This is a genomic window from Streptomyces sp. NPDC018693 (assembly GCF_044391385.1).
Lineage (GTDB): Bacteria > Actinomycetota > Actinomycetes > Streptomycetales > Streptomycetaceae > Streptomyces.
This window is the reverse complement of the sequence record NZ_JBIRZZ010000008.1, coordinates 230,366-342,270: the sequence shown is the minus strand read 5'-3', so window position 1 is coordinate 342,270 and position 111,905 is coordinate 230,366. Positions and strand designations below refer to the sequence as shown.

General features: G+C 70.3%; 103 protein-coding genes, 1 tRNA gene and 7 pseudogenes (1 of these 111 cut by a window edge). 51 read left to right on the top strand and 60 right to left on the bottom strand.

What is annotated here, in order from left to right; genetic code table 11:
* Window positions 1-128: 128 nt before the first annotated feature.
* The 13 genes from ACH5AC_RS22990 to ACH5AC_RS22930 all read right to left on the bottom strand — a co-directional run bounded on the left by ACH5AC_RS22990 (window position 129) and on the right by ACH5AC_RS22930 (window position 17,842).
* Window positions 129-1,403 carry an NAD(P)/FAD-dependent oxidoreductase gene (locus tag ACH5AC_RS22990; protein WP_398863883.1) on the bottom strand — a complete coding sequence of 425 codons (1,275 nt, stop codon included), beginning with the start codon at window positions 1,401-1,403 and terminating at the stop codon, window positions 129-131.
* A gap of 146 nt (window positions 1,404-1,549) precedes the next feature.
* Window positions 1,550-2,560 carry an MBL fold metallo-hydrolase gene (locus ACH5AC_RS22985; protein WP_398863882.1) on the bottom strand — a complete coding sequence of 337 codons (1,011 nt, stop codon included), beginning with the start codon at window positions 2,558-2,560 and terminating at the stop codon, window positions 1,550-1,552.
* 181 nt (window positions 2,561-2,741) lie between these two features.
* The gene (locus ACH5AC_RS22980; protein ID WP_398863881.1) at window positions 2,742-3,308 is read right to left on the bottom strand and encodes a TetR/AcrR family transcriptional regulator; all 567 of its coding nucleotides are present in this window, start codon (window positions 3,306-3,308) and stop codon (window positions 2,742-2,744) included.
* A gap of 97 nt (window positions 3,309-3,405) precedes the next feature.
* Window positions 3,406-4,977 (bottom strand): MFS transporter, encoded by a 1,572-nt coding sequence (locus ACH5AC_RS22975; protein WP_398863880.1) that lies wholly within the window; start codon window positions 4,975-4,977, stop codon window positions 3,406-3,408.
* Between the two features lie 168 nt (window positions 4,978-5,145).
* Window positions 5,146-7,095, bottom strand: a complete 1,950-nt coding sequence (locus ACH5AC_RS22970) for a BTAD domain-containing putative transcriptional regulator (protein WP_398863879.1) — start codon at window positions 7,093-7,095, stop codon at window positions 5,146-5,148.
* A gap of 364 nt (window positions 7,096-7,459) precedes the next feature.
* On the bottom strand, window positions 7,460-9,238 hold the full coding sequence (locus tag ACH5AC_RS22965) for a pyridoxal phosphate-dependent aminotransferase (protein ID WP_398863878.1): 1,779 nt from the start codon (window positions 9,236-9,238) through the stop codon (window positions 7,460-7,462).
* Window positions 9,239-9,375: 137 nt separating this feature from the next.
* Window positions 9,376-10,506 carry an aldose epimerase family protein gene (locus ACH5AC_RS22960; RefSeq protein WP_398863877.1) on the bottom strand — a complete coding sequence of 377 codons (1,131 nt, stop codon included), beginning with the start codon at window positions 10,504-10,506 and terminating at the stop codon, window positions 9,376-9,378.
* Window positions 10,503-11,747: a multiple monosaccharide ABC transporter permease gene (mmsB, locus tag ACH5AC_RS22955; protein ID WP_398863876.1), complete on the bottom strand. Its 1,245-nt coding sequence runs from the start codon at window positions 11,745-11,747 to the stop codon at window positions 10,503-10,505. The genes ACH5AC_RS22960 and mmsB overlap by 4 nt, the downstream gene beginning before the upstream one ends.
* Window positions 11,744-13,294 carry a multiple monosaccharide ABC transporter ATP-binding protein gene (gene mmsA / locus ACH5AC_RS22950; RefSeq protein WP_398863875.1) on the bottom strand — a complete coding sequence of 517 codons (1,551 nt, stop codon included), beginning with the start codon at window positions 13,292-13,294 and terminating at the stop codon, window positions 11,744-11,746. Before mmsA ends, mmsB begins: the two co-directional genes overlap by 4 nt.
* A 49-nt stretch (window positions 13,295-13,343) precedes the next feature.
* Window positions 13,344-14,453 (bottom strand): multiple monosaccharide ABC transporter substrate-binding protein, encoded by a 1,110-nt coding sequence (gene chvE / locus ACH5AC_RS22945; RefSeq protein WP_398863874.1) that lies wholly within the window; start codon window positions 14,451-14,453, stop codon window positions 13,344-13,346.
* A gap of 146 nt (window positions 14,454-14,599) precedes the next feature.
* Complete coding sequence (locus ACH5AC_RS22940) at window positions 14,600-15,568, bottom strand: hypothetical protein (RefSeq protein ID WP_398863873.1); 969 nt, start codon at window positions 15,566-15,568, stop codon at window positions 14,600-14,602.
* Window positions 15,569-15,680: 112 nt separating this feature from the next.
* Entirely contained in the window at window positions 15,681-16,685 is a 1,005-nt protein-coding gene (locus ACH5AC_RS22935; protein ID WP_398863872.1) for a zinc-binding dehydrogenase, read from the bottom strand.
* Window positions 16,682-17,842, bottom strand: a complete 1,161-nt coding sequence (locus tag ACH5AC_RS22930; RefSeq protein WP_398863871.1) for a mandelate racemase/muconate lactonizing enzyme family protein — start codon at window positions 17,840-17,842, stop codon at window positions 16,682-16,684. Before ACH5AC_RS22930 ends, ACH5AC_RS22935 begins: the two co-directional genes overlap by 4 nt.
* 276 nt (window positions 17,843-18,118) lie before the next feature.
* Here ACH5AC_RS22930 and ACH5AC_RS22925 point away from each other — a divergent pair, with 276 nt between their 5' ends.
* Window positions 18,119-19,012, top strand: coding sequence for a hypothetical protein (locus ACH5AC_RS22925; protein WP_398863870.1), 894 nt, complete (start codon window positions 18,119-18,121; stop codon window positions 19,010-19,012).
* Window positions 19,013-19,075: 63 nt separating this feature from the next.
* Here the strand turns inward: ACH5AC_RS22925 and ACH5AC_RS22920 are convergent, their stop codons facing one another.
* Window positions 19,076-19,528 carry a MarR family winged helix-turn-helix transcriptional regulator gene (locus ACH5AC_RS22920; RefSeq protein ID WP_398863868.1) on the bottom strand — a complete coding sequence of 151 codons (453 nt, stop codon included), beginning with the start codon at window positions 19,526-19,528 and terminating at the stop codon, window positions 19,076-19,078.
* Window positions 19,529-19,619: 91 nt separating this feature from the next.
* On the opposite strand from ACH5AC_RS22920, the gene ACH5AC_RS22915 reads away from it, so the two are divergent.
* Window positions 19,620-20,618: an NADP-dependent oxidoreductase gene (locus ACH5AC_RS22915; protein WP_398863867.1), complete on the top strand. Its 999-nt coding sequence runs from the start codon at window positions 19,620-19,622 to the stop codon at window positions 20,616-20,618.
* A gap of 173 nt (window positions 20,619-20,791) precedes the next feature.
* Here the strand turns inward: ACH5AC_RS22915 and ACH5AC_RS22910 are convergent, their stop codons facing one another.
* Together ACH5AC_RS22910 and ACH5AC_RS22905 are read right to left on the bottom strand one after the other, a co-directional pair.
* A complete protein-coding gene (locus tag ACH5AC_RS22910) occupies window positions 20,792-21,946 on the bottom strand; it encodes a serine hydrolase domain-containing protein (protein ID WP_398863864.1) in 1,155 nt (384 codons plus the stop codon).
* Window positions 21,943-22,533: pseudogene (locus tag ACH5AC_RS22905) on the bottom strand (peptidase M28); the annotation flags it as partial. The gene ACH5AC_RS22910 and the pseudogene ACH5AC_RS22905, both read right to left, overlap by 4 nt.
* 70 nt (window positions 22,534-22,603) lie before the next feature.
* Here ACH5AC_RS22905 and ACH5AC_RS22900 point away from each other — a divergent pair.
* On the top strand, window positions 22,604-23,815 hold the full coding sequence (locus tag ACH5AC_RS22900) for an RNA-guided endonuclease InsQ/TnpB family protein (protein ID WP_398863863.1): 1,212 nt from the start codon (window positions 22,604-22,606) through the stop codon (window positions 23,813-23,815).
* Between the two features lie 13 nt (window positions 23,816-23,828).
* Here ACH5AC_RS22900 and ACH5AC_RS22895 read toward each other — a convergent pair whose 3' ends face one another.
* Window positions 23,829-24,173 carry a hypothetical protein gene (locus ACH5AC_RS22895; protein WP_398863862.1) on the bottom strand — a complete coding sequence of 115 codons (345 nt, stop codon included), beginning with the start codon at window positions 24,171-24,173 and terminating at the stop codon, window positions 23,829-23,831.
* A gap of 390 nt (window positions 24,174-24,563) precedes the next feature.
* On the opposite strand from ACH5AC_RS22895, the gene ACH5AC_RS22890 reads away from it, so the two are divergent.
* Window positions 24,564-25,376, top strand: a complete 813-nt coding sequence (locus tag ACH5AC_RS22890) for an EI24 domain-containing protein (RefSeq protein WP_398863861.1) — start codon at window positions 24,564-24,566, stop codon at window positions 25,374-25,376.
* Between the two features lie 53 nt (window positions 25,377-25,429).
* Here ACH5AC_RS22890 and ACH5AC_RS22885 read toward each other — a convergent pair whose 3' ends face one another.
* On the bottom strand, window positions 25,430-26,674 hold the full coding sequence (locus tag ACH5AC_RS22885) for a pyroglutamyl peptidase (protein WP_398863860.1): 1,245 nt from the start codon (window positions 26,672-26,674) through the stop codon (window positions 25,430-25,432).
* A 271-nt stretch (window positions 26,675-26,945) separates the two neighbouring features.
* On the opposite strand from ACH5AC_RS22885, the gene ACH5AC_RS22880 reads away from it, so the two are divergent.
* Genes ACH5AC_RS22880 through ACH5AC_RS22870 form a run of 3 tightly spaced genes read left to right on the top strand, consistent with a single transcriptional unit; the run spans window position 26,946 to window position 28,696 of the window.
* Window positions 26,946-27,332: a CPCC family cysteine-rich protein gene (locus tag ACH5AC_RS22880; protein ID WP_398863859.1), complete on the top strand. Its 387-nt coding sequence runs from the start codon at window positions 26,946-26,948 to the stop codon at window positions 27,330-27,332.
* Window positions 27,329-28,060: a HEAT repeat domain-containing protein gene (locus tag ACH5AC_RS22875; RefSeq protein ID WP_398863858.1), complete on the top strand. Its 732-nt coding sequence runs from the start codon at window positions 27,329-27,331 to the stop codon at window positions 28,058-28,060. Before ACH5AC_RS22880 ends, ACH5AC_RS22875 begins: the two co-directional genes overlap by 4 nt.
* A gap of 3 nt (window positions 28,061-28,063) precedes the next feature.
* Entirely contained in the window at window positions 28,064-28,696 is a 633-nt protein-coding gene (locus ACH5AC_RS22870) for a DUF6000 family protein (protein ID WP_398863856.1), read from the top strand.
* A 47-nt stretch (window positions 28,697-28,743) separates the two neighbouring features.
* Here the strand turns inward: ACH5AC_RS22870 and ACH5AC_RS22865 are convergent.
* Window positions 28,744-28,878: pseudogene (locus ACH5AC_RS22865) on the bottom strand (DNA mismatch repair protein MutT); the annotation flags it as partial.
* 161 nt (window positions 28,879-29,039) lie between these two features.
* Here ACH5AC_RS22865 and ACH5AC_RS22860 point away from each other — a divergent pair.
* Window positions 29,040-30,455 carry an AAA family ATPase gene (locus ACH5AC_RS22860; protein ID WP_398863855.1) on the top strand — a complete coding sequence of 472 codons (1,416 nt, stop codon included), beginning with the start codon at window positions 29,040-29,042 and terminating at the stop codon, window positions 30,453-30,455.
* Complete coding sequence (locus tag ACH5AC_RS22855; RefSeq protein WP_398863853.1) at window positions 30,452-31,084, top strand: hypothetical protein; 633 nt, start codon at window positions 30,452-30,454, stop codon at window positions 31,082-31,084. Before ACH5AC_RS22860 ends, ACH5AC_RS22855 begins: the two co-directional genes overlap by 4 nt.
* A gap of 59 nt (window positions 31,085-31,143) precedes the next feature.
* On the opposite strand, the gene ACH5AC_RS22850 is transcribed toward ACH5AC_RS22855, so the two are convergent.
* Window positions 31,144-31,680, bottom strand: coding sequence for an NUDIX domain-containing protein (locus ACH5AC_RS22850; RefSeq protein ID WP_398863852.1), 537 nt, complete (start codon window positions 31,678-31,680; stop codon window positions 31,144-31,146).
* Window positions 31,628-32,401: pseudogene (locus ACH5AC_RS22845) on the bottom strand (tetratricopeptide repeat protein); the annotation flags it as partial. The gene ACH5AC_RS22850 and the pseudogene ACH5AC_RS22845, both read right to left, overlap by 53 nt.
* Before the next feature lie 252 nt (window positions 32,402-32,653).
* Between ACH5AC_RS22845 and ACH5AC_RS22840 the strand changes: the two are divergent.
* Together ACH5AC_RS22840 and ACH5AC_RS22835 are read left to right on the top strand one after the other, a co-directional pair.
* Window positions 32,654-33,439, top strand: coding sequence for a hypothetical protein (locus ACH5AC_RS22840; protein ID WP_398863851.1), 786 nt, complete (start codon window positions 32,654-32,656; stop codon window positions 33,437-33,439).
* 65 nt (window positions 33,440-33,504) lie between these two features.
* A complete protein-coding gene (locus tag ACH5AC_RS22835; RefSeq protein ID WP_398863850.1) occupies window positions 33,505-34,848 on the top strand; it encodes a hypothetical protein in 1,344 nt (447 codons plus the stop codon).
* A gap of 31 nt (window positions 34,849-34,879) precedes the next feature.
* On the opposite strand, the gene ACH5AC_RS22830 is transcribed toward ACH5AC_RS22835, so the two are convergent.
* Together ACH5AC_RS22830 and ACH5AC_RS22825 are read right to left on the bottom strand one after the other, a co-directional pair.
* Window positions 34,880-35,434, bottom strand: a complete 555-nt coding sequence (locus tag ACH5AC_RS22830; protein WP_398863849.1) for a peptide deformylase — start codon at window positions 35,432-35,434, stop codon at window positions 34,880-34,882.
* A gap of 5 nt (window positions 35,435-35,439) precedes the next feature.
* Entirely contained in the window at window positions 35,440-36,414 is a 975-nt protein-coding gene (locus tag ACH5AC_RS22825) for a multiprotein-bridging factor 1 family protein (protein ID WP_398863848.1), read from the bottom strand.
* Between the two features lie 148 nt (window positions 36,415-36,562).
* Here ACH5AC_RS22825 and ACH5AC_RS22820 point away from each other — a divergent pair, with 148 nt between their 5' ends.
* From ACH5AC_RS22820 to ACH5AC_RS22805, 4 genes are read left to right on the top strand one after another with little or no spacing between them, the layout of a single operon-like run.
* On the top strand, window positions 36,563-37,720 hold the full coding sequence (locus ACH5AC_RS22820) for a glycosyltransferase (protein WP_398863847.1): 1,158 nt from the start codon (window positions 36,563-36,565) through the stop codon (window positions 37,718-37,720).
* Entirely contained in the window at window positions 37,717-38,424 is a 708-nt protein-coding gene (locus ACH5AC_RS22815; protein WP_398863846.1) for a hypothetical protein, read from the top strand. Before ACH5AC_RS22820 ends, ACH5AC_RS22815 begins: the two co-directional genes overlap by 4 nt.
* On the top strand, window positions 38,421-39,656 hold the full coding sequence (locus ACH5AC_RS22810) for a glycosyltransferase (RefSeq protein WP_398863845.1): 1,236 nt from the start codon (window positions 38,421-38,423) through the stop codon (window positions 39,654-39,656). Before ACH5AC_RS22815 ends, ACH5AC_RS22810 begins: the two co-directional genes overlap by 4 nt.
* Complete coding sequence (locus tag ACH5AC_RS22805) at window positions 39,650-40,573, top strand: glycosyltransferase family 2 protein (protein ID WP_398863844.1); 924 nt, start codon at window positions 39,650-39,652, stop codon at window positions 40,571-40,573. The genes ACH5AC_RS22810 and ACH5AC_RS22805 overlap by 7 nt, the downstream gene beginning before the upstream one ends.
* On the opposite strand, the gene ACH5AC_RS22800 is transcribed toward ACH5AC_RS22805, so the two are convergent.
* Complete coding sequence (locus tag ACH5AC_RS22800; RefSeq protein ID WP_398863843.1) at window positions 40,510-41,046, bottom strand: AAA family ATPase; 537 nt, start codon at window positions 41,044-41,046, stop codon at window positions 40,510-40,512. The genes ACH5AC_RS22805 and ACH5AC_RS22800 overlap by 64 nt on opposite strands.
* 107 nt (window positions 41,047-41,153) lie before the next feature.
* Here ACH5AC_RS22800 and ACH5AC_RS22795 point away from each other — a divergent pair, with 107 nt between their 5' ends.
* Window positions 41,154-42,014, top strand: a complete 861-nt coding sequence (locus ACH5AC_RS22795) for an FkbM family methyltransferase (protein WP_398863842.1) — start codon at window positions 41,154-41,156, stop codon at window positions 42,012-42,014.
* A 102-nt stretch (window positions 42,015-42,116) separates the two neighbouring features.
* On the opposite strand, the gene ACH5AC_RS22790 is transcribed toward ACH5AC_RS22795, so the two are convergent.
* The 4 genes from ACH5AC_RS22790 to ACH5AC_RS22775 are packed head-to-tail and all read right to left on the bottom strand — an operon-like array spanning window position 42,117 to window position 47,044.
* Entirely contained in the window at window positions 42,117-42,599 is a 483-nt protein-coding gene (locus tag ACH5AC_RS22790) for a hypothetical protein (protein WP_398863841.1), read from the bottom strand.
* 1 nt (window position 42,600) lies between these two features.
* Entirely contained in the window at window positions 42,601-44,865 is a 2,265-nt protein-coding gene (locus tag ACH5AC_RS22785) for a site-specific integrase (protein ID WP_398863840.1), read from the bottom strand.
* On the bottom strand, window positions 44,862-46,598 hold the full coding sequence (locus ACH5AC_RS22780; RefSeq protein WP_398863839.1) for a hypothetical protein: 1,737 nt from the start codon (window positions 46,596-46,598) through the stop codon (window positions 44,862-44,864). Before ACH5AC_RS22780 ends, ACH5AC_RS22785 begins: the two co-directional genes overlap by 4 nt.
* A complete protein-coding gene (locus ACH5AC_RS22775) occupies window positions 46,598-47,044 on the bottom strand; it encodes a hypothetical protein (protein WP_398863910.1) in 447 nt (148 codons plus the stop codon). The genes ACH5AC_RS22780 and ACH5AC_RS22775 overlap by 1 nt, the downstream gene beginning before the upstream one ends.
* Before the next feature lie 111 nt (window positions 47,045-47,155).
* Between ACH5AC_RS22775 and ACH5AC_RS22770 the strand changes: the two are divergent.
* From ACH5AC_RS22770 to ACH5AC_RS22755, 4 genes and pseudogenes are all read left to right on the top strand, one after another.
* Window positions 47,156-47,458 (top strand): annotated as a pseudogene (locus tag ACH5AC_RS22770) (hypothetical protein); the annotation flags it as partial.
* Between the two features lie 77 nt (window positions 47,459-47,535).
* Entirely contained in the window at window positions 47,536-48,447 is a 912-nt protein-coding gene (locus ACH5AC_RS22765; protein WP_398863838.1) for an aminoglycoside phosphotransferase family protein, read from the top strand.
* A 1-nt stretch (window position 48,448) separates the two neighbouring features.
* Window positions 48,449-49,141 carry a class I SAM-dependent methyltransferase gene (locus ACH5AC_RS22760; protein ID WP_398863837.1) on the top strand — a complete coding sequence of 231 codons (693 nt, stop codon included), beginning with the start codon at window positions 48,449-48,451 and terminating at the stop codon, window positions 49,139-49,141.
* A 31-nt stretch (window positions 49,142-49,172) separates the two neighbouring features.
* A complete protein-coding gene (locus ACH5AC_RS22755) occupies window positions 49,173-49,718 on the top strand; it encodes an HAD domain-containing protein (protein ID WP_398863836.1) in 546 nt (181 codons plus the stop codon).
* 319 nt (window positions 49,719-50,037) lie between these two features.
* Here the strand turns inward: ACH5AC_RS22755 and ACH5AC_RS22750 are convergent.
* Window positions 50,038-50,379 (bottom strand): annotated as a pseudogene (locus ACH5AC_RS22750) (mobilization protein); the annotation flags it as partial.
* 127 nt (window positions 50,380-50,506) lie between these two features.
* On the opposite strand from ACH5AC_RS22750, the gene ACH5AC_RS22745 reads away from it, so the two are divergent.
* Together ACH5AC_RS22745 and ACH5AC_RS22740 are read left to right on the top strand one after the other, a co-directional pair.
* Window positions 50,507-50,725 (top strand): hypothetical protein, encoded by a 219-nt coding sequence (locus tag ACH5AC_RS22745; protein WP_398863835.1) that lies wholly within the window; start codon window positions 50,507-50,509, stop codon window positions 50,723-50,725.
* A 70-nt stretch (window positions 50,726-50,795) separates the two neighbouring features.
* Window positions 50,796-51,902 carry a protein-L-isoaspartate(D-aspartate) O-methyltransferase gene (locus tag ACH5AC_RS22740; protein ID WP_398863834.1) on the top strand — a complete coding sequence of 369 codons (1,107 nt, stop codon included), beginning with the start codon at window positions 50,796-50,798 and terminating at the stop codon, window positions 51,900-51,902.
* A 136-nt stretch (window positions 51,903-52,038) separates the two neighbouring features.
* Here ACH5AC_RS22740 and ACH5AC_RS22735 read toward each other — a convergent pair whose 3' ends face one another.
* From ACH5AC_RS22735 to ACH5AC_RS22725, 3 genes are read right to left on the bottom strand one after another with little or no spacing between them, the layout of a single operon-like run.
* Window positions 52,039-52,368 carry a hypothetical protein gene (locus tag ACH5AC_RS22735; RefSeq protein WP_398863833.1) on the bottom strand — a complete coding sequence of 110 codons (330 nt, stop codon included), beginning with the start codon at window positions 52,366-52,368 and terminating at the stop codon, window positions 52,039-52,041.
* 17 nt (window positions 52,369-52,385) lie between these two features.
* Complete coding sequence (locus ACH5AC_RS22730; protein ID WP_398863830.1) at window positions 52,386-53,357, bottom strand: aldose epimerase family protein; 972 nt, start codon at window positions 53,355-53,357, stop codon at window positions 52,386-52,388.
* A gap of 40 nt (window positions 53,358-53,397) precedes the next feature.
* Window positions 53,398-54,300 carry an SGNH/GDSL hydrolase family protein gene (locus ACH5AC_RS22725; protein ID WP_398863829.1) on the bottom strand — a complete coding sequence of 301 codons (903 nt, stop codon included), beginning with the start codon at window positions 54,298-54,300 and terminating at the stop codon, window positions 53,398-53,400.
* A 282-nt stretch (window positions 54,301-54,582) separates the two neighbouring features.
* On the opposite strand from ACH5AC_RS22725, the gene ACH5AC_RS22720 reads away from it, so the two are divergent.
* Entirely contained in the window at window positions 54,583-55,077 is a 495-nt protein-coding gene (locus tag ACH5AC_RS22720; protein WP_398863828.1) for a DUF3145 domain-containing protein, read from the top strand.
* A gap of 147 nt (window positions 55,078-55,224) precedes the next feature.
* On the opposite strand, the gene ACH5AC_RS22715 is transcribed toward ACH5AC_RS22720, so the two are convergent.
* From ACH5AC_RS22715 to ACH5AC_RS22695, 5 genes are all read right to left on the bottom strand, one after another.
* On the bottom strand, window positions 55,225-56,499 hold the full coding sequence (locus ACH5AC_RS22715; RefSeq protein WP_398863827.1) for a beta-ketoacyl-[acyl-carrier-protein] synthase family protein: 1,275 nt from the start codon (window positions 56,497-56,499) through the stop codon (window positions 55,225-55,227).
* Window positions 56,500-56,575: 76 nt separating this feature from the next.
* Entirely contained in the window at window positions 56,576-56,824 is a 249-nt protein-coding gene (locus ACH5AC_RS22710; protein ID WP_003989952.1) for an acyl carrier protein, read from the bottom strand.
* A 77-nt stretch (window positions 56,825-56,901) separates the two neighbouring features.
* Window positions 56,902-57,903, bottom strand: coding sequence for a ketoacyl-ACP synthase III (locus ACH5AC_RS22705; protein WP_398863826.1), 1,002 nt, complete (start codon window positions 57,901-57,903; stop codon window positions 56,902-56,904).
* Window positions 57,904-57,915: 12 nt separating this feature from the next.
* Window positions 57,916-58,839, bottom strand: coding sequence for an ACP S-malonyltransferase (locus tag ACH5AC_RS22700; protein WP_398863825.1), 924 nt, complete (start codon window positions 58,837-58,839; stop codon window positions 57,916-57,918).
* Window positions 58,840-58,928: 89 nt separating this feature from the next.
* Window positions 58,929-60,134, bottom strand: coding sequence for a PucR family transcriptional regulator (locus tag ACH5AC_RS22695; protein WP_398863824.1), 1,206 nt, complete (start codon window positions 60,132-60,134; stop codon window positions 58,929-58,931).
* 95 nt (window positions 60,135-60,229) lie between these two features.
* On the opposite strand from ACH5AC_RS22695, the gene ACH5AC_RS22690 reads away from it, so the two are divergent.
* Complete coding sequence (locus tag ACH5AC_RS22690; protein ID WP_398863909.1) at window positions 60,230-60,886, top strand: pirin family protein; 657 nt, start codon at window positions 60,230-60,232, stop codon at window positions 60,884-60,886.
* Here ACH5AC_RS22690 and ACH5AC_RS22685 read toward each other — a convergent pair.
* From ACH5AC_RS22685 to ACH5AC_RS22675, 3 genes and pseudogenes are all read right to left on the bottom strand, one after another.
* On the bottom strand, window positions 60,883-62,670 hold the full coding sequence (locus ACH5AC_RS22685) for a serine/threonine-protein kinase (RefSeq protein WP_398863823.1): 1,788 nt from the start codon (window positions 62,668-62,670) through the stop codon (window positions 60,883-60,885). The two genes, ACH5AC_RS22690 and ACH5AC_RS22685, sit on opposite strands and share 4 nt — an antisense overlap.
* Window positions 62,671-62,780: 110 nt before the next feature.
* Window positions 62,781-63,915, bottom strand: a pseudogene (locus ACH5AC_RS22680) (DUF5954 family protein).
* A 51-nt stretch (window positions 63,916-63,966) separates the two neighbouring features.
* On the bottom strand, window positions 63,967-64,785 hold the full coding sequence (locus ACH5AC_RS22675; protein WP_398863822.1) for a serine hydrolase domain-containing protein: 819 nt from the start codon (window positions 64,783-64,785) through the stop codon (window positions 63,967-63,969).
* Between the two features lie 196 nt (window positions 64,786-64,981).
* On the opposite strand from ACH5AC_RS22675, the gene ACH5AC_RS22670 reads away from it, so the two are divergent.
* On the top strand, window positions 64,982-65,470 hold the full coding sequence (locus ACH5AC_RS22670) for a MerR family transcriptional regulator (protein WP_398863821.1): 489 nt from the start codon (window positions 64,982-64,984) through the stop codon (window positions 65,468-65,470).
* Window positions 65,467-66,483 carry an aldo/keto reductase gene (locus tag ACH5AC_RS22665; protein WP_398863820.1) on the top strand — a complete coding sequence of 339 codons (1,017 nt, stop codon included), beginning with the start codon at window positions 65,467-65,469 and terminating at the stop codon, window positions 66,481-66,483. The genes ACH5AC_RS22670 and ACH5AC_RS22665 overlap by 4 nt, the downstream gene beginning before the upstream one ends.
* Before the next feature lie 16 nt (window positions 66,484-66,499).
* Here the strand turns inward: ACH5AC_RS22665 and ACH5AC_RS22660 are convergent.
* From ACH5AC_RS22660 to aceE, 4 genes and pseudogenes are all read right to left on the bottom strand, one after another.
* Window positions 66,500-67,192: pseudogene (locus ACH5AC_RS22660) on the bottom strand (DUF4429 domain-containing protein); the annotation flags it as partial.
* A 67-nt stretch (window positions 67,193-67,259) separates the two neighbouring features.
* Window positions 67,260-68,477, bottom strand: a complete 1,218-nt coding sequence (locus tag ACH5AC_RS22655; RefSeq protein WP_398863818.1) for an alpha/beta hydrolase — start codon at window positions 68,475-68,477, stop codon at window positions 67,260-67,262.
* Window positions 68,478-68,757: 280 nt separating this feature from the next.
* On the bottom strand, window positions 68,758-69,495 hold the full coding sequence (locus ACH5AC_RS22650; RefSeq protein ID WP_398863817.1) for a potassium channel family protein: 738 nt from the start codon (window positions 69,493-69,495) through the stop codon (window positions 68,758-68,760).
* A gap of 50 nt (window positions 69,496-69,545) precedes the next feature.
* Window positions 69,546-72,278: a pyruvate dehydrogenase (acetyl-transferring), homodimeric type gene (gene aceE, locus ACH5AC_RS22645; protein ID WP_398863815.1), complete on the bottom strand. Its 2,733-nt coding sequence runs from the start codon at window positions 72,276-72,278 to the stop codon at window positions 69,546-69,548.
* Window positions 72,279-72,631: 353 nt separating this feature from the next.
* Between aceE and ACH5AC_RS22640 the strand changes: the two genes are divergently transcribed.
* From ACH5AC_RS22640 to ACH5AC_RS22615, 6 genes are all read left to right on the top strand, one after another.
* Window positions 72,632-73,069 (top strand): DUF3052 domain-containing protein, encoded by a 438-nt coding sequence (locus tag ACH5AC_RS22640; RefSeq protein ID WP_398863814.1) that lies wholly within the window; start codon window positions 72,632-72,634, stop codon window positions 73,067-73,069.
* A 125-nt stretch (window positions 73,070-73,194) separates the two neighbouring features.
* Window positions 73,195-73,653 carry a peroxiredoxin gene (locus ACH5AC_RS22635; protein ID WP_398863812.1) on the top strand — a complete coding sequence of 153 codons (459 nt, stop codon included), beginning with the start codon at window positions 73,195-73,197 and terminating at the stop codon, window positions 73,651-73,653.
* A 129-nt stretch (window positions 73,654-73,782) separates the two neighbouring features.
* Entirely contained in the window at window positions 73,783-74,358 is a 576-nt protein-coding gene (locus ACH5AC_RS22630; protein ID WP_398863811.1) for a calcium homeostasis/redox stress adaptation protein, read from the top strand.
* A gap of 107 nt (window positions 74,359-74,465) precedes the next feature.
* Window positions 74,466-75,041, top strand: a complete 576-nt coding sequence (locus ACH5AC_RS22625; protein ID WP_398863809.1) for a TerD family protein — start codon at window positions 74,466-74,468, stop codon at window positions 75,039-75,041.
* Between the two features lie 49 nt (window positions 75,042-75,090).
* Entirely contained in the window at window positions 75,091-76,239 is a 1,149-nt protein-coding gene (locus ACH5AC_RS22620; protein ID WP_398863808.1) for a DUF475 domain-containing protein, read from the top strand.
* A gap of 125 nt (window positions 76,240-76,364) precedes the next feature.
* Window positions 76,365-77,102 (top strand): Tellurium resistance, encoded by a 738-nt coding sequence (locus ACH5AC_RS22615; protein WP_398863807.1) that lies wholly within the window; start codon window positions 76,365-76,367, stop codon window positions 77,100-77,102.
* Between the two features lie 9 nt (window positions 77,103-77,111).
* Here ACH5AC_RS22615 and ACH5AC_RS22610 read toward each other — a convergent pair whose 3' ends face one another.
* The gene (locus ACH5AC_RS22610; protein WP_398863806.1) at window positions 77,112-77,909 is read right to left on the bottom strand and encodes a TerD family protein; all 798 of its coding nucleotides are present in this window, start codon (window positions 77,907-77,909) and stop codon (window positions 77,112-77,114) included.
* Between the two features lie 189 nt (window positions 77,910-78,098).
* Here ACH5AC_RS22610 and ACH5AC_RS22605 point away from each other — a divergent pair, with 189 nt between their 5' ends.
* The 3 genes from ACH5AC_RS22605 to ACH5AC_RS22595 are packed head-to-tail and all read left to right on the top strand — an operon-like array spanning window position 78,099 to window position 82,595.
* Complete coding sequence (locus ACH5AC_RS22605; RefSeq protein ID WP_398863805.1) at window positions 78,099-79,265, top strand: HpcH/HpaI aldolase/citrate lyase family protein; 1,167 nt, start codon at window positions 78,099-78,101, stop codon at window positions 79,263-79,265.
* Between the two features lie 34 nt (window positions 79,266-79,299).
* On the top strand, window positions 79,300-81,795 hold the full coding sequence (locus tag ACH5AC_RS22600; protein WP_398863804.1) for a phosphoribosyltransferase: 2,496 nt from the start codon (window positions 79,300-79,302) through the stop codon (window positions 81,793-81,795).
* Entirely contained in the window at window positions 81,795-82,595 is an 801-nt protein-coding gene (locus ACH5AC_RS22595; protein ID WP_398863802.1) for an HAD family hydrolase, read from the top strand. Before ACH5AC_RS22600 ends, ACH5AC_RS22595 begins: the two co-directional genes overlap by 1 nt.
* Window positions 82,596-82,619: 24 nt before the next feature.
* Here the strand turns inward: ACH5AC_RS22595 and ACH5AC_RS22590 are convergent, their stop codons facing one another.
* Window positions 82,620-82,826 carry a zinc ribbon domain-containing protein gene (locus ACH5AC_RS22590; protein WP_398863801.1) on the bottom strand — a complete coding sequence of 69 codons (207 nt, stop codon included), beginning with the start codon at window positions 82,824-82,826 and terminating at the stop codon, window positions 82,620-82,622.
* A gap of 271 nt (window positions 82,827-83,097) precedes the next feature.
* On the opposite strand from ACH5AC_RS22590, the gene ACH5AC_RS22585 reads away from it, so the two are divergent.
* The 3 genes from ACH5AC_RS22585 (at window position 83,098) to ACH5AC_RS22575 (ending at window position 87,949) form a co-directional block, all read left to right on the top strand.
* Window positions 83,098-85,236 carry a transglycosylase domain-containing protein gene (locus ACH5AC_RS22585; RefSeq protein ID WP_398863908.1) on the top strand — a complete coding sequence of 713 codons (2,139 nt, stop codon included), beginning with the start codon at window positions 83,098-83,100 and terminating at the stop codon, window positions 85,234-85,236.
* A gap of 50 nt (window positions 85,237-85,286) precedes the next feature.
* Window positions 85,287-86,588, top strand: a complete 1,302-nt coding sequence (locus ACH5AC_RS22580; protein WP_398863800.1) for a hypothetical protein — start codon at window positions 85,287-85,289, stop codon at window positions 86,586-86,588.
* Between the two features lie 158 nt (window positions 86,589-86,746).
* Complete coding sequence (locus tag ACH5AC_RS22575; RefSeq protein ID WP_398863798.1) at window positions 86,747-87,949, top strand: amidase domain-containing protein; 1,203 nt, start codon at window positions 86,747-86,749, stop codon at window positions 87,947-87,949.
* On the opposite strand, the gene ACH5AC_RS22570 is transcribed toward ACH5AC_RS22575, so the two are convergent.
* Window positions 87,937-88,488, bottom strand: coding sequence for a DUF4383 domain-containing protein (locus ACH5AC_RS22570; RefSeq protein ID WP_398863797.1), 552 nt, complete (start codon window positions 88,486-88,488; stop codon window positions 87,937-87,939). The genes ACH5AC_RS22575 and ACH5AC_RS22570 overlap by 13 nt on opposite strands.
* Before the next feature lie 111 nt (window positions 88,489-88,599).
* A complete protein-coding gene (locus ACH5AC_RS22565; RefSeq protein ID WP_398863796.1) occupies window positions 88,600-89,973 on the bottom strand; it encodes a hypothetical protein in 1,374 nt (457 codons plus the stop codon).
* Window positions 89,974-90,156: 183 nt separating this feature from the next.
* Here ACH5AC_RS22565 and ACH5AC_RS22560 point away from each other — a divergent pair.
* From ACH5AC_RS22560 to ACH5AC_RS22550, 3 genes are all read left to right on the top strand, one after another.
* Window positions 90,157-90,228, top strand: a tRNA-Val gene (locus ACH5AC_RS22560).
* Window positions 90,229-90,521: 293 nt separating this feature from the next.
* Window positions 90,522-90,968 carry a DoxX family protein gene (locus ACH5AC_RS22555; RefSeq protein ID WP_398863795.1) on the top strand — a complete coding sequence of 149 codons (447 nt, stop codon included), beginning with the start codon at window positions 90,522-90,524 and terminating at the stop codon, window positions 90,966-90,968.
* 139 nt (window positions 90,969-91,107) lie between these two features.
* Entirely contained in the window at window positions 91,108-91,737 is a 630-nt protein-coding gene (locus ACH5AC_RS22550; protein ID WP_398863794.1) for a DedA family protein, read from the top strand.
* A gap of 41 nt (window positions 91,738-91,778) precedes the next feature.
* Here ACH5AC_RS22550 and ACH5AC_RS22545 read toward each other — a convergent pair whose 3' ends face one another.
* Window positions 91,779-92,006 carry a DUF2277 domain-containing protein gene (locus tag ACH5AC_RS22545; RefSeq protein ID WP_398863793.1) on the bottom strand — a complete coding sequence of 76 codons (228 nt, stop codon included), beginning with the start codon at window positions 92,004-92,006 and terminating at the stop codon, window positions 91,779-91,781.
* A 128-nt stretch (window positions 92,007-92,134) separates the two neighbouring features.
* Between ACH5AC_RS22545 and ACH5AC_RS22540 the strand changes: the two genes are divergently transcribed.
* Window positions 92,135-93,040: a ketopantoate reductase family protein gene (locus ACH5AC_RS22540; protein WP_398863791.1), complete on the top strand. Its 906-nt coding sequence runs from the start codon at window positions 92,135-92,137 to the stop codon at window positions 93,038-93,040.
* A gap of 97 nt (window positions 93,041-93,137) precedes the next feature.
* Entirely contained in the window at window positions 93,138-93,482 is a 345-nt protein-coding gene (locus ACH5AC_RS22535) for a hypothetical protein (RefSeq protein ID WP_398863790.1), read from the top strand.
* Between the two features lie 31 nt (window positions 93,483-93,513).
* On the opposite strand, the gene ACH5AC_RS22530 is transcribed toward ACH5AC_RS22535, so the two are convergent.
* The 3 genes from ACH5AC_RS22530 to ACH5AC_RS22520 form a co-directional block, all read right to left on the bottom strand.
* The gene (locus ACH5AC_RS22530; protein WP_398863789.1) at window positions 93,514-94,131 is read right to left on the bottom strand and encodes a DUF305 domain-containing protein; all 618 of its coding nucleotides are present in this window, start codon (window positions 94,129-94,131) and stop codon (window positions 93,514-93,516) included.
* A gap of 79 nt (window positions 94,132-94,210) precedes the next feature.
* Window positions 94,211-94,621: a DUF6153 family protein gene (locus ACH5AC_RS22525; protein WP_398863788.1), complete on the bottom strand. Its 411-nt coding sequence runs from the start codon at window positions 94,619-94,621 to the stop codon at window positions 94,211-94,213.
* Window positions 94,622-94,922: 301 nt separating this feature from the next.
* Window positions 94,923-95,567 (bottom strand): HNH endonuclease family protein, encoded by a 645-nt coding sequence (locus ACH5AC_RS22520; protein WP_398863787.1) that lies wholly within the window; start codon window positions 95,565-95,567, stop codon window positions 94,923-94,925.
* Window positions 95,568-95,940: 373 nt separating this feature from the next.
* Between ACH5AC_RS22520 and ACH5AC_RS22515 the strand changes: the two genes are divergently transcribed.
* Together ACH5AC_RS22515 and ACH5AC_RS22510 are read left to right on the top strand one after the other, a co-directional pair.
* A complete protein-coding gene (locus tag ACH5AC_RS22515) occupies window positions 95,941-96,522 on the top strand; it encodes a TMEM165/GDT1 family protein (RefSeq protein ID WP_398863786.1) in 582 nt (193 codons plus the stop codon).
* 148 nt (window positions 96,523-96,670) lie between these two features.
* Complete coding sequence (locus tag ACH5AC_RS22510) at window positions 96,671-97,336, top strand: HAD-IA family hydrolase (protein WP_398863785.1); 666 nt, start codon at window positions 96,671-96,673, stop codon at window positions 97,334-97,336.
* Between the two features lie 215 nt (window positions 97,337-97,551).
* Here ACH5AC_RS22510 and ACH5AC_RS22505 read toward each other — a convergent pair whose 3' ends face one another.
* Window positions 97,552-98,601: a peptidoglycan-binding protein gene (locus ACH5AC_RS22505; protein WP_398863784.1), complete on the bottom strand. Its 1,050-nt coding sequence runs from the start codon at window positions 98,599-98,601 to the stop codon at window positions 97,552-97,554.
* A gap of 168 nt (window positions 98,602-98,769) precedes the next feature.
* On the opposite strand from ACH5AC_RS22505, the gene ACH5AC_RS22500 reads away from it, so the two are divergent.
* The gene (locus tag ACH5AC_RS22500; RefSeq protein WP_398863783.1) at window positions 98,770-100,821 is read left to right on the top strand and encodes a DHA2 family efflux MFS transporter permease subunit; all 2,052 of its coding nucleotides are present in this window, start codon (window positions 98,770-98,772) and stop codon (window positions 100,819-100,821) included.
* Here ACH5AC_RS22500 and ACH5AC_RS22495 read toward each other — a convergent pair.
* A complete protein-coding gene (locus tag ACH5AC_RS22495; protein ID WP_398863782.1) occupies window positions 100,802-101,305 on the bottom strand; it encodes a GNAT family N-acetyltransferase in 504 nt (167 codons plus the stop codon). The genes ACH5AC_RS22500 and ACH5AC_RS22495 overlap by 20 nt on opposite strands.
* Window positions 101,306-101,439: 134 nt before the next feature.
* Here ACH5AC_RS22495 and ACH5AC_RS22490 point away from each other — a divergent pair, with 134 nt between their 5' ends.
* Both ACH5AC_RS22490 and ACH5AC_RS22485 read left to right on the top strand, forming a co-directional pair.
* On the top strand, window positions 101,440-102,120 hold the full coding sequence (locus ACH5AC_RS22490; RefSeq protein ID WP_398863781.1) for a hypothetical protein: 681 nt from the start codon (window positions 101,440-101,442) through the stop codon (window positions 102,118-102,120).
* A 99-nt stretch (window positions 102,121-102,219) separates the two neighbouring features.
* Window positions 102,220-102,840, top strand: a complete 621-nt coding sequence (locus ACH5AC_RS22485; protein WP_398863780.1) for a hypothetical protein — start codon at window positions 102,220-102,222, stop codon at window positions 102,838-102,840.
* Here ACH5AC_RS22485 and ACH5AC_RS22480 read toward each other — a convergent pair.
* On the bottom strand, window positions 102,829-103,251 hold the full coding sequence (locus tag ACH5AC_RS22480) for a DUF1992 domain-containing protein (protein ID WP_398863779.1): 423 nt from the start codon (window positions 103,249-103,251) through the stop codon (window positions 102,829-102,831). The two genes, ACH5AC_RS22485 and ACH5AC_RS22480, sit on opposite strands and share 12 nt — an antisense overlap.
* An 89-nt stretch (window positions 103,252-103,340) precedes the next feature.
* Between ACH5AC_RS22480 and ACH5AC_RS22475 the strand changes: the two genes are divergently transcribed.
* Window positions 103,341-103,733 (top strand): hypothetical protein, encoded by a 393-nt coding sequence (locus ACH5AC_RS22475; RefSeq protein ID WP_398863778.1) that lies wholly within the window; start codon window positions 103,341-103,343, stop codon window positions 103,731-103,733.
* 36 nt (window positions 103,734-103,769) lie between these two features.
* Here the strand turns inward: ACH5AC_RS22475 and ACH5AC_RS22470 are convergent, their stop codons facing one another.
* Window positions 103,770-104,441, bottom strand: a complete 672-nt coding sequence (locus ACH5AC_RS22470; RefSeq protein ID WP_398863777.1) for an O-methyltransferase — start codon at window positions 104,439-104,441, stop codon at window positions 103,770-103,772.
* A gap of 428 nt (window positions 104,442-104,869) precedes the next feature.
* On the opposite strand from ACH5AC_RS22470, the gene ACH5AC_RS22465 reads away from it, so the two are divergent.
* The gene (locus tag ACH5AC_RS22465) at window positions 104,870-106,951 is read left to right on the top strand and encodes a bifunctional glycosyltransferase 87/phosphatase PAP2 family protein (protein ID WP_398863776.1); all 2,082 of its coding nucleotides are present in this window, start codon (window positions 104,870-104,872) and stop codon (window positions 106,949-106,951) included.
* Window positions 106,952-107,271: 320 nt separating this feature from the next.
* Here the strand turns inward: ACH5AC_RS22465 and ACH5AC_RS22460 are convergent, their stop codons facing one another.
* Complete coding sequence (locus tag ACH5AC_RS22460; RefSeq protein ID WP_398863775.1) at window positions 107,272-108,441, bottom strand: steroid 3-ketoacyl-CoA thiolase; 1,170 nt, start codon at window positions 108,439-108,441, stop codon at window positions 107,272-107,274.
* Between the two features lie 230 nt (window positions 108,442-108,671).
* Here ACH5AC_RS22460 and ACH5AC_RS22455 point away from each other — a divergent pair, with 230 nt between their 5' ends.
* The gene (locus ACH5AC_RS22455) at window positions 108,672-109,907 is read left to right on the top strand and encodes a cytochrome P450 (RefSeq protein ID WP_398863774.1); all 1,236 of its coding nucleotides are present in this window, start codon (window positions 108,672-108,674) and stop codon (window positions 109,905-109,907) included.
* A gap of 63 nt (window positions 109,908-109,970) precedes the next feature.
* On the opposite strand, the gene ACH5AC_RS22450 is transcribed toward ACH5AC_RS22455, so the two are convergent.
* The 3 genes from ACH5AC_RS22450 to ACH5AC_RS22440 all read right to left on the bottom strand — a co-directional run.
* Window positions 109,971-110,396, bottom strand: coding sequence for a transglycosylase SLT domain-containing protein (locus tag ACH5AC_RS22450; protein ID WP_398863772.1), 426 nt, complete (start codon window positions 110,394-110,396; stop codon window positions 109,971-109,973).
* A gap of 310 nt (window positions 110,397-110,706) precedes the next feature.
* Entirely contained in the window at window positions 110,707-111,531 is an 825-nt protein-coding gene (locus tag ACH5AC_RS22445) for an ECF transporter S component (RefSeq protein WP_398863771.1), read from the bottom strand.
* A protein-coding gene (locus tag ACH5AC_RS22440) for an ATP-binding cassette domain-containing protein (protein WP_398863769.1) crosses the window boundary here: on the bottom strand, window positions 111,515-111,905 show its 3' portion. It continues 1,985 nt past the right edge of the window; only the last 391 of its 2,376 coding nucleotides appear in the window; the start codon falls outside the window, past its right edge; its stop codon occupies window positions 111,515-111,517. The genes ACH5AC_RS22445 and ACH5AC_RS22440 overlap by 17 nt, the downstream gene beginning before the upstream one ends.

Below are 111,905 nucleotides of genomic sequence, written 5' to 3'. Positions count from 1 at the left end.
GAACAGTACCTGCAGTTGATGGCTGTTCATTTCCCCCGGCCTCATCTTGGATTACAAGTGCGTTTCGCAGGGGCATACTCCTGGGGCGGCCGCCGCACCAACTCGGCGGTCGCCCCAGGAGAATTCGTTCAGGACGGCATCGACTCCGGCGTCGAGTTGTCCGCAATAAGGTCGTCCAGGCTGATGTGGAACAGCGGGTGATTTCCGCTGAGTCCGGAGATCAGGGTGACGAAGTCGTCGGCGGGCTTCCGCTCGTGCTCCGGGTCGATCATCTCCTGGGCGAGGCTGTGGTAGAACTCCTTGTATTTCGTCTGGTCGTAGAAGCGCTCGACGAACTCACGGATCTCGTCGAAGAACCCGGAGTAGGCCGTGGCGTACCGGTCGAGGGCCTTCGTCTCGATCTCCGGGTGCTTGATGACCTGGTCGACGATCTTGGCGAGCGTGCTGCCGGCCATGCAGGCCAGGGCGACACCGGTGGAGAACAGCGGGTCGACGAAGGCCGCCGAGTCGCCGACCAGCACCCAGCCGTCGCCGTAGAACCGGTCCGAGTGGTAGGACCAGTCACGGGCGGTGCGGAAGCCGGCCGACTGGCGGGCGTTCGCCAGCATCTTCTTGAGCTTCGTGGTGCGGTCGCGCTGGGCGTGGAACATCTCCTCCAGCGACTGTCCGGACTCCCCGGCGCTGGACACGCGGGTCACATAGCCCACGCTGATGGTGCCCTTGTCGATCGGGATCGCCCAGAACCAGCCGCCGTCCAGGCCCTCGATCAGGATGTTCGTGTACTCGTCGCCCTCGAGGCGCTCGCAGTTGTCGTAGTACGTCCATACGGCGACGTTGCGCAGCTCGTCGTGCCACTTGACGTCGGTGTAGTGCCGGCTGAGGACACGGGCCTGGCCGGAGGCGTCCACGACGAGGCCGGCACGCACCTCGCGGATCCCGTCCATGCCGCGCAGGGAGTAGCGGACGCCGACGACGCGGCCGTCCTCCTCGATCGACTCCTTGACGGTGGCGTCCTCGACGATGTGCGCGCCGAGCTCGCGGGCCCGGTCGAGGATCAGCGCGTCGAGGTCGGCGCGGCGGGTGTGGAAGGCGTAGGGGTACTTGCCCTTGAGGAAGGCGAACTTCCACGGCACCTGGTTGTTGCCCCAGACGAGGCTGCCGCCGTACTTCCGCTCGAAGCCGCGCTGGTCCATGCGCTCGGTGAGGCCGAGTTCCTCCATCGGGCGCATGAAGGCCGGAATGAGCGACTCGCCGACGTGATAGCGCGGGAAACGCTCCCGGTCGAGCACGAGCACGCGGTGTCCACGCTTGGCGAGAAGGCCGGCCGTCGTTGCTCCGGCCGGGCCTCCTCCGATGACTACGACGTCGTAGTCAGCGGAAATACCGTAAAGACTTGACGACATGCTGTGACCTTCCCCTAGACGCTGAAGCGGTGCGGAAGCGCGCGGATTTCGGCGATTTCTGGCCGCTGCCGTATTGCGCTTCGCCAGTCTGCACGGGGGTGCCTGGAGAAGATCTGCAGCCGTTCTAAAGATGCGCTGATCGTCTCCTACAGAACGGCGCGCAGGACTCTGGACGCACCGATCGCCACGTCCCAGAGGTCGTCCCGCGGCCGCCCGGCCTCGGCCCAGGCGGCACGGACGCGGTGCAACGGCTCCAGGGGCGGCTCCGCGGACAGCAGGAAGGTCCCCCAGTGCATGGGTGCCATCCTCCTTGCCCCGAGGTCCTCGCAGGCCCGCACGGCCTCCTCCGGCGAGGTGTGCACGGGGTGGAGCATCCATCGGGGTTCGTAGGCGCCGATCGGGAGGATCGCCAGATCGATGCCGGGGTAACGGCGGCCGATCTCGTCGAACCAGTGGCCGTAGCCGGTGTCCCCCGCGAAGTGGACACGTCGGCCGTCGGGGGCGGTCAGCATCCAGCCGCCCCAGAGAGTGCGGCAGGTGTCGGTCAGTCCGCGCCGGCTCCAGTGGTGGGAGGGGACGAAGTCGAAGCGGACGGGGCCGAGCGGCCCCGGCAGCTCCACCGCTTCCCACCAGTCGAGCTCCGTGACCTCGGTGAATCCCCGGCGGCGCACCCAGGCGCCGAGTCCGGCCGGTACGAACAGGGTGGTGTCGGGGCACAGCCGGTCGAGGGTGGCGCTGTCGAGGTGGTCGTAGTGGTTGTGGCTGATGACGACGGCGTCGACGAGCGGGAGGTCCGGCCAGGGCACGCCGACCGGGGTGACCCGGTCCGGGGTGCCGACGATCCTTCGGGACCACACCGGATCGGTGAGGACGGTGAGCCCGCCGATGCGCACGATGCAGCTGGCGTGCCCGGCCCAGGTCAGGGACATGTCGGCGGGGTCGACGTCCGGGACCGGGGCGGGCTCGACGGGCAGGTCGGCGACCTGCGAGAGCGTCGAGGCGGGTGGGCGCAGACGCTGGCCCCGCAAGGCCAGTCGCAGGAAGTCCGTCACTCCGGGCAGCGGTGAGGTCAGCCGGTCGGCGAAGGACGCGGGCCAGTCGCGGATCTCACCGAGCGGACGCGGCGGCGACAGGGGCGGAGGGAGGGCAGCGGGCATGGCAGGTCCTTGAGAGGTCGGCGGTCCGGCAGGACCGAGGGCTCCGGAGACATGGCGGGCGCTCTTCGCCCGGGGGGAACGCTGTCGGGGCCCCCCCCCCCCCCCCCCCCCGGTGGGGGGGGGGGGGGGGGGGGCCCCGGCCGGGGACAACGCGGGGTGCCGGTCGTGCGGACCGGGCGGCTCACACGAGGACGCCGCCGAGCACCGCGTCGATCATGTCGCGGATCTGATCGTCGGTCAGGGGCTTGCCGTGACCGAGGAACAGACGCAGGATCACCACTCCGGCGAGCATGTCGACGACGCTGGTGAGGTTGACGTCCGGGCGGACCAGTCCCTGGTCCCGGCCCTGGACGAACACGTCCTCGACCGCGTCGCGCCACGGGCACACCCAGGTGTCCATGTGGCTGGAGGGGAAGTTGGGATCGCTGACCGCCTGCGCCGCGAGGTGCGGCAGCAGCCGCCCCTCGGGCGCGTTGAGCAGCCCGTCCCGAAGCCAGCGGGTCATGGCCAGCAGATCCTCGTGAAGGTCGCCGGTCCGTTCGACGTCGAAGTCGGCCATCAGCGTGTCGAGCGCACTGATGATCATTTCTTCCTTCGAGTGCCAACGCCGGTAGACGGTGGCCCGTCCCACTCCGGCCCGGCGGGCGACCTGTTCCATGGTCAGCCCCTGGAAGCCCGTCTCGCCCAGCAGCGACACCGTCGCCTGCAGAATCGCCGTGTCCGCCTGGTGGCTGCGCGGACGCCCCATGGGCCGGGTCGTGCTCTGTCGGCCTTCACGCGTCTCGTACATGTCCCGTCAGCCTCTCGGTATGCCCACTGTCGTTGGCCGTGTACGTTCCAAAGGATTACCCTACGTGCTCTGTCTCGGGCAGAGAGGAATCGGACGAGGCCGGGGTGGTCGCCGCGGCATGGCCGACGCTGTGGCGCGGCATCCAGCCGAACACCACGGCCGCGAGGGCGAGGACCACCACGGCTCCGCCGATCAGCGCGGTGTCCATGCTGTCCACATAGATCCGGCGGGCGGCGTCCGCGAGTGCCTGTCCCTGCGTGCCCATCTGCCGGGCGATCTCCAGTGCGGCACCGACGGTGTCCTCGGCGGCGTCGGCGGCCTGCGGGGGCAGACCGGAGACGACCGGCTCCATGTCGTTGCGGTAGCCCGTGCTGAGCACACTGCCCAGCACGGCCACGCCGATGACACCGCCGACCTGCCGGAAGGCGCTGGTGATGCCGGACGCCTCACCGGACTTCTCGTCGGACGCCGTGGCCAGCGCGGTGTGCATGGCGATGGCGAGGGTCAGGCCGATGCCGATGCCGAGCGGCACCTGGCAGGCGGCGACGGCGAGTTCGCCGGAGTCGGTGCCCGTGGTCGAGAAGACCAGCAGACCGGCCGCCATCAGCACCAGGCCCGCGACGACCGGGCCGCGCGGTCCCACCCGCGGGGCGAGCCGCTCGGCCGTGCCCGCACCGACCATGACGGCGAGCACCACCGGCAGCATCCGCACACCGGTGCCCAGGGAGGAGTTGCCGAGGACGGCCTGCAGATAGGGGCTCAGCATGAACAGGAAGCCGGTCATCGCGAAGTGCACCAGCAGCAGCGCCGTGACCGAGGCGCCGAAGTGCCGGTTGCCGAAGGCCCGTACGTTCAGCAGCGGGTGCGGCGTGCTCCGCTCGCGCAGCACGAACAGCACCAGGAGCACCACGCCGGCCGCGGCGCCGCCCAGCGTGGGGCCGCTGAGCCAGCCCTCCTCCGGCGCCTGCGTCAGGGCGTAGGTGAGGGCGCCGAGCCCGACGACGGACAGCACCGCGCCCAGCCAGTCGAAGGCGTGTTCGCGCACGCCCTTGTGCTCGGGGAACAGGAAGAACCCGGCGACCATGGCGGCGGCCAGGATCGGAATGTTGATCAGGAAGACGGAGCCCCACCAGAAGTGCTCCAGCAGCCAGCCGCCGGCCAACGGCCCGATCGGCAGGCCGAGGGCGACCCCCGCGGACCAGATGGCCAGCGCGCGCGCCCGCTCATGCGGAGCGAAGAGCACCGGCAGCATGGCCAGGGAGACAGGGGTGACGATGGCGGCGCCGAGGCCCATCAGCGCGCGCCCGAGGATCAGTTCACCGGAACTGTCCACCATCATCGCGTAGCCGGAGGCGAGGCCGAAGACGGCGAGTCCGACAAGCAGCAGTCGCTTGCGCCCGATCCGGTCGGCGAGCACACCGAACGGCAGCATCAGGCTCGCGAACACGAGCAGATACGCGTTGTGGAACCACTGGAGGTCGGAGTTGGAGGCACCCAGAGCCTCGACGAGCTCGGGCATCGCCACATAGAGGATGGTCGCGTCCAGGCCGTTCACCAGTACGCACATCACCAGGACGGCCAACGCCCACCAACGTTTGGGACTGCTCCACACAGCGGATGCGGACACCGCTCTCCCCTTTCAGGGTTTTGATACGAGACTGACTCGTATCAAAACACGGGTGCGTCGGCCCCGCACCCCCTGAACTCGCCCTAGGGGTCGGATTTCAGCCGGTCGTGTGACAGGCGGCGGGCTGCTGTGTCAGGGGGTGTCTCTGCGGGGCCGGCGCCGGCCGGATCAGCCAGTGCGCAGCCCGTCGTCTCCGGTGACGACGGGGGTGAGCCGGCGCGGCGGGGGCTGCTGCTGGGCCAGCCGTTCGGCCTCCGCGCACTCGTCCGCGTAGATGCGGGTCAGCTCGCCGAACCGGTAGGAGCTGGGGCCGACCCGCTCCAGGAGGCCCAGGTCGGCGAGGAGTTCGAGGTGCGTGGTCACCTCGCAGCGGTGCACGCCGAGCAGGCGGCTGGATTCGGGAGCGTCGATCACATCCAGGCCGACTCTGCTGAGGAGCCGGAACAACCGGCTCGTCTCGCTGGGCAGATTTCGGTAACTGGCCGTCAAGGCCGCGCGCAGGCTCATCTCGTCGTCACCCGCGACCGCCAGCAGATCGAGCCGGATGGCCGGGTCTTCGTAGAGGGCCGCCAGCCGCTCCGGGGACCCGTAGGGGTCCTCCAGCAGGGCGGCGGCAGTGATACGGATGCCCAGGGGGAGATATCCGCACTGCTCGACCAGCCGTTGGATGGCGCGTTCGCTGCCCTGTATGACTTCGCCGCCGAGAAGCTTGACGAGAAGCTCCGCGGCGGCGACGGGATCGAGCGGCTTGAGGTGTATTCGATGGGCGCCGTACCGGGCGACCAGCCCTCGCTGCGGGCGTCGGCTGGTGACCATGAGACAGGTCGGCCCCTGCGGTATCAGGGGGCGGATCTGTTCCAGGTCGACCGCGTCGTCCAGCAGGATCATCATGCGCTTGCCGTGCAGCAGACTGCGGTACAGCAGGACCCGGCCGTCGAGGCAGGGGGGCTGAACCTCCCTGCTGACGCCCAGACTCTCGAGCAACCCGCCCAGCACGTCGAACGGATCACGGGGGCAGTCGGTGGTCCCCCCGAGAGAGGCGTACAACTGCCCGTCGGGAAACCGCGACAGATACTCGTTTCCCAGCTCGAGGGCCAGCGCGCTCTTGCCGACTCCGGGCGGCCCGTCGATGACCAGGATGGGGGCGCCCCGGCCTCCCGCCTGGCTGCTGTCTGCGAGCAGTTCGCGCACCTTCGCCTGCTCGGCGTCCCGGCCGACGAACACATGGGCTCGCGACGGAAGTTGGCGAGGACTCAGGCCGGATCCGGACGGTGCCGGAGGGGCGGCGGCCTCCGGCCGGGCGGGTGGTGGAGTGCTCGGCAGCCGGGCCGGCGGGGCGGCCTCGTCGACCGTCCCCGCGAGGATCTTGGCGTGCAGGGCCTGCAGTTCGGCGCCCGGTTCGATGCCGAGTTCCTCACGCAGATAGGAGCGTGCCTCGCTATAGGCATGGAGAGCGTGCGCCTGCCGGCCGCACCGGTACAGCGCCAGCATCAGGAGGTAGCGCAGCCTCTCACGCAGCGGTTCCTGCGCGATGGCCTCGCCCGCCACCACGATCGCCTCCTCGCTGCGTCCGGCGGCGATCATCCCGGCGATCCAGTCCTCCGCGGCGGAGAACCGCATCTCGCGCAGACGGCTTCGCTCCATGGCCGCGAACGGACCGGGCACTCCGGCGAGCGCGTCCCCGCGCCACAGCCCCAGGGCCCTGCCGAGCGTCTCGAAAGCGGCGTCGGACTGCCCCTCCGCACTGAGCCGCCGGACCTCCTCGCACTGCTGCACGAACAGGGAGGCGTCCACCGCCTCGAGGGGGAGACGCAGTTCGTACCCGCCCGCTGTGGAGAGCAGGACCTCGCCCCGCTCCCGTCCGCGGCGTGTGGGCTCCAGGGCCCTGCGCAGTCCCGCGACATAGGTGTGCACGCCGTTCATGGCCGTGTTGGGAGGTTCGGGACCCCATAAGGCGTCGATGATCTGGGTGGACCCGACCACGGTGCCCCGATGGGTGGCGAGTAACGCCAGCAACGCCCGCTGCTTCGGAGGCCCTACGACTATCTCCTGATCGCCCCGCCAGACCCGCAGTGGACCGAGAAGCTGCACGGACAGAGACCCTGTTGCAGCCGCCATGGGCGTCCCCCTTAAGACATGCCGGATACGGTCATGCCCCGCCGGACTGCCAAAGCGCGCAGGACACAGACCTTGGCGGCGGAAGCCGTGCCATGAGGCATTGACTTGCGTTTCATGCCCCTGACAACATGCCCTCGCCATATTACGACTTGAACACGTCACCATTCGAGCACACTGCGGCATCAACCGACAACACGCTCCGGTACCGCGTGATCTCTCTCTCGTGACGACGGCTGATCATGCGCATGGCGTAGACGGAAGTCAGCATCCAGCAGCCCACCGCGTCCATGGCGCGGCGGCACATCGCAGGGCACGGCCGTCCCAGTGGCTCGAAGCCGGGCCCTGGCGCGGCGACGCGCGTCGGTCAGGCCCCGGCCGCGTTGGGCCAGCTGCCCGCGTTGGGCCAGCCGGTGGCCGGCGCCGGGGAGAGCCCGTTGGTGCCCCGGACCTGGGCGGCGGTGAGGCCGCCGCGCGCGGGCACGCCGGGCGGTGTCGGCCCGGTCGGCGCGGCGGGGACCGGGGCGGGCGCCATGGCCGGTACGGGGGCCATCTGCGGGAGCTGCGCGGCCGCCGGAGCCATGGCGGCCGCCGGGGCGGCGACCGGCGCCGGAGCCGGAGCCGGCGTGGGAACCTGCGCCGGTGCCGGCGTCGGAACCGGCGTCGGAACCGGCGTCGGCTGCGGGAAGGTCTGCGGGAAGGTCTGCGCCACCGCCGGCATGGGCACCCCCGCGCCATGGGACGCGGCGGCCGGAGCGGGCGCCGGAACGGGCGCCGGTGCCGGTGCGGTGGCCGCCGCCGGAGCCGGAGCCGGAGCCGGTGCGGGAGCCGGTGCCGGAACCGGCCCGGAAGCCGAGGCCACCGCCATGCCCCCCGTCACCGTCACCGGCATCGGCATCCCGCCCCCGACCGCCTGAGCCGCGAGCCCCTGCATCCCGGCCCCGTTCGTGGCGCCGACCAGTCGGTCCACGGCCGCCGTGCCCGAGCTGTAGCTGGTCCCGGTGCTCAGCTCGGGCACGGCGGCTCCCCTCCTGGTCCCGTAGAGCACCTGCTCCAGGCCGGACACCAGGCGACGCACGTCCACCTGGGGGCGCACCACGAGTCTCAGGAAGCGGCTGGACGAACCGATCTTGTTGCCGCACTCGCGGACCAGGATGCGGTGCTCGGTGAGCAGCCGGTCCCGGACCACGGTGCCTTCGGCGCCGACAGGAAGGCGTACGAAGAGGAAGTTGCCCTGGGACGGGTAGACCGTCAGGCCGGGCAGGGCGGAGAGCTGGCTGGCCATCTCCAGTCGGTCCCGGCGCACCTGCTGCAGGGACTGCGCGTACTCGGGCCCGTGCTCCTTCAGCATGAACACCACGTGCTCGGCGAAGGAGTTGAGGTTCCACTTCGGCAGCATGGAGCGGATCCGGCCGGCCAGGGCCGGGTTGGCGACCAGGTAGCCGAAGCGGATGCCGTGCAGGCCGAAGTTCTTGCCGAGGCTGCGCAGCACGATCACGTTGGGCCGGATCATGGCCTCCTGCACGACGGACGGCGCGACCTCGGCGTCGGCGAACTCCAGGAAGGACTCGTCGATGACGACCAGGTCCAGGTCGGCCATGGCGTCCATGAACTGCACGATCGCGTGCTTGTGGAGGAAGCCCCCGTCGGGGTTGTTCGGGTTGCAGATCACCGCGACCCGCGTCCCCCTGGCCCGTATGAACTCGGCGTACTGGGCGAGGTCCAGGGCGAAGCCGCTGGACTCCTGGAGCGGGAACATGTCGACCCGCTTGCCGGTCTCCATCGGCTGGTCGGTCCAGCGGCCGAAGGTCGGCACGGGGATGGCGAGGGACTCACGGACCAGCAGGTGGTCGATCCAGGTGATCAGTTCGGTGGATCCGTTGCCCATCGCCACGGCCTGCGGGGGCAGTTGGAGGAGGTTGCACAGTTCGGCCGTGATGGTGTCGGCGCTGCTCGGGTAGTACGTGATGATGTCGCGCAGACGGCTCGACATCTCGTCCCACATGCCCGGGGTGGGGAAGTAGGGGTTGACCGGGATACAGAAGTCGATGGGACCGGCCCCGTCTCCGCCTGCCCGCGTCAGCGCCGCCATGGACGGGCTGTGCGCCGCGGTGCCGGCGAACAGCGAGGTGACGTTGTCGGCCATGGAACCTCCGTATGAGGCGGGCCCGGTGGGGCGGCCGGGCCCGTCGTGTGTGGGTGGCCCGCGCGGGGGAGCGCGGGCCACCGATACATACGGAGGCCGGCGTGACGCCGTTCAACGCAGGTGACGAAACCATGACCTCATCGGCTGAACGAGTGGACGGTCGTGGACCGGTAGGTCTGCCCCGGCCGCAGCACCGTCGTCGGGAAGTGCGGCTTGTTCGGCGAGTCCGGGAAGTGCTGCGTCTCCAGGCACAGCGCGTCGCCCTGCCGGTGGGCCCGCCCGCTCGGGCCGACGAGTGTGCCGTCGAGGAAGTTGCCGGAGTAGAACTGCAGGCCGGGCTCGGTGGTCGCCATGCGCAGGGTGCGGCCGGACGAGGGGTCCCGCAGCGTCGCGCACCACTCGGGCCTCGGCGAGATGCCCTTGTCGAGGACCCAGTTGTGGTCGATGCCCTTGGCGTACAGCAGCTGCTGGTGCGCCTCGCGGAGGGTGCGGCCGATCGTCCTGGCGCGGCGGAAGTCGAAGGGGGTGTCCGCGACGGGGGCCAGCTCGCCGGTGGGGATCAGGCCCTGGTCGACCGGGGTGTAGTGGGAGGCGGCGATCTTCAGCTCGTGGTTCTCGATGGTGCCGCTGCCCTCGCCGGCCAGGTTCCAGTAGACGTGGCTGGTGAGGTTGACGACGGTGGCCCTGTCGGTGGTGGCCTCGTAGTCGATGCGCCAGTCGCCGTGCCGGGTGAGGGTGTACGTCACCTTCGTCCTCAGCGTGCCGGGGTGGCCCATCTCGCCGTCGACGGACGTGTGGTACAGGCGCAGGCCGACGTCGTAGCCCTTCGTGAACGGCTCGACGTCCCACACCCGTTTGTCGAAGCCCTGTGCCCCGCCGTGCAGGCTGTTCTCCCCGTCGTTGACGGAGAGCTGGTGGTCGACCCCGTCGAGGGTGAACCGGCCCTTCCCGATCCGGTTCCCGTACCGCCCGATCAGCGCCCCGAAGTACGGGCTCGACGACACGTAGTCCTCAAGGGTGTCGAAGCCCAGCGACAGGTTGGCGTAGTGGCCGAGCCGGTCGGGTGTCTCCAGGGACCGCACGATGCCGCCGTAGGAGAGGACCTTCATCCGGGTGCCGCCGTTGGCCAGCGACCAGCTGTGCACCCTGGTGCCGTCGGCGAGTGTGCCGAACAGCTCCTTCACCGGGCCCCGGGCGTCGCCTCCCGTGGCGTGGTTCTCAAGAGGGAGGGCCCCACCGTCTCCGGTGGGGCCCGAGCCGGCACTCACGAACCGGACTTGCGCTTGTTCCACACGTCGAACCCGACCGCCGCCAGCAGGGCCAGGCCCTTGATGACCTGCTGCCAGTCGGTGCCGACGCTGAGGAGGTTCATGCCGTTGTTCAGCACGCCGAGGACGAGGCCGCCGATGATCGCGCCGAGGACGGTGCCGACACCGCCGCTCATGGACGCGCCGCCGATGAACGCCGAGGCGATCGCCTCGAGTTCGTAGCTGAGGCCGGCCTTCGGCGAGGCCGCGTTGAGGCGGGCCGCGACGACCAGGCCCGCCAGGGCCGCGAGCACGCCCATGTTCAGGAAGACCAGGAAGGTGACCTTCTTGTCCTTCACGCCGGACAGCTTGGCCGCCGGCAGGTTGCCGCCGATCGCGTAGATGTGCCGGCCGAAGACGGAGTTGCGCATGACGTAGCCGTAGCCGACGACCAGCGCGCCGAGGATGATCAGCACGATCGGGGCACCCTTGTAGCTGGCGAGCAGCAGGGTGACGGTGGCCAGCGCGGAGACGATGGCGACGAGCTTGAGCAGGAAGACGTTGCGCGGCAGGACGTCCAGCGAGAACTCCAGCTGACGCTTGCGATCCCGGATCTCCTGGAGGACCACGAAGACGACGAGCACCAGGCCCAGCAGCAGCGTGAGGTTGTGGTAGTTGGTCTCCGGGCCGGTCTCCGGCAGGAAGCCGTTGCCGATCTTCTGCAGGCCCTCGGGGAACGGGCCGAGGGTCTGGCCCTCCAGCAGGATCTCCGTCACACCGCGGAAGGTGAGCATGCCGGCCAGGGTGACGATGAACGAGGGTATGCCGAGGTAGGCGATGAAGAAGCCCTGCACCGCGCCCGCCACGGCGCCCACGAGCAGGCAGAGCGCCACGGCGACCGGCCACGACACATCGTGCTGCACGGTCAGTACGGCCGCGAAGGCCCCGGTGAACGCGGTCAGTGAGCCGACCGACAGATCGATGTGGCCCGCGATGATGACCAGCATCATGCCGATCGCGAGGATCAGGATGTAGCTGTTCTGCAGCACCAGGTTGGAGACGTTGCGCGGCAGCAGCAGGTCACCGTCGGTCCAGACGCTGAACAGGACCACGATCAGCCCGAGGGCGATCAGCATGCCGTACTGCCGCATGTTGCGGCGCATGCCGTCCAGCATCAGCTGGAGCAGGTTCCCGCCCGCCGCGCCCCCGCTCTTGCCGGGCGGCGCGGGGGCCGGGCTCTTGGCGGTCACTTCCGTGCTCATCGGGTTACCTCTTTGTCCTTCGTCATCTGACGCATCAGCGATTCCTGCGTGGCCTCGGCACGCGGGAACTCACCTGTCAGCCGCCCTGCGGCCATCGTGTAGATGCGGTCGCACATACCGAGCAGCTCCGGCAGCTCGGAGGAGATGAAGACGACCGCCTTGCCCTCAGCGGCCAGCTTGTCGATGACCGTGTAGATCTCGTACTTGGCGCCGACGTCGATACCGCGTGTCGGCTCGTCCAGGATCAGCACATCCGGACCGGCGAAGATCCACTTGCTGAGCACGACCTTCTGCTGGTTGCCGCCGGACAGCTTGCCCACCGGCTCGAAGACGGTCGGTGCCTTGATGTTCATGGACGTGCGGTAGCGCTCGGCGACCTGCCGTTCCTCGTGCTCGTCGACCACACCGCGCTTGGCGACCTTGTTCAGGGCGGTCAGCGAGATGTTCCGGTTGATGGTGTCGATGAGGTTGAGGCCGTAGTGCTTGCGGTCCTCGGTGACATAGGCGATGCCGTGCCCGATCGCCTCCGCGACGGACTTGGTACGGATCTCCTTGCCGTCCTTGAGGACCGTGCCGCCGGCGTGCCGGCCGTACGTCCGCCCGAAGACGCTCATGGCGAGTTCGGTGCGGCCGGCGCCCATCAGGCCCGCGATACCGACGATCTCCCCGCGCCGGACGTTGATCGACACATCGTCGACGACCTTGCGCTGCTGGTCGATCGGGTGGTGCACGGTCCAGTTGCGGATCTCCAGGGCGGGGGCCGCGCCCGCCTCCGCCTCGTGCGGGGTGCGCTCGGGGAAGCGGTGGTCGAGGTCGCGGCCGACCATGCCGGAGATGATCCGGTCCTCGGTGGTCTCCTCGGCCTTCACATCGAGGGTCTCGATGGACTGGCCGTCGCGGATGATCGTGACCGAGTCGGCGACCCGGCGGATCTCGTTGAGCTTGTGGGAGATGATGATCGAGGTGATGCCCTGGTTCTTCAACTCCAGGATGAGATCGAGGAGTTTGCCGCTGTCCTCGTCGTTCAGGGCCGCGGTCGGCTCGTCGAGGATGAGCAGCTTCACCTTCTTCGAGAGCGCCTTGGCGATCTCCACCAGCTGCTGCTTGCCCACGCCGATGTCGGCGACCCGGGTCTCCGGGTGGTCGTTCAGACCGACCCGGCGCAGCAGTTCGCTGGCGTGCCGCAGGGTCTCCCGCCAGTCGATGAAGCCCCGCGTGGCGTGCTCGTTGCCGAGGAAGATGTTCTCCGCCAGGGAGAGGTACGGAACGAGTGCCAGCTCCTGGTGGATGATGACGATGCCGCGCTGCTCGCTCGCCCGGATGTCCTTGAAGGCGCAGAGTTCTCCCTCGAAGAGGATCTCGCCCTCGTAGCTTCCGTGCGGGTGGACACCGGAGAGCACCTTCATCAAGGTGGACTTTCCGGCGCCGTTCTCACCGCAGATGGCGTGGACCTCGCCCTGGCGGACGGTCAGGCTGACGTCCGACAGCGCCTTGACACCGGGAAAGGTCTTGATGATCGAGCGCATTTCCAGGACGGGTCCCGCCATGGTCGTGCCTTCCAATCCGTAAGGTTCGACGCTTGCTTGAGCTGGTCCGCTACTTCAGCTGGTCCGCCGTGTAGTAGCCGCCGTCGACCAGGACCTGGGTGTAGTTGGTCTTGTCGACGCTGACCGGCTCGAGCAGGTAGGCGGGGACGACCTTGGAGCCGTTGTCGTAGGTCTTGGTGTCGTTGGTCTCGGGCGTCTTGTCGTTGAGCACCGCGTCGACCATGTTGGAGGCGACCTTGGCCAGTTCGCGCAGGTCCTTGTAGACGGTCTGGGTCTGCTCGCCCGCGATGATCGACTTCACCGAGGCCAGCTCGGCGTCCTGGCCGGTGATGACGGGCAGCGGCTTGTCCGCGGAGCCGTAGCCGTCGGACTTCAGCGCGGACAGGATGCCGATGGAGATGCCGTCGTACGGCGAGAGCACCGCGTCGACCTTGTCGCTCTTGTACGACTTGGTGAGGATGTCGTCCATGCGCCGCTGGGCGGTGGCGCCGTCCCAGCGCAGGGTGGTGACCTTGTTGATCTCGGTCTCGCCGGACCGGACGACGAGCTTCTTGCTGTCGATGTACGGCTTCAGGACGCTCATGGCGCCGTTGAAGAAGTACTTGGTGTTGTTGTCGTCGTTGGAGCCGGCGAACAGCTCGATGTTGAAGGGGCCCTTGCCCTCCTTCAGACCGAGCTTGTCGACGATGTAGCTGGCCTGCAGCTCGCCGACCTTGGTGTTGTCGAAGGAGGCGTAGTAGTCGACGTTCGGGCTGTTGAGGATGAGCCGGTCGTAGGAGATGACCGGGATCTTCGCGTCCTTGGCCTGCTGGAGCACGTTGTCCAGCGACTTGTTGTCGATCGCCGCGATGATCAGCGCCTTGACGCCCTGGGCGATCAGGTTCTCGATCTGCGAGACCTGCTGCTCGGGCTTGTCCTCGCCGTAGACCAGCTTGGTCTTGTAGCCCTTGGCCTCCAGGTCCGCGACGACGTTCTTGCCGTCGGAGATCCAGCGCTCGGAGGACTTGGTCGGCATCGCGATGCCGATGGTCGCGCCCTTGGCGCCGTCCGACGACTTCTCCTCGCTGCCGCCCTCGCTGTTCTGGCCGCAGGCGGTCAGGGTCAGGGCGAGGGAGGCGGCTCCGGCTATGGCGGTGAGGGCGGCTCGGCGAGTACGCATGATCATCATCCTTGATGTGGGTGGGGCAGTGCTCGGTCCGGTGGTGCGGAGGCGCTTGAGGGAGCCGTGCGGGAAGACCGAGAAAAGCGGTGTGTCGGATTGTGTTCGGCTGCGTCCGCTTCTGTGAAGCGGGGTTGTTCGAAACGTTATGCGGAAGTTTCGAAACGCCTCAGGGGGCCGGGCAGCCGGGAACCCAGCGGCGCCATGTCGCCGTCGGCCCCGTGACGCGCCAGCAGGTCCAGGGCCAGCCGGCCGCGCCGCACCCGCTCCTTCGCGGTGGACAGCGTCAGCTCCCGCATGTGGTGCCCGTACGGGTAGATGCCGGGGGCCTTGGACAGACCGAACTTCAGGTAGAGCGGTGCGCCGCGCCGGATCAGCTCGGCAACCTCGTACATCCGGACATAACCCCCCAGATCGTCGGGGGCCTCGATGTACATGTCCATGGGACAGCCGGACACCCGGCGGATCTCGGTCAGATGATCCAGCGTCAGATCGCTCGGCACATTGATGGAGTCGCCGCCGAGCTGCTCGTAGACCGCGAAGGAGGCCGGGTTGACCGGCCCGATGAGCGCGGAGACCTTCAGGGTCGTGTCCGCCGGGATGATCCCGGCCTGCCGCGCCCGGTGCAGCGTCCACAGCACGCCCTCGTCGGCGACGAGCAGGCACTTGACGCCCAGCTCCGTGGCCCGCACGGCGTCCTCGACGCAGCCGGCGACGGCGTCGTGACCCCGGGCGCGCAGCCCCCCGCCCCGCGAGTCGGTACGCACCGACGCGCCGGTGTCCCAGGTCCCGCGCGGCCCGGTGAACAGGCACAACTCGATGTCCCGTTCGTTCGTCGCCTCGACCATCTCGGTGATCTCGGCGTCGGTGAGCATCCACACACCGCTGCCCTGGCTGATCCGGTGGATCGGCACATCGAGCCGCGAGGCTTCCTTGAGGACGACGGCCAGCGCTTCGGGACCCTCGCACGAGGGGAGCTCGGTGCGCCAGCGGCCACCGCCCGGGAAGGAGTGAGTCGAGGAGTCGGCGGGATCGAGGGCGGGCGCGCCCAGGCCGAGCGCGGCGAGCGCCTGCTCGCCGGGCCTGCGGGCTGCCGTAACGGAAGCGTCGGTCACAAGCTGTCCTTTATGTTCGAAATGTCGGACGAAGTTCGGGGCTCAGGGCGTGGGGGGCTCTGGGGGTACACCGGTGCGGAGACGGTCAGGGCGCCCCCGCACCGGCGTACGGCTACGGGCGCAACAGCACCTTGCCCACCTTCGGATCGCCGGACCCCACCAGCTCGATGGCCTCGGAGAACTCGGCCAGCGGCAGCTCGTGCGTCACCAGCGGCAGCGGATCGAGCAGCCCGGCGGCGAACACCCGCACCGTGTGCGACCAGGCGTCCGGCGGCGCCCCGAAGACGGTGTGCACCTCCAGCTGCCGTACGACGAGATCGGTCGGGTCGAGCCCGTCCGCGCCCGGCGCCGGAATACCGGTCAGCACCAGCCGCCCGCCCCGCCGGAGCAGGCCGGCGGCGGACCGGGCGGCGGAGGCGGACCCGGCGGTCTCGATGACGACGTCGAAGTCGTCCGGCAGCTCCTCGTCCCGGGTACGGAAGTCGGTGGCCCCGAACTGCAGCGACAGGGCCTCCCGGTCGCGCCGGGTACCGACCACCAGCAGCTCGCCCGGGGAGCCCGCCTTGAGGAACTGCACGGCGAACATGCCCAGCGTGCCGGTGCCGACCACCGCGACCCGCTCGCCCGGCCGGGCGTTCGCCTTGATCGCGGCGGCCGCGATACAGGCGGCGGGCTCCAGCAGCGCGGCGGCGGTCAGGTCGGCGTCGTCCGGCAGGGCGTGCAGCAGCCGGGCCGGCAGGGTCAGCGTGGCGGCCATGGCACCCGGCTGGGTGAACCCGGTCTCCTCGTACCCGGACGTGCACAGCGTGGTCTCGCCGGCGTGACAGCGGTCGCACACCTGGCAGTTGCGGAAGCCCTCCCCGACCACCTTGCGGCCGACGAGACCCTCCGGCACCCCGGCGCCCACGGCCTCCACCGTCCCGGACCACTCATGACCGGGCGTGAGCGGATAGCGGACGTACCCCTCGGGCCGGTTGCCCTGGTACACCTCGCGGTCGCTGCCGCAGATGCCCACCGCGTGGACCCGGACCAGCGCCTCGCCGGGCCCCGGCTCGCGGGGCGTGTGCTCGGTGAGCCGGTGCTCGCCGGGCGCCTCGATGACGACGGCGGTGCTCACTGCTGGGTGCCCTTCGGCTTGCGCTGCTCCCAGCCCTCGGCCCACAGGTCGAACCGGGCCTGCTGCTGCGGGAACTCGGCGGCGGCGTCGACGTCCAGCTCGACGCCGAGGCCGGGCGCGTCGGACAGGTGGAAGTACCCGTCGACGACCTGAGGAGCGCCCTTCACGACCTTCTTGATCTCCGCGTCCGCGAAGTCGTTGAAGTGCTCGAGGATCTTGAAGTTGGGGGAGGTGAAGCCGACCTGGAGCGAGGCGGCGGTGAGCACCGGCCCGCCCACGTTGTGCGGCGCGACGAGCATGTAGTGCGTCTCGGCGGTGGCGGCCAGCTTCCGCGTCTCCCAGATACCGCCGATATGACCGACGTCCGGCTGGATGATGTCGGCGGACTGGTCCTCGAACAGCTCCCGGAACTCGATCCGGTCGTGAATCCGCTCGCCCGTCGCGACCGGGATGTCCACCTTCTCGGCGACCTTCTTCAACGCCTTCAGGTTCTCCGGCGGGCAGGGCTCCTCCAGCCAGGCCGGCTTGAAGGGGGCCAGCTCCTTGGCCAGCCGCACGGCGGTGGCCGGCGAGAAGCGCCCGTGCATCTCCAGCATCAGCTCGGCCTCGGGCCCGATGGCGTCGCGCACGGCCTCGATGAGGGAGACGGCGTACAGGGTCTGCTCGTGGTCCAGCTCGAAGTGCCCGGTGCCGAAGGGGTCGATCTTCAGCGCCCTGTATCCGCGCTCCATGACGCCCTGGGCGGCCTTGTGGTAGGCATCCGGCGTCCGCTCGGTGGTGTACCACCCGTTGGCATACGCCTTGACCTTGTCGGTCACCTTCCCGCCGAGCAGCTGCCACACCGGCACGCCCAGGGCCTTGCCCTTGATGTCCCAGCAGGCCATCTCGACGACGGCGATGCCGGACATGACGATCTCACCCGCACGGCCGTAGTCGCCGTACTTCATCCGGCGCACCAGGTCTTCCAGGGCGAACGGATCGGAGCCGACAATGTGGTTGGCCTCGGCCTCCCGGAGGTAGCCGATCAGCGCGTCGGTGTGACCCAGCATCCGGGTCTCACCGACTCCCGTGATGCCCTCGTCGGTGTGCACCTGGACGTACGTCAGGTTGCGCCACGGCGTCCCGACCACGTGTGTGCTGATTCCGGTGATGCGCACGGCAGTTGTCCCTCGCTGCTTGGTGGACGCTGTTCGAGATTTCGGCACTCGTTCGAAATGCTGGCGTGACAGTAAGGATGGCGTGCCGGGAGTGTCAATGGGGTGAACACATAACGATGTCCAAACGGGGTAGAACGGTCGAGTCCCTCGCGACCGCTGGTGATCGATTTCGACGGTTTCGGAAGCATTTCCATGCTTGGGCAGACCGTTTTCCCGCAAAACCTTCACAGGTGGAGCTAGGAACGTTACCTATCCGGAACTTAGTCTTCCCGCGTCATGGACTACTGCCACCCGTGCCGCAGGCACCTCAACGGCGCCCTCGCCTGCCCGGGGTGCGGCACTGCAGCCGAAGCGCTCCGCGCCTCCTCGCCGGAGCAGACGTACGCCCAGGAGTACGCGTACACGGCGCAGCAGGGCGGCTACGTCCAGGAGCCCTACGGGCAGGAGACGTACGGCCAAGAGGCTCACGGCCAGGATGCGGCCGCCTCCGGGACGCCCAGGGTGCCCGCGCAGGCGGGACCGGATCCGAGTGAGAACTACGGCGGCGTCCAAGGCTCGGCGGATCCGGACCTCGACGACAGCGATGGCAGCGACGGCCTCGACGACGGCGACAGCGGCGACAACGGCGACGACACCCCCGGCGCACAGATGACCCGTCGCGACCGCAAAGCCGCCGTGCACCGCCGACGCCGACGCCGCGCGCTCCTGGTCACGGCGGGCTTCGTGCTGGCGGCGGGCGGCCTCAGCCTCGCCGAACTCGGCATGGACGCCCCGGGGTCCTCCTCCCGGAACCCGTCGGCGGCCGGCGGCGAGTCCTCGGAGATCGACGGGGACGCCGCGACACCGGGCGAGTCGGCCGAGCCGCTGAACACCAGTCAGGGCAGCGGCAGCAACGGCACCTCGGCGTCCGCGGACCCCTCCGCCTCCGCATCCGCCTCCCCGTCCGACTCGGCCTCCCCGTCACCGAGCGCCTCGGAGTCCCCGTCGGACGCCCCCACCGGCGGCGGCACCCGCTTCTCGGCCCCCGGCACCACCCCGACGGACCCGAACGCCACCGAGGGCCCCGCCCCGGACCCCAGCCCCACCACCGAGGACCCCACCCCCTCCGACCCGGCCCCGGAACCGTCACCATCGGAGACGTGCAACCGGTTCCTGTGGTGGTGCACGTAAGGGCTGAGGGGTAGGGGCAAAGGGCTCAGGGCGTCGTTCCGGCAGGCCGAAGGCGGGGCTCGCTCACCGAGCCTCGGGCTCCGCCCCCAGCATCCGCCGCAGCAGCACCCGCAGTACCGCCCGCTCGTCCTCCTCCAGCGCCGCCAGCGGCTCCCGGGCGAAGCGCAGGGAGTCGCGCAGCTCCCGGGCCACCCGGCGCCCGTCGTCCGTGGCGGCGGCCACCTTCACCCGGCGGTCTGCCGGGTCGGGGCGGCGCTCGACGAGGCCGCGGGCCTCCAGGCGGTCGACGATCCCCGTGACGTTGGACGGCTCGCACTTCAGCCGCTGGGCGAGCCGGCGCATCGGCAGCGGTTCCAGGGACAGCAGGCCGAGGAGCTTGGCCTGGGCGCCGGTCAGGGAGTGCTCGGCGGCGGCCTCCTCGTAGTCCGTGTGGTAGCGCGCCACGACCTCGCCGATCAGCTCGACGACCTCCAGGGTCACGGGGTCGGGGCGACGGGTCTTGGGTGGTGTGGCCATGGGCTCAGGATACCCCGTTACTTGACAACCTTAAATATTCAGCCGCATGGTTGTTTCAGGTACTGAAATAAAGACGAAAGGCGCTCCCCCCATGAAGAACCGCGAGTGGCACCTGCTCAGCCGTCCCGTCGGCTGGCCCCGGCCGGACGACTTCGCCCTGGTCGAGACGGAGGCCCCCACCCCGGGTGAGGGCCAGGTGCTGGTGCGGAACAAGTACCTGTCCGTCGACCCGTACATGCGCGGCCGCATGAGCGCCGCCAAGTCCTACGTCGCCCCCTTCGAACTCGGCAAGGTCATGCAGGGCGGCGCGGTCGGCGAGGTCATCGCCTCCAACGCCGAGGGCATCGCCGTCGGCGACCACGTCCTGCACTTCTTCGGCTGGCGCGAGTACGCCGCCGTCGACGCGAAGAACGCCGTCAAGGTCGACCCCGACGCCGCGCCCCTCTCCACGTACCTCGGCGTCCTCGGTATGACCGGCCTCACCGCCTACGCCGGCCTCCTGCGCACCGCCGCCTTCAAGGAGGGCGACTCCGTCTTCGTCTCCGGCGCCGCGGGTGCCGTCGGCAGCCAGGTCGGCCAGATCGCCAGGCTCAAGGGCGCCTCCCGGGTCATCGGCTCGGCCGGCTCCGACGACAAGGTCAAGCTCCTCGTCGAGGAGTACGGCTTCGACGCCGCCTTCAACTACAAGAACGGCCCGGTGAGCGAGCAGCTCAAGGAAGCCGCCCCCGACGGGATCGACGTCTACTTCGACAACGTCGGCGGTGACCACCTGGAGGCCGCCATCGGACGGCTCAACCGCGACGGCCGCATCGCCGTCTGCGGCATGATCTCGGTCTACAACAACACCGAGCCCGCCCCCGGCCCGAAGAACCTCGCCCGCCTCATCCAGACCCGCGGCCGCATCGAGGGCTTCCTGGTCGGCGACCACTACGACCTCCAGCCGCAGTTCGTCCAGGAGGTCGCCCCCTGGATCGCCTCGGGCGCGCTGAAGTACCGCGAGACGGTCGTCGAGGGCATCGAGAACAACCTGGAGGCGTTCCTCGGCGTCCTGCGCGGCGACAACACCGGGAAGATGATCGTCAAGCTCTGACCTCGACCCCACCCTGGGGCGCAGACCTCTCCGGCTCGACCGTCACCGCCGAGGTCGGCGTCGGCGGGCGACCCGCGGGCAACATCAGCGTGACGTCGGCCTGACACCGTTCGTTGCGTACGACGAAGGCCGCACCCTTGGACGTGGGGTGCGGCCTTCACCCGTACTCCGGGTCACATGGCCAGCGCGGCCCGGTGCGCCACCGCCACGAACCGCTCGTTCTCCGGCGCCGCCCCGCCCGGGTAGGCCATCCGGCGGCGCGTGTAGCCGTACGCCAGCCCGCTGCGGGGATCCACGAACGCCTGCGAACCGCCGGCGCCGCTGTGCCCGAACGCCCCCGCGCCGAGGAAGGGGTACGAGTTCTCCGCGGTCGCGTGGAAGCCCAGCCCGAACGCCCGGTGCGCGCGGGCGACCAGGTCATGGCCGACGCAGTGGATCTGCCCGACCTCGGCGACGGTGTCCGGCTTCAGCAGCGGCGGCCGCCCGTCCACCTCGGCGCACACCGCCGCGTACATCCCGGCGAGCCCGCGCGCGGAGGCGACACCGCCCGCCGACGCCGGTCCCTTGGCCCGCACGAGACGGGAGTTGGCGTGGGCCACCAGGTCGCCCGCCTCCGGCAGCACATGCGCGTTGAACGCGATCGCCCCCAGGGTGTGCGGCCCGCTCGGCTCCGCGTCCAGCTCCGCCTGCTGCTCGGGCGTCGGGGCCATCGGCTGCACGGACCGGAAGCGCGGCTCGTGCACGGCGGGCAGCCCGAGGAAGAAGTCCAGCCCGTACGGCACCCGTACCCGGTCCTCGTAGATCTCCTGGAGCGTGCGGCCGGTGGCCCGCCGTACGACCTCGCCCGCGAGCGCGCCGATGACGTAGGCGTGGTAGCCGAACGCCGTGCCCGGGCGCCAGAACGGCCGCTGGTCCGCGAGCCGTTCGGCGAGCGCCCGGTCGTCGGCCAGCTCCTCCGCGGAGAAGCCGGCGTCCAGACCGACCACCCCCGCCCGGTGCGTGAGCAGTTCGCGCAGCGTCAGCTGGCCCTTGCCCTCCGCCGCGAACTCCGGCCAGTAGTACGTCACCCTGCGGTCCAGCTCCAGCGTGCCGTCCTGCACGAGCAGCGCCACGACCAGGTAGGCGGCGCCCTTCGTGGACGAGAACACGCCGTACAGGGACTCGGGTCCCACGTCGTCCCCGGCCCACAGGTCGACGACCCGTCGGCCTCGTACGTACGCGCACAACTGGCCCTCGTAGTCGGGTCGTTCCCTCGCCACGAACGCGGCGAACTCCTCCCGCACCGCCTCGAAACCCTCGACGACGGTGCCATGGATCTGCTGCGTCATCCGCTCTCCTCACCCAGACCGCTGCTGCTTGCCTGTCCCATCTTGATCAAAGCCTGTGCGACCTGCGGGAATTCTCCCTTCGGGTGATCCCTGAAGAGAGGTTCCGTGCCGAACAGGACGGCATGCGGCCCGCTCACCACCGAGGCCCGGCCCGCCGCTGCGTCCGGACCGCCCGAGCCGTCGGCCACGGCCCGCCAGTGACCGGAGACCAGCGGGTTCCCGGTGGCGTACGACTGCTCGACGCGCACCCCCGGACCGAGGTCGGTGAACCAGACCGGCGCGTACACGAAGCCGTACGCGGGCGCCCCGGCCGTCACCGGACCCGAGTTGCCCACGCGCACCACGCCGTTGGCGTCCTCGTTGCCCTCGACGGCCGTCGCCTTCAGCAACCCGGCGGCGGTGCTCAGCCCGGCCCCCTGGGCGCCCCGCCCGACCAGGCCGTGCCCGGCCAGGAAGGCGTCGAGGGCGGTGCGGGCGGCCGGGGTCAGCCTGTCGTGGTCCAGCCCCGTGGACGCGAACAGGACATCCACGGAAGACCAGTCGAAACCGGCGTTCAGGACGCCAGTGAAGACCGGGGAGGAAACGAAGCTTCTGCGGAGCGGGGCAGGCAGAGCCGAATCGCCGCCACTCACACGGAAGCTGATAGAATGTGAGGCATTGGCGCAGCAGCAGGTCAAGCGGGCGTTCAAGTACCGCTTCTACCCCACGGACGAGCAGGCGGCTGAGCTGTCGCGCACGTTCGGCTGCGTCCGCCTCGTGTACAACAAGGCGCTGGAGGGGCGCACCCGGGCCTGGTACGGCGAGCAGCGCCGGATCTCCTACGTGCAGTCGTCCGCCGCGCTGACGGAGTGGAAGAAGACCGGGGAACTGGCCTTCCTGACGGAGGTGTCGTCCGTCCCGCTCCAGCAGGCGCTGCGCCATCTTCAGACGGCATTCGTCAACTTCTTCGCCAAGCGCGCGAAGTACCCGCGCTACAAGTCCCGGAAGAAGCCCCGCGCGTCGGCCGAGTACACCCGCAGCGCCTTCACGTGGCGTGATGGGGAACTGACGCTGGCAAAGATGGCGGAGCCCTTGGACATCCGCTGGTCGCGTCCGCTCCCGGAAGGTGCGGAGCCGACCACGGTGACCGTGTCCCGTGACGCGGCGGGACGCTGGTTCGTGTCCCTGCTGTGCGAGGACAGCATCGCCCCGGCCCCCGCCACTGCAGCGGCGGTCGGCCTGGATGCCGGGATCACCTCCCTGGTGACCCTGTCCACCGGCGAGAAGATCGCCAACCCGAAGCACGAGCGCCGTGACCGCACCCGCCTGGCGAAGGCTCAGCGGGAGCTGTCGCGGAAGGCGAAGGGCTCGGCGAACCGGGAGAAGGCCCGGCGCAAGGTGGCCCGCATCCATGCCCGCATCGCCGACCGGCGCCGGGACTTCCTGCACAAGCTGTCGACTCGGCTCGTCCGTGAGAACCAAACGGTCGTGATCGAGGACCTGACCGTCCGCAATCTGCTGAAGAACGGCAAGCTCGCGCGTGCCATCTCGGATGCGGCCTGGACGGACCTGCGCATGATGCTGGAGTACAAGTGCGCCTGGTACGGGCGCGAACTCGTCGTGATCGACCGCTGGTTCCCCAGCTCGAAGCTGTGCGGAACCTGTGGCACGGTCGCGGCGAAGCTGCCGCTGAACGTCCGTGAGTGGACGTGCGAGTGCGGAGCGGTGCATGACCGCGACGTGAACGCGGCACGCAACATCCTGGCCGCCGGGCTGGCGGCGTCTGCCTGTGGAGACGGTGTAAGACCTCAACGGGAGTCCTCCCGGACGGGGCGGTCGTCGGTGAAGCAGGAAACCCAGCGGGCGACCGCTGGAATCCCCCGCCTTTAGGCGGGGGAGGAAGTCAACTCCCGCAGCGCGAACAGCTCACCGGCCGTGCCGGCGGCGGCGACCCGGACGGGGTGCAGGAGGGTCGTGCCGGTGGTGGGGTCGTCGTGAAGGGGACGTCGTACGTACGTGCGGGCGAGTGCGGCGGCCTGTCGGCGCGGCCGACGCGGGTACGAAGGCGGCGCCGCCGTCCGCGGACCGTCGTACCTCGGCGCTTCAACAGGGCGTTGAGGGCCGCGACCGGGCCGGGTTCGGCGCCGGTCGCGGACTGCGGGGTGAGCAGGAGGGAACCCGTCGCGGTGAGGGCGAGGGCGGCGATCAGAACAGGGCGGGCCGGGACGGTGCTCGTGGTGCGTCGCACGTGTACCTCCTCTGGACATGCCTGAGATCGTGAGCCGTTTGAGATCGGTACGGCGAGGTGTACCTGTTCGACTCAACTGCAACAAGAGGGTGTTGGTGTCACCGATAGCCCGGATGGCCTAGGTGAGCGGTCGAGGGGGCGTCGCGCGGGGCCTTCCTGGCCGGGGGTTTGACCCGCGGGGCGGTGTCGCGCGGGGTCCTGTTCGGCCGTCGGGTCGACCTGCGGGGCGGTGTCGTGCGGGGCCCTTCCTGGCCCCCGGCCCTGCCCTGTCGGACGGTGTCGTGCGGATCTCCGCCCGGTCCTTGGGCCTGCCTCGCCGGGCGGCATTGCGCGGAGCCTGCCGGGCCCCGGCCCCGGCCCCGCGCGCGGCCCGCCCGCTAGAGTTCGCCCATGCGCGATCTTGGGGTGGGCTTCCGCTATCTGCTGGACGGTCAGCGATGGGTGGCCCGGAACGGCAGGCAGTACGGGTTCGGGCTGGTGCCCGGACTGATCACGCTGGTGCTCTACGCGGCGGCGCTCGTCGCGCTCGCCGTGTGGGGCGACGACCTCGTCGCCTGGGCGACACCCTTCGCCGACGACTGGTCCAGCCCCTGGCTCGGCCTCTTCCGCGGCTTCCTCACCGCGGTGCTGTTCGCCCTCGGCCTCCTCCTCGCCGTCCTCACCTTCACCGCCGTGACCCTGCTCATCGGCCAGCCCTTCTACGACGGCCTGTCCATGGCCGTCGACCGGGACGTGTCGCCCGACGGCCACGCGCCCGAGTCCGGGCGGCCGCTGTGGCGTGAGCTGTCGATCTCGGCCTGGGACAGCCTGCGGCTCCTGGTCCGGGCCGGGCTGTGGGGCCTGCTGCTGTTCGCCGCCGGGTTCATCCCGTTCGTCGGGCAGACCGTCGTACCGGTGATCGGCTTCTTCCTCACCGGGTTCTTCCTCACCGGGGAGCTCACCGGCATCGCCGTGCAGCGCCGGGGCCTCGACCAGCGCTCCCGCCTCGCCCTGCTCCGCTCCCGCAAGTCACTGGCCTGGGGCTTCGGCACACCCCTCGGCCTGGCTTTCATGGTCCCGTTCGTCGCCGTGTTCCTGATGCCGGGCGCGGTCGCGGGCGCCACCCTCATGGCCCGCGACCTGCTCGGCGAGCAGAGCAGGACGGGCGGCGACGGCAACGGCGACGGGAACAGCCCGCTCACGCAGGAGAACGCGACCTGGTGACCGAGACACTCGCCGTCGCCGGCTGATCGGCTCCGCCCCGGCCGGCCGCGGCGTCAGCCTCGCCCTCGCTCCGTCCCACTGGCCGCCACCGCCAGGATCGCCCGCACCTGCGCGATGATGTCCAGCCGGTTGCGCACGAACTCGGGATCGGTCACCTCGGTGGTGTTCCCGGCCCCGAACTGCAGCACCGGCGTGTGCACATGCCCCCCAGGCAGGGTGTCGCGCAGGCCGAGCCGGTCGCGCAACAGGGTCGCCCGGTAGGCGATCTCGTTCGACAGGTAGTTCCCGCCGCCCCCGGCCCGCGCTGTCGAGCCGGGGGTCGGCCCGTCCGGTCGTACGACCGCCTCCGCGCCGCCCGCCGGAATCTCCGTCACGGCGGTGTTGTCGTAGACCGGGAAGCGGCCCGTGTCCGCCGCCACGATCGCCGCGTACGGCAACGTCGTGGCCGTCCACTGCGGCTGCGAGGCCGGATCGCCGACCGGGACGGACCCGGTGACGCCGATGTTCTCGTTGTCCGGGAAGCCGCCCCGCCACGCCCCGTTGGTCCGCTCCACGTCGAAGCGCCCGACCCGGCCCTGGCTCACCGTCGCGAAGAGGTCGACCTTCGGCAGGTACGGGCGCAGGGTCCGCTCCACGGTCCCCTCCGTGAAGTCCGCCCAGCGCACCGGGAACACGGCCGACTCCACCCGCGCGGGACCGTCCCCTGTCTCGATCACCGTCCCGTCGAGCGCGAGCGCCGTCGCCCCGGACGGGTTGGAGATCCGGACGTCCCGGTCGAGCGTGAAGGGGTCGAACCCGGTGACGAGGATCCGCTTGACCCCCTTGCCCCGCGGATAGCGGAGGTCCGTCTGCCCCCGCGAGGTGCGCTCCAGGTCGTCGAGCAGCGCCGCCCGCTGGGCGTCCGTGAGCCCGAACTCCGGCTGCCAGCCCCGCACTTCCCGCGTCATCGCCAACCGCGCCCAGTACAACGGCCGGTCGTCGTCCCGGCTCAGGTCCCCGCCGGCCGGCCCCCGCCCCTGCGCCCGGTCCACGGCCCGCCGCCACAGCGCCGACCCTTCCCGTACGACGACGGCGCGGGCCTGCGCCACCGAGCGCGCCGCCCCCAGTTGCCGGGCGAACCGGTCCGCCACCGCGTCGAACCCGGACCGCGCGAGGATCTCCTGCGGTACGGCCCGGTCAAGTCTCTGTTCCTCGACGGTGGATGCCGGCGCGGCCTCGACCGCCGCAGCCGGGGTGGTGGAGAGCACGGCCGCCAGGGCCAGCCCGAGGATGCCGGTACCAACACGTATGGGATGCACGGGAGTTGTGGTCCTTCCGTCGCAGTGGGGAGCGTGCGGGACGACGGAAGCATTCCGTGGCAGCGGTGGTCTATGCCTCGGCGCGCGGAATCTTCGCCACGGACCTGCGGCGGAGCCCCGCGCAGGGCCCTGACCTGGGGGTTCTTCGTTGGCATGCGTTGGCTCCCGACGGCCGTTTACCGGTGTCCTGCGGACTGGCTGCGGACGGCTGGGCACCTCAGGGCAGAGAAATCCATGGCACATCGGCGGATCCTGCGACGAGACTGCGCAGGTGAGCGATTCCTACCCCTGCCCGTGCTGCGGACACCGCGTACTGGGCGCGATGCCCGGCTCGTACGAGATCTGCCCCGTCTGCTTCTGGGAGGACGATGGGGTCCAGTTCCGCTGGCCGACCATGGGCGGTGGCGCGAACAAGGTCTCCCTGATCGAGGCCCAGCGGAACTACCAGAACTTCGGCGCCTGCGACGAGCACGGCCGCCAGTACGTCCGCCCGCCGGCTGAGGACGAGCCCCTCGACCCCGCCTGGCGCCCCATCGATCTGGCACGGGACTCCTTCGAGGACTGGGCGGCCGAGGACCGCGCCCCGTGGCCCGACGACCACTCGGTGCTCTGCTGGTGGCTCCCCACTTTCTGGCGCGGGGACCACTCCGCGTCATGACCTCCCGCATCGAGACACTCGTCCAGCAGCTCGACGGCAAAGCCGACGAGTCCTACGACGCCCGCGCGGAGCTGATCTGGATCGGCGCCGACGCCATACCCGCCGTCATCAACGGCCTGCCTTCCCTCGGCGGCTTCGGTCAGCTGACCGCCATCGAGGTCTTCGAGGAGGTGGGCGATCCCCGTTGCGGCCCCGCTCTCATCTGCCTGCTGGACAGCGACAACCCGACCGTCCGCGAATGGGCGGCCATGGCCCTGGCGAGCCTGGAGACCGACGGCGCCGTCGAGCCCCTGCGCCGCGCCTACCGCGCCTGCCTGGAACGGACGACCCCACCGGACTGGACCGAGCCCGTCGGCATCCGCTTGGCCCTGACCGAACTCGGCGCCCGTACCCCTGTCGTCCCCCCACTCACCGCGCGCCTGCGGGCCACCGCCGCAGAGGACGCCCCTGGCTGGCCCTCGGCCCACTTCACCGAGATCATCAACGACCTCGCCGACCATGCCCAGGTGATCCTCTACTCACAGTTCTGGCGCGTGGACGCCGGCCGCACGTACGGCATCTCCGGCACTGGTCTGGACTGGGAACTCGACTGGACCGCGCCCTGGGAGCACCTGGTCGAGGAGTCCCGCACCTGGTCCCTACTGGAAGCCTCCGAAGCCCCCGCCGGCAGCAACATCTTCGTCGCCCCCACCTGGATCGACCGTACCGACCTGTACCCGGAGAGGTGACTGATGCCGTCCCAGCACCCCGAAGAGATCGGCTACGGCTACGTCATCGAGCGCTACGCGGCAAGGAAGGACTCAGGCCACGCGCGCTACCTCGTCCTGAAAAGTGGTCGATTCCTGCGGCCCGAGTGGCCTCACGGCGAACTTTTCGCCCGTCACCTCATCGACGACTCGGCCACGATCACCGATGCCGAGTTGGAAGCCCTCCTCGGCTACGAGTGGCGCTCACGCCTCACCGCCGCCTGGCTGGTCGGCGTAGGCCGACGCGCCACATTCCGCGAACGCATCGGCGACCTGCTCCTGGCCAGCGAGTTCTGTTTCTCCGGCAGCGCCTACTGCTTCGCCCTGGCCCGCTTCGGCACGCACGCGGACGCCGAGATCCTCACCGCCTACCTCGACCATTACCTCCCCCGCACCGACCTCCGCTACGACCAGCCCGCAGCCCTCGGCGCACTCCTCCGCCTCGACGCCCACCTCGGCACCCACCATGCGGACCGCTTCACCCAGCCTGACGGTCTCTGGGACCAGTGGGTCAATGCCCTGGCCCACCTCCGCGACCATCCCGCCTACACCCCCGTCGAGCGTCGCCGCTGGACGGACCTCCAATGCGACTTCGCCAACGGCTGGTCGCGCACATAGTCGGGGTGTAACCCCGCTCACTGGGGGGCCGCCCACCTCTCAGCCCTGTGGGCGGCGAAGACGAGTGTGAGGAAGTCTTTGGGGGCTTCGACGCCCCAGGCTCCGCGGATGATGCGACCGGCCTTGAGGGACTCGGCCTTCGCTCTGAGGCCCGTCTCCTCGGAGAGCTCACGGACTGTGGTCCCGGCACGCCCAGGACTGCAGCCGCAGACCAGTCGCGCCGAGGAAGACGGGGTGGCGAGCCGTGGCCAAGCACTGGGAGGGACCACCAACGCACACACGGGATGACGGCTTCCTCGCCAGTAGTCTTGATGAATCCGCCCGGCGAGCCTCCGGAGACAGCATGCTGACCCGCATCGAAGTCCACGGGTTCAAGAACCTTCTGGACCTATCCATCGACTTCGGCCCCTTCACCTGCATCGCAGGGGAGAACGGCACCGGCAAGTCGAATGTTTTCGATGCCATCCAGTTCCTCTCCCTACTCGCCGACCAATCGATGATGGAGGCGGCCCAGGAGGTTCGGGGCGTACACGGTGAGCGTCATGGTGACCCTCGTGACCTGTTCTGGAAGGGCTTCGCGCCTGGCCGTCACCGGATGCGGTTCGCCGCCGAAATGATCGTCCCGCTCCACACTCAGGACGACTTCGGCCGGGCCGCCAAGGCCACAACCACGTTTCTGCGATATGAGCTTGAAGTCGGCTACCAGGAGCCGTCCGGCCTCGACCGTTTCGGCCGCCTCACCCTCCTCCACGAGACGCTAAGCCACATCACCAAGGGCAAGGCCGCCCGGCACCTCCTCTTCCCCCACAGCGCGAAGGAGTTCCGCAACAGCGTCATTCAGGGCCACCGCAGCGGCGCCCCTTTCATCTCGACGACGACTGAATCGGGCGAATCGGTCGTCAAAATCCATCAGGACGGTGGCAGCCGGGGTCAGCCCAAGCCAGCCGCAGCGTCCCGGGCACCCGCAACCGTCGTCTCCACCATCACCAGCAGCGACGACCCGACCATCCTCGCCGCTCGCCGTGAGATGCAGTCCTGGCGACGACTCGCTCTTGAGCCGTCGGCTCTGCGCAGGTCCGATCGGTACGTCGACCCGCAGGTGATGGGCGCCGACGGTTCCCACCTGCCCGCGACGCTCTTCCGTGTCGCCCACGACACTCCGGGTGCGGACGCCAGCCAGGTCTACGCCAGGGTGGCGGGGCGTCTTTCGGACCTGACGGGAATCCATATCCGTGATCTGGATGTCGATCAGGACGAGGTCCGGCAGCTCCTCACGGTCAACGTGCGTGAGCTTGCCGGCATTACGCTGCCTGCCCGCAGTCTCTCTGAAGGAACCCTGCGTTTCCTGGCCCTGTGCGTCCTACTCGAGGACGCGTCCGTGCGCGGTCTGATCTGCATGGAGGAGCCCGAGAACGGCATCCATCCCGCCAACCTCAACGCCATGGTCGCCCTTGTCCAAGACCTCGCCGTCGACCCGTCGGAGGCACCTGGCACGGACAACCCGTTCCGACAGGTGCTGATCAACACACACTCACCAGGGGTCGTGCAGCTCGTCAATCCTGACGACCTCTTGTTCGCCGACACCGCGATCCACAAGGCGGAGGACGGCTCCCTGAATCGGGTACTGCGTTTGCGTCCGCTCGCCGAGACGTGGCGCGCCACAAAGGCGGGCGCCGACTTCGTGACTAAGGCCGACGTCCTGCCGTACCTCACCACACCCGTCGGAGCGCAGCTCACGCTGGACTGGGGGGCCGCGTGACCACTCGTGTTCTCTTCATCGGCGAGGGCAGCAGCGACAACGGCCTCGTACGGCACGTCGAATCCATTGCCGCGCGCAAGGGGCTCGAAGCCTCGATAACCGTCCCCGACTTCGGTCTGCTTCGGCTGCCGACTGGCCATTCCGTCCGGGACAAGCTGCGAGTAGCCCGTGAGCTCCACGGGTCCTACGACTTGGTAGTGGTGCAACGGGATGCCGACCGGGGTCCCGCCCAGGATCGCAGGGACGAGATCGCGGAGGCAGTGCGCGCCGAGTGGCCTCGTCTCCAGCACGTCGCCGTGGTGCCCGTCCGCATGCTGGAAGCGTGGCTGCTTCTCGATGAGGCATGTCTGCGCCAGGTCGCCGAAAACCCGCGCGGTCGCGTCAGCCTTGATCTCCCCAAGGGCACTGCGGCGGAAAAAGTCGCCGACCCTAAACAGCTCCTCAAGGACTCGCTGGCGCGGGCAAGCGAGTACAAAGGGCGCCGCCTCGCCCAGTTCCAGAAGCGTTTCTCGCAGCACCGGCTGCGCATGCTCGAACTCCTGGATCCCGAGGGGCCGGTGGCTGGCCTTCCGTCGTGGCAGCATTTCGTCAAGGACCTCAACGAGGCGTTCGAGTCTCTCAGCCAATGACCCACTCAGCTAGGCCATAGGTTCACGCACCTGTCCCTGGGCTGGAGCAAGCCCGCGGCTCATGTTGCAGACCAGCCGTCAAGGGAGACCTCCGAGCCATTGTTGAGGTAGTGGTGGAGGGCGCTGGCCGTGGTGTCGACAAAGGCTTCGGGGATGTCGGCGGCGTCGACCCAGCGGACCTGGGAGTGTTTGCGAGGTTCGCGGTTTTCGGGTTCGCCGGTCCATTCGTGGGCGGCGAAGACGACGGTGAGGAAGCCGTTGGGGGCTTCGACGCCCCACGCGCCGTGGATGATGTGGGCGACCTTGAGGGACTCCGGCTTCACCGTGAGGCCGGTCTCCTCGTAGAGCTCGCGGGCCGCGGTTTCGGTGATGGGCTCGCCCGGCTCGCTCTTGCCGACGGGGAGGTCCCACATGCCCTGGGCGAACTTGGCATCCTCGCTGCGCTGGAGGAGGACGACACGGTTGGTGGCCTTGTCGTGGACGATGACAGCGGCGACCAGCAGGGTCATCGATTCGAGCGCCGGCTTCAGGGCCTTCGGCTGGTCATCTGTCTGCTGGGCCACGGTGTTCCCTTCGTCGGGCGGGTTGTTGAGCATGTTGGGCGAGGGCCTCGCGGGCGCGGCGTGCGAGATCGGCGGCACCGGGAACGCGGCGGCGCTGGTAGACCGCGAGGGTGGAGCGGATCGAGGTGATCGCCTTGCGGGTGCGGTCGGAGGTCACGCCTTCCATGAGGACTAGGACCTGGGTCCATGCGGCGACGGCTTCGTCGGCGCGGGCCTGTGCGGCGAGGCTGTCGCCGAGGTCGGCGTGGGTGAGGGCGTGGACGCGCTTGTACTTCTCCGGGTCCCAGCGGGTGAGGGCATCGCGGTGCTGCTGCTCGGTGCCGATGTGGTCTGCGAGGTCGGTCAGGGTGCGGGCGGTGTGGCTGGCTACGGTGCCGGCGGCGGGGCCGCTTACGCGGGAGTAGCTGGGTTGGGGGCCGTCGTCCCGTAGGAGGGCGTCCTCGGCGGCGAGTAGGGCGCGCGCGGCCAAAGGGTTCTCGTTGACCGCAGCGTAGGCGCGGGCGTGCGTGATGTGGAGGAGCGCTTCGGTCTGGCCGTCGACGTGGCCGAGACCTGTGCGGAGGGCTCCTTCGACGAGGTCGACGCAGTGGTGGGGCTGCTTGAGGCTCAGGGCCTGGTGGGCGAGGGCGCGCATCATCCAGGCCGCGTGGCCGTGGGGGTCGGCTTCGCAGGCGAGCTTGTAGCCGACCTGGTAGTAGCGCTGGGCGGCGCCTTCCTGGCCGAGGTCGTGGTGCTTCCATGCTGTTGTCGCCGCAGAGACTGTGTCCCATGCAGGTCGTGTCGCTTTAGGGGACCGACTGTGCTCGGCGTCGTGTCTCGCTGGCGTCGCGGACAGTGTCTCGTTTCATGGCGTCAGAAACAGTAGCAGTGTGGTGCATGTCACTACCAAAGAGGGTGTGGTCGAGCGACTGCACGCAGGTCGAGCGGACGCCTGCCTGGCTGCTCATTTCAACGCCGAGCTGCGAGGCTCGATGGGACCAGGAATCACGGGTCTACAGTGATGGGCGTGTCTTCGTCCTCCCCTGAGATATGGGCCGATCCGACCCTCCAGAGGCTCAGAGCAGAGCTTGCAGCACTGACCGACAGCCTTGCTGAGGCGGAAGCAGAGCTCGTGACGGTCACCACCGAACTCGATGCCTTCTCCCGGGTCCAAATGGCCAGGCTCGCGCCTCTGTACGCCGAGTTGGACGAACTCGTTGCCCGTCTCGCCGAGCGTACTGCGCAACTGTCCGGCGACTCCTGGGACGAGTCTCTCGCCCAGGATGCCCGTGACCAAGCCAGCCAGTCTGCGCGTGACGCGGAAGCCGCGGCAGACCCTGATGCGGCAGCCGAGCGGCTGCAACAGGTGCGAACGGCCCAACGGTCCCTGCGCGACCTATACCGCGAGCTCGCCCGCTCCTGTCACCCTGATCTTGCTGGTGAGGATGGGACCGAGCGCCGACGGCGGGAGGACTTCATGGCCCGCGTGAACGCTGCGTACGCCGCAGGGGACGTTGTCGCGCTGCAGGATTTGGCTCAGGTCTGGGCCAGCCGAGAATCCCCGGGCGGCGGACCGTCAACGCGAGGAATCGAGGGCGTTACTGACGTTCGGAAGCTACACGAGCGGATCCGCCTGGTGCGGGCGCGCCTGGACAGGGTGCGGACCCAGGTCGCCGCATTGCGGGCTGGTCCGCTCGGGCAGCTCTGCTTCGCAGATGATCCGCAGGCAGCCTTGGATGAGGCAGCGAAATTGCTTCACGCCCAGATATCCGAGCATCGCGCCGCGCTCGCGCAGCGGGGAGAATCCTTGTGAGCGACAACCGGCACCTGCCTTCCACTGTGCCCAGCACGTCGGTGACATCGGGCGCGAGCCGACGCTTGGCAGAGCGTACGACCGGGCTGCTCGGGCTCGACCAGCCGAAGAGGCTCTGGAATCGGCTCGCCCCCCGCGGTCTGCCTGACCTCGAACCCTGCGGCGCTGGCCTCGTCGTCGTCCGAGGCGAGGTCGTCGAGTTGGCCACCGGCACCAAGCTCTGGTCCCTCCCCGAAGAAGACGCCGCTGGCGAGCGCTTTCTTGAGGCGCTCTACGACAATGACTACACGGCCTGGCAGTGGATGGTCTCCTGCGCACCGCGAACACGGAGCTGGCAGGGACAGGCCGTCGTACGGACCGCCACAAGCAGTGGCATGTCGATCAGCGGGCACGAACCACGCACTGGCCGAGTGCTCTGGCACGTCGAGAGGACTCGGCTGCCGATCCGCGACTGGATGGCGTGGTTCAGCCAATATGACTCTGCCCTATACAACGCGGGCGACTACTGGGCCGACCTCGACCCACCCCGAGACCGCCGTCTGTGGGCCGTTCGGCAGGTATCTCGCCCGCCGACCGCGATCCTCAGCGGCGTCGGCAAGACAACAGGGGTCGTCTTGGCCGTGGACGAAGCGGGAGGGTCCTTGGCCGCCGTCGATCCCGTGTCAGAGGAAGTTGTTTGGAACCTCGAGTGGCCCAACACGTACGTAGGGGCGGACGACCGGCACGTCGTGGTGGGGGAGTGGCAGTGTCCGGAACCGGAGGCCACATGTGCTTGCCACCCGGACTGCGGTGACGACGATCCCGCCAGCAGGTGCATGGGGGTGTGCTTCCAGCCAGGCTACGGCTCGCTACGAGACTGCCAACAGACGCCGCAGGCCGACCGGCGCACCTGGTGCGCACAATGCAACCTCCCGTACGGTGAAGCGGCGAGCGTCAAGGTCCTCGATCGCAGCACTGGCACCCTGCTGTGGAAGCACGAATGGCCGAGCAGCGACTGCGGCGTCCGGACCGTTCCGTACGCCTCAGAGGTGACGCTTCCGCTGTTCCAGGGGCCCCGAGCTTTGGTCGGCCAGACGGTCATCACCTGGGAGGGCGGAGCCTTCTCTGGGCGAGCAGTCGCCGACGGGACGATGTTGTGGGAGTCCGACATCGTCTACGAGGCCCTCGTCGCCGATTACGTCGATGCCACGCCCCGTCAGCAAATCTGGACCACATGGGCTGTCTTCTCCAACGACGAGTGCAAAGAGCCCGACCTGCTCGTCAACGCGCTTACTGGCCGCGTTCTGACGCTTCCTGGCACACGCCGTGATGGGCAGAACGACTGCGGGTTCAACTTGCTGGTCCTGGGGAACTTCTTGCTCGCCGACAACAACGGCGTCGTGACGTGCTATCGCCTTCCTCCGGGGTGAAGAGCTCGAGCGGTAGCCCACAAGCCAAGATTCACTCGTACGCCCAGGCCCTGCCGGTCTGCCGGTACTCCTCCACCGGGATCGGATCGACGCCGGTTCGCATGCGGGTGGTGTACAGCAGGCCATCAAGGTGGTCGATCTCGTGGTGGATGAGGCGGGCGAGGCCGCGTTCGTACACGGTGGTGACGGCCTCGCCGGTCAGGGCCGTGGTCTCGACGGTGATCCTCAGGGGGCGGGGGACGAGGCCGCGGACGTCGAAGAAGCTCAGGCAGCCTTCGTACTGCTCGTCCACCTCGCCGGAGCGGTCGGTGATCTTCGGGTTGAGCAGGACGATGGCGGGCGCGTCACCCGGCGGCTGGACGACGGCGGCTGCGCGTCCGATGCCGATCTGTGGGGCGGCGATGCCCATGCCCTTGGCGAAGGGGTGGACCTGGCCGATCCGCTCCATGGCGGCAAACAGCTCGTCCGTGATGCGCTCGGCCTCGTCGCGCTCGGCGGGCAGGTCGAAGACGCGGGCCGGTTCGGCGAGGATGCCGGCGCCGTGCTGGACGACGCCGAGGTCTCGCATCTGCTGGCTGGGCCGCACGCCAATCACCTGAACTCCCCTTGATCCGTGTCATGTTCGGGCCGTGCCCGAAACCGCCACTCCAGACGGTACCGAGCGTGCAGGGCCGGTGTGGTCGTGATCCACGTGAATTGCCGTAGCTCACCTTCGTCGCTGCGGACGGGCGGGGTCCGCAGCGGGGAGGCTTCGGCGGTCATGGAGGTCTCGGTGCCCCACACGACCGGGTCGAGGGCGGCGGGGAAGGCGAGCTGGACTTCGAGCTGCTCGGTGGGCAGGCGTACGGCGCGCTGGAACCAGTTGCCCCACTTGTCGTCGCCGACGGTGTAGGCGTACTCGATCCACACGGACTCGCCCGGGTAGAGCGGGAAGCGGCCGTGTTCGTTGTCGAACACCAGCCAGACTTCCTTGAAGGCGTCGCGGTCGTGTTTCACCTGCCAGCTCATTGCCTCTCCCCGGCAGGTCGCGGTGAGGGCGAGTTCGTTCCAGGTCAGCGGGTGGGCCCGGTAGTGGGCGTTGGAGCGCTCGGGGTCGCCGGGGTAGCGGTCGACGGAGATCCGGATCAGGTAGCGGGTCACCGGCTCATCGCCGGTGTTCCGTAGCCGGCGGCGCATGGTGAGCCGGTACTTGCTGCCGTCGTACTGGAGCCGTGCCGCGTCGTGTTCGACGATGAGGGCCGATCCGGTTGCGTACGGTTGCTCGGGCCTGCGCTGGGCGGGCGGCGTGGCCGTCGGACGCCGGGTACGGGCTTTCACCTGCTCGTAGTCGCACCAGCGCCGCCAGATCGCCTTCCCGGCGTTCAGGGCCTCGTCGGCGAGGCGCGAAAACTCCTCGGTGGGCTTGTGGCGGCCCGACTCCACGTGGCTGACGTAGGACGGGTCGAACCCCATGGCCAGAGCTAACGCTCGCTTGGACATTCCGCGTACTTCCCGCCATCGCGCCACCTCAGCCGCGTAGTTCTCGGCCGCCTGCTCGACGGTGATCTCGTCGCCTTGCGCGTCCATCGAACGCCGCCCCCGCGTCACTTGTTGGTGAGCATGAATGAACCGTGAGTGATCCAAGTTCATCATCCCGTCACGGTCCGCGTCGCCGGTTTCCTTCCCTCACTGGCCCGGATCGACCCTCCGGGCAGATATCAGGGAGGCGACGCACATGCGCGTGTTGTACCTGCTCAACATCTCCAACCCCGACCGGCTTTCGGCCGACTCGGGGTGGATCTTCGCGGACCTGCTCGCTCCGGCCCTGGCGGATGCCGGGGCCGAGGTGACCGTCGCGGCACCGGCGGCGGCCGGGGATGCCCGCTGCGGCTTCCACCAGACGAAGGTGCCGGGGACGAAGTACCGGGCACGGTTCTCCGCGGACATCGACGAACTGGTGGCACTGATCCGGGCCGAGAGGCCGGACGCGGTGGTGGCCAACCAGATCGAGGAGGCCCCGGCGATCCGCACGGCCCTGCTGGAGGCCGGATCGGACGCACTACTGGCCGGGTACTGCCACTACCTGCCGTTCTCCTTCACCAGCGGCGGGCAGCTCCTGCTGGATCCGTCCCTGAACGACGCGGGGCTCGGACGGCCGGTGCTGCTGGCGTTCGCTGCCGGGCTGGCCGCCTGTGACCGGGTGATGGTCCACTCCTCCACGGCCGCCTCCTGGGTGTCGGCCGCTGCTGCCCGGATGACCGTGGACCTCGGCGAGAGGCTGCGGGTGGTGCCCGCCCCGCGCGACGACCGCCTGGTCTGTCCTCCCGCCACCACCCAGCCCACCTCCGGCGCCGGGGCGATCGGCATCTACAACCACAGGCTGTACGCGCACTACGGCACCGAGCAGTTCGTGCACCTGGCCCGTGACCTGGTCGCCTCCGGCCGCATCCGGCTACGGGTGATGGACCTGTTCGGCCAGCGCCGTCCCGAACGGCAGGGCCTGGACAACAGCCCCGAGAAGATGCGTGACCAGCTTTCCACGCTGCCGCACGTCCAGATCGTCTCCGACCGGGGCGACCGCATCCGCTACAAGAACCTGCTCGCCGGCGCCCGCTTCGGCATCGCCCCCTTCCGCCCCGGCTGCCCCTGGTCCATGAGTGTCATCGACTGCCAGGGCATGGGCCTGCCGGTCATCTCCCCGCGCCTGGGCTGGCTCGCCGAGCACATCGACACCGAGCTGTGCTTCGACACCCCGGCCGAGGCCGTCGCACTGGCCGAACGCCTCGCCACCGACGACGAGTTCCACGCTTTGCACGCCAAGCGCGCTTACGCCTCCACCGCCGACTTCGCCCCCGCCCTGGCCGCCGCCCGCTACCTGGAGGCTCTCTCGTGACGACCAGGTTCGACGCGGTGTTCCTTTCCTACGACGAGCCGATGGCGGGCTCCCTCCACGCCCGCCTGCAAAGAACGCTCGGCGGCACGGTCAAGCGCCTGCACGGCGTGCACGGGATGCGCCGGGCCTACCGGCTGTGCGCCGAGGTCGTCGACCGCGAGCAGTTCTTCCTCGCCGACGGCGACTTCGCCATCGACACCGACTTCGCCCCCGCCACGGTCGAGCCGCTGGACGAGGGCGTGTCCATGCGGGTGTGGCAGGCGGTCAACCCCGTCAACGGCCTGACCTACGGCTACGGCGGGCTGAAGCTGATCCGCCGCAGTGCCCTGCGCGAGATGGGCGAGGCGGTGGACGTTCTCGCCGCCCTCCCGGGCCGCATCGAGTTCGCCGAACAGAGCGCGGGCGTCACCCGGTTCAACCAGAGCCCCTTCCACGCGTGGAGGGCCGGTTTCCGCGAGTGCGCGATGCTCGCCCGTGGCAGCGAGTACGGCATGGCCGACGACGACGCCCGCGAACGGGTCGAGGCGTGGACCACGAGCCGGGACGGCGAGTTCGCCACCTACGCCGCCGCCGGAGCCCAGGAGGGCGTCGCCTTCGCCCGTGGGGCCGCCCGCGCCCCCAAGCTGTTTGACCACCTCAACGACCCCACCTGGCTGCGGGACCGCTTCACCGCCGCCCACGGGGACCAGGCGGTCTCGGGATGACCGGTGCGCTCGTACTGATCGAGCCGTACGCGAACCGCCTGGGCGGCCACCACCAGCGCACACTGGTGGCGCTCGCCCAGGCCCGGCCGGGCAGCCTGGTCATCGCCCCGCACGGGATCGCCCGCGAGACGGTCACGGCCCTGCGCGAGGCCGGCGCCCGGCTGGCGACCGCCCCGGCCGGGCGAGCGGCGGCCGTCCTGCTGGCCTCATCCCGCCTTATGGCCGGGCTCTCCACTGCCGGGCAGCGCATCTTCCGCTCGCCCCGATGGCCCCGCCGCCTGCGGCGGCTGCCGCACCAGGTCACCCTCATCGCCCGCTGCCTGGCCGAGGCATCGGCCCTGCGGACCGCCCGCCGCCTTCAGCCCGGCGCCGGGGCGGTAGTGATCCTTACTGCGAGCGAGGCCCTGCACGGGGCCGCCGCCCTCCTCGGCGGACAGCCGCACCTGCGGTTCGTCCACGACCAGGTCACCACCGAGGACGCCGCCGTACGGCTCGTCGGGCGGCTCGGCCGCCGGGGTGAGAGGTACGTCGTCGCGGTGTATCCGACGCGGGCGGTGGGCGATCAGATGGCGGCGGCCTTCCCGGATCTGCCTGCGGTGGTGCGGGCCTTCGCGGTCGACGACGGCCGCCGCCTGGCCGACGCCGAACGCGAGGGCGGCCGGACGGCCTTCGGCATCCCCGCCGCCGAAGCCGCGGTGTGTCTGGTGGGCGGCTGGTGGCCCTACAAGGACATCGCCGTCATCGATGCCGCCCTGGCCCGGCTGAAGGAACCGCTGCACCTCATCGTCACCGGGGCCCCGCTCGACGAAACCGTTCTTGAGCGGTGGCGGGCCCTGCCCGACCTGCGCCTGCACACCGTGCCCGGCCCTGTCACGGACACCGTGCTGCGGCTGGTCTACGCCGCAGCCGACGCCGCCCTGGTCGCCCGGCACCCCGGCATCAGCAAGGAATCCGGGCTCGTGATGGACGCCGCCCGCCTCGGCGTCCCCCTGATCGTCTCCGACCACGACGGCGCTCTCACCGGTCGGCTTCGCGGCCAGCCCTGGGCCCTGACCTTCCCCGCCGGCGACCCGGACGGCCTCGCCGACGTCCTGCACACCGTCATCCGCCAGCCGCCCGCCCAGCCCGGCACCGAGGCGCCCCGCCTGCTGGGCATGCGGACGGCCGACGAGCAGGCCGACTTCCTCACCCACGCCTTCGCTTCCCTGCGTACGAAGGAGTCACGATGCTGATCACACCTCCGCCGCTGGTCTCCGTCATCGGCCCCGTCGAAGTCCCGCTGCTGGCTGCCTGGGTCCGCCACTACCGGCTCCTGGGCATCGAGCGGTTCCTCATCGCCTTCCACTTCCCCGAACACGTCCCCGACCAGCGGCGACACGCGCTCCAGGCCGTCAGCCGCGAGCTGGGCATCATCCCCACCGCCACCAGCAGCGGCCGGTGGCACGAGCACACCAACGGCGAACTCAGGGACGCCCTGCGGCAGCAGGCCGGGCCCGGCTGGCACCTGCTCGCCGACGCCGACGAGTTCCAGCAGTACCCCGCCCCGCTGGACGAGACGATCGCCCAGGCCGAGCACGCCGGGCACCGCGTGGTGGGCGGGCTGATGCTCGACCGCGTCACCACTGACGGCTCCCTGACCGGCTGGGACCCGCAGACGGGTTTGGACGCGGCGTATCCGCTCGGCGCCTTCCTCACCCATCTGCTCCTGCGCGGCGACCCCCGCAAGATCGTGCTCGCGCACTCCAGCGTCGCCGTGGCCTCCGGCAACCACCGCGCCGAGGGCCACCGCCCGGCCAACCGGCCACCGGTTGCCGTCCACCACTTCAAGTGGCGCGACGGCGTGCGTCAGGACATCGAGCGGCGGGCCGTGCACTCTGCGGACGGCACCTGGAAGACCGCCTCCCCTGCCCGGCTTGCCGAGGCCCGCCGCCTGCTCCAGCACCTTCACCGGCACGGCGGCCGGATCGCGGTCGACTCCCCGCACCTGGGCTTCCAGCCTGTCTCGCTTCAGGCCATCCCCGACTGGTGGGCGGCGCAGGCGACACGGCTGGTGACCACCTGGCGGCCACCGACCTCAAGGGAGGGTCAGAACCAGCCGGGCTCGATGATCTCCTCGCCCTCGCCCTCGGGCGGTTCGAACCGGGCGTAGAAGTCGTCGAGCGCCGACTCCGTGACGGTCAGCGCGTTGGCGTCCTCACGCAGGTTGCGCTCCTCAAGACGCCGCAGCAGCTCGGCCCGCTCGACAGGGAAGTACAACAGCTGCGGCTGACCGCCCGCCTCTTCGACAAGCTTCTTCCACTCTTGGCGGGCCGAGCGCAGCCACAGGCCGTGGTCCAGTACGACGTCCCGGCCTGCTGCAACCAGCTCCACCAGGCGCTCACGGACCTCAGCGACCACCGGCGCCTCCAGGGCGAAGTAGTCCCGCTCCGGATAATCCACGCCGTAGCTGCCGTGCCGGGCGTGAACCAGCTCGTCCACCGACAGCCGCACCGCTCCGGACGGCTCCAGCCGCCGCTGGGCGTACGTGGTCTTGCCCGACCCGGTCAGCCCGACCAGCAGATACACCACCGGCCCGGTCTCCCGACCGCGGTCAGCGGCCCGGCTGGGCTCCACCGCCTTCACCCGCGCTCTCCTCCTCGCGCTCTGCGGATTGCTCCTGGAGCCCAGCCTGCCACCCTTCCGCCCGCAGCGCGGCCGAACGGCCGCGCCCCACCTCAGGGAGATCTGCCGTGATCCCACCGTTCATGCTCAGCGCCCTGCGTGCGTACGTGCGGTATGCGCCCGGCTGCCTCGGTAAGCCATGGCTGGCCGGGCACCTGAGCGAATACCTCAAGCAGCACCCGCTCACCACGACCGCCCGCACCCGCACCGGTACCGTCTTCCCCGTGGCGACCAGCGATGTCATTCAGCGCTACCTCTGGCTGTTCGGCACATGGGAGCCGCACCTGACCGCATGGATGCGCAACCGCATCACCCCGGGCGACCTCGTGATCGACACCGGCGCGCACACGGGCTACTTCACGCTGCTGGCCGCCCAGCTCGTCGGCCCCACCGGCCGCGTCGTCGCGATCGAACCCTCCCCGGCCTTCCACCAGGCCCTGACGGCGAACATCGAGGCCAACGGGTGCACCAACGTCCGCACGGTGAACGCCGCGGTGTCCGACGCCGCAGGCCGGATGACCTTCTACCTGGAGCGCTCCACCAACCTCGGCGGCACCACCTCAGTCCGCCCGCGCACCGTGGTCTCCTCGTTCGAAGTGAACGCGGCGCCGCTGCCCCAGCTCGTCACCGAGGACGAGCTCGCCGCCACCCGCCTGATCAAGATCGATGTAGAGGGCGGCGAGGCCGCTGCCGTGCGTGGGCTGGCCCCGGTCCTGGGCAGGCTGCGCCACGACGCCGAGCTTGTTGTCGAGGTCACCCCCCGGACGCTGGCCAAGCAGGGACAGCAGGCCGACGACGTGCTTGCGCCCTGCGCGAGCACGGGTTCCACGTCTACCGGCTGGCCAACGACTACGCCGCGGCCTGCTACCCGGCCGCCCTGCGCAGGCCCGCGCCTGCCGTGCGGTGGCACGGGCCGATCACGGAGATGAGCGACCTGGTCTTCTCCCGCACCGACGCCGAGACCTTGCCTCTCTCATCGGACGGGTAAGGCGTTCAACAGCCAGGCTGCGGGCCCCTGGGCAGTATGAGTCTCAGCTGCACGACCCGTACGGGGCCGTACCACTGCGCGTGGCGGGCAAGTGGCGGATGTCACCGACGGTGTCAGCCTGCCTCCGCAGACGCTCGATCTCCTCGTGCTGGGCGGCCAGCCTGGAGATCGCGAGCGCCTTGAAGGCCGTGAGCTCGGCGAGATCCGCGTCCCGTTCGGCGACCCGTTCTTTCAGCTCGGCGACCTGGGCCTTCAACCGCTCGATCTGCGATGCCCTGGGGTCCGTGACGATCCCCGCTGCCTGGGCCTCCTTCACCCGCCGTTCGAACTCCTCCGCGAGGTGCTGATAGGGGCCGGGGCGTTCTCCCTTCGGGTAGAAGCCCGTGCGAGTCACCCCTGCCTCGGCCGCCAAGGTCTTGAGATCGCACCCGCCACCTGGCGGGATCGCTCCGGCCAGCAGCCGGTCCATCGCCGCCCGGATCGCCGCTTCGTTCCGGGCGCGGGTCTCTGCTGTCAGGCGTCCCATCTCAGTCCTCCGTCCCGGCCGTCGGCGTCGGGTCCCCGCTGGCGGCGTCGATGTCCGCGAGGACCTTCTCCGCGCGGATCAACTCCGCCTCCAGCCGGGCGCGTTCGGCCTTCTGCCCGCGCCCGAGCATCCCGATGAACACCTTGTTCTGCTCGACGGTCTTCTCCCAGACCGGGCGATGACGGGAGTGATGGGTCGCCTGCGGGCAGCGAGCCGAGTCGCACATGCCCATCAGCGGCCGGTCTGCGGTCGGCGTCCCCGCGAGTTTCAGGCACAGAGCCTTGGCGGGGTCGGCGAACCAGCAGTAGTTCGCGGTCCCCAGGTGCAGGGTCTTGGCGCGTTTCGCGAGCATGCCGCGGACCTGCTGGTCGTTGGTGATCACGTTCGGTGCTGTCTGGAGCGCGTCGTCGAGCTTGCCATCCACACTCTGGAAGAACTCCAGCAGGTCACGAGCCCCCGGACCGGACGGCTTGATCCCCGCGCGAACGTTCTCCCACTCCTCGGCGACGATGGCGAGGTTCCGTTTCTCCTCCTCCTTGCCGACCTCTGCGAGGAATCGGGACTGGGATCCGCCGGGACGGTTCGCGTAGCCCTCGGTGGTGACCACCGACACATGCTTCAGGTGGATCTTCGCCGCGAGAAGGCCACCGGGCCGGTAGGCGAGTTCAACGGCGAGCGATCTTCTCAGCATGCGCAGATTCACCGGTTCGTCCGGGATCGGCGCGAGTCCGAGCCGCTGGCCGGCCGGACTGTTCACCCAGCTGCGGAAGTGCTTGTAGGCGGAGGGGAACCCCGACACCGTGAACAGGTACGGGCTGGAGGAGTCGTGCAGGCGCTCGGCCAGTGCGATCGCCTCGTAGACCTCCTCGGTCACCACCCATTCGTCGTCAGTGCCGCCGAGCCCTTGGCCCTTGATCAGTTTGCCGCTGATCCGGAAGCGTCGCAGTCCCCGGTAGGACTCCTGCGGTGGACGGCGGCACCCCACCAGGAGCTCAGCGAGCTCGCTGGCTCTCATTCCGCTGACAGCCGCCGTCAACAGCAGGCAGGCCGACCGCATGCGCGCGACCAGAGGGCCCGCGTCCAACTCGCCCAGCGGTGCCGTCCAGGGGACAGTTCCCTGGCCATCCGCCCTCGGCACGCGAACCGCGTCACGGCCGAACGGCGCCTCGACGCCGACCGCGGCCACGGCCCGCTCCAAGTCCTCGCGCAGAAGGTTCACCCAGGGCAACGGGAAGCTGCCGATGCCAGCGTCCCTCGCCACGGCGGAGAAGTTGACTGTTAGCAATGGATCAGTGGAGGCGAAGGTGCCGTTGTTGCGTCGCCGTGCGATCTGGTGTGAAGGCAGCCGGTCCAGGGGCCTGCCTTCGGAGATGCGCTGCTCGATGGAGGCGAGGAGAACGTCTCGGGTCGGAGCGTCCAGCGGGCACTGGGCGTCCCCGGGCATGTCGTCCGTCTTGGCTGTTTGCTTCCTTCCACTGGCGTAGACGGGTCTCGCCAGAGCGTCGCGCTCTCGACGAGCCTCGGCGACCTGGCCGACGAACTCAACCACATGCCGACCGAGGGTCTGCACCATGTAGAGGCAGGCTGCCAGCAAGGGCTGAAGGACTTCCGGAGAAACCACGGGGGTCGAGTTCTCCCCGTTGGCCGGGCGCTTCCTTCCTGCCACGAGTGATCCCGGCTGGCCGTTGAACGGCCGGAGCCCGTCCGCGAACTGGTCAGTGGTGAACAACTCGTTGTAGCGGACCACGTCGGCGATCGTCTGGGCGGCAGCAGCGGCCACACTTTCCTGACGGCCCACGACCTTGCCGTCCTTGTTCCGGCGCTGGGCTCGCTCCATGACGAACGCGGAGCACATCTGACCGGTCACCTCGTGAAGCGCGGTGACGCCCTGCTCCGTAAGCCAGTTCAGCCATCTGGCCAAGGCGTCGAACTTGAGGGCGCAGGTGGTCAGGGTCCGAGGGGTTCGGTTCGCCTGGGCGAGCGTCCGTACGCGTTCATGGTCCGGTGCCATGAGCGCGAGCAGGAACTCCTTGGCCACGGTCCGCCAGCGAGGGTTGGAGATCGAGGCGAATTTCAGGATCAGCGAGCCGCGCTGAAGGTAGGCGGGCAAACCGATGACTCGGGTGAAGTCCCAGACGTCCTGTTCGAAGATGATCGCCGGCGCTCCGGAGGACTGCTCGAATCCGCAGGTCTGGCATACATCGCGCCCGGCAAAGGGCGAAGCTTCCCGTTCGAGGTGGGGATCGAGGTTGCTGATGACGTTCATGCGGTGCGTTCCTCCGGCAGGAGCGGCAGTTCGTCGTCGGTGTCGGCGACCTGGGCGGCAGCGGTCACCAGCAGGTCGGGGGCCTGGTTGCGGAAGGCGTCGAGGACTTCGTCGATGCGCTGGGCGTACGGGCCGAAGACGGCCATGAAGTGTGCGGCCTGCATCTGCTGCCACTGCCGGGCGAAGTAGGCGTTGAGCCGCAGCAGGTTCGGTGTGTGACGCGGTGCGAAGACGGCGAGCGGGCACAGCAGGCAGACCCAGGGTCGAGCGGGGCAGGGTTTGCCTGCCGGGCCGTGCTGGCCCGAGAGGGGGTCGGCGCAGGCCGCGACGAAGACATCGCGCTGGCCTCCGGTGAGCTCGGCGATAGCCGCGTCGTCAAGTTCCAGCTCCTTCACCAGCTGCGGGAAGCTCCCGGCGAAGTCGGCGATCTCGTCTTCGGTCATCACCTGGGGCGGATGGGCCTTGCGGAGCAGGTCGGCCTGGGCTGTCTCGATGAGCGTGTCGATGTCGTCGCTTTGGGCCGCGGTGGGGGTGGCCAGGTAGCGGTCGCCCTCGATCTGCGGGCTGTGGTTCGGATCGACGGTGGCCCTGGTACTGCCGAACCACGCCTGCCGGTCCCGCAGGGACTCGAACGTCGTGCGGATACGGTGCCGGTGGACGCTCTTCGGAAGCCCCTCGGCTCCGGCCGTGCGCTGCCGTGCGAGCCAGGTGTTGAAGCCGGTGTGCTGGATGGGCTCGCTCTGCCAGCGGTCCAGGCGGCCGTACCGCAGTTGCTGCCGCAGCCACATCGCGCCTCGCCGTTCCTCCGGCGCGAACTCCCGCAGTGGGGCTGAGTGCCGAAACCACTGCTCCAGCAGCCGCACCGCGCGACGGTTGAGGGTGAGGCTTTCTGCCGCGGTGCGGCCCTTGAGATAGCTCAGGAGAATCGTGCTGTCCCCGGCCCACTCCACGCCGTCCAGGTCGAGACCGCCGATGCCGTCGGGAACGATTCCGGTGTAGACGCTGAACAGCAGCTGGTATCCGATCACCACCTCGGAGTCGGGGAACAGCGCCGCGCTGACATGGTGCAGGCCCCGGTACTTCTCGCTGACCTTCCAGACCGGCCAGCCGTACGACAGCGCGAGTTCAGAGGCACTGACGGGACCCTTGCGGGCCAGCAGCCAGCACACGTTCTCGAACGTCCAGCCGTGCTCGACCGGATCCCGCCCGTGCTCAGCCGCCTTCATGGCCTGGCGATGCTTGGCATACGACTCCTTGACCGCTCCCCGGCAGAGCTTCTCCAGCTGCTGCCATTCCCCCTCGTCGTAGGGAACCAGCGGCGTGTAGTCCTTCGCGTAGTTGAAGACGCGGCCGTCGACGAACTCCCGGACCTCGGGTGCGAGCGTGGGGTGTGCGTCATCGAAGGCAGCGAGCATCTTGCGGATCGCCGTTTCGCGACGGTGATCGCTGCCCCACCACGCCTGGGCCAGACGCGCCCGGGTCAGCCCGGCGGCCCCGCCGGTGTAGCCCTCGTCGGCGAGTGCCGCAGTGAACCACGAGATCGCACGCGTGAAGCGCTGAATGCTCTGCTGGGAGTCAAGGCGGCCGTGCGGATGGATCAGTGGCAGCAGGCCCGTCAGCAGTTCCCGGGCAAGCTGCGGATTGTGGCCGTCATCGACCACAATCACCGCGCGCGTGCCTCGGGTGAAGTTGCAGGACAGGCCCAGCGGAGCATCGATCATCTCTGCCGACATCAGAAATTCTCGCCTTCGTCGTCGAACTCGCTGTCCGCCTCACGGTCTGCGGCAGCCTGCTCGCCGCCGAGGCCGAGTTCGCGGCCGGACTGCTCGTAGGCGTCGCGGTAGATGCGGGTCATGTCCAGCCGCCGCAGGTACGACTCCGTGGTGAGCACTGAAGAATGACCAAGGAGGTCGCGCAGCACCATCAGCGGATCGGCCTTGGACAGGTAGAGCTTCAGCGCGGCGTCGGCATCGGTCTCCTTCACCATCCGTGCCGCTTGGGCGTAGTAGCCGCTGACCAGCTGCTCAAGGGTCCTGATCGAAAAAGTGTGGCGGAGCCGGTGGGGGTGAACATGCGGGAATCGCGGCTCGAAGCGTTCACGGATCCGCTCGGAGGCACGGGCGAAGACCGTGGGCCACGCGGTGAACGGCCCGCCGTCCGGACGCACGGCCAGCAGCATCGAACCGCCGTCGGGCGCCACCAGGCGGCGGCGCTCGGCCGGCCGCAGGGCATCCCAGGTGACTCGGACGCCGTTGACCCGCCCACCTCGGGCATCTGCCCGGGTAACTGCCCGTGCTGGTTCTTCCCCGCCGCCACCTCCGTCGTCTTCGACCTGGATGACGAGATGGGCGGGATGCTCGACGAGGTCTACCACGGCGGCTGGTTCAACGAGCACCGCCGCATCGAGTCCATCAAGGCCCACGCCGCGCTCGGCGGCCGGCTCGTGCACGGCTGCCAGTCCGTGCCGGACCAGTCCGGCGGCGTGGTCGCGCCCTACGGTGCCTCGATGGCGAACTTCCGCGACGACCTTGCCGCGTTCAAGGCGGGCTGGATCGAACAGGTCTACGCCCACCGGGTGAACCCCGCCGCGTAACCACCACCCGATCAGGCTCCGGGGCGGGCCGGCTTCCCTCGCCCGCCCCGGATGCCACCATCCCCCGGAGCCCTCCCGTGACCACGAACCCCAGCGTCGAACTCCTCGACAACCTGCTCACCGCGACCGGCCGGACCACCGCCGTACGGGAGGAGGTACGCGTGTGGTCCATGTCCGGCGTCGAGCGCGTGACCTTCCCCGACGGCTCCACGGCCATCTTCAAGTACGCCAAGAAGCCCTTCGACAGCGAGGACCAGGCCCTTCGCCTGGCCCACACCCTCGGCGTACCCGTCCCCCAGGTCCACGCCTCCGCCGTCCTGGACGGATGGCTCGGCATGCTCGTGGAGGACCTCGGACCGTCCGTCCGCGAGGCCGACGACCTCGACGGCGTCGCCGCGGCCGTGATTCTGCACGGCACCCGTACGGCTCCGCCCTTGCCCGTCCTCGACCAGAACCGGCTGCGCACGCTGCCCGCCCGGGCGCTGGAACACCTCGAACGGCTGCGCAAGGCCGACCGGTGGCAGGACGCCGACGACGTCGAGGACGCGCTCGATCGGATCGCCAAGGCCGCCGAAGCCCGCTCGGCCGGAGCGACACTGGAACCGTTCGGCTGGGTGCACTCCGAGTTCCACCCCACCAGCCTCCACATCGGCGAGCGCGGCTGGCGGCTGCTCGACTTCGCCCGCGCCTTCACCGGCCCCGGCCTGCTCGACCTCGCCAGCTGGCACGGCAGCATCGAGCCCCCGCACCCCGTGCGCCTGCGCGTCCTCTTGGAGCAGTACGTCACTGCCGGCGGCACCCCCGACGCCCTCACCCCGCGCGGCGGGCTCACCGCCGAGAACTGGGCCCTGGGCTGGCACCGCGTGTGGGCCGTCGAGTGGTTCATGGAGCAGTCCATCCGCTGGATCAACGACCCGGCCACCGATCCCGCCTACACCAAGGCCGTCCGCCGCCACCTCACCGACGTCCTCCACCTCCTGGAGATCTGACGTGCTCGCCCAGGCATCCCCCTGGCACGCCCACGCCGTTCAGCGCACCGCCGCTGGATTCGCCGAACCTCTCTCTGTACCCGCCCGGATGGAGTGGACCACGAGACCCGGCCAAGGGCCTGGAGCCGAGACCCTCGGGCTTGACCTGCGCGGCAAGCGGCTCCTGGAACTCGGCTGCGGCCCCGGCCACAACGCCGCCCACCTCGCCACCCGACACGGCGCCCACGTCACCGGCGTCGACCTGGTCGGCCTCCAGGTCCGCCGCGCCCGCTCCCACTACGGACGGCTGAACAACCTCATCTTCGTGGCCGGCCACGCGCTGCACTACCTGCAAGCCTCCGACGAGCAGTCCGATGCGGTCTACTCCGTCTTCGGCGCCGTGGGCCTTGTCGCCCCCGAGCTCCTGCTGCCGGCCATCGCCCAGCGCCTCACGCCCGGCCGGGTGCTCGCCTTTTCCGTTCCGCACCCGCAGCGCGGCGGCCGCAGCCCTTCCGGTGACGACCGGCCCCGCCGCGACTTCGTCACCCTTCCCGACCGCACCCGGCTCCCCATCGCCCGCTGGGAGCTCGACACCGTCCGCTGGGAGAAGCACCTCAGCCAGGCAGGCTTCTGGCTCACCTCAGCCCAGGAGTTCCACGACCCCCGCATGGGCCACTGGCCCACCACCCTGCTGTTCCGCGCCCGCAAGCTCTGACAGCCGCGTTCATCCAGCCTATGGAGGACCGATGCGCCCGCCCTACCTGCTCCTCGACATCGACGGCGTCCTCATACCCTTCCCCAACGCGGACGGCTCGACCCCGGCCACCCACGCCCGCCACGACGTCGTCCCCACCGGCCGGAGTGCCGACAACCCGGTCACCGTCTGGCTCGACCCTGCCCACGGCCCCATGCTCATGGACGTGATCCGCACCGGCCTGGTCACCCCCGTCTGGTGCACCAGCTGGCGGCAGGACGCCACCACCCTCATCGGCCCGCTCCTGGGCCTCCCGGACCTGCCGCACGTCGACCTGCCGCGTCCGCAGATCACCACCAGCCACCCCAACGGCTACCTCTGGAAGCGCGACCACGTCGACGCCTGGCTGGCCGACGTACCCGTCGTCTGGATCGACGACGACTTCACCGGTCTTGACCTCGCCTGGGCGGCGGAGCGCACCGCCAAGGGAACGCCAACACTCCTCATTCAGCCCGACCCGCACCTCGGTCTACAGCCCGAGCACCTGACCGAGGTCACGAGGTGGGTCGCGCAGTTACGCACAGCCCGCGCCGCCTGACGACTGATGCCCTCGCTGCTCGTGGCCGCGGGGGCATCAGGGTGGCTGTGGGCCCTGCCTGCATTTCTGAACGGGATGGCAGCGAACTTGGTCGCGCGGCTGAGTACGCTCAGCGTGTTTTGGGCGTCGCTCTTATGGCCCAGGTGAGGGCTGAGCGGCTGGGGGGAAGCCCAGCTGGTCGAGCAGCGTGCCGAAGAGGTCTTCTGCGAAGGTCTCGTGTGAGCGCTGCAGCTCTTCGATTCTGGCTGTCTGTGGCGTGACCGGGATGCCGGCGGTTGCGGCCCAAGCAACGGCGCCCGCGGCGTCGGTGGGGATATCAGGCTTCCTCGGCCGCAGCGGACTGCTGTTCGTGGCCGCGCTGTTCGTGCCACTTGGCAGCGGCGCGGGCCAGGTGCACGGTGGCGAAGACCAGGGCGATGGAGAGTCCGCCCGGCTCGCTGGAGGCGTAGGCGAGTTCCTTGGCGGCCTTGCGCAGGGCGGTGGCGGCCTGGTGGTCGGCGCGGGTGGCGGAGCGGCGGGCGCGGTTGAACGCTATTGCCGCTGCCCGTAGTTCTGCCCGGTGCGGGCCGGTCCTGGCGCTGGCGATGTTGTACAGGGCGTCGCCGGCCAGGTGGCCCTGGGCGGCGGTATCGTCATCGGAGTCGAGGACGGTGCGTGCCCGCTGGAGTACCCGGACGGCCGCCGCACCGGGGTCCCGACTCACCTGGTGGACCCCGACACCATCGACGACTCCGTGTCCCTGACGGACGGCGCACCTGTTCCAGGAATGGATCAACAAGAGCCACGAGGTGCGGCTCACCGTCGTGGGGACGGAGATGTTCGCCGCCGAGATCCACGCGGGCAGTGACGCGGCCCGGGTGGACTGGCGCAGCGACTACGACGCACTCGGCTACGACGTGGGCAAAGTGCCGGACGACGTACGGGCCGGTGTGCTGACTGGCTGGAACACTTCCGGCTCGCCTTCGGCGCGTTCGACTTCGCCGTCACCCCGGCCGGTGACGGGGTGATGTTCGAATGCAACCCGTCCGGAGAGTGGTCCTGGATCCAGAACCGCACGGGCCTCGCCGAGGGACGCCCATGACGACGCACACCGGACAGCGCTCCGCCGACCTGCGCGCGGCGCTGGCCCGCGAGCTGGAAACCAGTGGCCAACTGACGGATCCGACATGGCGGAAGGTGTTCGAGGACGTTCCGCGTGAACCCTTCGTGCCGGAGTTCTGGACCCTCGACCGCGACGGGCAGCAGCGGCATGTGACCGCCGCCGATCCGGACTGGCTCGACCTGGTCTACACGGACGACGCGCTGGCGACCCAGCTCACGGACGGCGTGGCCACCTCGTCGTCGACCGCGCCCGGTCTGATGCTCACCATGCTCGAGGCCCTCGACGTCCGTGACGGCAACCAGGTGCTGGAGACCGCGACCGGTACCGGCTACAACGCGGCGCTGCTGTCGGAACGGTTGGACGGGCTCAGAGTGGTGACGGTGGAGGGCGACCCGGTGCTGGCGAGGCGGGCGGACTCGCGACTGCGGTACTGCGGATACACCCCGCTCGTCCACGCCGGGGACGGCCGCGCGGGGTACCCGGCCCGGGCCCCGTACGATCGGCTGATCGCCACCTGTGGCTTCAGCACGCTCCCGGTCACATGGCTGGAGCAGGTACGGCCCGCGGGCCTGATCGTGTGCCCGGGGGGTTGGGGCACAGCGCGCCTCGTGGTCGGCGCCGACGGCCGCGCCGAGGGCCGGTTCCTGCCCACCAGCTCGTACTTCATGGCCGTACGCGCCGCCGGAACCACCGGCACACCGGCGCACCCGGGTAAGCCAACGGCGGCCGGCGGCCGACCCACCGGCCTGGACCTGACCACCGTCGCCGAGGACGAGGCGTTCCGCTTCGTGCTGTCTCTCGTCGCACCCGACAGTGGGTTCGCCTTCGAGCGTGGTGACGGCGGCGGCGTGACGGCCGTGGAGCTGTGGGGCGCTGACGGTGCGTGGGCCAGGGCGGAGGGCAATACCGCATGGCAGGCGGGGCCGCGGATGCTCTGGGACGCGGTGGAGGCCGCGCGCGAGCTGTATGTGACAAACGGCCGGCCGGGCCGGGAGCGGTTCGGCGTGACCGTGACCGCGGCGGGACAGCGTGTCTGGCTGGACGCGCCCAGCCGCCCCGTGCGGAACACCGCCGCGCTCTGAGCAGCTGAGTGTGTCGCGCTCATATGTGAAGGGTGCGTGCGAAATTCCGGTGTGCCCACCGCGGGACGGCGTCGGCGGTTACCGTCGGACCAGCCCCGGCCCCGGGACCTGACCCCCGGGCCGGGGCTCGTGGTGGTCAGTCGCCCTGGAGGTGCAGTTCCGTCGACGTGTCCTGGGCGCACCGTTCGGCGAGGGCACGGATGTCGGCCAGTAGACGGCGTTCGGTGTCCGTCCGGGCGACAGCCCGTGCCGCGTCGATCTCCGAGAGGAACTGCGGCATCTCAGCAGTGGTCAGCACCAGGTCACCGTACGGGTCCACCCGGTTCAGCAGGGGAGTGCCGACGCTCCCGCAGATGCGGGCGAACAGGCCGGAGCCGTCCGGCACGACCTCGACCTGCGTCAGACGGCGTCTCCTCGGACTCGTACCCCGCCGCTCGACCCGCTGCAGCACCACGTCCACGCCCAACGCGATCCCTCCCTCGGCTACCGCACACCGAAGCCGTACACCGTCTCCGACCGGAACACCCGTCCGGGCCGCAGCTCCGTGGTCGGGAAGTCCGGGCGGTTGGGGGAGTCGGGGAAGTGCTGCGTCTCCAGGGCCAGGCCCTCGCCGGGGGTGAAGGGAGCCGGGAGGTGGTCCGCCGTGTAGAGCTGGAGGCCGGGTTCGGTGGTCGACACCGTGAGGACCCGCCCGGACGCCGGGTCGTGCAGCTCGGCGACCTGTACGGCGGTGTCCGTGATGCCCTTGTCGAGGACGAAGTTGTGGTCGTAGCCGGCGCCGACCTTGCGGGGCCTGCGGAAGTCGAAGCGGGTGCCGGTGACGTCCGCGAGGTCGCCCGTCGGGATCAGGTCGGCGTCGACCGGGGTGTAGCGGGAGGCGGACAGGCGTAGTTCATGGTCGTGTGCCGTGCCGTGGCCGGACAGGTTGAAGTAGCTGTGGTTGGTCAGGTTCACGACCGTCGGCGCGTCGGTGACCGCCTCGTACGTGATGCGCAGCGCGCCCGACGCGTCCAGGGCGTACGTCGCCGCGACCTCCAGACGGCCCGGGAAGCCCTCCTCGCCGTGCTCGGCGACCCGGCTCAGGCGCAGCCCGTGCTCGACCGGCTCGACGTCCCACACCCGCTTGTCGAAGCCCTGGGCGCCGCCGTGCAGGGAGTTGGGGCCGTTGACCGGCTCCAGCGCGTACGTCACCTCGTCCAGCGTGAAGCGGGCGTGGGCGATCCGGTTGGCGTAACGGCCGATCAGGGCGCCCAGGAAGGGCTCCGGGCGGTTCAGATAACCGTCCAGGTCAGCGAACCCCAGCACCACGTTCGCCGTCCGTCCGTCCCGGTCGGGGACCTCCACGGACTGCACGATCCCGCCGTACGACAGGACACGCACCCGGGTGCCGGCCCGCTCCAGTGTCCAGCGGTGAACCGGGGTGCCGTCGGAAAGTGTTCCGAAGTGTTCGCTCATGCGCGGAACTCTAAACGACGTCCAAGAAACGACGTCCAAGTCAGGACGACTTCGCCGTGACCTTGCGGTACGCGATCTCCGCCAGCCGCGCCTGCCCGTCCTTGCTCGGGTGGAACCAGTCCCAGCGGCTCAACTGGCCGGTGCCGAACCGGTAGTCGTACACCGCGCCGTCGTCGAAGCGGCACCGGCGGTCCTTCGCGCAGACCTCCTCCAGCACCGTGTTGTAGTCCTCCACCCGCTTCTGCACGGTCTCCCGGCGCAGCGTCGCCGCCGAGTCCAGCGCGTCCGCGTCACCCAGCATCGACGGGCAGATGCCCAGCTTCCACACCTGCTTGCCCAGCGTGCTGGTGCGCCCCTCGGACCACAGCCGCTTCAGGTTCGGCACGCTCGCCACATACACCTGCGCCTTGGGCGCCGCGCGCCGCAGGGTGCTCATCGCGGCCTGGAAGTCGGCCCGGAAGTCCGCCACCGGCGTCATCGCGTCCACCGAGGACCGGCAGGCGTCATTGGCGCCCGTCATCACCGTCACCAGCGCGGGCCCGCGCGCCGCGGCCTGCGCCATCTGGCCCGGCAGGTCCGCCATCCGCGCGCCCGTCACCGCGTAGTTCCAGCTGTGCGTGGCCGCCCGGTCCTTGCCCAGCAGCCGCACGGCGAGACTGTTCACCTCGCCGCTGCTGCCGGTCGCCCAGGACACCTCCGGGCAGTCCGTGAGGATCCCGCAGGCGTCGAAGCCGCGCGTGATGGAGTCGCCGACGGCGGCCAGCGACGCCGGGCTCACGTCCCACAGCGGGGTCGGCGACGGGGACGGCTTCGCCTGGCGGGCCGCCGTGCCCGACGGGCCGGGGGAGTCCCCGCCCACCGCGTCACAGCCGGCCAAGCCGACCACGGTGGCGGCCGCCAGCGCCGCGACCACGGCCCGCGCCCGCCGGTTTGCCTTCCGCATCCCTCGCCGATCCCCTCGCCTCGCTCGGGGCCGGCGGTCGGCCGGCCCCACCCATGACAACGTACGAGGGTTCCCGCCCCGAGGCCCGAGCCCACAAGATGCAACGCCTCACACCCGTACACGCGTCCCCCCGGGTGAATGGCGGGCGTTTCGCGGCATCGGGACCGACGGTACGTCACACTCCTTGAGCCGCCGCAGGGTAGCCTCGCCCTCAACGTGGCCGCTGCCGTAGCCGTAGCGCCACCCCGGCCCGCAAGACGACCCGCCTGCCCGGAGGTCCCGGTGACGACACGTGGAGTTCTGTACGTGCACTCCGCGCCGCGCGCGCTGTGCCCGCACGTCGAGTGGGCCGTCGCCGGGGTGCTCGGCACACGCGTCAGCCTCGACTGGATCCGGCAGCCCGCCGCGCCCGGCACCTGGCGCGCCGAGTTCTCCTGGCAGGGTGAGGTCGGCACGGCCTCCAAACTCGCCTCCGCGCTGCGCGGCTGGCACCTCCTGCGCTTCGAGGTCACCGCCGAACCCTGCGCCACCGCCGAGGGCGAGCGCTACAGCTGCACCCCCGACCTCGGCATCTTCCACGCGGTCACCGGCATCCACGGCGACATCCTCATCCCCGAGGACCGCGTCAGGGCCGCGCTGCAACGCTCCCAGCGAGGCGAGACCGACCTGGAGGCCGAGCTGTCCAAGCTCCTGGGCAAGCCCTGGGACGACGAACTGGAGCCGTTCCGGTACGCGGGAGAAGGCGCTCCCGTCCGCTGGCTCCACCAGGTGGTCTGAAAGCACCTCAGGGGCGGCGCCGCCAGGGGCGCGGGGAACTGCGCGAGAAGCGACCACGACCCGCACCCGGCGCACCACGGACGACACAACGACGAGTGGCCCGGCCTCCACGAGGGAGCCGGGCCACCATCAGGTCGAGCGACGCCGTCACACCGTACGGAACGCCAGCACCACGTTGTGCCCACCGAATCCGAACGAGTCGTTCAGCGCGGCGATCCGGCCCTCCACGGGCAGCTTCCGCGCCTCACCGCGCACGATGTCCGCGTTGGCCTCGGCCTCGGGGTCGAGGTTGTCGACGTTGATGGTCGGCGGAGCCACCCGGTGGTACAGGGCGAGCACGGTGGCGACCGTCTCGACGCCGCCGGCGCCGCCGAGCAGATGCCCGGTCATGGACTTGGTCGCGGAGACCGCCATGTGGCCGGCGTCGTCCCCGAACACCTTCCGCAGCGCCTTCAGTTCGGCCACGTCACCGGCCGGCGTCGACGTCGCGTGCGCGTTGACGTGCACGATCTCCGCCGGGTCCAGGTCGGTGCGGTCCAGCAGGTTCTGCAGGGCGTGGGAGATGCCCCGCCCCTCCGGCTCCGGCTGCACGATGTCGTGCGCGTCGGCGGAGATGCCCTGCCCGACCGCCTCCGCGTAGACCCGCGCGCCGCGCCCGGCCGCGTGCTCGGCGGACTCCAGCACGATCACACCGGCTCCCTCGCCGAGGACGAAGCCGTCACGGGCGACGTCGTAGGGACGCGAGGCGCCCTGCGGGTCGTCGTTGTTCTTGGACATCGCCATCATGTTGCCGAACGCGGCGATCGGCAGCGGGTGGATGGCGGCCTCCGTGCCCCCCGCGACGACGATGTCGGCACGGCCGGTACGGATCATCTCGATGGCGTAGCCGATGGCCTCGGCGCCCGAGGCGCACGCGGAGACCGGCGTGTGCACACCCGCGCGGGCGCCGACGAGCAGACCCACGTTGGCGGAGGGGCTGTTGGGCATCAGCATCGGCACGGTGTGCGGGGAGACGCGGCGGACGCCCTTCTCCTTCAGCACGTCGTACTGGCCGAGGAGGGTGGTCACGCCGCCGATGCCGGAGGCGATGACCGCACCCAGGCGGTCGGGGTCGACGGAGCCGTCCTCCTCGCCCGCCCGGCCGGTGAACCCGGCGTCCTTCCAGGCTTCCTGAGCCGCGATCAGCGCGAACTGCGCCGAGCGGTCCAGCTTGCGGGCCTGGGGCCGCGGAAGGACCTCGGTGGGCTCCACGGCGACCGGAGCCGCGATCTTGACGGCCTGCTCGGCCGCCCAGTCCTGCTCCAGGGGCTTGACGCCGGACTTGCCGGCGACGAGGCCCTCCCAGGTAGAGGCTGCGTCGCCACCCAGCGGTGTGGTTGCGCCGATACCGGTGACGACCACGGTGCGATTGGTCGAGCTCACGGGAAATCTTTCTCCAACGGTACGAGGATCAGCGGCGCCACCGCCGGGTGGCGGGGCCATGCAGCCAGCGGCTGGGTCAGCCCTGGTGCTTGAGGATGTAGTCGGTCGCGTCGCCGACGGTCTTGAGGTTCTTGACGTCCTCGTCCGGGATCTTCACGTCGAAGCGCTCTTCGGCGGCGACGACGACCTCGACCATGGACAGGGAGTCGACGTCCAGGTCGTCGGTGAAGGACTTGTCCAGCTGGACGTCCTCAACCGGGATCCCGGCGATCTCGTTCACGATCTCCGCGAGACCGGCGACGATCTCTTCCTGAGTGGCGGCCATGTTGGCGCTCCTTCGTTGATGTTCCAGAGGGTGTGGGTGCTCACCGTGTCCGGACCGGGTGATCCGGCACGGAGTGCCTAGGGGAGGGTAACGACCGTCGCGGCGTAGACGAGACCCGCCCCGAATCCGATGACGAGTGCGGTGTCGCCGCTCTTCGCCTCGCCGGTCGCCAGGAGCCGCTCCATCGCGAGCGGGATCGAGGCGGCCGAGGTGTTGCCGGTGGTGCGCACGTCCCGGGCGACCGTGACGGTCTCCGGCAGTTTCAGGGTCTTCACCATCGAGTCGATGATCCGCTCGTTGGCCTGGTGCGGGATGAAGACGTCCAGGTCGGAGGCGCTGATGCCGGCCGCGTCCAGGGCCTGCTGGGCGACCTTCGCCATCTCGAACACGGCCCAGCGGAACACCGCCTGGCCCTCCTGCGTGATGGCGGGGAACCGCTCGACGGTGCCGTCGCGGTAGTCCGTCCACGGCACGGTCTGCTTGATGGTCTCCGACTTGTCGCCCTCGGAGCCCCAGACCGTCGGGCCGATCGCCGGCTCCGTGGCCGGGCCGACCACGACCGCGCCCGCGCCGTCACCGAACAGGAAGGCCGTCGCACGGTCCTCCGGGTCGGTCAGGTCGGACAGCCGCTCCACGCCGATGACCAGGACGTACTCGGCGGAGCCCTCCACGACCATGCCCTTGGCGAGGGTCAGGCCGTAGCCGAAGCCCGCGCAGCCGGCCGAGATGTCGAAGGCGGCGGCGTTGTCCGTGCCCAGCTTGTCGGCGATCTCGGTGGCGACGGCCGGGGTCTGCTTGAAGTGCGAGACCGTCGAGACGACCACGGCGCCGATCTGGTGGGCGGTGATCCCGGCCTCCGCGATCGCCTTGCCGGCGGCCTCGACGGACATGGCGGCGACGGTCTCCTCGTCGTTCGCCCAGTGCCGGGTCTCGATGCCGGAGCGGGAGCGGATCCACTCGTCCGAGGAGTCGATCTTCTCGAGGATGACCTCGTTGGGCACCACCCGGGTGGGGCGGTAGCCGCCGACGCCGAGAATGCGCGCGTACGGGGCGCCCTTGCTGGGCTTGATCTTCGCCATCAGGGCTCCTTGTCAGGCGTGCTCGGCGATGAGCTCGCGAGCGGCGTCGAGGTCGGCGGGGGTCTTCAGCGCCAGCGTCGTCACACCGGGCAGGGCGCGCTTGGCGAGACCGGTGAGGGTACCGCCGGGGCACACCTCCAGCAGAGCGGTGACGCCCAGCTCCTTGAAGGTCTCCATGCACAGGTCCCAGCGGACCGGGTTGGCGACCTGGCCGACCAGCCGGTCGAGGACCTCGGCGCCGGTGGCGACGGTCTGCCCGTCCTTGTTGGAGACGTAGGTGAGCTTCGGGTCGGCCGGCGTCAGGGCCTGGGCGGCCTCGGCCAGCTTCTCGACCGCGGGGCCCATGTGGTGGGTGTGGAAGGCGCCGGCGACCTTCAGCGGGACGACCTTGCGGACGCCCTCGGGCTTGTCCTCGGCCAGCGCGGCGAGCTGCTCCAGGGTGCCGGCGGCGACGATCTGGCCGGCGCCGTTGATGTTCGCCGGGGTCAGGCCCAGCTTCTCCAGGTGCGCGACCGATGTCTCGGGGTCTCCGCCGAGCAGTGCCGACATGCCGGTCTCGGTGATCGCGGCGGCCTCGGCCATGGCCAGGCCGCGCCCCCGGACGAGGGTGAGCGCGGCGGTGTCGTCGAGCACGCCGGCGAAGGCGGCGGCGGTGATCTCACCGACGCTGTGACCGGCGACGGCGCCCGGAACCAGGCCCGGGGCAGTGTCACCGAGTGCCGCGGCGGACAGCAGGCCGGCGGCGACCAGCAGCGGCTGGGCGACGGCCGTGTCCCGGATCTCGTCCGCGTCGGCCTTGGTGCCGTAGTGGGCGAGGTCCAGTCCGATGGCGTCCGACCAGGCGGCGACGCGGTCGGCGGCACCGGGCAGTTCGAGCCAGGGAGTCAGGAAGCCGGGCGTCTGGGCGCCCTGGCCGGGAGCGACGAGTACGAGCACTCTCACACTCTCTCTTGGGGACGGCCACGGCCGCCCGTGGGGACAAGGACGAAGAACAGCAGGGGCTTTTGTGGGGCCCCGACAAACACCTACGTCTGGGGATCTCCGTCGGCGAGGCGCCCCAGGATCAGCGCGATGCGCAACGTGAACGCCGAGCGTACATCGGAAGGTGACCAGCCGGTGACGTCAGTCACACGTCGAAGCCGGTAGCGCACGGTGTTGGGATGGACGAACAGCATCCGGGCCGCACCCTCCAGACTGGACGCCTGTTCGAGGTAGACGGAGAGGGTCTCCAGCAGCGCCGACCCCGCCTCCTCCAGCGGTCTGTAGATCTCCTCCACCAGCTGTTCACGCGCACTCGGATCGCCGGCGATGGCGCGCTCCGGAAGCAGATCGTCCGCCAGCACCGGGCGCGGCGCGTCCTGCCAGGCGGAGCACGCCTTCAGACCGGCCGCGGCGGCCTGCGCGGACCGGGTCGCGGTCAGCAGGTCGGGCACCACCGGACCGGCCACCACCGGCCCGGCCGCGAACGGCCCGATCAGCGACTTCGCCACCGCCAGTGGGTTGTCGCTGCCGCCCGCGATGACCACCAGCCGAGCCCCCAGCACCCCCGTGAGCACCTGCAGCTTCGCATGCCGGGCGGCCCTCCGGATGGCCTCCACGGTCAGCTCCGAGTCCCCGTCGGGCGCGTTGCCCAGCACCACGCACACGTGCTCCGGCGTGTTCCAGCCGAGGGCCGCGGCCCGCGACACGGCACCCTCGTCGGCCTCGCCGCTCAGCACCGCGTTCACCACCAGCGACTCCAGCCGCGCGTCCCAGGCACCCCGTGCCTCGGCGGCCTGGGCGTACACCTGGGCGGTGGCGAACGCGATCTCCCGGGCGTACACCAGCAGCGCCTCACGCAGCACGCTCTCGTCGCCGGGGGCCGCGACCTCGTCGATCGCGCTCTCCATGACCTCGATGGTGGTGCGCACCATCTCGACGGTCTGGCGGAGCGTGATGGCCCGGGTCAGTTCACGCGGAGCGGTCCCGAACACATCGGTGGAGATGGCCTGCGGGGCGTCCGGATGCCGGAACCACTCGGTGAACGCCGCGATACCGGCCTGGGCGACCAGACCGATCCAGGAACGGTTCTCCGGCGGCATCGCCCGGTACCACGGCAGCGTCTCGTCCATCCGCGCGATGGCCTGCGCGGCGAGACTTCCGGAGGACTTCTCCAGCCGTTTCAGGGTCGCGGAGTGCGCGTGCACACCGGGCACTGCGGCTTGGTTCTTGCTGGCATGGGGTTCGGGCACGGGACAAGACTGCCTTATCGGGCCGACCCCGTGTGCCGCCGGGTCGCAGGTGAGGGCCCTGTGACACCCGCCACCCGGCTACCGTGGGGCACGTGATGGACGTACGGCGCGCCGACGAGCGCTACCGCGGCGGGGACCCGGCGGCCGGGATCGACACCCGTCACGCCTTCTCCTTCGGACCCCACTACGACCCCGACAACCTCCGCTTCGGCGCGCTGATCGCCTGCAACGAGGAGCGGCTCGCACCGGGCGCCGGCTTCGACGAGCACCCGCACAGCCACACCGAGATCGTCACATGGGTGGTCGAGGGCGAGCTGACGCACCGCGACTCGACCGGCCACGAGACCCGGGTCCGCCCCGGCGACGTCCAGCGGCTCAGCGCGGCGGCCGGGGTGCGGCACATGGAGCGCAACGACGGGCCGGCGCCGCTGACCTTCGTACAGATGTGGCTGTCCCCGCTGAGCCCCGGCGGCGAGCCGTCGTACGACATCGTGCGCGGCATCGCCGACGCCACCCCGTACGCCCTGCCCGCCGCCGGCGCCCTGCTGCACGTACGCCGGCTCGCTCCCGGCGAGCGCACCGCGGTGCCGGAAGCGCCGCGGGTCTACGTCCATGTGGTGCGCGGCGCGGTCCGGCTGGGGGAGTACGGGCTGGGGCCGGGGGACGCGGTGCGGGCCGCCGACGAGGCGGGGCTGGAGCTGGTCGCCGACGGGGGGCCGGCCGAGGTGCTGGTGTGGGAGATGGCGGCCTAGTCCTGGGAGGGATCCTCCGCGTTGCGCCACACCGTGATGTCCACCGACACGTAGTCGCTGGGGTCGTTCTCGGGTGCGCTGCCCTGGTAGGTGACCAGGGCGATGTGACCGGAGGAGGTGTGCACGCACATCTGTGACCCCTTGGTGATTTGCGAGAGCCGGATCTCCTCGGTGTAGCGCGTCTCGTTCCGGCAGGTCTCCAGCGAGCCCTTCTGGGCGTTGTTCAGCAGGACGACCTTGTCGCCGGCGCTGCCCAGCAGGGGGTTGTTGTCCAGGCCGCCCGCGTCGTAGTAGTACAGGTCGCCGGCGTCCACGTAACGGGGGCTGCCGTCGGGGTCGATCGGCTTCGGCGGCGCGTCCGCGAACCGCACGTAGTAGCCCTCGGGGATGTTGACGCCCTGGTAGGAGACCGGCGTGGGATCGGGTGCCGGGCTCTTACCCGTGGTGCTGCCGCTGTCGTCGCTCCCGCTGCCGGAGGAGGAGCTGCCGGAGGCGCTGCTCGAGGAGTCGTCGGAGGCATCGTCGAGGCCCTTGATGAACGACGCACAGCCGCCGAGCCAGGCCAGGCCCATCACCACCCCGACGCTGATCCCGATCCACTTGCCGGCCTTGTTCTTCGGCGGCGGCAGGGGCTGCGGCCGCCAGCCGGGCTGCGCGCCGAAGGGCGGCTGGGGCGCGGTCGGGGGGCCGTACGAGGGCTGGAAGTGCGGCTGGGGACCGGGAGGTCCGTACGCGGGCGGGGGCGGTACGTGCGTGGCGGCCGCTGTGGGAGCCGCGTGCACCGGGGGCGGCGTCACATCGGGCTTGGTGACCGGTGCGGTGGGCGTGGGCGCAGCCGCGGTGACCGGTGCGGTGGGCGTGGGCGCCGCCGCGAGGGCGGCCGACGCCGACACCCGCTGGGTGATCTGCGCGGTGATCGCCTCCGGCAGCCAGGAACCGGACTGCCGCAGCGGCGTGGGCGACGCCTCCTGGCACAGGGCGATGATCTCGGCGGGGGAGGGCCGCCCGCCGGGCTCCTTGGCCAGGCAGCGCGCGATGAAGGCGAGCTGCCCGGGCAGCCCGCTCAGGTCGGGCTCCTCGTGGACGATCCGGTACAGCACGGCGTGCGAGGGGCCGTCGCCGTAGGCCCCCTGCCCCTGTGCCGCGTAGGCGGCGACCTGGCCGAGCGCGAAGATGTCCGAGGCGGACGTGACCTCCTTGCCGGCGGCCTGCTCCGGCGACATGAAGGCCGGGGTGCCGATGGACACGCCGGTGCCGGTGAGCGCGGTCGCGTCCGCGGCGCGGGCGATGCCGAAGTCGATGACGCGGGGGCCGTCACCGGCGAGCAGCACGTTGGACGGCTTCAGGTCGCGGTGCACGATGCCCGCGCCGTGGATGACCGACAGCGCCTCCGCCATCCCCGCGAGCAGCAGCAGGACCGACGGCACCGGCAGCGGGCCGTGCTCGGTGACCGCCGAGGCCAGTGAGGGGCCGGCCACATAGGCGGTGGCCAGCCAGGGTTGGGTGCCCTCGGTGTCGTAGTCGATGACCGGCGCGGTGTAGAACCCCTGCACCCGCTGTGCGGCCTCGACCTCCTGCCGGAACCGGCGGCGGAACTCCGGGTCCTCGCTCAGTTCCGGCCGGATCGTCTTGAGGGCGATCGGATGCCCGCCCGGCGTGTACGACAGATAGACCGTGCCCATACCGCCGGAACCGAGCCGTGCGGCGAGCCGGTAGGTCGCCACCGTCGTCGGATCACCGCTCTCCAACGGGCGGAACTGTCCGCCCGCTTGAACCCCTGCCATTGCTCCCCCGATGTCCATGGGTGCTGCTGTGCAAAGGGAGATTAGCCGAGTGGATCATCGGCCGGTGACCCAAGCCCCCGGAGTCCGGAGTGTGGAGGCCCCAGCCCGGCTCAGCCGCGTTTCTTCTTCGCCCTGCGTTCCCTGGCCGCCGCGCGGCGGGCCTCCTCCTGATCCCACAGCGCTTTGAACTCACGGGCCCGCTCGTCAAGTTCGGCCGGGGCGTCCTCGTCTTCGTCCTCGTCCTTCCACAGCCCCTGCTCCTTCAGCTGCCGGGTGTGCACCTCCACCGGCGGCTCCGGGTCGTAGTCGCTGGGCCGGGGCCCCTCCGGGCCGTCGGGTCCGACGCGGATCAGCCGCTCGACCCGGGTGACGCGGAACCGGGTCCCGTCGATGCTCAGACTGTTGCTCCGCTTCTCGTCCAGCAGGTCGGCCGCGCGCGTACTGCTTCTTCTTCTCGTCCGACAGCCGCAGCGTGAACGGCGCCATGACCCGCAGCCACGCGGCCAGGCTGTCGCGCGCGCCCTGCGGTGTGGCGTACGACGCCCCGGGGTTGTGCGACTGCCATTCCCCGTCCGTCCGTTCGGCGATCGCGAACACCGCCGGCAGCAGCACACCGCCCGGACATGCCTCGGCGGCACGCCGTGCGTCGGACCGTACGTCCTCCGGTGTGCCGGAGGCGGCTCCGACGAGCCGCAGGAGATCCAGCTTCAGCAGGCTGTCGGACAGCCCGGCGGGGGTGTACGGGTCGACCACGAAGCCCTTGGTGCGTGACGGCGCACGGTACGCCTCTCCGACCTCCGCGTGATCGGGGTCGGAGGGCCGGGGCGGCTCGGGCCCGCTCCGCCCCATACGGATGAACTTCGAGGCCCGCACGATCCGGAACCGCTCGCCGCGGACCCGGAGTTCGTCGACGACCTCCCGGTCCATGCGCAGGGCGGCCGCCATCCACGCCTTCTGCGCCTTCGTGTCACCGGTGTCCTCGGCGTCCCGGGCGCGCATCCGGAAGCGCGAGCCCAGGGAGTCCCGGGCGCCCTGCGGGGTGTCGCTGCCGTACTCGGACAGTTCCCACCCTCCGGTGTCGCGCTCACGGGCGTGGAAGAACTCCGCCAGACCCACGCCCCGCAGGTCGGGATACCGCTCCCGCGCCTGCCACGCCTCCTGCTCCGCGAACGCCGCGATCGGCCCTTCCTGCGGGGCGACCCGGAAGGTCAGATAGCCAGGCACCCTGTCCTCGTAACCGGTCATGCACTGAATGTGCCCGATGCCACGGCCACTTCGCTGCGGAACCGAGGGGAATCACACCGACTCGGCGAGCACCGCGTCCGTGAACGGCGGCCACGCCTCGATCGCCCAGGGCCCGAACGCCCGGTCCGTGAGCGCGACGCAGGCCAGCCCGGCGACCGGGTCGACCCACAGGAACGTACCCGACTGCCCGAAGTGTCCGAAGGTGCGCGGCGAGGACGAACTGCCCGTCCAGTGCGGTGACTTGCCGTCCCGGATCTCGAAGCCGAGCCCCCAGTCGTTGGGGTTCTGGTGCCCGTACCCCGGCAACACACCCTTCGTCCCCGGATACTGCACACTCATCGCCTCGGCCACGGTCCGCGGGTCGAGCAGCCGGGGCGCCTGCACCTCGGCGGCGAACCGCAGCAGGTCCTCCACGGTGGACACGCCGTCCTTCGCGGGCGACCCCTCCAACGACGTGGCCGTCATCCCCAGCGGCTCCAGGACCGCCTGCCGCAGATACTCCGCGAACGGGATGTCGGTCGCCTTGGCGACATGATCACCGAGCTGCTCGAACCCGGCGTTGGAGTACAGCCGCCGCTCACCCGGCGCCGAGGCCACCTTGTGCTCGTCGAAGGCCAGCCCGGAGGTGTGGGCGAGCAGGTGCCGCACGGTCGAGCCCTCCGGCCCGGCCGGCTCGTCGAGCTCGATGGCGCCCTCCTCGTACGCCACCAGCACGCCGTACGCGACGAGCGGCTTGGTCACCGAGGCCAGCGCGAACCGCTTCCCGACCGGACCGTGCGCACCCAGCACCGCACCGTCGGCCCGCACGACCCCCGCCGCAGCGGAGGGAACCGGCCACTTCTCGATCAACGCGAGGCTCTTCAAGGACATGCCCCCGAGCCTAAGCGCTCACAGCGCCAGCTCCATCAAGGGGCCGGGGGTGCGGGGGGTGCGGGGGGCACCGCCCCCCGCAAGGGGCGCGGGGAACTGCGCGACCAGCCCCCACGCACCCGCAGACAGATACAGGCCAACCCGCGGAGCGAACCCGCTTGCTTGGAGTGCGCTCCAACGTCATAGCGTGTGGTTCATGACGGTGATGCAGAGCACGCCCGTGACCACCGAGGAAAGCCCCAGCCGTGCCGACGTCTGTGCCGGTCCGCCGCCACGCCACCCCCGCCCCGACGGGCAGGACAGCTACACCATCAGTGAGGTCGTCGCCTTCACCGGGCTGACCGCGCACACCCTGCGCTGGTACGAGCGCATCGGCCTGATGGCCCATGTGGACCGCTCGCACACCGGGCAGCGCCGTTACAGCAACCGAGACCTGGACTGGCTCGACCTCGTCGGCAAGCTGCGGCTGACCGGCATGCCGGTCGCCGACATGGTCCGGTACGCGGAACTGGTCCGCGAGGGCGACCACACGTACGCCGAGCGCTGCGCCCTGCTGGAGGCGACCCGGCGGGACGTCCAGGCGCGGATCGCCGAACTGCGGGACACGCTCGCCGTCCTGGACCGCAAGATCATGTTCTATTCGGACGCCACGCGCGCGTACGAAACGGAAAGGACCGCTCGATGACCGACACCAGGATCCCGACCACGCGCCTCGGCACCGAGGGCCCCGAGGTCGGCGTCCAGGGCCTCGGCTGCATGGGCATGAGCTTCGCCTACGGCCCCACCGACGCCGAGGAGTCGAGGGCCACGCTGGAGCGTGCCCTGGAGCTGGGGGTCACCCTCTTCGACACGGCGGACGCCTACGGCGCCGGTGAGAACGAACGCTTCCTCGCCCCGTTCTTCAAGGCCCACCGCGACGAGGTCGTCATCGCGACCAAGTTCGCGCTGTCGATTCCGCCGGACGACCCGACCAAGCGCGTCATCCGCAATGACGCCCCGTACATCCGTCAGGCCGTCGAGGCGAGTCTGTCCCGCCTCGACATCGACGTCATCGACCTCTACTACATGCACCGGCGTGATCCGGACGTGCCGATCGAGGAGACCGTCGGTGTCATGGCCGAGCTGGTCCGTGAGGGCAAGGTCAGACACCTGGGCCTGAGCGAGGTCACGGCCGGCGAACTGCGGGCGGCCCACGCCGTCCACCCCATCGCGGCCGTCCAGTCGGAGTGGTCCCTGTTCAGCCGCGACATCGAGGCGAACGTGGTCCCGACGGTCCGTGACCTGGGCGTCACCCTCGTCGCCTACTCCCCGCTCGGCCGAGGCTTCCTCACCGGCTCCTTCACCAACGCCGACACCGACCTGACCGCGGACGACTTCCGCCGCCAGCAGCCCCGCTTCACCGGCGACAACGCGACCGCCAACGCGGCCCTGCTGGAGCCGGTCAGGGCCGTCGCCCGGGCCCACGACGCCACTGCGGCACAGATCGCCCTGGCCTGGGTCCAGCAGCAGACCGACGTCCACCGCCTGCCGGTGGTCCCGATCCCGGGCACCCGGAAGCCGAGCCGGGTGGAGGAGAACGTGACGGCGGCCACGATCAGGCTGACGGACGAGGAGTTGGCCCTTCTGGAGCCGATCGCGTCGAAGGTGGCGGGCGACCGGTACGCGGACATGGCGTTCACCTCGGCCGGACGCGAGTAGCCCGCGCTCAACGCCCCCGAACGGCCGCGAGCACAGCCGCCGCGAACGGCAGCGACTCGTGCACGACCCCGTACCCCAACCCGAACACCACCGCGGCCGGGTCCTGGTCCACAGGCCCCGGCCGCTCGGCCGCCCCCTCCCGGAGCCGCAACCGCAGATACCCCTCCAGCAGCTCGGGCGAGCGCCACTCCACACCCCCCACCTCGGACACCGCGAAACTCTGGTCGCCGGCCTTCCACTTGGCGGACGACGCCCCTGTCCAGAACCACCGGAACCGCACCGTCCGCCCGTCGAACGACGCCTTCCCGTCGTACGCCTTGAACGACACCGGCACCTCGGGCGCCTCCACCAGAAACCGGTCCACCGGCCCCGACTCGGTCAGCAGCCCCTTCAGCTCGTCCGCGTAGTACTCGGCGAGCAGCTCCCGGTCCCCCGGCAGCACCAGCCGGTACGGATCGCACGCCTCCTTCAGCTGCCCCGCCGCCGCCTCCATCAACGGATCCGCCCCGGGCCGCGGCTCCGCCCGCAGGACGACCGTCCCCCGCTTGCCCGGCTCGAGCGTCACGGACTCCAGCGCGCGCAGCGGAACGCGCCGCTCGCCGAGCGCGGAGAACAACTTGGGCGTGCGCAAGCCCCGCTCGTAACGGATGAGGACGGAGTCGGACTCGAACTCCCAGGCGGCATGAAATCCGGCCAGTACATCACCCATGCGGCTCATCGTATGCGCGACAGACAACTTCGTCCCCTCCTCACGCACACCGCAATTCCTGCGGTCTCTACGCGCGTCCGACCGGCGTGGTGCCGGACAAACCCGCCCGGCAGGCGTCACCTTCGTCCGCGCACTCCACGGAACGGTATGCGCCAGTTCCGATGTCGGCGAGGTTGCGCAGACTGTCCGTGCCGGGCACGAAGTAGCCGGAGTGGCCGTTCGCCCCCCGCGCCGACAGCACCCGCGCGCCGAACGCGTCCGACATCGGGTCCTCTCCGTGCCCGAGCCCGCCGACCTCCAGATACGGCACGTCCGCGATCCAGTCGTCGGCGTCCCGCATCGCCCACACCCGCGCGGAGGTGCGCAGCTCGGACGCGTTGTCCGCGCGCATCCCGGGGCTGCCGGCGACCGCTATGTCGGCGACCCGGCCGGGCATCGCGCGCGCGGCCACTCCACACACGACCGAGCCGTAGCTGTGGCAGAACATCGACACCGGCGCGGTGCCGGGCAGGGCGCGCAGCAGCGCGTTCAGGCGTACGGCGCCGCTCTCGGCACGCATCGCGGTGGCCGAGTCGATGCCCAGGCCGTCGGGCGCGGTGTAGTCGGCCCACGCGATCACGGCCGTACGCGTCGTGGGGCTCGCCTCCCGCTCGGCCGCGTAGAGCGCCTCGGCCATGCCGGCGGGCGCGGAGTACTTGCGGTTGCTGCGCTGGAAGGTGAGCAGCTCGGTGTCGACGCCGGGGACGACGACGGAGATCCGCTCGGCGTGGGCGAGGTCGCCGAAGACCTCGGCGGCCCGGCCGGGGCCCTCCGGGTCGAAGGCGAGGATCTGCCGCTCGGCGGTGCCCATCACCTGGAAGCGGTCCATACGACGGCCCGCCTCGTGCTGCCCGGCGGGCGAGAGCCTGCTGTCGTGCATCCGGTCCCGCTCGACCCGCGCGGCCTCGGCGAGGGCGATGCGGTTGGCGCGGTATCGCAGGGCGACGGGGGCGCCGTTCATGTTGCCGACCGCGAGCGGGTAGCGGGCGGCGAGCGAGTTGCGCTGGGCGGCGGTGAGGGAGGCGAAGAAGCCGGCGAGCAGGGCGGGGGCCGCGTCCGGGTCGGGGAGCGCACGGCCGTCGATACGGCCGCTCTCCCAGGCGGAGCGGGACGCCTGGAGCGCGGTGGGGTTCTGCTGGTGGCGCAGGGCCGTCCAGCCGGTGGTCGCCAGCATCACGAACACCACGGCGAGCGCCAGCAGTGCGCGCCTGGCGTTGAGGTGTGGGGAGGTCTCGAAGGAAGTCACTGGGAGGACACACTAGGAGAACGAGAGGGTCTCGAGAGAATCCAGTGACACGGATCACGTTTCGTCGGCGTCAGTCCGTCTTCGCCTGACGCGGCGTCAAAGGCATTTCCCCTATCAGGGTGACAACGCTAAAGGTCCCTCGCCTCCGGTACGTGCCGCAGGTCACAGTGGGCCAAGCCACGGCCTGCGGCGCGCTGCCGGAGGGGGACAGCGCGCCGCGGCCAAAGGCAGCTGCACCCCGTGGCGCCTGGCTGCGCACCCACCTCCGCTCGGCCCACGGTCAGGTTTCGACGCGGCTGTCGGACAGGGCCGCCACCTCGGCCCGCAGGGCGCGTACCTCCGCGGTCAGGGCCTCTATCGCCTCCCGCTGCAGCCGTTCCTCGACATCGTCCCGCTCGAAGCGGGAGATGAACCAGGCGGCGATGTTCGCGGTCACCACACCGAGGAGCGCGATCCCGGACAGCATCAGCCCGATCGCCAGCAACCGCCCCAGCCCGGTGGTCGGCGCGTGGTCCCCGTACCCCACCGTCGTCATCGTCGTGAAGGACCACCACACCGCGTCACCCAGCGTGTGAATGTTCCCGTTCGGCGCGTCCCGCTCCACCGACAGCACGGCCAGCGACCCGAACATCATCAGCCCGGTCACGGACCCGGCGACATACGTCGTCAGCCGGACCTGCGAGGCCATCCGCGCCCGCCGCCCCACGAGCAGCAGCGTGGACACCAGCCGGAGCAGCCGCAGGGGCTGCACCAGCGGCAGCGCCACCGCGAGCAGGTCCAGCCAGTGCGTCCGGACGAACACCCACCGGGCCCGGGCCAGCCCCAGCCGCACCAGGTAGTCGAGCGCGAAGGCCGCCCACACCCCCCACTCGACCCACAGGCAGGCCCACGTCACCGTGCGACTGGCCGAGCTGTCCACGATCGGGACGGCATAGGCGATGGCGAACAGCCCAGCCAGTACGAACAAGGGTCGCTGGGTGAGCTGCTCCCACCGGGCCTGTGCCGATTGCTCCTTCATGCCCCGCATCGTAAAGAGACCGTAAGGGCGGAGGGCAACCGGTTCACGCGCTACGCGTCGCCGCCCGCCGCTCCGGGCTCCGCCGCCGCGACGTCCAGCAGCTGGTACCGGTCGATGGCCTGCTTCAGCACGGACCGGTCGACCTTGCCCTCCTTCGCCAGCTCGGTCAGCACCGCCACCACCACCGACTGCGCGTCGATGTGGAAGAACCGCCGGGCCGCGCCCCGGGTGTCCGCGAAGCCGAAGCCGTCCGCGCCCAGCGACTGGTACGACCCCGGCACCCACCGCGCGATCTGGTCCGGAACCGACCGCATCCAGTCGGACACGGCCACGAACGGGCCCTGCGCGCCGCTGAGCTTCCGTGTGACATACGGCACCCGCTGCTCCTCCTCCGGGTGGAGCAGGTTGTGCCGCTCGACCTCGACCGCCTCGCGCCGCAGCTCGTTCCAGGAGGTCGCCGACCAGACGTCGGCCTTCACCTGCCACTCCTCGGCGAGGATCCGCTGCGCCTCGATCGCCCATGGCAGGGCCACGCCGGAGGCGATGATCTGCGCCGGGATGGTGCCCGAGGTGCCCTCGCTGAAGCGGTAGACGCCCTTCAGGATGCCCTCGACGTCGACGTTCTCCGGCTCGGCCGGGTGCTGGATCGGCTCGTTGTAGACGGTGAGGTAGTAGAAGACGTCCTCGCTGTCCGGGCCGTACATCCGCCGCAGACCGTCCTGCACGATGTGCGCGATCTCGTAGCCGAACGCGGGGTCGTAGGCCACACACCCCGGGTTCGTCGACGCCAGCAGCTGCGAGTGGCCGTCGGCGTGCTGCAGACCCTCACCGGTCAGCGTCGTACGGCCCGCGGTCGCGCCCAGTACGAAGCCGCGCGCCAGCTGGTCCGACATCTGCCAGAACTGGTCGCCGGTGCGCTGGAAACCGAACATCGAGTAGAAGACGTAGACCGGGATGAGCGGCTCGCCGTGCGTCGCGTACGCGGAACCGGCCGCGATCAGGGACGCCGTGCAGCCGGCCTCCGAGATGCCGTCGTGCAGCATCTGTCCGGTCGGGGACTCCTTGTAGGCGAGCAGCAGATCCCGGTCCACCGCCTCGTACTGCTGGCCGAGCGGGTTGTAGATCTTCGCACTCGGGAAGAAGGAGTCCATGCCGAAGGTGCGGTACTCGTCCGGCGCGATCAGCACGAACCGCTTGCCCAGCTCCTTGTCCCGCATGAGGTCCTTGAGCAGCCGGACAAAGGCCATGGTCGTCGCGATGGACTGCTGACCCGAGCCCTTCTTCACGCTCGCGTACGTCTTGTCCTCCGGCAGCGGGAGGGGCTTGGCGCGCACGACGCGGGTCGGGACGTACCCGCCGAGTCCCTTGCGCCGGTCGTGCATGTACTGGATCTCCTCCGAGTCCCGGCCCGGGTGGTAGTACGGCGGCAGGCCGGACTCCAGCTCCTTGTCGGCGATCGGCAGGTGCAGCCGGTCCCGGAAGCGCTTGAGGTCGTCGACCGTCAGCTTCTTCATCTGGTGCGTGGCGTTGCGGCCCTCGAAGTTCGGGCCCAGCGTCCAGCCCTTGACCGTCTTGGCGAGGATGACCGTCGGCTGGCCCTTGTGGGCGCGGGCAGCCGAGTACGCCGCGAAGATCTTCCGGTGGTCGTGGCCGCCGCGGCCCAGCATCAGCAGCTCGTGGTCGGACATGTGCTCGACCATCGCGCGCAGCCGGTGGTCGTCACCGAAGAAGTGGTCGCGGATGTAGGAGCCGGTCTCGGTGGCGTACGTCTGGAACTGGCCGTCGGGTGTGGTGTTCATCTTGTTGACGAGCACACCGTCGCGGTCCTGGGCCAGCAGCGGGTCCCAGCTGCGGTCCCAGATCAGCTTGATCACGTTCCAGCCGGCGCCGCGGAAGACCGACTCCAGCTCCTGGATGACCTTGCCGTTGCCGCGCACCGGGCCGTCGAGCCGCTGGAGGTTGCAGTTGACGACGAAGGTCAGGTTGTCCAGGCCCTCGCGGGCGGCGATGGTCAGCTGGCCGAGCGACTCCGGCTCGTCCATCTCGCCGTCGCCGAGGAACGCCCACACGTGTGATGTCGAGGTGTCGGCGATCCCGCGCGCGTGCATGTACCGGTTCATGCGCGCCTGGTAGATCGCGCCGATCGGGCCGAGGCCCATCGACACGGTCGGGAACTCCCAGAAGTCCGGCATCAGCCGCGGGTGCGGGTACGAGGACAGGCCGTAGGGCGCCTTCGACTTCTCCTGGCGGAAGGCGTCGAGGTGCTGCTCGCCGAGCCGGTCGAGCAGGTACGCGCGCGCGTAGATGCCCGGTGAGGCGTGTCCCTGGAAGAAGACCTGGTCGCCGCCGTCGCCCTCGTCCTTGCCCCGGAAGAAGTGGTTGAAGCCGACGTCGTAGAGGGACGCGGAGGAGGCGAAGGTGGCGATGTGGCCGCCGACGCCGATGCCGGGCCGCTGGGCGCGGGAGACCATCACGGCGGCGTTCCAGCGGGTGGCGTTGAGGATCCTGCGCTCGATCTCCTCGTTGCCGGGGAAGAACGGCTCGTCCTTGGTGGCGATGGTGTTGACGTAGTCCGTGCTGCGCATCTCGGGCACGGCCACGCGCTTCTCGCGGGCCCGCTCGATCAGCCGCAGCATCAGATAGCGCGCCCGCTCGCGGCCGCGTTCGTCGATGGCGGCGTCGAGCGAGTCGAGCCACTCCTGGGTCTCTTCGGGATCGAAGTCAGGTACCTGACTCGGAAGGCCGCCAATGATGATCGGATTGCGATCGGATCCGGAAGCCACGCTGTTCCTTACCTGTCAGAGGGCACCCGCGGGGGCCACTTTCCGGTATGCCTGCACCGTCCCCCATCGTGTACCTCGGGGAGGCAAAACGGCATCTCTACTCTGCGGTAACCAGGACCCCGTACTCTAGGGCGGTTCCCAAACACGCAAACGGGGCAGAAAGGTGTGGTGTGCGTCACCCCCGGTACTCGCACCATGCCTGGAGTTGCGTCGAGACGGCCGGGATCGTCACCGTTTCGGCGGTCCGAACCGCCGGGTACTTGCGCGATCCGTCCCGCCCGTGTGGACTACGGCCAATGCTTCGCGCACGCGCGTGGCTGAGTTATTCCCAAGACATGATCAGGAGGCAACCCGTGAGCGCGACCGCGGACCACGCGGAGGAGCGGACGAACCCTGCCGCCAGGCTGGGGTTCCAGCCCGGGCAGGTGGTCCAGGAGATCGGCTACGACGACGACGTCGATCAGGAGCTCCGCGAGGCCATCGAGGAAGCCATCGAGGGCGACCTCATGGACGAGGAATACGACGACGTGGCCGACGCCGTTGTGCTGTGGTTCCGGGACGACGACGGCGACCTGACGGATGCGCTGGTGGATGCCACCACGTACATCGAAGAGGGCGGCGCGATCCTGCTCCTCACGCCGAAGACCGGCCGTTCGGGGTACGTGGAGCCGAGCGACATCTCGGAAGCCGCGACGACCGCCGGCCTGAGCGCGGCCAAGAGCGTCAGCGTCGGCAAGGACTGGAGCGGCAGCCGCCTCGCCACGCCGAAGGCGGCCAAGTCCAAGAGGTGACCGCGTGACGGGGACGGGCCGGTTTCCACCGGCCCGTCCCCGGGCGTGCGCCGGGCACTGCGTAGGGTGGTCCCGAGTCTTCGGGTTCCCACCCGAGCAGCCCCCACCGAAAGGGATCACCCACGATGGCCATCCAGGTCGGCGAGAAGGCCCCCGGCTTCGAGCTCAAGGACAACCACGGCGCCACCGTGAAGCTGTCGGACTTCCGCGGCAGCAAGAACGTCGTCCTGCTCTTCTACCCCTTCGCCTTCACCGGCGTGTGCACCGGCGAGCTGTGCGAGGTGCGCGACAACCTCCCGCAGTTCTCCGACCGTGACACCCAGGTGCTCGCCGTCTCCAACGACTCCATCCACACCCTGCGCGTCTTCGCCGAGCAGGAGGGCCTGGACTACCCGCTGCTCAGCGACTTCTGGCCGCACGGCGAGGTCTCCCGCGCCTACGGCGTCTTCGCCGAGGACAAGGGCTGCGCGGTGCGCGGCACCTTCGTCATCGACAAGGAGGGCGTGGTCCGCTGGACCGTCGTCAACGCGCTGCCGGACGCCCGTGACCTGAACGAGTACGTCAAGGCGCTCGACACTCTCTGATTCTCGACACCCTCTGATTCTCCGGCGCCCAGGGCCTGCGGGGGCGGGAACCCGTCACTAGGATCGGATCGTTGATCCGATATCCAATGCACGACGGGGCTCCCGCCCCCGGACACCAATGGAGGACTCGTGGGAGTCAGCCTCAGCAAGGGCGGCAACGTATCGCTGACCAAGGAGGCCCCGGGCCTGACCGCGGTCATCATCGGCCTCGGGTGGGACGTGCGCACCACGACCGGCACCGACTTCGACCTCGACGCCAGCGCCCTGCTGCTGAACAACGCCGGCAAGGTCGCCAGCGACGCGAACTTCGTCTTCTTCAACAACCTCAAGAGCCCCGACGGCTCGGTCGAGCACACCGGCGACAACCTCACCGGTGAGGGCGAGGGCGACGACGAGCAGATCAAGGTCAACCTCGCCGGCGTCCCGGCCGACGTCGAGAAGATCGTCTTCCCGGTCTCGATCTACGACGCCGAGAACCGCCAGCAGTCCTTCGGCCAGGTGCGCAACGCGTTCATCCGCGTCGTCAACCAGGCCGGCGGCGCCGAGATCGCCCGCTACGACCTCAGCGAGGACGCGTCCACCGAGACGGCCATGGTCTTCGGTGAGCTCTACCGCCACGGCGCCGAGTGGAAGTTCCGCGCCATCGGCCAGGGCTACGCCTCGGGCCTGCGCGGCATCGCGCAGGACTTCGGCGTCAACGTCTGACACCGGCAGCGATCCGACGCTCGTTCGGTCCGGCGCCGTCCCGTTTGGGGGCGGCGCCGGACGCGCAGGACAACCGAAGAAGCACCATCCAGGGGAGGACCAGCATCATGGGCGTCACGCTCGCCAAGGGAGGAAACGTCTCCCTGTCCAAGGTCGCGCCGAACCTCACACAGGTGATGGTCGGGCTCGGCTGGGACGCGCGCTCCACCACCGGAGCCCCCTTCGACCTCGACGCCAGTGCCCTGCTGTGCAACGGCGGACGGGTCCTCGGGGACGAGTGGTTCATCTTCTACAACCAGCTCCACAGCCCCGACGGCTCGGTCGAGCACACCGGCGACAACCTCACCGGCGAGGGCGACGGCGACGACGAGTCGCTGCTGGTCGACCTCGTGAAGGTGCCGGCCCACTGCGACAAGATCGTCTTCCCGGTCTCGATCCACATGGCCGACGAGCGCGGCCAGACCTTCGGCCAGGTCAGCAACGCCTTCATCCGCGTCGTCAACCAGGCCGACGGCCAGGAACTCGCCCGCTACGACCTCAGCGAGGACGCCTCCACCGAGACGGCCATGATCTTCGGCGAGCTCTACCGCTATCAGGGGGAATGGAAGTTCCGGGCGGTGGGACAGGGGTACGCGTCGGGGCTGCGTGGCATCGCTCTAGACTTCGGAGTCAATGTTTCGTAAAGCCGGGTACGGCGCGGGGGAGCCCCGTACACACACGATTGGGTAGCCAGTGGTCCTGAAAACCTTCGGGTGGTCGTTCGCGGTCACCGCGCTCGGCCTCGTCGCAGCGGTCCTCTTCGGGGGGTGGACCGCGTTCGGCATCGTGGCGATCCTCTCGATCCTCGAGATCTCGCTGTCCTTCGACAACGCGGTGGTCAACGCCGGAATTCTGAAGAAGATGAATGCCTTCTGGCAGAAGATCTTCCTCACCATCGGCATCCTGATCGCCGTCTTCGGCATGCGGCTGGTCTTCCCCGTCGTGATCGTCGCGGTCAGCGCCCAGATGGGCCCCATCGAGGCGGTCGACCTCGCGCTCAGTGACAAGGACCGTTACCAGGAACTCGTCACCGACGCCCACCCGGCGATCGCCGCCTTCGGCGGTATGTTCCTGCTGATGATCTTCCTCGACTTCATCTTCGAGGAGCGGGAGATCAAGTGGCTGGCCTGGCTGGAGCGGCCGCTGGCCAAGCTCGGCAAGATCGACATGCTGTCGGTCTGCATCGCCCTGATCGTCCTGCTGATCTCGGCGATGACGTTCGCGGCCAACGCCCACCAGCACGGCGGCACCCACGTCGACAAGGCGGAGACGGTCCTGCTCTCCGGCGTCGCCGGTCTGATCACGTACATGATCGTGGGCGGTCTCTCCGGCTACTTCGAGGACAAGCTGGAGGAAGAGGAGGAGCGCGAGCACGAGGAGGAGGAAGCGGCGGCCCGCTCCGGCAAGCCCCGCTCGGCCGTCGCCCTCGCCGGCAAGGCCGCCTTCTTCATGTTCCTCTACCTGGAGGTCCTGGACGCGTCGTTCTCCTTCGACGGCGTGATCGGCGCCTTCGCCATCACCAACGACATCGTCCTGATGGCCCTCGGCCTCGGCATCGGCGCCATGTACGTCCGTTCGCTCACGGTCTACCTGGTCCGCCAGGGCACCCTCGACGAGTACGAGTACCTGGAGCACGGCGCGCACTACGCGATCGGCGCGCTCGCGCTGATTCTCCTGGTCACCATCCAGTACGAGATCCACGAAGTGATCACCGGCCTGATCGGTGTCGCCTTCATCGGAGCCTCCTTCTGGTCCTCCGTCCGCCGCAACCGCGCGCTGGCGGCGGCCGAGGGAAAAGCGGAGGGCTCGGACGAGAGGACTGAGATCTCGTCCGGGGTCTGAAACAACAGATCTGAATCGGCAGATCTGAATCAGTGGGTGTGATCACCTTCTGAGTGAGGAACGCTTTGTGCGGGGCGGCCGCCTCCTGGCCGCCCCGCCGTTTTGTTGTCCAACTGGGGGCGGGCATGGGGTTGTTCGACGGTTTCCGGAGCGGCCGGGCCGCCGAGTTCGACTCGGGGAGCGCGGCGAGCAACGCGATCGAGCTGACCAAACGGCACCACCAGGTCTCCCTCACCAAGCAGGACGCGGCCACCGGGCATCTGCGCGTGAACCTGACCTGGTCCATGCGGACGTCCGACTTCGGCGGCCCGCAGCGGGAGAGCCTCTTCCGGCACCCCCTCAGGGCGCTGAAGCCCCCGGAGGTCATGGGCCACAGCCAGAGCATGGTGAACGTCGACCTCGACCTCGGCTGCCTGTACGAGCTGGCCGACGGGACGAAGGGCGTCGTCCAGCCGCTCGGCGGCTACCTCGGCGACGTCAACTCGCCGCCGTATGTGAAGCTCAGCGGAGACGACCGGTTCGGGTCGGGGTCCGGGGAGACGATGTACGTCAACCTCGACCATCGGGACAACATCAAGCGGCTGCTGGTGTTCGTCTACATCTACGACCAGACGCCGGCGTTCGACCGGACGCACGCCACCGTCACCCTCTACCCGAGCAACGGCCCCCGCATCGAGATAGGACTCGACGAACGGCACCCGCAGGCCCGCTCCTGCGCCGTGGTGATGATCGAGAACGTGAAGGGGGAGATCGTCGTACGGCGCGAGGTGCGGTTCGTCTACGGGTTCCAGGCGGAGCTGGACCGGCTGTACGGGTGGGGACTGCAGTGGGGACGGGGCTACAAGACGCAGGTCGAGCGGTGACCCGGATCGTCACCGCCCGATGAACTGGGGGCCCATCGGCGGCATGTGGAAGTTGTCCGGGTAGCCGTAGCCATGGGTCGGCAGGGAGGACGGATAGCCGTACGCCGGCTGCTGCGCGGGTTGCGCCTGCGGCTGGGCCTGTGGCTGCGCCTGCGGCTGAGGCACGGCCTGGGTGGGCTGCTCCGGGGGAAGCGGCTGGGAGACGCTCGGCGTCGGCTCGGGGGCCGGCTCCGGGCTCGGCTCGGTGCTCTGCTCCGCCTCCTCCGACTCGTCCACCGAGATGCCGAAGTCCGTGGCCAGACCCTTCAGCCCGTTGGAGTAGCCCTCACCGAGCGCCCGGAACTTCCAGCCCTCGCCCCTGCGGTACAGCTCACCGCAGATCAGGGCCGTCTCCTCGCCCGTCTCCGGCTGGACGTCGAAGTAGGCCAGCGGCTCCTCGTCCGCACTCGTCGCGTCGTACAGCACGATGCGCAGATCCGGTACGCGGTCGAACGTGACACCGTCCGCCGAAGCGACCAGCAGAATCTGGCCGATGTCCGACTCGACACCGGCCAGATCTGTCTGGATCGTGTCGGTGAGGCCCTCGGCGATCCTCTTCTGGCCGAGTCGCCACACCGCCCTGGAAGGGTGCCGGGGCTGGTTGTAGAACACGAAGTCCTCGTCGGACCGCACACGACCGTCGGGGCCGAGGAGCAGCGCGGAGGCGTCGACGTCCGGAACCCCCTGCCCGGGCGTCCAGCGCAGCACGGCCCGTACCGTCGTGGCTTCGAGCGGGACGTTCGACCCCTTCAACATCGCGTGCGTCATGCGGGTCATCCTGCCCTCTCGGTCCTGGTCACGACAACGCGGGGTGTGCGGGGGACCGACACAGCCGGGTTACCTGAAATTCATGCCCGGCGGGAACCCCTGACATGGCCGGGTACGTACTATTACCGGCCACCTGTTCTCAAAAACCACAGTCATCCGCAGCCTTACCGTGCGCCACGGGGGAGTTCCATGCGTCATTTCGGGCACATCGCCCCGGAGGAGCGGCAGCGCCTCTTCCACCAGGAGCCGTGCGCGTTCGCGCCGGACTCCCCGGCCCGGCTGCTGTCCGCGGCCCTGGGCGCCACGCTCTACAGTCCGGCCACCCGCCCACGCCTCGCCGACGACATCGCGAAGCAGGCGGCCCGGGGCGTGGTGTCGATGGTGCTGTGCCTGGAGGACTCCATCGGCGACGAGGATGTACCGGCCGGCGAGGAGAACCTGGTCCGCCAGTTCGCCGAGCTCGCCGCCCGCACGGACCTCGAGCCCCCGCTGCTGTTCGTCCGGGTGCGCACGCCCGAGCAGATCCCCGACCTCGTACGGCGGCTCGGCCCGGCCGGGCGGCTGCTGTCCGGGTTCGTGCTCCCGAAGTTCACCGGCGAGCGCGGCATCCCCTTCCTGGAGGCCCTGGCCACCGCCGAGGCCGCGAGCGGGCGCCGGCTGTTCGCCATGCCCGTGCTGGAGTCGCCCGAGCTGCTCTACCGCGAGTCACGCGTGGAGACCCTCGAAGGCATCCACCGGGCCGTCGACAAGTACCGCGACCGGGTGCTCGCCCTACGGCTCGGCGTGACCGACTTCTGCTCCTCGTACGGCCTGCGCCGGGCCCCCGACATGACGGCGTACGACGTCCAGATCGTCGCCTCCGTGATCGCCGACGTGGTGAACATGCTGGGCCGGGCCGACGGCACCGGGTTCACCGTGACCGGCCCGGTCTGGGAGTACTTCCGGGTCCCCGAACGCATGTTCAAGCCGATGCTGCGGCACAGCCCCTTCCTGGAGGGGCAGGCCGTCGAGCTGCGAGAGAGACTGATTGAACACGCCATGGACGGGCTGCTGCGGGAGATCACCCTCGACCACGCCAACGGCCTGCTGGGCAAGACCTGCATCCACCCCTCCCATGTGCCGGCGGTGCACGCGCTGTCCGTCGTCAGTCACGAGGAGTACAGCGACGCGGCCGACATCCTGCGCCCCGAGCGCGGCGGCGGGGGAGTCCTCCGCTCCCAGTACACGAACAAGATGAACGAGGTGAAGCCGCACCGCGCCTGGGCCGAGCGGACCATGCTGCGCGCGGAGGTCTTCGGCGTCGCCCGCGAGGACGTCAGCTTCGTCGACCTGCTGGCCGCCGGAATCCCCGGCTGAACCGTTTCTCTACGGGCCTATCCACAAGGGACGCATGAACAACGCAGTGAACAACGGTGTCTGGTCCGGCACCTGGGTCGCCGAGCGACTCGGGGTCGAACTGGTGGGCGACGACAGCCTGCCCGAACTCCTGGGACTGGCCCTGCGCCGCAACCCCAAACGGGCTCACCTGCTCGTCTCCAACGTGCTCGGCAAACACGTCCCGCAGTCCCCGTCCGTCGTCTACGGCGCCGGCTTCACCCTCGGCCGCCGGGTGCGCGACCTGCTCGGCGCCGAGGACACGGCCCGCGCGGTCGTCCTCGGCTACGCGGAGACCGCCACCGGCCTCGGCCACTCCGTCGCCGACGGCCTCGGCACGGCCCCCTACCTGCACTCCACACGCCGACCCGTGGACGGGGTGCCCCAGGCGGGCGGCTTCGAGGAGTCCCACTCCCACGCGACCTCCCACCTGCTGCTCCCGGAGAACCCGGCCCTGCTGTCCGGCGACGGCCCCCTGGTCCTCGTCGACGACGAGTTCTCCACGGGCAACACGGTCCTGAACACGATCCGCGAACTCCACGCGCGGTACCCCCGCCGCCGGTACGTCGTGGTCGCCCTGGTGGACATGCGCTCGACGACCGACGCGGGGCGCTTGGAGGAGTTCGCGCGGGAGATCGAGGCCCGGGTCGATCTGATCGCGGCCGCCTCCGGAAACGTACTCCTGCCGGAGGGGATCCTGGAGAAGGGCCAGAATCTTGTCGCGCTGCACGAAGACTCGCCAGGGGCGCGGGGCTGTGTTGAATCTGCGGCTACCGCCGCGTGGGCGCGACCAGCGCCCACCGGCCCGCAGACGGCGATCAAGCGAGTCGACCTCCACTGGCCCCCGGGCCTCCCCGACGGCGCCCGCCACGGCTTCACGCCGGCGCACCGAATACGCCTGGAGAACGCCCTCCCCTCCATGGCCGCCCGCCTCGCCGAGGCTCTCCCGCCGGAGGCACACCGCATACACATCCTCGGCTTCGAAGAGCTGATGTACACCCCCCTCAGACTCGCCCGCGAACTGGAGCAGGTCATCGACGCGGAGGTGCGCTACTCCACCACCACCCGCTCACCCGTCCTCGCCGTCGACGACCCCGGCTACGCCATCCGCACCCGCCTCGCCTTCCCCGCCCATGACGCCCCCGCCGACGGCCCGGGCGACCGCTACGCGTACAACGTGGCCGGTGCCGGCTTCGACGCCGTCGTCGCCGTCGTCGACTCCGTGGCCGACCGCCCCGAACTGCACGCCCCCGACGGCCTGCTCGCCCAGCTCGCCGCGCACATCCCGCACGTCCTGCTCGCGGTCGTACCGTCCTACGTCCCCGAGGCCCCGCACCGCCCCGAAAGGCCCTCCATGCTGCCCGAGCCCCTCCGCGGCCCCGCCTTCTCCTCGTACGCGCCCGAGGAGGTCGGCTGGCTGCTGCAGGACCTCTCGGACGTCACCCTGGAGGCGCCCACCGAGGAACGCGAGGAGGCCATCCAGAGCGGCGGCGCGCACTACGCGGAGTCGCTGCCGGTGGAGTACCAGCCGAGCGAGCAGTACCAGCAGCTGTTCCACGCGGCCCTTGAGGCGTCCTCGGAGCGCCTCGCCCACGCGGTCGGCGTGGTCACCGAGACCGTGCTCGCGGAGTGCTCACCGCGACCCGTGCTGGTGTCCCTGGCCCGTGCGGGCACCCCGGTCGGCGTGCTGATGCGCCGCTGGGCCCAGCAGCGCCACGGGCTCGACCTGGCGCACTACGCCGTCTCCATCGTGCGCGGGCGCGGCATCGACGCGAACGCGCTGCGCTGGCTGGCCGAGCACCACGACCCGGCCGACGTCGTCTTCGTCGACGGCTGGACCGGCAAGGGCGCCATCACCCGTGAACTGGCCGCCGCGATCGAGGAGTACGAGGCGGCGGGCGGCGCCCCCGGCTTCGACCCGGAGATCGCGGTGCTCGCCGACCCGGGGTCGTGCGTACGGACGTACGGCACCCGGGAGGACTTCCTGATCCCCTCGGCATGCCTCAACTCGACGGTTTCCGGCCTGATTTCCCGGACCGTGCTGCGGGCCGACCTGGTCGGGCCGGACGACTTCCACGGCGCGAAGTTCTACCGCGAGCTGGCCGACGCCGATGTCTCCGGCGTCTTCCTCGACGCCGTCTCCGCCCGCTTCCCCGAGGTCCTGGACGCGGTGGACGCGGCGGTGAAGGAGTTGCTGGCCGGCGACCGGACCCCCACCTGGGAGGGCTGGGCGGCCGTCGAACGCATCAGCGAGGAGTACGGCATCCACGACGTCAACCTCGTCAAGCCGGGCGTCGGCGAGACCACGCGTGTCCTGCTGCGCCGGGTACCGTGGAAGATCCTCGCCCGCACCGGCGCGGGCGCCGACCTCGACCATGTGCGGCTGCTGGCCGAACAGCGCGGGGTGCCGGTGGAGGAGACCGATGACCTGCCGTACACCTGTGTCGGGCTGATTCACCCCAAGTACACACGGGGCGCCACGGGCGCCGACGGAAAGGCGGTGGCCGTCTGATGCCGGTCCTGGTGGCGAGCGATCTCGACCGTACGCTGATCTACTCCTCGGCGGCCCTGGCGCTGACCATGCCGGACGCGCGGGCGCCGCGGCTGCTGTGCGTCGAGGTGCACGAGAGCAAGCCGCTGTCGTACATGACCGAGACGGCGGCACGGCTGCTGACCGACCTCGGGGACGCGGCGGTGTTCGTGCCGACGACCACCCGGACGCGCAAGCAGTACCTGCGCATCAATCTGCCGGGGCCGGCGCCGACGTACGCGATCTGCGCCAACGGGGGGCATCTGCTGGTCGACGGGGTGTCCGACCCCGACTGGCACGCGAGTGTGACGGCTCGTCTGGCGGACGAGTGCGCGCCGCTCGCGGAGATCCGGGCGCATCTGGAGAGCGCCACGGATCCGGCGTGGCTGCGCAAGCACCGGGTGGCGGAGGATCTGTTCGCCTACCTCGTGGTGGAGCGGGAGTTGCTGCCGGAGGAGTGGGTGAAGGAGCTGGCGGCCTGGGCGGAGGGGCTGGGCTGGACGGTGTCCTTGCAGGGACGGAAGATCTACGCGGTGCCGAAGCCGTTGACCAAGAGCGCGGCCGTGCGTGAGGTGGCCCGGCGTGTCGGGGCTGAGCTGACGCTCGCGGCGGGTGACTCGCTGCTCGACGCGGATCTGTTGCTCGCGGCGGATCGGGGGTGGCGGCCGGGGCACGGGGAACTGGCCGATACGGCCTGGACCGCTCCGGGGATCGCCGCGTTGCCCGAACGGGGGGTGTTCGCGGGGGAGCGCATTCTGAGGGAGTTCCTCAAGGCCGTCTAGCGTCTGCCCCCGCGCCCCTTCGGGTCAGCCGCAGCAACCCCCACCGCAACAGCCGCCCCCGTTCCCGCTGGGGGCCTGCCCGGCCGTACCTCCCACCGCCACCGCCGACAACAGCTTCACCGTGTCCTCGTGACCCTCGGGGCATGTCGCGGGGGCCGCGGAGTCGGACATTGGGCGGGTTAGTTCGAATGTGTTGTCGCATGAGCGGCAGCGGTATTCGTAACGAGGCATGACGTCAGGTTAGCCGCCCCAGGTGTGACCTGTTACGCCCGAAACTGATGTGGAGACTTTGCGAAGGGCGCTGGTAACTTGAGGGCGCCGCGAAGGACCAGCGTGGTCGGGGGGATTCAGGGGGTTGACGGTTGCCGCTGTGTTTCGGCAACCGGGATGGGACCCTTGTACGTCTGTACGTCTGCCTGCGCGAGCTATACGAAGTGCGGAGGGAGACGACGTCGTGACCCAACCGGGGCAGGGGGAGGAGCCCCAAGAGCCCGACGCAACAATGCAGTTGAAGGTTCCTCCGCCGCCACTCGGCGCGGACGAGACCATGCAGCTCAAGGTCCCCGCCGGCTCAAAGGCCGACGAGACCATGCAACTGCGAATACCCGAGCCGTGGTCGCCCGAGGGGCAACCGCCGGACGGTTCGTCACGTCGGCGGAAGCCGTCGGCCTCCTCCTCCGCCTTCCGGGCCCGGATCGCCCCGTACACGCGCCGGTTGCGCCCCCAGTACCCGCGGCCCGGGCGCACGGGATGGCGTCGGTGGGTGCCCTCCTGGCGGCAGAACCTGGGGGCCTTTCTCGCCTCGCTCGGGCTGAGCACCCTCTTCCTGACCATCGCCTACGCCACCACGGACATCCCGGACAACCTCAACTCGTACGCCACCCAGCAGGACAACGTGTACTTCTGGGCCGACGGCACCCCCATGGCCCGTACGGGCTGGGTGCAGCGGCAGGACATGCCGCTGGAGGACATCCCGGAGGACGTGCGCTGGGCCGTGCTGGCCGCGGAGAACGCGAGCTTCTACAGCGACCCCGGCATCTCCTTCACCGGCGTCACCCGGGCCCTGTTCCGCACGCTCGGGCAGGGAGACACCCAGGGCGGCTCCACGATCACCCAGCAGTACGTCAAGAACGTCTACCTGAGCCAGGACCAGACCCTGGGCCGTAAGTTCAACGAGGCGATGATCGCCCTCAAGCTCGACAACCAGATGAGCAAGGACGACATCCTGGAGGGCTACCTCAACACCAGCTGGTTCGGCCGGGGCACCTACGGCATCCAGCGCGCCGCCCAGGCGTACTACGGCAAGGACGTCAGCAAGCTCAACGCCAGCGAGGCCGCCTTCCTCGCCGCCCTCCTCAAGGGCGCCGCCCTGTTCGACCCGACGCTCAGTCAGGCCAACCGCGACCGGGCCGTGGAGCGCTGGGCCTGGACGCTGGACCGGATGGTCGACATCGGCAAGCTGTCGAAGGAGGAGCGCGCGACCTACAAGAAGTTCCCGGAGCCGCTGCCGGCCAACCCGCTGCACAACACCGGTGAGCAGAGCGACTACCTGGTCGAGCTGGCCGCCCAGTACGCCAAGAAGGCCGCCGGCATCTCGGACAAGGACTTCGACCTGGGCGGCTACCAGATCTACACGACCTTCGACAAGAAGCGGGAGAAGCAGCTCACCGACGCGGTCACCAAGGCCCGCGAGCAGGCGAAGAAGGACGACCCGCAGGCCGCGAGGAACGCGCACTACGGCGCCGCCTCGGTGGCCGCCGACGGGCGGATCCTCGCCGTGTACGGCGGCCCCGACCACCGCAAGCAGGGATTCAACGAGTCCAACGCGACGACCGTGCCCGCCGGTTCGGCCTTCATGCCCTTCGTGTATGCCGCCGGGTTGGAGCACGGGGTGCGCAAGACACGGGACGGGGGGCCGACACCGGTGACCGGGCAGTCGGTCTACAACGGGGACGACGAGGTTCCGGTGACCACCCCCGAGGGCCCCTATTGGGACCGCAGCGGCAAGAAGGTCGCCGCGAAGAACGACGGCGGCAAGTCGTACGGGCAGATCAGTCTGCACGACGCGCTCGCGAAGTCGGTGAACACGCCGTTCATGCAGCTCGGCATGGACACCGGCCTGGACAAGGTGCGCGCCACCGCCGAGGCGGCCGGACTGCTGTCCTCCAGCATCGGCCCCCAGGTGCCCGCCCTGTCCCTGGGCAACTCCACGCCCAGCGCCATCCGTATGGCCAGCGGCTACAGCACCTTCGCCGCCCAGGGCAACCACACCGAGCCGTACTCGGTGCGCCGGATCACCCGCAACGGTGCCAAGGTCGACATCGAGACCCCCGCCCCGTACCGCGCGGTCCGCGCCGAGGTCGCCGAGGAGGTCACCTCCGCGCTCACCGACGCCTTCCGCACCGCCCACCCGGGCGCCGCGCCCGCCTCCGCCCAGGTCGCCGGGAAGGCCGGCACCACCGACAAGGACACCGCCGCCTGGTACGTCGGCACCGCCGAGTCCGTCTCCACCGCGGTCGTCGTCTACCGCATCGACCTGAGCAAGAGCCTCGAACCCCTGCCGCTGAAGGGGCTCGCCGGTCCGTCCGCCGAGAGCGTGCCGTACGGCATCTGGTCCAGTGCCATGGGCCCGCTCGGCTGACACGTGCGACCGGCACCCCAGCCCCTGTCCCCCAGCAGAATGAGCCGCACATGAAACAGCCGTCGGGCCGCCGCCGCAAGGCCCGCGCACCGCGCCGCCCCGCAGTACGCCCGGGGTTCCTCAGCCTGGCCGCGTTCCTCGTCGTCGCCTCCCTGGTCGCCGGCTACCTGGTGCTGTCCCGCACCGGCTCCGGCTCCACCGCCCCGACCGCGTCCGCGCAGGACGGCGACGACCGCGGGCCCACGGCCACCGCCACGAAGCAGGAGGAGGAGCCGGAGTGGGACGGCAAGGTCAAGGTCCTCGGCGACGGCTCGACCTCCTACACCGGACCCCAGCAGGGCCGGCTGAAGCCCGAGCCGCTCAAACCCGGTGAGAAACCGCCCCAGTTCGTCGTCTTCTCCTGGGACGGCGCCCTCGCAGGCGACGACGAACTCTTCACCCACTACCGGGAGATGTCCAAGCGGTACAACGCCCATATGACCTTCTTCCTCACGGGCATCTACCTGCTGCCCAAGAGCAAGAAGGACCTCTACGACCCACCGCAGCACAAGAAGGGCGCCGCGGCGATCAGTTACCCCACCGACGAGCACATCCGCACCACGCTGGTGGAGCTCGGCAAGGCGTGGGAGGAGGGGCACGAGATCGGCACCCACTTCAACGGGCACTTCTGCGGTGCGAAGGGCGGCGGCGACTGGAGCGTCGAGGAGTGGAAGAGCGAGATCGACCAGTTCTACGAGTTCGCCGAGAAGTGGAAGACCAACACCGGGTACACCGACATGGAGCCGCTGCCCTTCGACGTCCGCAAGGAGGTCACCGGCGGCCGCGCGCCCTGTCTGGAGGGCCAGGAGAACCTGGTCAAGGCGGCCAAGAGCTACGGCTGGCGCTACGACGCGTCGTCCCCGGGTGCCTTCCAGGTCTGGCCGGCGAAGAAGGGCGGCCTCTGGGACTTCCCGCTCCAGGGGCTCCCGTTCGACGGCGGTGACGTCCAGTCCCTGTCGATGGACTTCAACTTCCTCTACAACCAGTCAGACGGCGAGACCGACGGCGACCCGGCCATGTACCCCCAGTGGCAGCAGGAGACCATCGACGCCTACATGGCCGGCTTCAACCGGGTCTACTACGGCAGCAGGGCCCCGCTGTTCATCGGCAACCACTTCGAGCAGTGGAACGGCGGCATCTACATGAACGCCGTCGACCACGTCATCGAGAACGTGTGCACCAAGAAGGACGTCAAGTGCGTCTCCTTCAAGGAGCTCGCCGACTGGATGGACGTACAGGACCCGGCCAATCTGGAACGGCTGCGCACCCTGGACCCGGCGCAGGACCCGGACTGGTCGTCGGTCGTGAAGTGAGTGGCGTGAAGCGCGTGTCCTGAAGTGACGGTCACATAACTCCCCAGCCGTTACAGCGCATCCCCCTTCACAGATGTCACACATGGCATGCAAGTATTCCGCTACCCCGGCATCCCTCCGCCGGGGCAAGAGGGGAAACATCAGTGAAGTCAAGGAAATTGAGCCGTACGCGGCGCCGCGCGACCATAGTCACGGCAGCCGCCGCATCGGTGGTCGCCGGAGTGGCACTGCTGCCGAACTGGAGCGCGGGCGCGGCCGTCGTCGACGACCCGACCGTGGACGCGAAGACCAAGGCCACCTTCCAGCGGCTGGCCGACGCGGTCTTCACCGACCGCACCGAAGCCCTCGTGACCGGCACGCAGGGCAACCGCAAGAAGCCGCTGACCAACGGCTTCTCCGGTGACGTCGCCCTGTCGTCCGGGCTGGCGAGACAGGAGAGCACCGCCCGGTCCTCGCTGGGCCAGCGCAAGGAGCGCCTCGCCGCGCTCGGCGAGAAGTACACCGCCGCCTCCACCAGCGTCACCCTCGACGCCACCAACGTGAAGGGCCGCAGGGCCGTGGTCGCGGTCACCGAGACCACGACCCTCACCTACGCCAAGGTCCGCGGCGACGAGCCGAAGACCACCGGCTTCCAGGCCCACCACGAGCTGACCTTCAAGGCCGACAAGCGGGGCAACTGGCGGCTGACGGACATCCGGGAGACCGACGACGGCGAGATCGCGGTCAACCAGCCGACCGCGCCCTCGGTCGGCCCCGCCACGGCGGCCACGCCGTCGCCGTCGCCGACGCCGACCACCTCCACCGCCGCCAACACCACCCCGTCGGCGCCCCGCGCGGCCACCACCCGCCCGGCGCCCTCCAACCCGAAGAACTTCACCGCCAGTGGCTACGACTACCGGGCCATGGCCACGTACGCGGAGAAGTACTGGAGCAACTACAACACCGAGTACCCGGACTTCAACGGCGCCGGTGCCGGCGGCGACTGCACCAACTTCGTGAGCCAGGCCCTGAAGGCAGGCGGCTGGAAGCACGTGCCCGGCTATGTGTACGACTACACCCGCTGGTTCGGCAACGCCAGCATCCAGTCGCACTCCTTCGTCGGCGTCAACGAGTGGTCCTGGTTCGCCCAGAACTCCAAGCGGACCACCAGCCTCGCCAACGTCTACCAGATGGACGTCGGCGACGTGCTCCAGGTCGACTTCGACAAGGACGGGTCCAAGGACCACACCATGATCGTCACTTACCGCAGCCCGCAGGGCGTGCCGTACCTGACGTACCACTCCACCAACACCTACCGCCGGTCGGTGGCGAGCATCGTCGCGTCGTACCCGAACGCCGCGTACTACGCCTACCGCACCTGATCACCTGGCTGGTCCTGTCGCTCGGACTCGGGTTCCACCAGGTCCGGGTGGCGGGCCCGCCAGTACGGGTTGTCGTGCGGCAGGGCGGAACCGACCCTGCCGTACATCCCGAAGACCATCAGCAGGATGCCGACGGCGAAGCTGAACATGCAGTTCTGGATCTCGAAGGCCAGGAAGTTGTAGTCCGTCTCCAGCAGGCCCATGTTCACGAAGCCGCTGACGATGAACAGCAGCCCGAGCGTCATGTTCAGCGTCGACGCGAAGTTCCCGCCGATCACCATGCCGACGAACAGCAGCACCCCGACGGCGATCGACAGCCAGCTGAGCGCGCCGTTGGTGTTCAGACCCCAGACCTCGTCGCCGCCGGTGTCGAAGAAGCCGATGTTGTTGGTGACCCCGAGGATCCCGAACGCGAGCAGGAACAGACCCATCAGGCCGGCGCCGACCCGGTAGACCCTGTTCAGCCGGTGGTCCACGGGCAGATGATCGTTGAACCGGATCCGCCGCCGAGGCTTGGCGTGCATTGCGTGGGTGGCCATCTCCGCCTCCTTGAGAGCCGAGTACCAGCGGAGGCCGTACCTATCCTTCAATATCCGTCCAAGAAGCCGCACGGGCAAACAGAGCCGGCACAGCCACGACGGCGCCGCGGCCTAGTGACTACCGCTCCCGCGCTCCTCCCGGATCCGAGCCACCACCTGCGCCACAGCCCCCCGCACCGCCTCCATCTCGGTCAGGAAGTGCCAGTAGTCGGGGTGACGCCCCTCCAGCTTGGAAACCGCCAGCTCCAACCGGGCCACCGCCTGGTCCAGCGGCAGCGCGTCCCGCGGATCCGGCGTCGTACGCCCCGTCATCGCCAGCCGCTGCGCGTCCCGGATCGCGAACCGCGTCCGCTCGATCTCCTGCTGCGGATCCTTCTGCACGGCGTTCAGCCGGGTCAGCCGGTCCCCGGCGGCCGACACGGACTCGTCGGTCGCGTTCAGCAGCGCCCGTACGGTCGACAGCAGCGCGGTCGCGTCCGGCCACCGCTGTGCGTCCCGCGCGGCCCGCGCCTCCGCGAGCTTGGTCTCGGCCTGCCGTACGTTCTGCGCGGCCTGGGACGGCACGTGCTGGAGGTCCTGCCAGCAGGCGGCCACGAACCGGCGGCGCAGCTCGCTGAGCACCGGCTCGACCTGCCCGGCGCGGGTGGTCAGCGCCTGGGCCCTGGTGCGGAGGGAGACCAGGCGGCGGTCGATCTCGGCGGCCTTCTCCGGCAGCCGCTCGGCCTCGCTACGGACCGCCTCGGCCTCCCGGGCGACGTGCTCGGCGCGCTGCAGGGTCTGCTGGACGCCGTGCTGCCCGGCGCCCTGGTTCAGCCGGGTCAGTTCGGGTCCGAGAGCGGCGAGCCGGCCGGCCAGGTCATCGGCCCGCAGCCCGGAGGCCCGTACGGCGTCCAGCGCGTCCGAGGCCGCCCGCAGCGCCTGCCGGGCCCGCTCCACGGCGGGCGCCAGACGGGCCAGCTGGGTCTCGGCCTTGCCCAGCAGCGGCCCGAGCCCCTCCTGGAACCGGTCCAGCTCGCCCTTGACCCGCTGCAGCTCCTCCTTCGCCCGGGTGAGCTGGGTGCGCGCCTGCGCGGCGGCGGAGGTCTCCAGGTCGTCCCGGTCGAGGTCATGGGCGTCGACGGCGCCGATGTACTGATGGCTGACCTCGTCTATGCGCCGGCCGATCGCCTCGAAGTCGGACACGGCGCGGCGGGCCGCCGGGGAGTCGTCGACCGCGGTGATCGTCTCTATGGAGATCCGCAGGTCGCGCTGGGCGGTGTCCAGTTCGTAGAAGGCGGCCGCGGCGGCGTCCTTCGCGGCCTGCGCCTCCGCCCGCACGCTGTCCGCCCGCCCCCCGAACCACCGCCGGGTGCCGCCCCCGGCGAAGGCCGCGGGCAGCGCCAGCGCGGCGACGAGGGGGAGCGCGAGGAGGGCGAGGGTGTCGCGCAGGGCGTGTGAGGCGTGCGGTGCCGTCGGTGGGTGCGGCTGCTGTGGTGTCGCCGTCACATGCCTCTCCCGTGCTGTGGTCCGCCCTGCCCGGAGTCATTCTCCCACCGGTTAAGGACGAACACACGGGCCGAACAGTTCATGGTGTGGACCGTGACGTCCGTCGTCGCGGATACGGGTTTGCGGGACAGGGCCCCGGGCAAGGTAGGCTGTCGACTCGTCCTGGGCGGTGCCCGGGACGCCGGGTGCGTAGCTCAGGGGTAGAGCGCCTGCCTTACAAGCAGGATGTCGGCGGTTCGAAACCGTCCGCGCCCACCGACCCCAAAGCGGCCCCTCGGAGAATCCTCCGAGGGGCCGCTCTCGTGTTGGGGGGTTCGCTCTGACAGTAGCCTGATGGTTCGTCAAGAATGCGCGTATGCAAGGGGGTTGTCTTCGAAGTGCCTGTGGAAGGAGTCCACTGGTGACTGTGACCGTGACCGGAAGCGGAACCAAAGCATGGCTAAAAGTTGAACTTGAAAGCATTGGGGGGTCTGCCTAGCGTGGACGGTCGGTTCTGTCCCCGACGGGTCCCGTCCCCACGGACCTGATCAACCGAAGGAGTCCCCCGCATGACCGGACGTCTCAACAGCGCCCAGCCGTATGTCCTCGGTCTCTTCAGGATCGTCGTCGGCCTGCTCTTCCTCTGCCACGGTGCCGCCAAGCTCTTCGGGGTCCTCGGCGGTTCCGACGGCCAGGGCGGCACGGTCGCGTCGGGCACCTGGCCGTTCTGGTACCAGGGGATCATCGAGCTCGTCTGCGGCGGCCTGCTGATGCTCGGCCTCGGCACCCGCGGCGCGGCGTTCATAGCCTCCGGCTCGATGGCGTACGCGTACTTCAAGATGCATCAGCCCGACGCCCTGTGGCCGGTCGAGAACGGCGGCGAGGGCGCGGTGCTGTTCTGCTGGGCGATGTTACTGCTGGTCTTCACCGGATCCGGCGCGCTCGGCCTGGACCAGCTGCTCGCCAGGCGGGCCACGCGTGAGCCCGTGGCGCGGCAGTCCTCTGTGACCGTCTGACGCGACGGTCTGACACGAGAGGTCTCACACGAGAGCTTTCACACGAGCCCCAGTGGATCCACTGTCACACCGCAGGCGTACGCTGTATGGCTGTTATGGCCGGTGATCCGGCCACACGGGGGACGACGGGGAGTTCGCGGTGATCGAAAGTGTCGGGGCGCTGACCGGCAGTCCATGGATCTATGCGCTGATCGGGCTCTCCGTGCTCCTCGACGTCTTCCTGCCGGTGCTGCCCAGCGGTGTGCTGGTGATCGCCGCGGCGACGGCGGCGGCCGCCGGATCGAAGGCCGCCGGGGCGGCCCATGTCGTGCCCAACGACGTGCCGGACGTCCTGGCGCTGGTGCTCTGCGCGACCACCGCGTCGGTGCTGGGCGACCTCGTGGCCTACCGGCTGGCGTGGCGGGGCGGCGAGCGGTTGGACCGGGTCGTCGCCCGGTCCCGCCGGCTCACGACCGCGCAGGAACGTCTCGGCGACGCGCTGGCCCGAGGCGGCGGTCCCCTGGTCATCCTGGCCCGCTTCGCCCCCGCCGGCCGCTCGGTCGTCTCCCTCATCGCCGGCGCCGCCCACCGCCGCGCCCGCGACTTCCTTCCCTGGTCCGCACTCGCGGGCCTCTCCTGGGCGGCGTACAGCGTGGCCCTCGGCTACCTCGGCGCGCACTGGCTGGGGGCGACCTGGCTGGCCACGGCGGTCTCCGTACTGGCGCTGTTCGGTGCGGGGGCCGGTGCGGCGTTCCTGGTGCGGCGTCAGCCGGTGGGTGCGCGGGCGTAGCCGGGGGCGGCCACACTCGACCCCGGTCGGCCCACGGTCACCTACGACGCATGTGAGCCGGCCCCCCGTACCTCCAACCCGTCCAGCAACTCGGCCGTCGCGTCCGCGATCGCGTCCACGGCCCGTTCGAACACCTCGCGGTTGTGCGCGGCCGGGGCACGGAAGCCGGACACCTTACGGACGTACTGGAGCGCGGCGGCCCGGATCTCCTCCTCCGTCGCCTCCTCGGGCAACACGGGCGGACGAAGCGTCTTGATGCTGCGGCACATGTTCCCAGTCTCACCCCATGACGAGGATCCCGTGACCCGAATCCCATGACGGAGATCCCGCCCCCTGGCATGATCACCTCCGTGGCGGCCACCGACACCCCGGGGCCGACCGACGAGAGGAACCCATCATGGCGAACGACGAACTGACCGTGGCCGTCCTCGGCCCGGGCGGCGTCGGCGGACTGCTCGCCGCGCTGCTGTCCCGCGCCGGACACCGAGTGATCTGCCTGGCCGGCGACGACACCGCCGCCGCCCTCCGCACGCGGGGCATCACCGTCCGCAGCGCCCGCTTCGGTGACTTCACGGCGAAGGTGGAGGCGGACACCGAACTGCGCACCGAGGCAGACGCCGTCCTGATCGCGGTCAAGCAGACCGCCCTGGACGCCGCCCTCACCCGCATCCCGTCCCCCACCCTCGGCGACGCCCTGCTCGTGCCGTTCCTGAACGGCGTCGAACACCCGGACACCCTGCGCACCCACCACCGCCCGGACCGTGTCGCCCCGGGCGTCATCCGCGTCGAGTCGACCCGGGTGGCCCCCGGCGTCATCGAACACGCCAGCCCCTTCGCCGAGATCGACCTGACCGGCGACGCGGTGCCCCGCCCCCGCCTGGACACCCTCGCCGAGGCCCTGACGGCGGCCGGCCCGGTCACCCGGATCCTGCCCGACGAGACGGCCGCGCTGTGGGCGAAGATGAGCTTCCTCGCCCCCTTCGCGCTCCTCACCACCCGGTACGGCCTGCCCCTGGGCGAGGTCCGCACCCGTCACCGCGAGGAGCTGACTGCCCTCGTCGAGGAGACCGCCGCGGTCAGCGCCGCCTGCGGTGCCCCCGTCGACCCGGCCACCGCACTCGCCCGCTACTACGCCTTCCCGCCGGGGATGAAGTCGTCGATGCAGCGCGACGCCGAGGCGGGCCGCGCTCTCGAACTGGACGCGATCGGCGGCGCCCTGCTGCGCGCGGCGGCCCGCCACGGGGTGCCGGTGCCGGTGGCGACCCGGCTGGTACGGGAGCTGGAGCCGACCACCGACCGCTAGTAATTCTGTCCACAGGGGTTGGTGACAGCCATCGAGCTGCCTCGCCAACCCCTGAAGGAGCTCGCGAGTTAAATTCGAACAGGCGTAGCATTAGCGTGTGGCTACGACCTATGACTTTCCCAGCGACCTGCGCGCCGGTCAGGAGGAGCTGCATCAGGTCCGGGCCGAGCTGTCGGCCCTGCTGAAGCGGCTGCCCTGGTCGGTGGAGCCGCTGGACGGATTCACCGATGACGGCGGTTGGCGGAAGGTGGAGCGCCCGGCCTCACCGGGCTGGACGGCCGACGAACAGGCCGAGGTGGAGAAGCTGCGGCGGCGGGAACACGAGCTCGCGGTGTTCGTGACCGGCCACCGCTTCTGGGAGGAGATCGCGGCCGGGGACCGGGTGGAGGCCCGTACGCGGCTCAAGCACGCGCACGAGACCCCACCCGGCGACGAGGACTGACTGCTTCCTCTCCTGCTCCTGCTTCTGCTGCCTACTTCTGTGCGAGGAGCTTCTTCATCTCCTCGATCTCCGCGGTCTGCGCCGCGACGATGTCACCGGCCATGGCCATGGCGGGCCCGTACGCCCCCTTGGCCTGCTCGGCCTCGGCCATCTCGACCGCGCCCTCGTGGTGCTCGATCATCATGGTCAGGAACATGCTGTCGAAGTCCCCGCCGGAGGTCTTCTCCAGCTTCGCCATGTCCTCGGCGTTCATCATCCCGGCCATGCCGCCGGAGTGCCCCGAGTGGCCGCCGGCCGCCGGGGCGTCCTCGCCCCACGCGGTCAGCCAGCCGGTCATCGTCTGGATCTCCGGGTCCTGGGCCTTCTCGATCCGGCCGGCGAGGTCCTTGACCTGCGCGGACGAGGCCCGGTCGGCGGCCAGCGCAGCCATCTCCAGGGCCTGGCGGTGGTGCGGGATCATGCCCTGCGCGAAGGTCACGTCCTGGGCGTTGTGGGCGTCGGCGGTCGCGGACGCGGAGGCGTTGTCGCCGGCCGCGCTGCCGCCGTCGCCCTCGCCCCCGCAGGCGGCCAGGGCGAAGGCGGCGGTCACCGTCACCGCCACGGCGGCGGCACGACGCGTGAGGGCACGGGCACGGGTGTTGCGGGTCATGCTGAACTCCTGGGGGAGAGAAGGGAAAAGGGCACGCCGAGGCACCGCGTCACAGCGTCGGACGCGGTACCGGGTGCCTCTAGATCCGCAGGAGTTGGAGTTCCGCCAGGGAGGGCGGGGCGCGCGCACCGTCCGGGGCCACGGCCGCGTACGGGCGTACGGCATCGGCGGATACGGGCGTGGAGACCGGGTCGGGCACCAGCGCGGGCAGCTCGGGTGCGCCGGCCACCGCGGCCGAGGCGCAGGTGGCATCGGCGTGCCGCGCATGCCCGCCACCGCCGTGACCGTCCCCGAAGCAGACGCCGTGCGCCTCAGCGGCGGTCGCCGCCACGGGGTGCTCGTGCGCGTGGTCCGGGCCGGACCCGCCGGGCGCAAGGGCGTGCATGCCGAGCAGCCCCACCAGCAGCCCGAGCACACACAGCGCCGAACGCGACCACCGCACGGGCGGCCACGGGGCGGCGTACTGCTCGGGTCCGATCACGCGGCACATCCTAGCCAGCGCCTGTCCGACCCGGCCGTACGGCGTGGTGCATACGGCCGTACGCCCCGCCCCCGGCGCGGCCCGGGCCGGGGGCGGGGCTTCGGGGCCGCTTCGCCGGCCGCCGTCAGGTGCCGGTGACGAGGAGGGTCAGGTGGTGCAGGCGCCGAGGTGGAGACGCATCCGGCGATGTCCGCGTCGAGCGGCCGGCTCGGCGCCGCGGTGCGTTCATCGGGCCGAATCCTGCCAGGGGCGTGCGTACACCGGCGCTGGAGGAGTCCGGTGTACGCACGGCCCGGTTGCGGCGGGTCGGTCAGCAGTTGTTGAGGTAGGTGGTGAGGGCGGTCTTCTCGGCGGGGTCGACGGAGAGGCCGTAGTAGTACTTGACCTGGACCCAGGCGCGGACGTAGGTGCAGCGGTAGGCGGTGCGCGACGGCATCCAGGTGGCCGGGTCCTGGTCGCCCTTGGCCTGGTTGACGTTGTCGGTGACGGCGATCAGCTGCGGGCGGGTCAGGTCGTTGGCGAACGCCTGGCGGCGGGCGGTGGTCCAGCTGCCGGCGCCGGAGTCCCATGCCTCGGCGAGCGGGACCAGGTGGTCGATGTCGACGTCGGAGGCGGCGTACCAGGTGGCGCCGTCGTAGGGGGAGTACCAGCTGCCGCTGGTGGCGGCGCAGGTGGAGCTGGTGACGACGTTCTGGCCGTCGCGCTTGAGGACCGTCTCACGGGTGTTGCAGGTCCCGGAGATGGTGATCCAGTGCGGGAAGAGGTCCCGGCTGTAGCCGGTGCGGTTCTCGGCCGCCACGGTGAGGGTGGCGAGGTAGCTGCGGGCGGTGGCCGCGCTGACCGGGGTGGGGAGGGCGGCGGAGGCGGCCGGCGGGTTGAAGAGGGTGAGGGAGGCTATGAGAGCGGTGAAGGCCGCGAGTATGCTCAGCCGTCGACGCGCGTAGAACCTGGGCATGCGAACTCCCTTGGGCTGTGGGGCTGTTGCGGTGCGAGCGGTGGGAATGCTCGTCAGGGCGCGTTGCGGGGAGGTGTGCGCCCGGTAAGAAGCTAGTGACGTGTTCATGACACGACAAGGTCCATGCCGAAACGATCTCGTACCATGGGCGGAGCAGAAGGGGAGTAGCTCTTCGCCGGGACCGTCGACATACTGCTCAGCTCGTCTGAGCCGGCGCCCGGAGGCCAGCCCCGTGGCAGGCCAGCGAGACCTTCGGCAAGCAGTGCACATCCGTGCCGTACGGCACGGATGCCATGTGTGCTGCCGTGCCGAGGTGTCGTGAGCGCGAAGGTTCAGCACTCTCGGTGGGGTGGCCCCGACCGATTGAGGAACCTTGATCAGCTTCACCGTCCTGGCGCTCGTCTTCGGCGTCGTCTTCCTCGCCGAGCTGCCCGACAAGACCGCCCTCGCCGGGCTTGTCCTCGGCACCCGCTATCGCGCCTCCTATGTCTTCGCGGGCGTCGCCGCCGCCTTCGCGCTCCATGTCGCGCTGGCCGTCGCGGCCGGCTCCGTGCTGACGCTGCTGCCGCAGCGGATCGTGCACGCGCTGACCGGTGTGCTCTTCCTGGCCGGGGCCGCGATGCTGCTGCTGAAGGGGGACGAGGGCGAGGAGGAGATCCGGCGGCCGGAGAACCAGTCCTTCTGGAAGGTGTCCGGGGCCGGGTTCATGCTGATCCTCGTCGCCGAGTTCGGCGATCTCACGCAGATCATGACGGCGAATCTCGCGGCCCGCTACGACGATCCGCTGTCCGTCGGGCTCGGGGCCGTGCTGGCGCTGTGGGCCGTCGCCGGGCTGGGCATCGTCGGGGGAAAGGCGCTGATGAAGAGGGTGCCGCTGCGGCTCATCACCAAGATCGCGGCGCTGCTGATGCTGGCGCTCGGCGGGTGGAGTCTGTGGGAGGCGGTGGCCGGCTGAGTTGAACGGGCGGTGAACGGCCGCCGGGGGCGGTGGCGGGGCGCCCGAATGTTTTGTACCGTAGAGGAACAAAGTGGCTCCCGCCCGTTTTCCCTGACCGGCGGGCGGGACCACTCTGTTTCCGCGTTCCGCGTTCCTGGAGCTGCCGATGACGGCCACCGCCGTGCTCACCGCCCGCGCCCTCCTGCTCGACATGGACGGCACCCTCGTGAACTCCGACGCCGTCGTGGAGAGGGTCTGGCGGCGCTGGGCCGAGCGGCACGGGCTGGACGGCGACGAGGTGATGAAGGTCGTCCACGGGAGGCAGGGGTACGCCTCGATGGCGGTGCTGCTGCCGGATCGGCCCATGGAGGCCAACCTCGCGGACAACGCGCGGATGCTGGCGGAGGAGACCGCGGACATGGACGGCGTGTGGCCGGTGCCGGGCGCGCGGGAGTTCCTGGCCTCCCTGGGCCGGCTGGGGGTGCCGCACGCGCTGGTGACCTCGGCGGACGTGGCCCTCTCGACGGCGCGGATGGCGGCTGCGGGGCTGGAGCTGCCCGACGTGCGCATCACCGCCGAGTCGGTGGGCGAGAGCAAGCCGCACCCCGAGGGCTTCCTGAAGGGCGCCGCCGAGCTGGGCGTCGATCCGGCCGACTGCGTGGTCCTCGAGGACTCCGGGGCGGGCATCGCGGCCGCACACGCCGCTGGTATGCGGGTCATCGGCGTCGGGCCGAGGGCGGGCCTCCATCGACCGGACGCCCTGGTACACGACCTGACCGAGATCCGCGTCGAAGCCGACGCCCCGGAGAGCATCCGCCTGCACGTGGGCTGAGCCGCGGGCGCAGCTGGCCGGACCGACCCAAGGCGCGCGGGGAACTGCGCGATCAGCCACCGGCGGCCGGCAGTCGCGCGAAGGGAACCACCCCGCTGCCGGGTGGGCGCCGCTGTTCCGGCGCGGCTGTCCGCAGCTGCCCGAGAGGGACCGACCCAAGGGGCGCGGGGAACTGCGCGATCAGTCGCCACGCGCCCGCACCATGACGACGGCCCCTACGGCTCCCTGGTCTCCGCCTCCAGGCGCGCCCGTGTCGGCGGGCCGTACTCGCCCAGCTCGTCGCCCCTGACGCCGCGTGCGTGCTGGTAGTTGCGGACCGCGTCCTCGACCTGTTCGTTGTAGCTGCCGTTGATGTCGCTGTTGTACAGGAACAGCTGCTGCAACCGCGCCTGGAGTTCGGCCACCTCGGCCCCCTTGTCCCCGCGCCGCAGCACCGTCGTGTCCCCCTCGCTCTGGCGCCCGGTGTCCGGAAGCGCGCCGGCGGCCGCCGCGTCGGTGGACGGTGAGGGGGACGAGGACGCGGACGGTGACGGAGACGGCCCGTCCGGGACGGACGGTGACGGCGAGGCGCTCGGGGCGGAGGGCGACGGGGACGCGGACGTGCTCGGGCTCGGGCTCGGTGACGGAGCCCGCGACGGTGACAGGGGCGATGAGGCCGACGTCGACGTCGACGCCGTACCGCCGGCGGACGCGGACGCCGACGGCGAGTCGGCCGCCTGGTCCGGCACGGCGGCCCGCGGACCGTCCGGTGCGGCACTGTCCCGCTCGGGCGTCTCGTAGGAGAACAGCCCGCTCGCGAAACCGGCGGCCGCGAGCACGGCCAGCGCCGCGCCGCCCGCGGCCAGCGCTGTCGCCCGCCGACGCCGCCGACCGCGCGGCTCCTCGGCGGCGAGGCGCGCCTCGCCGGCCCCCGGCCGTTCGAACAGCCTCAGATCCGTCACGTCCGGCGCCCCGGACGGCGGCGCCAACGGAACGGGCAACGGCAGGGGCGGCGGCGCCTGGGGCCCCGCATCCACCGCCCGCAGCGGCATCGTCTCCTCGCCCGGCGCGGCCGGCGGCCCCCCGAGCTCGACGTACGGCCGGATGCGTAGCGGATCGAAGTCCTCCGCCGCGGCCGCCTCCGCCGTACGCGTGTCGCGCAGAGCGTCGGACGCCCGCTCGGCGCAGCGGCACATCGGGGTGTTGTCCAGGGCGCGCAGCGCACCGCACTCCGGGCAGGGGTGTCCTTGCCCCCGCCCGTGCCCCCACCCTTTCGACTCGGTCACGTATTCGATCCTTCCCCCATATGAAGTCCTGAGATTACCGATCCTTCACGCACCCGACCCTCCAAGACCCCGGAATACCGGCTTCCAACCGTGCTCGACAGGCCATCACGGGACATACCGATCACCATGGGAGTGTCACGACAGGGACGGGACAGCCGGGAGGTCTCCATGGCCTTGGACGCGCACGCCCATACGGAGGATCCGCGCCGGGAGCACTTGGCCGGAAACGTGCTCGTCTCCATCGGCGCCCTGCTGCTCGGCATGCTGCTCGCCGCCCTGGACCAGACGATCGTGTCGACCGCGCTGCCCACCATCGTCAGCGAACTCGGCGGCATGGAGCACCTGTCCTGGGTGGTGACCGCCTACCTGCTGGCCTCGACCGCCGCCACTCCGCTGTGGGGCAAACTGGGCGACCAGTACGGGCGCAAGAAGCTGTTCCAGACCGCGATCGTGATTTTCCTCATCGGCTCCGTGCTGTGCGGAATGGCGCAGAACATGCCCCAGCTCATCGCCTTCCGGGCCGTACAGGGCCTGGGCGGCGGCGGGCTGATGGTGCTGTCGATGGCGATCGTCGGGGATCTCGTCCCGCCCCGTGAACGCGGCCGCTACCAGGGCCTGTTCGGGGCGGTCTTCGGCGCGACCAGCGTCCTCGGCCCGCTCCTCGGCGGACTGTTCACCGAACACCTCAGCTGGCGCTGGGTGTTCTACATCAACCTGCCCGTCGGCGTCGTCGCCCTCGCCGTCATCGCGGGCGTCCTGCACATCCCGACCCGGGCCGCCCGGCATGTCATCGACTACCTCGGCACCCTCCTCATCGCCTCCGTCGCCACCTGCCTGGTCCTGGTCGCCTCCCTCGGCGGCGACACCTGGGCGTGGGGCTCGCCGCAGATCGTCGGTCTCGCGGTGCTCGCTGCCGTCCTCATCGTGGCGTTCGTGGCGGTCGAGCGGCGGGCGGCCGAACCCGTCCTCCCGCTGAGGCTGTTCGCCGTCCGCACCTTCACCCTCTCCGCCGTCATCAGCTTCGTCGTCGGCTTCGCGATGTTCGGCGCGATGACCTACCTGCCCACCTTCCTCCAGGTCGTCCAGGGCGTCTCCCCGACCATGTCCGGCGTGCACATGCTGCCGATGGTGGCCGGCATGCTGCTGTCCTCCACGCTCTCCGGGCAGATCGTCAGCCGCACCGGCCGCTGGAAGGTCTTCCCCGTCGCCGGAACCGCCGTCACCACCCTCGGCCTGGTCCTCCTGCACCAACTGGACGAAACCAGCGCCACGGCCGTGATGAGCACCTACTTCTTCGTCTTCGGCCTCGGCCTCGGCCTGGTCATGCAGGTCCTCGTGCTCATCGTGCAGAACGCGGTGCCGTACGAGGATCTCGGCGTCGCCACCTCCGGCGCGACCTTCTTCCGCTCCATCGGCGCCAGCTTCGGCGTGGCGATCTTCGGCACGATCTTCGCCGGCCGCCTCGACGACAAGCTCGCCGACGCCTTCCGGGGCGAGCCGCTCCCGCCCGGCGTCTCCATCGAAGGGCTGGAGTCCGACCCGCGCGGCATCACCGCCCTGCCGCCCGCCCTGCGCCCCGACGCCCTGCACGCCTACGCCACGTCCATCACCGACGTCTTCCTCTACGCCGCCCCCGTCGCCCTCCTCGGCTTCGTCCTGGCCTGGTTCCTCAAGGAGGACAGGCTGCGCGCCTCGGTCACCGCGCCCGATGTCACCGAGACCCTCGCCAGCAACCCGGTGGAGCGGTCGTCGTACGACGAGGTGTGCCGCTCGCTGTCCGTCCTCGGCACCCGGGAGGGCCGCCGCGAGATCTACCGGAGGATCACCGAACGGGCCGGCTACGACCTGCTGCCCGCCGCGAGCTGGCTGCTGCTGCGGATGAAGAAGTACGGCGTCGTCGAGCCCGGACGGCTCGCCGAGCGCGTCCCCGTCCCGCTGCCGGTGATCCTGGAGGCCGCCCGGCAGACCGAGGAACGCCATCTCGCCGTCCGTGAGGGCCTCGACCTCAGCCTGACCGACCGGGGCCGCGAGGTCGCCGAACGGCTCGCCCGGGCCCGTGAGGAGTCACTGGCCGAACTGCTGGGCGACTGGTGGGGTCCGGACCGGCCCACCGACCTGGTGCGGCTGGTGAAGCTGCTCAACGACGAGCTGTGCGGCTCGGACCGCGAGGAGCCGCACGACAACAGCGCGTCGGCCAGGATCAGCCGAGCGCTTTTCTGAACCAGTGCTCGGCGTAGGGCTCGTCGTTGTGCGGCTCGGTCTCCGTGTAGCCGAGCCGCGCGTACAGGGCACGGGCCTCCACCAGGTCGCCGCGGGTGTCGAGGACCATCCGCGTGGCGCCCAGCTCCCGCGCCACGTCCTCGGCGGCCGACACGAGCAGCGCCGCCCCGCCCCTGCCGCGGGCCTCCGGCCGCAGGAACACCCGCTTCAGCTCGGCCGTCGAGCCCCCGTCCAGCAGCCGTACGCCCGCGCTGCCGGCCGGCTCACCGTCGTACCGCGCGATCAGCAGCCGGCCGTGCGGGGGCGCCAGGCCGGCACCGGTGTCCGCGGCGATCTCCCGCTCCAGCTCCCGCGGGTCGGTCCGGTGTCCCCGGTGCAGCAGGTACCAGCGGTCGCTGACCTCGGTGTAGTAGGCGCGCCAGAGGTCAGCGGCGGCGGGGGAGTCGGGGAGTTCCGGGCTGATGATCCATGTCATGCCGCCCATTGTGGGGAGCGGTCGCGCACCGCCCGCAAGCGGATATGGCGCGTGACAACGCCCTGTTTGAGGGGTGCCGTGCGGGCAACCCGGAGCGGGAACCGGCCCGTGGGGCCGACCTATTCGAAGGCATGGAAGGCAGCATGTCCACAGCCGTGATCATTGCTCTGATCGTGGCCGCGGTGGCCATCGTCGCCGTCGCGGCCCTGATGGCCGTACGCGCGCGGGGTGGTTCGCGTGGCGGCCGGAACCTGAAACAGCGCTTCGGGCCCGAGTACGACCGGGCCGTCGCCCGCCACGACGGAGACACCAGGGCGGCCGAGCGCGAACTGGGCTCACTCGTCGATTCCTACGGCGGTCTGCGCGAACGCCCACTGGAACCCGCCGAGCGGGACCGGTTCGAGACCCGCTGGACCACCGTCCAGGAGCGCTTCGTCGAGTCGCCGCGCGACGCGGTCACCGAGGCCGACCGGCTGCTCGCGGAGGCGGCCGGGGCACGCGGCTTCCCGGACGGCGGGCGGTACGAGGAACAGGTGGACGCGCTCTCGGTGCACCACGCCGAGCATGTGAACGGGTACCGGCGGCTGCACCGGGCCGCCCACGCGGGGGCGGGCGGCGCCACCGGGACCGAGGGCACCGGCACCGAGGACATGCGGTCGGCGCTGATCGAGGCGCGGGCCCTGTTCGAGGACCTGGTGGGACCGGCGCGGCAGGAGACGGGCGGCCGCCACCGGGCACCGGCGGGCCGGGGCCGGGACACCGGCACCGCGCGCACCGGCCATCGGCCGGGGCTGTTCCACCGGCATCACCCGAAGCACGGATGAGGTGCTGCGGCGCGGTTCCGGCGTGGCTGAGGGCGGGACCAGGACGGGACGAGTACGAGGACGAGGACGAGGACGAGGACGAGGACGAGGGTGAGTGGGATGACAGACAGGACATCGGCGCCCTGGCCGCGTGATCCGGAACAGCCGGAGAGCAAGGCGCCGAAGGTGCCCGAACCCGAGCCGGAACCACTGGGCTCGGAGGTACCGGGCGCGGACACGGGCGGCCCGGGCATGCGGGGCTCGGAGAAGCCGGGGCCCGGTATGGGCGGCGCGGGGACCCGGGGCTCGGAGATGCGAGGGGGCGGGGAGATGCGCGGTCCCGGGGCCGGGCAGACGCCTCCTGGGCCTGAGGTGCGGGGCAGCATGGGCCGGGAGACGACGGAGGGGCGGGACGCGCTCGGCCTGAGCGATCAGGAGGAGTCGCCGCACGCCCCGCTGCTCCCGCGTGACGAGAGCGACCGGCTCACCACCCGGCTGCAGCACGCGGTCGCCGAGTTCGTGGACCACCCCCGGGAGGCCGTGGAGGAGGCCGACCACGTGCTGGAGGAACTGACGACACGCGTCTCGGACGCCATGAGCAACCGGCGCCGCACCCTGCGCGGCTCCTGGCAGCTGGCGGACACCGGTGAGGACCGCACCGAGCCGACCGCCGAGACCGAGCAACTCCGCCTGGTCCTCCAGGACTACCGCGAGCTGACGGAACGCCTGCTACACGTCTGAGGCCGCCCCGCGCTCACGACGCTCACGCCACTCGGCCACGACCGCCTCCACGTCGTACGGCTTCATCCCCAGCGGAGGGCCGGGAGGCGGTCTGAACATCATGTCGCGGATCTTGACGTTGACGTCGGTGATGATCCGGCGGACCGCCCGCTCCGAGGGGGCCGCGTAGGCCGCCGCGAGCGCGTCCTCGGCCTCCTTGCGCAGGGCGAGGGCGGGCGGCAGGACCGACAGACCCTCCCGGGCCATCTTCCGCTTGACCCACCACAGTTCGTCGTACGTCGTGTCGGTGCCGGTCGGCAGCGGCCGGCCGGCACCGGTCAACCCGTCGAACTCCCCGCGCCGCTGCGCATCGCGGATCTGCTTGTCCACCCAGGACTCGAACGGAACCCCGGGTGGCTTTCGCTCGGTCATGCCTCCAGTGTGCCGGACGCGACAGGGCCGGGCGATTTATCATTCGGCCGCTGTGCAAGCACCGTCAGGACACTTCAGAAGGAGCGCACGTGCTCGAAATCACCATGGCGTCCGTCTCGGGGGCGGAAGAGGGCGCCACGGCCGGCATGCTCATGGCCGACGCGCCCAGTGAGCCGGGCGCCGTGCTGCGGGTGGGCCGGGACAAGTCCGTGTGCCGCCTCGTGACGCCCGAGGACTGGCTGTTCGTCTCCCGGGTGCACCTGGAGTTCCTGTGCGGCCCCGAGGGCACCTGGCAGGTGACCTGGCTGCAGGGCTCGCAGGCCGACCCCTCGTCCGAAGTACGGCTGCTGATGGGCGAGTACGGGCAGCCGCTCGCCTACGGCGGGACCCTGCCGCTCCCGCACGGCGGCTCCGGCGAGATCGTCATCCAGGACCGCACCGGCCCGCGCAGCGTCAACGTCGGCTTCTTCCACGAGGTGTAGCCCACGAGGTGCGGCCCACCCGCGCGCGGCTCCCGGCTACGCCAGGACGCGGGCCAGGGCGAAACCGTCGTAGCCCTTGCTGCCCACCGTCTGGACCGCCGTGCCGCTCAGTCTCGGGTGGGTGGCGATGAGTTCGAGGGCGGCGCGGGTGCCGCGCACCCCGTCGTCGGTGCTGTCGGCGTCGGCGATGCGCCCGCCCCGTACGACGTTGTCGACGACGATCAGGCTCCCGGCGCTGGTGAGCTTCAGGGCCCAGTCGACGTAGTGCGCGTTGTTCGCCTTGTCGGCGTCGATGAAGACCAGGTCGAACGGGGGCGGGTTCTCGTCGGCGAGGAGCGGCAGCGACTCCAGGGCCGGGCCGACGCGCACCTCGATCTGCTTGTCCAGCCCGGCGCGGGCGATGTTGCGGGTGGCGATCTCGGCGTGCTTCGGGTTGTACTCCAAGGAGATCAGCCGGCCCTCGGGCGGGAGGGCGCGGCCCAGCCAGATCGTGCTGTAGCCGCCGAGGGTGCCGATCTCCAGGATCGTACGGGCGCCCTGGATCTCGGCGAGCAGCTGAAGGAACTTTCCCTGGCTGGCCGTCACATTGATCTGCGGCAGCCCGGCGGCCGTGCTGTCCCGCAGCGCGGCCTCCGTCATCTCGTCGTCCGGGGCCAGGGTGGCGCCGAAGTAGGCGTCGACGGCGTCCCAGACCTGCGACTCACTCATGCGCTCTGCCTCTCGTGCACATCCACTACTTAGAAGACCTAACTAGATGTGCCAACGGCGGGGGTTGCGGACCGGTTCCTCCCAGCGTAGGCGCCCCACCGAATTCAGCCGTTCGGGCGAACGAACCCGATCTCCGCCACCACCGGGAACTCCTGTGTCGGCGCGTACAGCCCCAGCGCAGGAAACCGATCAGGTCCGAAACGCCTCCGTCACGATCGAGGCCGCACCGGATGAGGCGTCCCATCCGTTCGCGCACTATCGTCTTCCGGACAACTTCCGGACAAAAGAAGAGCGGCCGCCAGGTGAAGCGGTGGTGGCCCGCGTCTCTGTCCGATGGTGGTGTGAGCCTCATAGGGTGCGTCATTAGGCTGCGTAAGAGCGAATCCACGCGTGGGACGTGGCACGACGGGGCGGGAGGCCGACGAGGCGTGGCGGCGAATGCGGAGCACAGCGGGCGACCGGCGGAACCCCTCGGGGCGACAGCGGTCGACACGGCCAGAGCACGCCTGCGCGCGACCCGGCTCACACTGTGGCTGATCGTGGCGGTCCTGGCCGCACGACAGCTCGCCGTCGTCCTGACCACCCCGCGCGGGGAGCGGCTGACGGACCTGGAGACCTGGGTCGGACCCGACGGTGTCCTGCACGTCAACGGCTCGCTCTACGACTCCACCCGCTTCACCGGCACCCCCTTCGGCGGGCTGGTCCTGAAACCGCTCACCCGCGCCGCCGAACAGGCCCTCGGCTGGGGCTGGACCTTCGGCACCCTGCTGCTGGTCGTCGCCCTCGGCCTGGTCGCCGCCCGCGCCCTGCCGCAGCCGGTCGGCAGACGCACCGCGCTGTTCGCCGCGCCGGTCGCGATCAGCCTGCTCATGCTGTCGCTGCCGGTCCGCAACGCCCTCTGGCTCGGCCAGAGCAGCATCATCCCGGTCCTGCTGGTCCTCCTCGGCTGCTTCGTCGTACGCGGCCGCTACGCCGGCGGGGTGCTGATCGGCGTCGCCGCCGCACTCCAGCCCACCGTCCTGCTCTTCGCCGTCCTGCTCTGGTTCACCCGGCGCCGCCGTGCCACCGCCGTCACCGGTGCCACCTTCCTCGCCTGCACCCTGCTCGCCTGGGCGGCGATGCCCGACGACTCGTACACCTACTGGGTGCACCACATCGCCGGCGCCGGCCTCGGCGGCGACGCCGACGCCCTCGCCAACCAGTCCCTGCACGGCGCGCTGCTCCGCCTCGGCCTGTCCGGACCGCTGGAGATCGCCCTGTTCCTCGCCCTGGGCGCGGCCGTCGTCGCCCTCGGGCTGCGCCGGGCGGTGCGTTACGCCCGCGAGGGCCAGCTGCTGCTCGCGGTCGCGATCACCGGCTGCGCCGCCATCGCGGTGTCGCCGACGAGCTGGCAGCACCAGCTGCTGTGGCTGCTGCTCGCGGTGGTCGGCCGGGTCGGCAGGCGGGCCGGCGACCGCCTGCTCTGGCCGGCCGCGGTGATCCTGGTGATGACGCTCCCGGCGAGGATGATGCTGCCGGACATGGCGTTCCTGTACCCGCTGCGCGACAACCTCGTCGTGCTGGCCGCCGTGGCCGCCGCCACCTTCGTCCCGTTCCTGTCGCGCACCTCGCCGTACTACGACCGCCCGATCCCCACCGAGTACGCCCCGCCGGTCCCCGCCCGCTACCGCTGGATCCCGCTCCTCCCCTTCCTGCGCCGGGTCCTCACCCGCCCCAACCTCCTCCTGGAGCTGCTGCTGATCCGCGTCGGCTACGCGGCGTACTCGCAGGTCCGGCTGGCGGCGACCGGCGGCACCATCTCCGGCGGCCGGGAGCGGGCGGAGGCGCACGGCCACCAGATCCTCGACATCGAGGCGTTCCTGCGCATCGACATCGAGCACGCGGTCAACCACTGGGTGGTCACCGTCGGCTGGCTGCGCGGCTTCTTCGACTTCTACTACACGTCCTTCCACTTCGTGGTCCCGCTGACCGTCCTCGGCCTCCTCTACTGGCGCCGCCCGGTCGACTACCGCTGGGCGAGGTCGGCCCTCGGCTTCGCCACGCTGCTGGCCCTGGTCGGCTTCTGGCTCTACCCGCTCGCCCCGCCGCGCCTGATGCCGACGCTCGGCATCATCGACACGGTCCACGGCGTCCAGGACTTCTCCCAGCCCGACTACGGCACCCTGACGTCCCTGACCAACCAGTACGCGGCGATGCCGTCCCTCCACTTCGGCTGGTCGCTGTGGTGCGGCCTGGTCATCGCCATCGTCGCCCCCAAGTGGTGGATGAAGGCACTCGGCCTCCTCCACCCCCTCTTCACGGCCTCGGCGATCGTCGCCACCGGCAACCACTGGGTCCTGGACGCCCTCGGCGGCGCCATCGTCGTCCTGGCCGGCTTCGCCCTGACGCACGCCCTCCAGGGCCCCCGAGCACGCCCGTCGACGCATCCGGCACCCGCGCACGATCCGGAGCCGACTGCGGATCCGGGCCCGGACCCGGACTCGCTGAAGGAACCGGCGGCGAGCGCCTGATCACTGCCGTTCGGCGAGCCGCGGCACCATCGCCGGGTGCTGCCGCTGCGGGCAACTCTCCGTGGCGACGCTCAATGGACGGGGCAGAGGAGAGGCCCTTCTCCAGTACCTCCGCACAGGCACCGCGGCACCGACCAGGAGCGCGCGGGCTCCGCACGGGCCTGGTACTGGGTGGGGGTGCCCGTGCGGGGCTCGGTCGAGGACACGGTCGACGTGGTGGACGCGTGGCGTGAGGCCGCGCTGCGTGAGTTCGTCGTCAATGAGCACGTGGGACGACTACATCCGGCATCGGGTGGAGCACCAGGTCTGAGCCTCCTGGGTCACAGGCGCTGAATGATCGTGCCGGTGGCCAGGGCGCCGCCCGCGCACATCGTGATCAGGGCGAACTCCTTGTCCGTGCGCTCCAGTTCGTGGAGGGCGGTGGTGATGAGGCGGGCACCGGTGGCGCCCACCGGGTGGCCGAGGGCGATGGCGCCGCCGTTGACGTTGACCTTGTCCAGGTCCTGGTCGAAGACCTTCGCCCAGCTCAGTACGACCGACGCGAACGCCTCGTTGATCTCGACCAGGTCGATGTCCTTCAGGGTCATGCCCGCCTTGCCGAGGACGGCGTTCGTCGCGTCGATCGGGCCGTCCAGGTGGTAGTGGGGGTTCGCGCCCACCAGGGCCTGGGCGACGATCCGCGCGCGGGGCCTCAGTTTCAGGGCGCGGGCCATCCGCTTCGAGGCCCACATGATCGCCGCCGCGCCGTCGCTGATCTGGGAGGAGTTGCCGGCCGTGTGGACGGCCGTCGGCATGATGGGCTTCAGGCCGGACAGGGCGTCCATGGAGGTGTCCCGCAGGCCCTCGTCCCGGTCCACCAGGCGCCACATGCCCTGGCCCGCGGCCTGTTCCTCCTCCGTGGTGGGGACCTGGACGGCGAAGGTCTCACGCTTGAAGCGTTCCTCGGCCCAGGCGACCGCCGCCCGCTCCTGCGAGAGGAGGCCCAGGGCGTCCACGCCTTCGCGCGTCAGGCCCCGGTTGCGGGCGATGCGTTCCGCCGCCTCGAACTGGTTCGGGAGGTCCACGTTCCACTCGTCCGGGAACGGCTTTCCGGGGCCGTGCTTGGAGCCCGAGCCGAGGGGCACGCGGGACATCGCCTCGACCCCGCAGCTGATGCCCACGTCGATCACGCCCGCCGCGATCATGTTCGCCGTCATGTGGGACGCCTGCTGCGACGAGCCGCACTGGCAGTCGACCGTCGTCGCGGCCGTCTCGTAGGGGAGGCCCATCGTCAGCCAGGCGGTGCGGGCCGGGTTCATGGACTGTTCGCCGGCATGGGTCACCGTGCCGCCGACGATCTGCTCGACCGCGTCGGCGGGGATGCCGGTGCGGCCGAGGAGTTCGCGGTAGGTCTCACCGAGGAGGTAGGCGGGGTGGAGGTTGGCCAGCGCGCCTTGGCGCTTGCCGATGGGGGTGCGGACGGCTTCCACGATCACGGGTTCGGCGGCCATGGGTGCGGATCCTTCCGGGGGGCGGCGGCTCCTGCGGCGGAACTAGGACGCGCAACCAGTACGGGTGACCGGTACGGGTAACTAGTACGTGTTCTAGTTCCTCTGTTGCAGTCTGCTGATGTGATGTCGCTCACCGCAAGGGTCTTGCAGGCTTCGACCCGCTGAACTACCGTCGCCGGAACCTGTTTCTGACTAGCCGTCAGATGAATTGCCCCTGGCTGGAGCCGCCCATGCCCTGTCCAGCGCTTCCCGACGGGTTCGACTTCACCGACCCCGACCTGCTGCACCACCGTGTGCCCCTCCCCGAGTTCGCCGAGCTGCGCCGGGTGGAACCCGTGCGCTGGATTCCCCAGTCGGGCAACGTCGCCGGCTTCGAGGACGGCGGGTACTGGGCGGTCACCCGGCATGCCGACGTCCGGTACGTCTCCACGCACCCCGAGCTCTTCTCGTCCTCCCTCAACACCGCGATCATCCGCTTCAACGAGCACATCGAGCGTTCCTCCATCGAGGCGCAGCGGCTGATCCTGCTGAACATGGACCCGCCGGAGCACACGCGGGTGCGGCAGATCGTGCAGCGCGGGTTCACGCCCCGGTCCATACGGGCGCTGGAGGAGCGGCTGCGGGAGCGGGCCCGGGCCATCGTCACCGGCGCGCGCGAACACGAAGGCCCCTTCGACTTCGTCACCCGCGTCGCCTGCGAACTGCCGCTCCAGGCGATCGCCGAGCTGATCGGCGTGGAGCAGGAGGACCGCGGCAAGATCTTCGACTGGTCCAACAAGATGATCGCCTACGACGATCCCGAGTACGCCATCACGGAAGAGGTCGGCGCGCAGTCCGCGGCCGAGATCATCGCCTACGCCATGAACATGGCCACGGAACGGAAGCGGTGTCCCGCCGGGGACATCGTCACCACCCTGGTCGCCGCCGAGAACGAAGGGAACCTGAACTCCGACGAGTTCGGCTTCTTCGTCCTGATGCTCGCCGTCGCCGGGAACGAGACGACCCGCAACGCCATCACCCACGGCATGCACGCCTTCCTCACCCATCCCGAGCAGTGGGAGCTGTACAAGAGGGAGCGGCCGAGCACCGCCGCCGAGGAGATCGTGCGCTGGGCCACGCCCGTCGTCTCCTTCCAGCGGACCGCCACCGAGGACACCGAACTGGGCGGACGGACGATCAGGAAGGGTGACCGGGTCGGGCTCTTCTACGCCTCCGCCAATCACGACCCGGAGGTGTTCGAGGCCCCCGACGACTTCGACATCACCCGGGATCCGAACCCCCACCTGGGGTTCGGCGGCGGGGGACCCCACTTCTGCCTCGGAAAGTCGCTGGCGGTGCTGGAGATCGACCTCATCTTCAACGCCGTCGCCGACGTCCTGCCGGGCATCCGGCTCGTGGAGGAGCCCCGGCGGCTGCGGTCCGCGTGGATCAACGGGGTCAAGGAACTCCGCGTGGTCGCCGAGTGACACGCGAAGGGCGGCGACCCTGAGATCGGGGTCACCGCCCTGTCAGGCGTGGTGTCGTGCGGCTCAGTACCAGCCGTTGGCCTGCCAGAAGTTCCAGGCGCCGACCGGGCTGCCGTAGCGGTCGTTCATGTAGTCCAGGCCCCACTCGATCTGGGTGGCGGCGTTGGTCTTCCAGTCGGAGCCGGCGGAGGCCATCTTGGAGCCGGGGAGGGCCTGGACGAGGCCGTAGGCGCCGGAGGACGGGTTGGTGGCGTCGACGTCCCAACCGCTCTCGTGCTCGACGATCTTGGCGAAGGCGTTGTACTGGGCCGCGTCCGGGATCATCTTCTTCGCGATCGCCTTGGCCTCGGCGGCGGACGCCGTGGACGCCGGGGCGGCGTGGGCGGGGGCCGCGGTCAGTGCCATGCCGGCGGTGGCGGTGACCACGGCGGCGGTGGTGAGGACCTTCTTGGGGGCGGAGGCGATGCGGCGGATGACGGCGAAGGACACGGAGAACCTTTTTCTTCGGGGACAGGGTCGTCGCGGGCCTGCCGGGTGGTGCTCGGCATGCGTCGGCGCCGAGGCCCGTGGGGCACGTCGGCGCCGTGCGACGTCGTCCAGAGAAGCAGGGGCGAAATGGGCTGGCAAATACCCCTTGTACTAGTTGTGGTCGCATACGGAGTGCTGGTGATCTCTGTGACCTGGGTCTCATTGTGCAGGTCAGAAGCAGTTTTGTGGTGGACATGCTGTCTGAAATGTTCTACTAGGTCACCTAGTTGGTGACGTGGGTCATGTGGGGTGGTTCACCGTTCGTGGACGCTCACGGCCCGGTGAATGTGACCGGCGCCTCGAACGCCGCACGCCGTGTGCCTCTGCGGAGCGCCTTCAGCACGGCCGGACCCAGCGCCACGGTCAGGACCACCGTGCAGACCGCCCGGCCCAGGTCCCAGCCGAGGGAGGTGGCCAGGCAGTACGCGGCGAAGCGGGCCAGGTTCGCGGCGGGGCCCGCCTCCGGGTCGAAGGCGATCGTCGTGCTGTCGGGGTCGATGAAGGGCCAGCCCTGCATGTTCATGGCCGTGCCATAGGCGAAGGCGGCCAGGAAGCCGTATCCGGCCAGCAGCAGCACCTCGGCCCGGCCGCGCAGCCGGTCCGCGCCCGGCAGCAGGCCCGCGCCCATCGTGAACCAGCCCATCGACAGCATCTGGTACGGCATCCAGGGGCCGACCCCGCCGGTCAGCAGGGCCGACGCGAACATCGTCACGCAGCCCAGCACGAAGCCGAAGCCCGGGCCGAGCACCCGGCCGCTCAGCACCATCAGGAAGAACATCGGCTCCAGCCCGGCCGTGCCCGCGCCGATCGGGCGCAGCGCCGCACCCGCCGCCGCCAGCACCCCGAGCATCGCGACCGCCTTCGGACCCAGCCCCGACTCGGCGACGGTCGCCGCCACGACCGCGACGAGAAGGACCAGCAGACCGGCGAAGAGCCACGGCGCGTCCTGGGCGTGGGCCACCGCGGAGGAGGCGGGCGGGGCGAAGAAGGGCCAGGTGAGGGCCGCCACTCCGACCGCGCTGACGAGGGTGAGGGCGATCACCGAGCGGGGGCCCAGACGGACGGCCCGGGCCTGGCGGTCACGGCTGATGGTCATCGAGCGCCTTCTTCACCTGGGCGACCGTGAGCCACTTCTGCGGGGCCAGGATCTTCGCGACCTGAGGGGCGTACGAGGGGGAGGACACCACCACGTCCGCCGCCGGGCCGTCGGCGATCACCTCGCCGTCGGCCAGCAGCACCACCCGGTGCGCCAGCTCGGCCGCCAGCTCCACGTCATGCGTGGCCAGCACGATCGCGTGTCCCTCGGCGGCCAGCCCGCGCAGACGGGTCACCAGACGGGCCTTCGCCGCGTAGTCCAGGCCGCGCGTCGGCTCGTCGAGCAGGAGGAGGGGAGGGCGGGCGGTCAGCACCACCGCGAGGGCGAGCGACAGCCGCTGGCCCTCCGACAGGTCGCGCGGATGCAGATCGTCC

What these genes read in the sequence shown, in the direction of transcription:
- ACH5AC_RS22925 (WP_398863870.1), top strand. Translation starts at nt 18,119, where the DNA reads ATGGACTACTGCCACCCGTGCCGCAGGCACCTCAACGGCGCCCTCGCC.
- ACH5AC_RS22600 (WP_398863804.1), top strand. Translation starts at nt 79,300, where the DNA reads ATGAACAACGCAGTGAACAACGGTGTCTGGTCCGGCACCTGGGTCGCC.
- ACH5AC_RS22805 (WP_398863844.1), top strand. Translation starts at nt 39,650, where the DNA reads ATGCTGATCACACCTCCGCCGCTGGTCTCCGTCATCGGCCCCGTCGAA.
- ACH5AC_RS22635 (WP_398863812.1), top strand. Translation starts at nt 73,195, where the DNA reads ATGGCCATCCAGGTCGGCGAGAAGGCCCCCGGCTTCGAGCTCAAGGAC.
- ACH5AC_RS22740 (WP_398863834.1), top strand. Translation starts at nt 50,796, where the DNA reads ATGACGACGCACACCGGACAGCGCTCCGCCGACCTGCGCGCGGCGCTG.
- ACH5AC_RS22980 (WP_398863881.1), bottom strand. Translation starts at nt 3,308, where the DNA reads ATGGGGCGTCCGCGCAGCCACCAGGCGGACACGGCGATTCTGCAGGCG.
- ACH5AC_RS22990 (WP_398863883.1), bottom strand. Translation starts at nt 1,403, where the DNA reads ATGTCGTCAAGTCTTTACGGTATTTCCGCTGACTACGACGTCGTAGTC.
- ACH5AC_RS22520 (WP_398863787.1), bottom strand. Translation starts at nt 95,567, where the DNA reads ATGCCCAGGTTCTACGCGCGTCGACGGCTGAGCATACTCGCGGCCTTC.
- ACH5AC_RS22480 (WP_398863779.1), bottom strand. Translation starts at nt 103,251, where the DNA reads ATGACCGAGCGAAAGCCACCCGGGGTTCCGTTCGAGTCCTGGGTGGAC.
- ACH5AC_RS22555 (WP_398863795.1), top strand. Translation starts at nt 90,522, where the DNA reads ATGACCGGACGTCTCAACAGCGCCCAGCCGTATGTCCTCGGTCTCTTC.
- ACH5AC_RS22615 (WP_398863807.1), top strand. Translation starts at nt 76,365, where the DNA reads ATGGGGTTGTTCGACGGTTTCCGGAGCGGCCGGGCCGCCGAGTTCGAC.
- ACH5AC_RS22470 (WP_398863777.1), bottom strand. Translation starts at nt 104,441, where the DNA reads ATGAGTGAGTCGCAGGTCTGGGACGCCGTCGACGCCTACTTCGGCGCC.
- ACH5AC_RS22875 (WP_398863858.1), top strand. Translation starts at nt 27,329, where the DNA reads ATGACCTCCCGCATCGAGACACTCGTCCAGCAGCTCGACGGCAAAGCC.
- ACH5AC_RS22965 (WP_398863878.1), bottom strand. Translation starts at nt 9,238, where the DNA reads ATGGCCGACAACGTCACCTCGCTGTTCGCCGGCACCGCGGCGCACAGC.
- mmsB (WP_398863876.1), bottom strand. Translation starts at nt 11,747, where the DNA reads ATGAGCACGGAAGTGACCGCCAAGAGCCCGGCCCCCGCGCCGCCCGGC.
- ACH5AC_RS22570 (WP_398863797.1), bottom strand. Translation starts at nt 88,488, where the DNA reads ATGGCCACCCACGCAATGCACGCCAAGCCTCGGCGGCGGATCCGGTTC.
- ACH5AC_RS22580 (WP_398863800.1), top strand. Translation starts at nt 85,287, where the DNA reads ATGAAACAGCCGTCGGGCCGCCGCCGCAAGGCCCGCGCACCGCGCCGC.
- ACH5AC_RS22650 (WP_398863817.1), bottom strand. Translation starts at nt 69,495, where the DNA reads ATGAAGGAGCAATCGGCACAGGCCCGGTGGGAGCAGCTCACCCAGCGA.
- ACH5AC_RS22500 (WP_398863783.1), top strand. Translation starts at nt 98,770, where the DNA reads ATGGCCTTGGACGCGCACGCCCATACGGAGGATCCGCGCCGGGAGCAC.
- ACH5AC_RS22790 (WP_398863841.1), bottom strand. Translation starts at nt 42,599, where the DNA reads ATGGGACGCCTGACAGCAGAGACCCGCGCCCGGAACGAAGCGGCGATC.
- mmsA (WP_398863875.1), bottom strand. Translation starts at nt 13,294, where the DNA reads ATGGCGGGACCCGTCCTGGAAATGCGCTCGATCATCAAGACCTTTCCC.
- ACH5AC_RS22685 (WP_398863823.1), bottom strand. Translation starts at nt 62,670, where the DNA reads ATGGCAGGGGTTCAAGCGGGCGGACAGTTCCGCCCGTTGGAGAGCGGT.
- ACH5AC_RS22595 (WP_398863802.1), top strand. Translation starts at nt 81,795, where the DNA reads ATGCCGGTCCTGGTGGCGAGCGATCTCGACCGTACGCTGATCTACTCC.
- ACH5AC_RS22675 (WP_398863822.1), bottom strand. Translation starts at nt 64,785, where the DNA reads ATGTCCTTGAAGAGCCTCGCGTTGATCGAGAAGTGGCCGGTTCCCTCC.
- ACH5AC_RS22455 (WP_398863774.1), top strand. Translation starts at nt 108,672, where the DNA reads ATGCCCTGTCCAGCGCTTCCCGACGGGTTCGACTTCACCGACCCCGAC.
- ACH5AC_RS22775 (WP_398863910.1), bottom strand. Translation starts at nt 47,044, where the DNA reads ATGCTGCTGGCCGTGCGTCCGGACGGCGGGCCGTTCACCGCGTGGCCC.
- ACH5AC_RS22730 (WP_398863830.1), bottom strand. Translation starts at nt 53,357, where the DNA reads ATGAGCGAACACTTCGGAACACTTTCCGACGGCACCCCGGTTCACCGC.
- ACH5AC_RS22460 (WP_398863775.1), bottom strand. Translation starts at nt 108,441, where the DNA reads ATGGCCGCCGAACCCGTGATCGTGGAAGCCGTCCGCACCCCCATCGGC.
- ACH5AC_RS22850 (WP_398863852.1), bottom strand. Translation starts at nt 31,680, where the DNA reads ATGCTCAACAACCCGCCCGACGAAGGGAACACCGTGGCCCAGCAGACA.
- ACH5AC_RS22915 (WP_398863867.1), top strand. Translation starts at nt 19,620, where the DNA reads ATGAAGAACCGCGAGTGGCACCTGCTCAGCCGTCCCGTCGGCTGGCCC.
- ACH5AC_RS22725 (WP_398863829.1), bottom strand. Translation starts at nt 54,300, where the DNA reads ATGCGGAAGGCAAACCGGCGGGCGCGGGCCGTGGTCGCGGCGCTGGCG.
- ACH5AC_RS22510 (WP_398863785.1), top strand. Translation starts at nt 96,671, where the DNA reads ATGACGGCCACCGCCGTGCTCACCGCCCGCGCCCTCCTGCTCGACATG.
- ACH5AC_RS22870 (WP_398863856.1), top strand. Translation starts at nt 28,064, where the DNA reads ATGCCGTCCCAGCACCCCGAAGAGATCGGCTACGGCTACGTCATCGAG.
- ACH5AC_RS22670 (WP_398863821.1), top strand. Translation starts at nt 64,982, where the DNA reads ATGACGGTGATGCAGAGCACGCCCGTGACCACCGAGGAAAGCCCCAGC.
- ACH5AC_RS22605 (WP_398863805.1), top strand. Translation starts at nt 78,099, where the DNA reads ATGCGTCATTTCGGGCACATCGCCCCGGAGGAGCGGCAGCGCCTCTTC.
- ACH5AC_RS22985 (WP_398863882.1), bottom strand. Translation starts at nt 2,560, where the DNA reads ATGCCCGCTGCCCTCCCTCCGCCCCTGTCGCCGCCGCGTCCGCTCGGT.
- ACH5AC_RS22825 (WP_398863848.1), bottom strand. Translation starts at nt 36,414, where the DNA reads ATGGACGCGCAAGGCGACGAGATCACCGTCGAGCAGGCGGCCGAGAAC.
- ACH5AC_RS22810 (WP_398863845.1), top strand. Translation starts at nt 38,421, where the DNA reads ATGACCGGTGCGCTCGTACTGATCGAGCCGTACGCGAACCGCCTGGGC.
- ACH5AC_RS22610 (WP_398863806.1), bottom strand. Translation starts at nt 77,909, where the DNA reads ATGACGCACGCGATGTTGAAGGGGTCGAACGTCCCGCTCGAAGCCACG.
- ACH5AC_RS22625 (WP_398863809.1), top strand. Translation starts at nt 74,466, where the DNA reads ATGGGCGTCACGCTCGCCAAGGGAGGAAACGTCTCCCTGTCCAAGGTC.
- ACH5AC_RS22530 (WP_398863789.1), bottom strand. Translation starts at nt 94,131, where the DNA reads ATGACCCGCAACACCCGTGCCCGTGCCCTCACGCGTCGTGCCGCCGCC.
- ACH5AC_RS22545 (WP_398863793.1), bottom strand. Translation starts at nt 92,006, where the DNA reads ATGTGCCGCAGCATCAAGACGCTTCGTCCGCCCGTGTTGCCCGAGGAG.
- ACH5AC_RS22860 (WP_398863855.1), top strand. Translation starts at nt 29,040, where the DNA reads ATGCTGACCCGCATCGAAGTCCACGGGTTCAAGAACCTTCTGGACCTA.
- ACH5AC_RS22495 (WP_398863782.1), bottom strand. Translation starts at nt 101,305, where the DNA reads ATGGGCGGCATGACATGGATCATCAGCCCGGAACTCCCCGACTCCCCC.
- ACH5AC_RS22920 (WP_398863868.1), bottom strand. Translation starts at nt 19,528, where the DNA reads ATGGCCACACCACCCAAGACCCGTCGCCCCGACCCCGTGACCCTGGAG.
- ACH5AC_RS22780 (WP_398863839.1), bottom strand. Translation starts at nt 46,598, where the DNA reads ATGTCGGCAGAGATGATCGATGCTCCGCTGGGCCTGTCCTGCAACTTC.
- ACH5AC_RS22820 (WP_398863847.1), top strand. Translation starts at nt 36,563, where the DNA reads ATGCGCGTGTTGTACCTGCTCAACATCTCCAACCCCGACCGGCTTTCG.
- ACH5AC_RS22445 (WP_398863771.1), bottom strand. Translation starts at nt 111,531, where the DNA reads ATGACCATCAGCCGTGACCGCCAGGCCCGGGCCGTCCGTCTGGGCCCC.
- ACH5AC_RS22705 (WP_398863826.1), bottom strand. Translation starts at nt 57,903, where the DNA reads ATGGCGAAGATCAAGCCCAGCAAGGGCGCCCCGTACGCGCGCATTCTC.
- ACH5AC_RS22710 (WP_003989952.1), bottom strand. Translation starts at nt 56,824, where the DNA reads ATGGCCGCCACTCAGGAAGAGATCGTCGCCGGTCTCGCGGAGATCGTG.
- ACH5AC_RS22490 (WP_398863781.1), top strand. Translation starts at nt 101,440, where the DNA reads ATGTCCACAGCCGTGATCATTGCTCTGATCGTGGCCGCGGTGGCCATC.
- ACH5AC_RS22525 (WP_398863788.1), bottom strand. Translation starts at nt 94,621, where the DNA reads ATGTGCCGCGTGATCGGACCCGAGCAGTACGCCGCCCCGTGGCCGCCC.
- ACH5AC_RS22690 (WP_398863909.1), top strand. Translation starts at nt 60,230, where the DNA reads ATGGACGTACGGCGCGCCGACGAGCGCTACCGCGGCGGGGACCCGGCG.
- chvE (WP_398863874.1), bottom strand. Translation starts at nt 14,453, where the DNA reads ATGCGTACTCGCCGAGCCGCCCTCACCGCCATAGCCGGAGCCGCCTCC.
- ACH5AC_RS22485 (WP_398863780.1), top strand. Translation starts at nt 102,220, where the DNA reads ATGACAGACAGGACATCGGCGCCCTGGCCGCGTGATCCGGAACAGCCG.
- ACH5AC_RS22590 (WP_398863801.1), bottom strand. Translation starts at nt 82,826, where the DNA reads ATGCCTCGTTACGAATACCGCTGCCGCTCATGCGACAACACATTCGAA.
- ACH5AC_RS22540 (WP_398863791.1), top strand. Translation starts at nt 92,135, where the DNA reads ATGGCGAACGACGAACTGACCGTGGCCGTCCTCGGCCCGGGCGGCGTC.
- ACH5AC_RS22755 (WP_398863836.1), top strand. Translation starts at nt 49,173, where the DNA reads ATGCGCCCGCCCTACCTGCTCCTCGACATCGACGGCGTCCTCATACCC.
- ACH5AC_RS22665 (WP_398863820.1), top strand. Translation starts at nt 65,467, where the DNA reads ATGACCGACACCAGGATCCCGACCACGCGCCTCGGCACCGAGGGCCCC.
- ACH5AC_RS22785 (WP_398863840.1), bottom strand. Translation starts at nt 44,865, where the DNA reads ATGAACGTCATCAGCAACCTCGATCCCCACCTCGAACGGGAAGCTTCG.
- ACH5AC_RS22585 (WP_398863908.1), top strand. Translation starts at nt 83,098, where the DNA reads ATGCAGTTGAAGGTTCCTCCGCCGCCACTCGGCGCGGACGAGACCATG.
- ACH5AC_RS22910 (WP_398863864.1), bottom strand. Translation starts at nt 21,946, where the DNA reads ATGACGCAGCAGATCCATGGCACCGTCGTCGAGGGTTTCGAGGCGGTG.
- ACH5AC_RS22970 (WP_398863879.1), bottom strand. Translation starts at nt 7,095, where the DNA reads ATGGCGGCTGCAACAGGGTCTCTGTCCGTGCAGCTTCTCGGTCCACTG.
- ACH5AC_RS22890 (WP_398863861.1), top strand. Translation starts at nt 24,564, where the DNA reads ATGCGCGATCTTGGGGTGGGCTTCCGCTATCTGCTGGACGGTCAGCGA.